Annotated in this window: 108 protein-coding genes, 2 tRNA genes and 2 pseudogenes (2 of these 112 running past the window's edge); 65 read left to right on the forward strand and 47 right to left on the reverse strand. The window is 37.4% G+C overall.

Annotated features, from left to right (window positions below; translation table 11 throughout):
• On the reverse strand, positions 1 to 7 hold the beginning of the coding sequence (locus tag HUV91_RS02400) for a DUF3144 domain-containing protein (protein ID WP_174492408.1). The gene continues 386 nt to the left of window position 1, outside the view; the window shows 7 of its 393 coding nt (coding positions 1–7); the start codon lies at positions 5 to 7; the stop codon falls past the left edge of the window.
• Positions 8 to 62: 55 nt separating this feature from the next.
• Positions 63 to 437, reverse strand: a complete 375-nt coding sequence (locus tag HUV91_RS02405) for a DUF3144 domain-containing protein (RefSeq protein ID WP_130073187.1) — start codon at positions 435 to 437, stop codon at positions 63 to 65.
• Between the two features lie 92 nt (positions 438 to 529).
• Between HUV91_RS02405 and HUV91_RS02410 the strand changes: the two genes are divergently transcribed.
• A complete protein-coding gene (locus HUV91_RS02410) occupies positions 530 to 1,162 on the forward strand; it encodes a hypothetical protein (RefSeq protein WP_130073188.1) in 633 nt (210 codons plus the stop codon).
• Positions 1,163 to 1,176: 14 nt separating this feature from the next.
• Here the strand turns inward: HUV91_RS02410 and HUV91_RS02415 are convergent, their stop codons facing one another.
• On the reverse strand, positions 1,177 to 2,640 hold the full coding sequence (locus HUV91_RS02415; RefSeq protein ID WP_174492409.1) for a CHAD domain-containing protein: 1,464 nt from the start codon (positions 2,638 to 2,640) through the stop codon (positions 1,177 to 1,179).
• A gap of 194 nt (positions 2,641 to 2,834) precedes the next feature.
• On the opposite strand from HUV91_RS02415, the gene HUV91_RS02420 reads away from it, so the two are divergent.
• Positions 2,835 to 4,541: an ATP-binding cassette domain-containing protein gene (locus HUV91_RS02420; RefSeq protein ID WP_174492410.1), complete on the forward strand. Its 1,707-nt coding sequence runs from the start codon at positions 2,835 to 2,837 to the stop codon at positions 4,539 to 4,541.
• 19 nt (positions 4,542 to 4,560) lie between these two features.
• On the opposite strand, the gene HUV91_RS02425 is transcribed toward HUV91_RS02420, so the two are convergent.
• Complete coding sequence (locus HUV91_RS02425) at positions 4,561 to 6,021, reverse strand: CYTH domain-containing protein (protein ID WP_174492411.1); 1,461 nt, start codon at positions 6,019 to 6,021, stop codon at positions 4,561 to 4,563.
• Positions 6,022 to 6,280: 259 nt separating this feature from the next.
• Here HUV91_RS02425 and HUV91_RS02430 point away from each other — a divergent pair, with 259 nt between their 5' ends.
• The gene (locus HUV91_RS02430) at positions 6,281 to 6,664 is read left to right on the forward strand and encodes a DUF962 domain-containing protein (RefSeq protein WP_174492412.1); all 384 of its coding nucleotides are present in this window, start codon (positions 6,281 to 6,283) and stop codon (positions 6,662 to 6,664) included.
• A gap of 233 nt (positions 6,665 to 6,897) precedes the next feature.
• On the opposite strand, the gene HUV91_RS02435 is transcribed toward HUV91_RS02430, so the two are convergent.
• Positions 6,898 to 7,839: an ankyrin repeat domain-containing protein gene (locus tag HUV91_RS02435; RefSeq protein WP_174492413.1), complete on the reverse strand. Its 942-nt coding sequence runs from the start codon at positions 7,837 to 7,839 to the stop codon at positions 6,898 to 6,900.
• Positions 7,840 to 8,249: 410 nt separating this feature from the next.
• Between HUV91_RS02435 and thiE the strand changes: the two genes are divergently transcribed.
• From thiE to dusB, 5 genes are all read left to right on the forward strand, one after another.
• Positions 8,250 to 8,870: a thiamine phosphate synthase gene (thiE, locus tag HUV91_RS02440; RefSeq protein ID WP_130073194.1), complete on the forward strand. Its 621-nt coding sequence runs from the start codon at positions 8,250 to 8,252 to the stop codon at positions 8,868 to 8,870.
• 41 nt (positions 8,871 to 8,911) lie between these two features.
• Complete coding sequence (gene hemL / locus HUV91_RS02445; RefSeq protein ID WP_174492414.1) at positions 8,912 to 10,213, forward strand: glutamate-1-semialdehyde 2,1-aminomutase; 1,302 nt, start codon at positions 8,912 to 8,914, stop codon at positions 10,211 to 10,213.
• A gap of 151 nt (positions 10,214 to 10,364) precedes the next feature.
• Positions 10,365 to 10,784 carry a GlcG/HbpS family heme-binding protein gene (locus tag HUV91_RS02450; RefSeq protein ID WP_130073196.1) on the forward strand — a complete coding sequence of 140 codons (420 nt, stop codon included), beginning with the start codon at positions 10,365 to 10,367 and terminating at the stop codon, positions 10,782 to 10,784.
• 298 nt (positions 10,785 to 11,082) lie between these two features.
• Entirely contained in the window at positions 11,083 to 11,685 is a 603-nt protein-coding gene (locus HUV91_RS02455) for a GGDEF domain-containing protein (protein ID WP_174492415.1), read from the forward strand.
• A gap of 343 nt (positions 11,686 to 12,028) precedes the next feature.
• Positions 12,029 to 13,054, forward strand: a complete 1,026-nt coding sequence (gene dusB, locus HUV91_RS02460) for a tRNA dihydrouridine synthase DusB (RefSeq protein WP_372405163.1) — start codon at positions 12,029 to 12,031, stop codon at positions 13,052 to 13,054.
• Positions 13,055 to 13,139: 85 nt separating this feature from the next.
• Here dusB and HUV91_RS02465 read toward each other — a convergent pair.
• Positions 13,140 to 13,733: pseudogene (locus HUV91_RS02465) on the reverse strand (DUF4291 domain-containing protein).
• A gap of 212 nt (positions 13,734 to 13,945) precedes the next feature.
• On the opposite strand from HUV91_RS02465, the gene HUV91_RS02470 reads away from it, so the two are divergent.
• Positions 13,946 to 14,452: a DinB family protein gene (locus HUV91_RS02470; RefSeq protein ID WP_174492417.1), complete on the forward strand. Its 507-nt coding sequence runs from the start codon at positions 13,946 to 13,948 to the stop codon at positions 14,450 to 14,452.
• Positions 14,453 to 14,492: 40 nt separating this feature from the next.
• On the opposite strand, the gene HUV91_RS02475 is transcribed toward HUV91_RS02470, so the two are convergent.
• Entirely contained in the window at positions 14,493 to 15,536 is a 1,044-nt protein-coding gene (locus tag HUV91_RS02475) for an NAD(P)H-dependent flavin oxidoreductase (RefSeq protein WP_174492418.1), read from the reverse strand.
• 204 nt (positions 15,537 to 15,740) lie between these two features.
• On the opposite strand from HUV91_RS02475, the gene HUV91_RS02480 reads away from it, so the two are divergent.
• Entirely contained in the window at positions 15,741 to 17,000 is a 1,260-nt protein-coding gene (locus tag HUV91_RS02480; RefSeq protein WP_174492419.1) for a putative DNA modification/repair radical SAM protein, read from the forward strand.
• Entirely contained in the window at positions 17,000 to 17,779 is a 780-nt protein-coding gene (locus tag HUV91_RS02485; RefSeq protein WP_130073202.1) for a TIGR03915 family putative DNA repair protein, read from the forward strand. The genes HUV91_RS02480 and HUV91_RS02485 overlap by 1 nt, the downstream gene beginning before the upstream one ends.
• A 64-nt stretch (positions 17,780 to 17,843) precedes the next feature.
• Here the strand turns inward: HUV91_RS02485 and HUV91_RS02490 are convergent, their stop codons facing one another.
• The 4 genes from HUV91_RS02490 to ahpF all read right to left on the reverse strand — a co-directional run bounded on the left by HUV91_RS02490 (position 17,844) and on the right by ahpF (position 22,105).
• Complete coding sequence (locus HUV91_RS02490) at positions 17,844 to 19,055, reverse strand: YeeE/YedE family protein (protein ID WP_174492420.1); 1,212 nt, start codon at positions 19,053 to 19,055, stop codon at positions 17,844 to 17,846.
• A 141-nt stretch (positions 19,056 to 19,196) separates the two neighbouring features.
• Positions 19,197 to 19,898, reverse strand: coding sequence for a VIT1/CCC1 transporter family protein (locus HUV91_RS02495; protein WP_174492421.1), 702 nt, complete (start codon positions 19,896 to 19,898; stop codon positions 19,197 to 19,199).
• A gap of 123 nt (positions 19,899 to 20,021) precedes the next feature.
• Positions 20,022 to 20,366, reverse strand: a complete 345-nt coding sequence (locus HUV91_RS02500; RefSeq protein ID WP_174492422.1) for a hypothetical protein — start codon at positions 20,364 to 20,366, stop codon at positions 20,022 to 20,024.
• 173 nt (positions 20,367 to 20,539) lie between these two features.
• On the reverse strand, positions 20,540 to 22,105 hold the full coding sequence (gene ahpF, locus HUV91_RS02505; protein ID WP_174492423.1) for an alkyl hydroperoxide reductase subunit F: 1,566 nt from the start codon (positions 22,103 to 22,105) through the stop codon (positions 20,540 to 20,542).
• 404 nt (positions 22,106 to 22,509) lie between these two features.
• Here ahpF and HUV91_RS02510 point away from each other — a divergent pair, with 404 nt between their 5' ends.
• The 4 genes from HUV91_RS02510 to HUV91_RS02525 all read left to right on the forward strand — a co-directional run bounded on the left by HUV91_RS02510 (position 22,510) and on the right by HUV91_RS02525 (position 24,578).
• Positions 22,510 to 22,917 (forward strand): roadblock/LC7 domain-containing protein, encoded by a 408-nt coding sequence (locus tag HUV91_RS02510; RefSeq protein WP_130073207.1) that lies wholly within the window; start codon positions 22,510 to 22,512, stop codon positions 22,915 to 22,917.
• Positions 22,918 to 23,181: 264 nt separating this feature from the next.
• Positions 23,182 to 23,538, forward strand: coding sequence for a roadblock/LC7 domain-containing protein (locus HUV91_RS02515; RefSeq protein WP_130073208.1), 357 nt, complete (start codon positions 23,182 to 23,184; stop codon positions 23,536 to 23,538).
• Positions 23,539 to 23,644: 106 nt separating this feature from the next.
• Entirely contained in the window at positions 23,645 to 23,857 is a 213-nt protein-coding gene (locus tag HUV91_RS02520; RefSeq protein ID WP_174492424.1) for a DUF1653 domain-containing protein, read from the forward strand.
• A 127-nt stretch (positions 23,858 to 23,984) separates the two neighbouring features.
• Positions 23,985 to 24,578, forward strand: coding sequence for an O-methyltransferase (locus HUV91_RS02525; RefSeq protein WP_174492425.1), 594 nt, complete (start codon positions 23,985 to 23,987; stop codon positions 24,576 to 24,578).
• Positions 24,579 to 24,691: 113 nt separating this feature from the next.
• Here the strand turns inward: HUV91_RS02525 and HUV91_RS02530 are convergent, their stop codons facing one another.
• The gene (locus tag HUV91_RS02530) at positions 24,692 to 24,898 is read right to left on the reverse strand and encodes a KTSC domain-containing protein (RefSeq protein ID WP_086322726.1); all 207 of its coding nucleotides are present in this window, start codon (positions 24,896 to 24,898) and stop codon (positions 24,692 to 24,694) included.
• Between the two features lie 231 nt (positions 24,899 to 25,129).
• Here HUV91_RS02530 and HUV91_RS02535 point away from each other — a divergent pair, with 231 nt between their 5' ends.
• Positions 25,130 to 25,633, forward strand: a complete 504-nt coding sequence (locus HUV91_RS02535) for an endonuclease V (protein ID WP_228721864.1) — start codon at positions 25,130 to 25,132, stop codon at positions 25,631 to 25,633.
• 270 nt (positions 25,634 to 25,903) lie between these two features.
• Here HUV91_RS02535 and HUV91_RS02540 read toward each other — a convergent pair whose 3' ends face one another.
• From HUV91_RS02540 to HUV91_RS02560, 5 genes are all read right to left on the reverse strand, one after another.
• Positions 25,904 to 27,277 (reverse strand): nucleobase:cation symporter-2 family protein, encoded by a 1,374-nt coding sequence (locus HUV91_RS02540; protein WP_174492426.1) that lies wholly within the window; start codon positions 27,275 to 27,277, stop codon positions 25,904 to 25,906.
• Positions 27,278 to 27,328: 51 nt separating this feature from the next.
• The gene (gene uraH, locus HUV91_RS02545) at positions 27,329 to 27,664 is read right to left on the reverse strand and encodes a hydroxyisourate hydrolase (protein ID WP_174492427.1); all 336 of its coding nucleotides are present in this window, start codon (positions 27,662 to 27,664) and stop codon (positions 27,329 to 27,331) included.
• Positions 27,665 to 28,165: a 2-oxo-4-hydroxy-4-carboxy-5-ureidoimidazoline decarboxylase gene (gene uraD / locus HUV91_RS02550; protein WP_174492428.1), complete on the reverse strand. Its 501-nt coding sequence runs from the start codon at positions 28,163 to 28,165 to the stop codon at positions 27,665 to 27,667. It abuts the gene before it with no gap.
• A gap of 116 nt (positions 28,166 to 28,281) precedes the next feature.
• Positions 28,282 to 29,439 (reverse strand): FAD-dependent urate hydroxylase HpxO, encoded by a 1,158-nt coding sequence (gene hpxO / locus HUV91_RS02555; RefSeq protein ID WP_174492429.1) that lies wholly within the window; start codon positions 29,437 to 29,439, stop codon positions 28,282 to 28,284.
• Between the two features lie 202 nt (positions 29,440 to 29,641).
• The gene (locus HUV91_RS02560) at positions 29,642 to 30,358 is read right to left on the reverse strand and encodes a FadR/GntR family transcriptional regulator (RefSeq protein ID WP_174493575.1); all 717 of its coding nucleotides are present in this window, start codon (positions 30,356 to 30,358) and stop codon (positions 29,642 to 29,644) included.
• Between the two features lie 155 nt (positions 30,359 to 30,513).
• Here HUV91_RS02560 and alc point away from each other — a divergent pair, with 155 nt between their 5' ends.
• A complete protein-coding gene (gene alc, locus HUV91_RS02565) occupies positions 30,514 to 31,518 on the forward strand; it encodes an allantoicase (RefSeq protein WP_174492430.1) in 1,005 nt (334 codons plus the stop codon).
• Between the two features lie 64 nt (positions 31,519 to 31,582).
• A complete protein-coding gene (locus HUV91_RS02570; protein ID WP_174492431.1) occupies positions 31,583 to 32,125 on the forward strand; it encodes an ureidoglycolate lyase in 543 nt (180 codons plus the stop codon).
• A 165-nt stretch (positions 32,126 to 32,290) separates the two neighbouring features.
• Here HUV91_RS02570 and puuE read toward each other — a convergent pair whose 3' ends face one another.
• Complete coding sequence (gene puuE / locus HUV91_RS02575; protein ID WP_174492432.1) at positions 32,291 to 33,256, reverse strand: allantoinase PuuE; 966 nt, start codon at positions 33,254 to 33,256, stop codon at positions 32,291 to 32,293.
• A 135-nt stretch (positions 33,257 to 33,391) separates the two neighbouring features.
• Entirely contained in the window at positions 33,392 to 34,324 is a 933-nt protein-coding gene (locus tag HUV91_RS02580) for a LysR family transcriptional regulator (protein ID WP_174492433.1), read from the reverse strand.
• Positions 34,325 to 34,486: 162 nt separating this feature from the next.
• On the opposite strand from HUV91_RS02580, the gene HUV91_RS02585 reads away from it, so the two are divergent.
• Complete coding sequence (locus tag HUV91_RS02585; protein ID WP_174492434.1) at positions 34,487 to 35,542, forward strand: aromatic ring-hydroxylating oxygenase subunit alpha; 1,056 nt, start codon at positions 34,487 to 34,489, stop codon at positions 35,540 to 35,542.
• Positions 35,543 to 35,661: 119 nt separating this feature from the next.
• Here the strand turns inward: HUV91_RS02585 and ahpC are convergent, their stop codons facing one another.
• Positions 35,662 to 36,225, reverse strand: coding sequence for an alkyl hydroperoxide reductase subunit C (gene ahpC, locus HUV91_RS02590; protein WP_174492435.1), 564 nt, complete (start codon positions 36,223 to 36,225; stop codon positions 35,662 to 35,664).
• 339 nt (positions 36,226 to 36,564) lie between these two features.
• Here ahpC and HUV91_RS02595 point away from each other — a divergent pair, with 339 nt between their 5' ends.
• From HUV91_RS02595 to pstB, 14 genes are all read left to right on the forward strand, one after another.
• Positions 36,565 to 37,008, forward strand: coding sequence for a hypothetical protein (locus HUV91_RS02595; RefSeq protein ID WP_174492436.1), 444 nt, complete (start codon positions 36,565 to 36,567; stop codon positions 37,006 to 37,008).
• Entirely contained in the window at positions 36,998 to 37,453 is a 456-nt protein-coding gene (locus HUV91_RS02600; protein WP_174492437.1) for a hypothetical protein, read from the forward strand. The genes HUV91_RS02595 and HUV91_RS02600 overlap by 11 nt, the downstream gene beginning before the upstream one ends.
• A gap of 4 nt (positions 37,454 to 37,457) precedes the next feature.
• On the forward strand, positions 37,458 to 37,883 hold the full coding sequence (locus HUV91_RS02605; RefSeq protein WP_174492438.1) for a hypothetical protein: 426 nt from the start codon (positions 37,458 to 37,460) through the stop codon (positions 37,881 to 37,883).
• Positions 37,884 to 37,999: 116 nt separating this feature from the next.
• Positions 38,000 to 41,821 (forward strand): ATP-dependent RNA helicase HrpA, encoded by a 3,822-nt coding sequence (gene hrpA, locus HUV91_RS02610; protein WP_416377014.1) that lies wholly within the window; start codon positions 38,000 to 38,002, stop codon positions 41,819 to 41,821.
• 47 nt (positions 41,822 to 41,868) lie between these two features.
• Entirely contained in the window at positions 41,869 to 42,984 is a 1,116-nt protein-coding gene (locus HUV91_RS02615; protein ID WP_174492440.1) for a beta-ketoacyl-ACP synthase III, read from the forward strand.
• A gap of 211 nt (positions 42,985 to 43,195) precedes the next feature.
• Positions 43,196 to 43,969, forward strand: a complete 774-nt coding sequence (locus tag HUV91_RS02620) for a lysophospholipid acyltransferase family protein (protein WP_174492441.1) — start codon at positions 43,196 to 43,198, stop codon at positions 43,967 to 43,969.
• A 91-nt stretch (positions 43,970 to 44,060) separates the two neighbouring features.
• Positions 44,061 to 44,459: a GFA family protein gene (locus HUV91_RS02625; RefSeq protein WP_130073227.1), complete on the forward strand. Its 399-nt coding sequence runs from the start codon at positions 44,061 to 44,063 to the stop codon at positions 44,457 to 44,459.
• Positions 44,460 to 44,649: 190 nt separating this feature from the next.
• Positions 44,650 to 46,128 (forward strand): OmpA family protein, encoded by a 1,479-nt coding sequence (locus tag HUV91_RS02630; protein WP_228721827.1) that lies wholly within the window; start codon positions 44,650 to 44,652, stop codon positions 46,126 to 46,128.
• A gap of 115 nt (positions 46,129 to 46,243) precedes the next feature.
• Positions 46,244 to 47,023 (forward strand): Rossmann-like and DUF2520 domain-containing protein, encoded by a 780-nt coding sequence (locus tag HUV91_RS02635; RefSeq protein WP_174493577.1) that lies wholly within the window; start codon positions 46,244 to 46,246, stop codon positions 47,021 to 47,023.
• A gap of 79 nt (positions 47,024 to 47,102) precedes the next feature.
• Positions 47,103 to 47,891 (forward strand): fatty acid desaturase, encoded by a 789-nt coding sequence (locus HUV91_RS02640; RefSeq protein ID WP_174492442.1) that lies wholly within the window; start codon positions 47,103 to 47,105, stop codon positions 47,889 to 47,891.
• Between the two features lie 567 nt (positions 47,892 to 48,458).
• Positions 48,459 to 49,484 (forward strand): substrate-binding domain-containing protein, encoded by a 1,026-nt coding sequence (locus tag HUV91_RS02645; protein WP_130073229.1) that lies wholly within the window; start codon positions 48,459 to 48,461, stop codon positions 49,482 to 49,484.
• Between the two features lie 100 nt (positions 49,485 to 49,584).
• The gene (gene pstC, locus HUV91_RS02650; protein WP_174492443.1) at positions 49,585 to 50,964 is read left to right on the forward strand and encodes a phosphate ABC transporter permease subunit PstC; all 1,380 of its coding nucleotides are present in this window, start codon (positions 49,585 to 49,587) and stop codon (positions 50,962 to 50,964) included.
• Complete coding sequence (gene pstA, locus HUV91_RS02655; protein ID WP_174492444.1) at positions 50,961 to 52,355, forward strand: phosphate ABC transporter permease PstA; 1,395 nt, start codon at positions 50,961 to 50,963, stop codon at positions 52,353 to 52,355. The genes pstC and pstA overlap by 4 nt, the downstream gene beginning before the upstream one ends.
• 13 nt (positions 52,356 to 52,368) lie before the next feature.
• Positions 52,369 to 53,283: a phosphate ABC transporter ATP-binding protein PstB gene (gene pstB, locus HUV91_RS02660; protein ID WP_130073232.1), complete on the forward strand. Its 915-nt coding sequence runs from the start codon at positions 52,369 to 52,371 to the stop codon at positions 53,281 to 53,283.
• 87 nt (positions 53,284 to 53,370) lie between these two features.
• Here pstB and HUV91_RS02665 read toward each other — a convergent pair whose 3' ends face one another.
• Positions 53,371 to 56,016: a Lon protease family protein gene (locus tag HUV91_RS02665; RefSeq protein ID WP_174492445.1), complete on the reverse strand. Its 2,646-nt coding sequence runs from the start codon at positions 56,014 to 56,016 to the stop codon at positions 53,371 to 53,373.
• Between the two features lie 182 nt (positions 56,017 to 56,198).
• Here HUV91_RS02665 and HUV91_RS02670 point away from each other — a divergent pair, with 182 nt between their 5' ends.
• The 4 genes from HUV91_RS02670 to rpmE all read left to right on the forward strand — a co-directional run bounded on the left by HUV91_RS02670 (position 56,199) and on the right by rpmE (position 60,659).
• A complete protein-coding gene (locus HUV91_RS02670) occupies positions 56,199 to 58,370 on the forward strand; it encodes an AmpG family muropeptide MFS transporter (RefSeq protein ID WP_228721828.1) in 2,172 nt (723 codons plus the stop codon).
• Between the two features lie 232 nt (positions 58,371 to 58,602).
• Positions 58,603 to 59,004: a lactoylglutathione lyase gene (gene gloA / locus HUV91_RS02675; protein WP_130073234.1), complete on the forward strand. Its 402-nt coding sequence runs from the start codon at positions 58,603 to 58,605 to the stop codon at positions 59,002 to 59,004.
• Between the two features lie 207 nt (positions 59,005 to 59,211).
• Positions 59,212 to 60,210: a bile acid:sodium symporter family protein gene (locus HUV91_RS02680; protein ID WP_174492446.1), complete on the forward strand. Its 999-nt coding sequence runs from the start codon at positions 59,212 to 59,214 to the stop codon at positions 60,208 to 60,210.
• Between the two features lie 221 nt (positions 60,211 to 60,431).
• Positions 60,432 to 60,659, forward strand: coding sequence for a 50S ribosomal protein L31 (rpmE, locus tag HUV91_RS02685; protein WP_130073236.1), 228 nt, complete (start codon positions 60,432 to 60,434; stop codon positions 60,657 to 60,659).
• A 98-nt stretch (positions 60,660 to 60,757) separates the two neighbouring features.
• Here rpmE and HUV91_RS02690 read toward each other — a convergent pair whose 3' ends face one another.
• Genes HUV91_RS02690 through epmB form a run of 3 tightly spaced genes read right to left on the reverse strand, consistent with a single transcriptional unit; the run spans position 60,758 to position 65,778 of the window.
• On the reverse strand, positions 60,758 to 62,998 hold the full coding sequence (locus HUV91_RS02690; protein ID WP_174492447.1) for an EAL domain-containing protein: 2,241 nt from the start codon (positions 62,996 to 62,998) through the stop codon (positions 60,758 to 60,760).
• A complete protein-coding gene (locus tag HUV91_RS02695) occupies positions 62,980 to 64,734 on the reverse strand; it encodes a GTPase (protein ID WP_130073238.1) in 1,755 nt (584 codons plus the stop codon). Before HUV91_RS02695 ends, HUV91_RS02690 begins: the two co-directional genes overlap by 19 nt.
• Before the next feature lie 27 nt (positions 64,735 to 64,761).
• Positions 64,762 to 65,778 (reverse strand): EF-P beta-lysylation protein EpmB, encoded by a 1,017-nt coding sequence (gene epmB, locus HUV91_RS02700; protein WP_174492448.1) that lies wholly within the window; start codon positions 65,776 to 65,778, stop codon positions 64,762 to 64,764.
• A gap of 374 nt (positions 65,779 to 66,152) precedes the next feature.
• On the opposite strand from epmB, the gene efp reads away from it, so the two are divergent.
• From efp to HUV91_RS02745, 9 genes and pseudogenes are all read left to right on the forward strand, one after another.
• Complete coding sequence (efp, locus tag HUV91_RS02705; RefSeq protein ID WP_130073240.1) at positions 66,153 to 66,722, forward strand: elongation factor P; 570 nt, start codon at positions 66,153 to 66,155, stop codon at positions 66,720 to 66,722.
• Between the two features lie 327 nt (positions 66,723 to 67,049).
• Positions 67,050 to 69,152: a carbon starvation CstA family protein gene (locus HUV91_RS02710; protein ID WP_174492449.1), complete on the forward strand. Its 2,103-nt coding sequence runs from the start codon at positions 67,050 to 67,052 to the stop codon at positions 69,150 to 69,152.
• Between the two features lie 19 nt (positions 69,153 to 69,171).
• Positions 69,172 to 69,474: a YbdD/YjiX family protein gene (locus HUV91_RS02715; RefSeq protein WP_130073242.1), complete on the forward strand. Its 303-nt coding sequence runs from the start codon at positions 69,172 to 69,174 to the stop codon at positions 69,472 to 69,474.
• A gap of 170 nt (positions 69,475 to 69,644) precedes the next feature.
• A complete protein-coding gene (locus HUV91_RS02720) occupies positions 69,645 to 70,604 on the forward strand; it encodes an AAA family ATPase (protein ID WP_174492450.1) in 960 nt (319 codons plus the stop codon).
• A gap of 11 nt (positions 70,605 to 70,615) precedes the next feature.
• Positions 70,616 to 71,554, forward strand: coding sequence for a DUF58 domain-containing protein (locus tag HUV91_RS02725; protein WP_174492451.1), 939 nt, complete (start codon positions 70,616 to 70,618; stop codon positions 71,552 to 71,554).
• Positions 71,555 to 71,565: 11 nt separating this feature from the next.
• The gene (locus HUV91_RS02730; RefSeq protein WP_174492452.1) at positions 71,566 to 73,560 is read left to right on the forward strand and encodes a transglutaminaseTgpA domain-containing protein; all 1,995 of its coding nucleotides are present in this window, start codon (positions 71,566 to 71,568) and stop codon (positions 73,558 to 73,560) included.
• Between the two features lie 50 nt (positions 73,561 to 73,610).
• Positions 73,611 to 73,687 (forward strand) — tRNA-Val (locus tag HUV91_RS02735).
• A 220-nt stretch (positions 73,688 to 73,907) separates the two neighbouring features.
• Positions 73,908 to 74,828, forward strand: a complete 921-nt coding sequence (locus tag HUV91_RS02740) for a tyrosine-type recombinase/integrase (RefSeq protein ID WP_174492453.1) — start codon at positions 73,908 to 73,910, stop codon at positions 74,826 to 74,828.
• Between the two features lie 22 nt (positions 74,829 to 74,850).
• Positions 74,851 to 76,008, forward strand: a pseudogene (locus HUV91_RS02745) (IS3 family transposase).
• A 162-nt stretch (positions 76,009 to 76,170) separates the two neighbouring features.
• Here HUV91_RS02745 and HUV91_RS02750 read toward each other — a convergent pair.
• Positions 76,171 to 77,289: an acyltransferase family protein gene (locus tag HUV91_RS02750; RefSeq protein WP_174492454.1), complete on the reverse strand. Its 1,119-nt coding sequence runs from the start codon at positions 77,287 to 77,289 to the stop codon at positions 76,171 to 76,173.
• 302 nt (positions 77,290 to 77,591) lie between these two features.
• On the opposite strand from HUV91_RS02750, the gene HUV91_RS02755 reads away from it, so the two are divergent.
• The 3 genes from HUV91_RS02755 to HUV91_RS02765 all read left to right on the forward strand — a co-directional run bounded on the left by HUV91_RS02755 (position 77,592) and on the right by HUV91_RS02765 (position 78,680).
• Entirely contained in the window at positions 77,592 to 77,972 is a 381-nt protein-coding gene (locus HUV91_RS02755) for a hypothetical protein (protein ID WP_111860343.1), read from the forward strand.
• Complete coding sequence (locus HUV91_RS02760; protein WP_174492455.1) at positions 77,972 to 78,556, forward strand: glycoside hydrolase family 19 protein; 585 nt, start codon at positions 77,972 to 77,974, stop codon at positions 78,554 to 78,556. The genes HUV91_RS02755 and HUV91_RS02760 overlap by 1 nt, the downstream gene beginning before the upstream one ends.
• A tRNA-OTHER gene (locus tag HUV91_RS02765) sits at positions 78,549 to 78,680 on the forward strand. Before HUV91_RS02760 ends, HUV91_RS02765 begins: the two co-directional genes overlap by 8 nt.
• A gap of 96 nt (positions 78,681 to 78,776) precedes the next feature.
• Here the strand turns inward: HUV91_RS02765 and HUV91_RS02770 are convergent.
• Complete coding sequence (locus tag HUV91_RS02770) at positions 78,777 to 79,124, reverse strand: hypothetical protein (protein WP_130073259.1); 348 nt, start codon at positions 79,122 to 79,124, stop codon at positions 78,777 to 78,779.
• A gap of 139 nt (positions 79,125 to 79,263) precedes the next feature.
• Entirely contained in the window at positions 79,264 to 80,289 is a 1,026-nt protein-coding gene (locus HUV91_RS02775; RefSeq protein ID WP_130073260.1) for an AraC family transcriptional regulator, read from the reverse strand.
• Between the two features lie 145 nt (positions 80,290 to 80,434).
• Here HUV91_RS02775 and HUV91_RS02780 point away from each other — a divergent pair, with 145 nt between their 5' ends.
• Together HUV91_RS02780 and HUV91_RS02785 are read left to right on the forward strand one after the other, a co-directional pair.
• Positions 80,435 to 81,205: an SDR family NAD(P)-dependent oxidoreductase gene (locus HUV91_RS02780; RefSeq protein ID WP_130073261.1), complete on the forward strand. Its 771-nt coding sequence runs from the start codon at positions 80,435 to 80,437 to the stop codon at positions 81,203 to 81,205.
• 181 nt (positions 81,206 to 81,386) lie between these two features.
• Positions 81,387 to 82,523 carry an acyl-CoA dehydrogenase family protein gene (locus HUV91_RS02785; RefSeq protein ID WP_174492456.1) on the forward strand — a complete coding sequence of 379 codons (1,137 nt, stop codon included), beginning with the start codon at positions 81,387 to 81,389 and terminating at the stop codon, positions 82,521 to 82,523.
• Positions 82,524 to 82,663: 140 nt separating this feature from the next.
• Here the strand turns inward: HUV91_RS02785 and HUV91_RS02790 are convergent, their stop codons facing one another.
• On the reverse strand, positions 82,664 to 83,182 hold the full coding sequence (locus tag HUV91_RS02790; protein ID WP_130073263.1) for a DJ-1/PfpI/YhbO family deglycase/protease: 519 nt from the start codon (positions 83,180 to 83,182) through the stop codon (positions 82,664 to 82,666).
• 250 nt (positions 83,183 to 83,432) lie between these two features.
• Here HUV91_RS02790 and pheA point away from each other — a divergent pair, with 250 nt between their 5' ends.
• The 3 genes from pheA to HUV91_RS02805 all read left to right on the forward strand — a co-directional run bounded on the left by pheA (position 83,433) and on the right by HUV91_RS02805 (position 87,330).
• Positions 83,433 to 84,539 (forward strand): prephenate dehydratase, encoded by a 1,107-nt coding sequence (gene pheA / locus HUV91_RS02795; protein ID WP_130073264.1) that lies wholly within the window; start codon positions 83,433 to 83,435, stop codon positions 84,537 to 84,539.
• 24 nt (positions 84,540 to 84,563) lie between these two features.
• Positions 84,564 to 86,810: a bifunctional prephenate dehydrogenase/3-phosphoshikimate 1-carboxyvinyltransferase gene (locus HUV91_RS02800; protein ID WP_174492457.1), complete on the forward strand. Its 2,247-nt coding sequence runs from the start codon at positions 84,564 to 84,566 to the stop codon at positions 86,808 to 86,810.
• A 139-nt stretch (positions 86,811 to 86,949) separates the two neighbouring features.
• A complete protein-coding gene (locus tag HUV91_RS02805; protein WP_130073266.1) occupies positions 86,950 to 87,330 on the forward strand; it encodes a hypothetical protein in 381 nt (126 codons plus the stop codon).
• Positions 87,331 to 87,610: 280 nt separating this feature from the next.
• On the opposite strand, the gene rpsT is transcribed toward HUV91_RS02805, so the two are convergent.
• Positions 87,611 to 87,877 carry a 30S ribosomal protein S20 gene (rpsT, locus tag HUV91_RS02810; protein WP_111857950.1) on the reverse strand — a complete coding sequence of 89 codons (267 nt, stop codon included), beginning with the start codon at positions 87,875 to 87,877 and terminating at the stop codon, positions 87,611 to 87,613.
• Between the two features lie 212 nt (positions 87,878 to 88,089).
• Between rpsT and HUV91_RS02815 the strand changes: the two genes are divergently transcribed.
• From HUV91_RS02815 to HUV91_RS02830, 4 genes are all read left to right on the forward strand, one after another.
• On the forward strand, positions 88,090 to 88,755 hold the full coding sequence (locus HUV91_RS02815; RefSeq protein ID WP_130073267.1) for an NAD(P)H-binding protein: 666 nt from the start codon (positions 88,090 to 88,092) through the stop codon (positions 88,753 to 88,755).
• 12 nt (positions 88,756 to 88,767) lie between these two features.
• Positions 88,768 to 89,280 (forward strand): ribonuclease E activity regulator RraA, encoded by a 513-nt coding sequence (rraA, locus tag HUV91_RS02820; RefSeq protein WP_174492458.1) that lies wholly within the window; start codon positions 88,768 to 88,770, stop codon positions 89,278 to 89,280.
• 34 nt (positions 89,281 to 89,314) lie between these two features.
• Positions 89,315 to 90,100, forward strand: coding sequence for a glutathione S-transferase N-terminal domain-containing protein (locus HUV91_RS02825; RefSeq protein ID WP_174492459.1), 786 nt, complete (start codon positions 89,315 to 89,317; stop codon positions 90,098 to 90,100).
• A gap of 133 nt (positions 90,101 to 90,233) precedes the next feature.
• Positions 90,234 to 90,590, forward strand: coding sequence for a hypothetical protein (locus HUV91_RS02830; protein ID WP_174492460.1), 357 nt, complete (start codon positions 90,234 to 90,236; stop codon positions 90,588 to 90,590).
• Between the two features lie 93 nt (positions 90,591 to 90,683).
• On the opposite strand, the gene HUV91_RS02835 is transcribed toward HUV91_RS02830, so the two are convergent.
• On the reverse strand, positions 90,684 to 91,277 hold the full coding sequence (locus HUV91_RS02835; RefSeq protein WP_130073271.1) for a DUF1269 domain-containing protein: 594 nt from the start codon (positions 91,275 to 91,277) through the stop codon (positions 90,684 to 90,686).
• Positions 91,278 to 91,510: 233 nt separating this feature from the next.
• Here HUV91_RS02835 and mfd point away from each other — a divergent pair, with 233 nt between their 5' ends.
• From mfd to HUV91_RS02850, 3 genes are all read left to right on the forward strand, one after another.
• The gene (mfd, locus tag HUV91_RS02840) at positions 91,511 to 94,972 is read left to right on the forward strand and encodes a transcription-repair coupling factor (protein WP_174492461.1); all 3,462 of its coding nucleotides are present in this window, start codon (positions 91,511 to 91,513) and stop codon (positions 94,970 to 94,972) included.
• Between the two features lie 226 nt (positions 94,973 to 95,198).
• Entirely contained in the window at positions 95,199 to 95,633 is a 435-nt protein-coding gene (locus HUV91_RS02845) for an HIT domain-containing protein (RefSeq protein ID WP_130073273.1), read from the forward strand.
• A 49-nt stretch (positions 95,634 to 95,682) separates the two neighbouring features.
• The gene (locus HUV91_RS02850; protein WP_174492462.1) at positions 95,683 to 97,131 is read left to right on the forward strand and encodes an adenylate/guanylate cyclase domain-containing protein; all 1,449 of its coding nucleotides are present in this window, start codon (positions 95,683 to 95,685) and stop codon (positions 97,129 to 97,131) included.
• 118 nt (positions 97,132 to 97,249) lie between these two features.
• On the opposite strand, the gene fdx is transcribed toward HUV91_RS02850, so the two are convergent.
• The 8 genes from fdx to HUV91_RS02890 all read right to left on the reverse strand — a co-directional run bounded on the left by fdx (position 97,250) and on the right by HUV91_RS02890 (position 103,465).
• Positions 97,250 to 97,588 (reverse strand): ISC system 2Fe-2S type ferredoxin, encoded by a 339-nt coding sequence (fdx, locus tag HUV91_RS02855; RefSeq protein ID WP_130073275.1) that lies wholly within the window; start codon positions 97,586 to 97,588, stop codon positions 97,250 to 97,252.
• A gap of 16 nt (positions 97,589 to 97,604) precedes the next feature.
• Positions 97,605 to 99,464, reverse strand: a complete 1,860-nt coding sequence (gene hscA / locus HUV91_RS02860) for a Fe-S protein assembly chaperone HscA (protein ID WP_130073276.1) — start codon at positions 99,462 to 99,464, stop codon at positions 97,605 to 97,607.
• A 32-nt stretch (positions 99,465 to 99,496) separates the two neighbouring features.
• Positions 99,497 to 100,012, reverse strand: coding sequence for a Fe-S protein assembly co-chaperone HscB (gene hscB / locus HUV91_RS02865; protein ID WP_130073277.1), 516 nt, complete (start codon positions 100,010 to 100,012; stop codon positions 99,497 to 99,499).
• Between the two features lie 104 nt (positions 100,013 to 100,116).
• Complete coding sequence (gene iscA / locus HUV91_RS02870; protein WP_174492463.1) at positions 100,117 to 100,437, reverse strand: iron-sulfur cluster assembly protein IscA; 321 nt, start codon at positions 100,435 to 100,437, stop codon at positions 100,117 to 100,119.
• A gap of 44 nt (positions 100,438 to 100,481) precedes the next feature.
• Positions 100,482 to 100,868, reverse strand: a complete 387-nt coding sequence (gene iscU / locus HUV91_RS02875) for a Fe-S cluster assembly scaffold IscU (RefSeq protein ID WP_086209207.1) — start codon at positions 100,866 to 100,868, stop codon at positions 100,482 to 100,484.
• Between the two features lie 108 nt (positions 100,869 to 100,976).
• Positions 100,977 to 102,194 carry an IscS subfamily cysteine desulfurase gene (locus HUV91_RS02880; RefSeq protein WP_130073278.1) on the reverse strand — a complete coding sequence of 406 codons (1,218 nt, stop codon included), beginning with the start codon at positions 102,192 to 102,194 and terminating at the stop codon, positions 100,977 to 100,979.
• A gap of 1 nt (position 102,195) precedes the next feature.
• A complete protein-coding gene (locus HUV91_RS02885; protein WP_130073279.1) occupies positions 102,196 to 102,669 on the reverse strand; it encodes an Rrf2 family transcriptional regulator in 474 nt (157 codons plus the stop codon).
• Between the two features lie 142 nt (positions 102,670 to 102,811).
• Positions 102,812 to 103,465 (reverse strand): hypothetical protein, encoded by a 654-nt coding sequence (locus tag HUV91_RS02890; RefSeq protein WP_130073280.1) that lies wholly within the window; start codon positions 103,463 to 103,465, stop codon positions 102,812 to 102,814.
• Positions 103,466 to 103,723: 258 nt separating this feature from the next.
• Here HUV91_RS02890 and HUV91_RS02895 point away from each other — a divergent pair, with 258 nt between their 5' ends.
• The 3 genes from HUV91_RS02895 to HUV91_RS02905 all read left to right on the forward strand — a co-directional run bounded on the left by HUV91_RS02895 (position 103,724) and on the right by HUV91_RS02905 (position 106,571).
• Entirely contained in the window at positions 103,724 to 104,155 is a 432-nt protein-coding gene (locus tag HUV91_RS02895; RefSeq protein WP_227554810.1) for a phasin family protein, read from the forward strand.
• 148 nt (positions 104,156 to 104,303) lie between these two features.
• Complete coding sequence (locus HUV91_RS02900) at positions 104,304 to 104,576, forward strand: HU family DNA-binding protein (protein ID WP_065993948.1); 273 nt, start codon at positions 104,304 to 104,306, stop codon at positions 104,574 to 104,576.
• Between the two features lie 129 nt (positions 104,577 to 104,705).
• Positions 104,706 to 106,571: a SurA N-terminal domain-containing protein gene (locus HUV91_RS02905; RefSeq protein WP_174492464.1), complete on the forward strand. Its 1,866-nt coding sequence runs from the start codon at positions 104,706 to 104,708 to the stop codon at positions 106,569 to 106,571.
• A 151-nt stretch (positions 106,572 to 106,722) separates the two neighbouring features.
• Here HUV91_RS02905 and HUV91_RS16725 read toward each other — a convergent pair whose 3' ends face one another.
• A complete protein-coding gene (locus HUV91_RS16725) occupies positions 106,723 to 106,935 on the reverse strand; it encodes a hypothetical protein (RefSeq protein WP_130073283.1) in 213 nt (70 codons plus the stop codon).
• A gap of 196 nt (positions 106,936 to 107,131) precedes the next feature.
• Positions 107,132 to 108,223, reverse strand: coding sequence for a redox-regulated ATPase YchF (gene ychF / locus HUV91_RS02915; RefSeq protein ID WP_130073284.1), 1,092 nt, complete (start codon positions 108,221 to 108,223; stop codon positions 107,132 to 107,134).
• Positions 108,224 to 108,347: 124 nt separating this feature from the next.
• Here ychF and HUV91_RS02920 point away from each other — a divergent pair, with 124 nt between their 5' ends.
• On the forward strand, positions 108,348 to 108,722 hold the full coding sequence (locus HUV91_RS02920) for a hypothetical protein (protein WP_130073285.1): 375 nt from the start codon (positions 108,348 to 108,350) through the stop codon (positions 108,720 to 108,722).
• Between the two features lie 193 nt (positions 108,723 to 108,915).
• Here the strand turns inward: HUV91_RS02920 and HUV91_RS02925 are convergent, their stop codons facing one another.
• The 7 genes in view from HUV91_RS02925 to HUV91_RS02955 are tightly spaced (at most 56 nt apart) and all read right to left on the reverse strand, a layout consistent with a single transcriptional unit that may run on beyond the window.
• Positions 108,916 to 109,575, reverse strand: a complete 660-nt coding sequence (locus HUV91_RS02925) for a methionine ABC transporter permease (protein WP_130073286.1) — start codon at positions 109,573 to 109,575, stop codon at positions 108,916 to 108,918.
• Positions 109,556 to 110,626 carry a methionine ABC transporter ATP-binding protein gene (locus HUV91_RS02930; protein WP_174492465.1) on the reverse strand — a complete coding sequence of 357 codons (1,071 nt, stop codon included), beginning with the start codon at positions 110,624 to 110,626 and terminating at the stop codon, positions 109,556 to 109,558. Before HUV91_RS02930 ends, HUV91_RS02925 begins: the two co-directional genes overlap by 20 nt.
• 11 nt (positions 110,627 to 110,637) lie before the next feature.
• Entirely contained in the window at positions 110,638 to 111,474 is an 837-nt protein-coding gene (locus HUV91_RS02935; RefSeq protein ID WP_174492466.1) for a MetQ/NlpA family ABC transporter substrate-binding protein, read from the reverse strand.
• 4 nt (positions 111,475 to 111,478) lie between these two features.
• Positions 111,479 to 112,345: a MetQ/NlpA family ABC transporter substrate-binding protein gene (locus tag HUV91_RS02940; protein ID WP_174492467.1), complete on the reverse strand. Its 867-nt coding sequence runs from the start codon at positions 112,343 to 112,345 to the stop codon at positions 111,479 to 111,481.
• Between the two features lie 56 nt (positions 112,346 to 112,401).
• Positions 112,402 to 113,850 (reverse strand): LLM class flavin-dependent oxidoreductase, encoded by a 1,449-nt coding sequence (locus tag HUV91_RS02945; RefSeq protein ID WP_174492468.1) that lies wholly within the window; start codon positions 113,848 to 113,850, stop codon positions 112,402 to 112,404.
• Positions 113,850 to 115,094, reverse strand: a complete 1,245-nt coding sequence (locus HUV91_RS02950; protein ID WP_174492469.1) for an SfnB family sulfur acquisition oxidoreductase — start codon at positions 115,092 to 115,094, stop codon at positions 113,850 to 113,852. Before HUV91_RS02950 ends, HUV91_RS02945 begins: the two co-directional genes overlap by 1 nt.
• Before the next feature lie 25 nt (positions 115,095 to 115,119).
• Positions 115,120 to 115,343: the 3' portion of an SfnB family sulfur acquisition oxidoreductase gene (locus HUV91_RS02955; protein WP_174492470.1), read on the reverse strand. It continues 997 nt past the right edge of the window; the window shows 224 of its 1,221 coding nt (coding positions 998–1,221); its start codon lies beyond the right edge, outside the window; its stop codon occupies positions 115,120 to 115,122.

A 115,343-nucleotide genomic window follows, 5' to 3' on the forward strand; every position in this document is an offset into this window, starting at 1 on the left:
GAGACATGAAAATTTCCACAACAATGATTTAAATATGACAGCATTATAGGATAATCTTACGATTAAACGAAATGTTTCACTTCATCCTCTGGTGGATTCATATATTCATCAAAATTGTTGGCATATTCATCAAAATTATCTTCAAGCATCAGTTGATATTGTGCTAAAAAATAACTCAAAACTTGTTCTTTATTGGCTTTTAAATCTTCAGCTTTACTATAACCACATGCAGTTAGCCAAATATTAAAGCGAGCATTGGCATACATCAATGAAGCACTGACTTTAGAGGCTGATGTTGCAAATTCTTCATTATCTGTATTGTCTGAAAGTTCATTGGCAAGGGCAATAAATGCATCTGCACGTTCATAAAACTGTTCATCGGCAACGCTTTCAACAGGTTCTAATAAACCATCAAAATCATTTGAATTTTCAGCCATTTTAAAATTTCTCAATTACTTGTATGTATAAGCGAACTATAGCATACTTAAAATAGCCTAAGTAATTAAATCAAGCTTTTTAAGGATTTCTCATGCAAGATGCAATCGCAGTACAAAGTTTAAAAAGTGACATTGCTTTATTACGTCAAAATATTTGGCCACCTGTGGATTTGGCAAATGTTGAAGGTTTACCGATTTATTATGGTTCTAAACAACAAGTTGCAGATTATTATCAACAATGGACAGGTTTGATTGAACGTGCACAGGATTTGTTTCAACCCTTTATGGAAGATGAAGTCCTAGATGCCATTCATCTGCCCAGTCATTTAAATTTACCCTTATTTTTCTTTCATGTAGACCGTATACGCATCAATAAAACACGTGCTAAAGAGTCAAAAACCTTTCGTGGTCTTGCCAGTTTAATGGAAAAATGCGGGCAGTTTGAGCCTGAACAAGTACTTGCGATGAAGCAATGGTTAGAAAGTGATGACACGGCTGCATTGGTTGCACATCGTGAATTTATTGATTTACGTACTTATATTTTCCAACATGGACAAACAGAATATACACGCACGCGTTTTTATGTGAATGGTTTAGTGCTCAGCACAGAGCAGCATTTTGAATTGGTCGACGCACGTGATAAACCAAGAAAACAGCGTAATGATAGCTATAGTGACCCTTTAGCAGACAACAATACTTGGAAGGTTTTTGGGAAATATCGCTAGGTATATTGTCCCAATCATGACCAAAAAGGCTGTGTCGCTGAAAAATGCGATAAATCTTGTGCAGTTTGTTCTAATAAACGTTGTTCACGTGCAGCAAGCCAACCGATCGTAAACCATGCTTTAGGCTCTTGTTGCACAATGTTTTTAAAGACATTTTCAGCAACGATTACATCATTATATTGACCTAAACTTTCCTGTACAGGTTTAAGCGCTTTAAGATATTGATTCACTTTTTTAGGCGGATAAATTGATGCCATAAACTCAATACTATAACGCAGACGTTTTAAACGTTTACGGGTACGATGACGCTCATCAATACTTAAATCTAAATAATGTTGTGCATCCTGCATAATTTGTTGATGCAGTTTATTGATCTCTTTTCTAAATTTTTTCTTTAAATTTGCTTTATCTGCTTGATGTGTATCTTCATTGACAAATTGAATGAGAGATAAAATCAACAGATTAAACGGTGTAGACTGAAATACCATCTCTAAGTGAGCGCTATTTTCATTTATATCTTGTGGTCGTTCAATATCAGGAGCACCTGCTGCTTTGAGTTGCGGGCATAATTCTTCTTCAATCATATCAAGATCACGACGTGTACTGAGTTGTCTAAACAATTGTGCAAGTTGTGCTGTCCAAGTAGGATCAATATGATTCGACCATGTCGAAAACGTTTTGAAGGCACTACGCAAACGTCGAATCGCAACACGTGCTTGGTGCACATGTTTACTGTGAAAATTTCCTGAAGCGATTGCGCTACTATTGGGTAATAAATGCTGTAAGGTATTGTTAACTATATCTTTTAAGGCTTGTTCAGGTGGGTCGTCAGCATGCAAGATAAGCGGTGATTGAAATTCGATAGGAGAATCAGCATGATTTTGTGCCAATAAAAAACCACGTTGCGCTTTACTACGTACATCTATCCAGAGCCCATAACGTTTTACCCGTGGTAGAACAAAGGAAATTAAATCTTCAATAGAGCCTTGCTTTAACTCAAATTCAATTTCACATACTTCAATTATTTGCTCTTGGTGTTGGATGTTTCCAACATCGATACTGACTTCTATTTGGCTGTTTTGAAAATTAAATAATGTGTTGGATCGCTTGATTCGAGTTTCAAACTGCACATGTAAATCAGCATGCATACTGTTTAAAAGTTTCAGGTTTTTTTTACCGATGTGCTTTTGTGTTTGATAAAAAGCCAAATTTAAAGCCGTAGGTTCTACCTCACTGAGCTTATTTTCAAACTCTGCGCGTTGTAACTGCTGTGCTGTGGGTAGTTTAAGGGTTTGAATCCATATTGTATTTTCTAAACGTTGGCGTAGCGAAATGTGTTTGCGTGAAAGGGTAAATGTATTGGTATCAAAATATTTTGCGTTCAAATTTAAGATCTTTGGATTTTTTCTTTGTAGTGTTTTAAGTAATACATTCTGTTGATCTTTGGCAATTTGAAATTTTAATTCAACTTCAAACATCGTAATCCATCCTTTTTTGAGAACAATGGCTTAACTTAACAATACCTCACTGCTCGCTATAGGTGACTAAAATATTGTATGTAAACATGTCGATCTGCTTTTGTTTTGATTGGTTATTTAAAGCGTATTTTGCTGTGCTTTTATACAATTTGGTGGTGAAATAAAAGTAAACCATGATAAAAATTAGGTTAAATATGGATTTGAAAGTATTTAAAATTTACCGTTTAGTTTGGAATGTGGTCAAAATTCAATATCAGCATCCGATCAAAGACATGCTGATTCTTGGCATTATTTTACTCATTCATACCTTATTGTCAGTTGCAGTGCCTTATATTTTAAAAGAAATTGTGGATCAATCGAAATCAGGCTCAACACAACTTGAAATCGGACAACTTTTTTCATGGATGAATTTATACATCTTGGCAACCGCATACGCATTGGGCTGGTTGTTGATGAATATTTTAAATCATGTACAAAATTTTTTGAGTGCAAATTTACAAACGAAATTTAAAATTGCATTACTACATGGTGGTGTACAACAATATTTTAAGACGACTCTTGCAGAACAGAAGAAAATTGAGCTAGGTGTCTATCAAACCGATATTTTGCGTGGGGCGGCCTCATTTGGCACAATTACCTATGTCATCCTTTTTGTATTAATTCCCATTATTTTTCAAATACTCAGTATGGTGTGGGTGTTAGCACAGTCTATTGCTTTAAATTATGCGATTTATTTTATGTTATTTGCCTTTGTTACATTTGCATTGAATATTTATTTTACAGCCAAAGGCAATGATATTTTTACTGCGATGTACAATGCACAAAATCAAGTTGGGCAGTTCTTTGTAGAAAAAATTCAAGCTAATTATGATATTAAGGTCAATGGTGCACAGCAATATGAAATGAATTTATATGAGAAGCGGTTGAGCAGCTATAAAAATGAAATGGTCAAAAGTTATAGACGATTAGCTGTGATCATGATGATACAGGTCTTCTTTGTGGGCACATTCCTGTTGACATTCATGCTTTTTACGGTCTATTTATTTAAACATCAAAGTGTTACTTCGGGTGATTTTGTACTGATCAGTACTTATATTATTGCTCTGACCATGCCTTTACTCATGGTGTCACAAAGTATTATCCACTTAAAAGGTGACTTTATTGCCATTGAAAAATTTTACCAATATTTTGACTTGGACACCGATCAATTTAGCTGTGAAACGATTATTGATTTGCCAATTTTATATCACTTTGAAAATGCAAAATTTTATTTAGGTAAAAACCTCATTGAAAACTTTAATTTAGACATTGAACAAAATAAAACCTATGTCGCAATAGGACAAACAGGCATAGGAAAAACCAGTTTTATCAACTATTTAATTGGCTTAGAACGTATTCAAGCAGGGCAATTGTTCTATAAAAATATCGAGATTAGCCAGCAATTTTCGAAAAATATTTTTCAAGAAATTGCTGTTGTGAGTCAAACACCGGTGGTGTATTCGGGGACATTACGAGAAAATTTAATTCATAATAGTCAGTATTGTTATCGTGATCATGAATTAATCATGTATTTATCAAGATTTAATTTATTGAATCTGCTAGAGAAAAATAATTTAACTTTGGATGATGATTTAAAACATATTTATAAAAGTTTTTCAGGTGGTGAAAAACAAAGAATTAGCATTATTCGGGCGCTATTAAAAAAACCAAAATTAATCATTATGGATGAGCCGACAGCAGCTTTAGACGAGCAGACCAGTGTGGAGGTGATGCAATTTATACGTACCGAAGTGCCGTCAATTTTTATGATTTCTCATGCAAATTTTGCCATGCAGTATGCAGACGAAGTCATTAATTTTGATGAATGGGTAGCAAAAAATCAATGCAGCGTAGATCCGTAGATGACGCTGCAAAATAGATTTATTTTAAGAATTTACGGCTCACTAAAAATTGCTCAGTCGCTTCAAGTAACTTTTCTGCATAGACTTCTTGTTTCGCGGTGAGCCAACCTAAGGCAAACCAATCACTCGCTTCTAAATCGGTTTGTTGTAAATACGATGAAGATGATGCAAGTACCTGATATTGCTCAGAAGCATGTTGTGCATCATTGAGTGCTTTGCCATATTTCTGTAGATTTTTGACATCATAAATAGCAGTTAAAATTGGGAAGCTAAATTTTAACTCACTGAGTCTTAATGCCAGTTCTTCTAAGGTTTCGAGGTCAGTAAGATCGGCATGATTTAAGCTGTCTTGCAGTTGTTTATATTGATTTTGCAAAGTATTTTGTGCAAACCATTTTAAATCGTGGCTTTGAGTTTTCTTTTCATCATTTAAACTAAACATTAAAAGTTCTAAATAATGTTGAACGTTCAGTGTAGATTTCACTAAATTATTCAATTTTTCTTTGGCATATAAAATGTCTTTGTCCAAACTCTCTGCTGTTTTCGGATTTTGTAGTAATGCACCTAGGGTATTTTGCATATGTTCAAAATGCGCAAGATTTTGGAAATGGCTTTTAAATGCTGCCAATTGATATGCCCACTTATCCGAAATATCAGCACTCCATTCTTTGAATAATGAAATGCTTAAATGTAAATGATTTAAGGCGATTTGTGCTTGTTGTAAGTGTTCAGGTTCAGCAACATGCGCTGAAATTGCGGCAATATTGGGCAGTAAATGCTGTAATTGATTGGCAATCAATAGTCGTAAATTAAAATCAGCAGATTCTTTTTTATTTAACATGAGCTCTTTGGCAAATTTAGCTGGGCTGACCGATTTATTTTCAACCAATAAATGACCAAATTCAGCTTTGCTACGTACATCGAGCCATAGTTGATATTTTTTTACCCATTCAAAACTAAACGCGAGTAAAGACTGGATTGAACCACTTTTGAGTTCAAATTCAACTTCATAAATCTCTTGTTTGGCAGTTTCTGTGCGAATTTCACCGACATCGATACTGATTTCGATTTTGGCATCTTGATATTGCATCACACGAAAGGTACGTTGAATGTCAGTTTCAAACTGTAGTTTGAGTTGCTCTGTGTGTTCGCCGAGGGTATTTTTTAAAATCTCTAATGCTTCGGGATATTCTTGATAAATGTCTAAATTTAACTCAGGGGCTGTTTCTAGCTCACCAAGATCATGATTATGTTCAAAACGGTGCAGCTGAGTTTTACCCATGGCTTTGAGCGTTTGAATCCAACGTGCGCCTTCGAGGCGTTGACGTAGTGCAGCCGAATGTTGTGACAATAATTGGTTTTCAGTATCGTAATATTTGGCTTGTAGGTGAACGGTTTCAGATTTTTTGGGGTCTAATGCTTTGAGTAATGCATGGCGGCGAGCTTCTGGAATCTGAAATTTTAACTCAACTTCAAGCATGAAATTTTCCTAAACAACAAATAATGAAAACAATAAAAATATAAATTTGAGCAAATTTTTCAATAACAACGTTGAAAAATGACTGCGCAACATTTTACGACTGATCTTGTTAAATTGTAACGGATATTCACACAATAAAGCAGTTCAATCCTGTGCCGATTTTGCTGCTATGGATGATATTGTGCCGAAAAAGGACATTGCCTTTTTTTAATGCAAACTATACAGTGAAAGGCATAAAAAATATTCAAAAGGATCTACGATGAATAGCCAGATTGAGCCAAAACGGGATGTATCTGTTCAGCCACAATTTCAACTTCCAATTAAAAACTATGCTGAATTTTACCGTTTTTATTTAACAGAGCATCGTAATATCACGAGTCGCCGTCTACATGCGGTAGGGAGTAGTGTCGGGATTTATTTTTTTAGTAAAGCAATTCGTCAACGCAAAGCGAAATATTTTGTGTATGGATTAGTGTCTGGCTATGCCTGTGCATGGGTGGGGCATTTTATGTTTGAAAAAAACAAACCCGCAAGTTTTAAACAACCATTATATAGCTTTATTTCAGATTGGCGCATGTTATCGGATATTGTTCGAGGTAACTTAAGTCTGAAAGATCGTCAGTTGGATAAGATCGAGAGTTAGATTTTATTTTTAATAAAGGCTTAGTATGTTTTAGCATTTTAAATGTCATCCGATAATTAAATTAGGCTAAACAAAAATGTGGAATAATCCATAAGAAGTAAGCGTGGAACGTGATCAACCATATAAAAAGTCTGATTTGCACAAGTCAGACTTTCATGGACTTCAACTTATTGAAATAATTAAATTAATATAGATGCTTTCGCATGAGGTGTATTATGTTAATTTTAGAAAACCTAATTAAACGCTTCTAGGTAGTTCATTAATTCAGTTTTTCCTTGCTTCTGTGCTCTTTCAAATGCTGTTTCCTTGTATTTATTTTTGTGTTTCATATCTATTCCATATTCAGCTAAGAACTGTAATCCGTATAAATTATTATAATCTACGAAAACATGTGGCATTTGGAAAACTGGATCTTTACCGAGTGGATTACAACCTAAATCTATTAATAATTTATAAATTTCAGTATTTTTATTGAGCCCAGCAATAGCTAAGCCCTTTTGTGTTATCGTTTTAATAAAATATTCTTTAAAATGCTCAAAAAAATAGAATACCATTTCATCTGAATATCTAAAGGCCAATTCAAGTGGCGTATATACAAATGATTTTTTCTTTGGGTCTGCACCAAGTTCTAATAATTTCTTAGCTAAATCAGTATTATTTTCCTGAATGCTCAATCCTAAAGGAGTTCCTACACCTTTAAGCTCTCTATTTAACTCACCTTTACTTATTTTTTTTGATAATAAAAAATCTATCTGATCTACTAAATTAAGATAGCAAGCATATACTAGGGTCTGCTTTATTTTTTCTTCTTGAAGGCTTGTTTGTAATTGAATTTTTCTTTCTTCATCAGATGGCGTTACCCCATAAGTTTGATATAAGATCAATTCCATTGCATCATCCCAAAATAATTCAGGATTGTAATCAGTATGATGTATTACTTTTTTATCAATAGAATAATAGCTATAAATTCCATTATCTAATTCTGAACTATCCATAAGGTCATATATTTCTTGAAATATATCTTCAGTATTCCCTAGATTTCTGAATCCTATTTCATCTGTTTCATAAATAGTTGCATACCTTAAGTGAATGGTTTTATTCATCACAAAGAAGAAATCTTGAGTAAGCTTTAATCCATCTACTTTTCTTAAAATTGTATCTATTGTTGGATTCATAAGTTGAATTAAATATCATAAATTTTGTTTTAGTATAAAAGAAAATTACTCGAATATTGATTTCATTTAACATAATGAGGGGAGGTTGTGCGAAATTATTCATTAAAATTATTATATTTCAATGATTTATATTTTTTTAAAACCGCTACACATCCGCAAAAAAAGCCGATCCAGTTACATTTCAGCCCTTTTTTAACAGTTTTGGTAGCTTTTTTTTATAAAATTGATCATATAGTCGTCTTTTTGCCTAATTTACTATGAGTCAAATTACTGAAATTATTTGCAGTCAGTTTTATCAATAAGTTCAGTGAATGATTAAGTTTTTTAATTTCTACATTTAATCAATGTGTTCTCATAACGCTTTGTCTTATAATAATCAAAGTTTTGTATTTGTTTTGAGTTTTTGACTTATGCGCGGTTTATATTTAATCACCAATGATGATCCAATTGAACTTTTATTGGCAAAGCTTGAAGGTGCAATGTCAACTTATGAAGTGGCAGTATTGCAATATCGCCGTAAAAAAGTGGCAAAACAAGATCAGGACTATGAAATCGAATATATGAAGTCGATGTGTGCGCAATATAAAGTCCCTTTTGTCATTAATGATGACTTAGATGCCGCGGTAAAATATGGTGTGGGTGTACATTTAGGGCAAGATGATGGTTCTATCGTAGAAGCAGTTACTCGTCTGCCGAAAAATGTTTTGATCGGACGTAGTTGTAATAATTCGATTGAACTTGCGGAACAAGCCATTGCTGATGGTGCAAACTATGTAGCTTTTGGTGCAATTTATGCCACTGAAACAAAGCCTGAGGCGGGTAATATTGGTTTAGAGACTTTAAAACAAGCCAAAGCAAAATTTAATGTGCCAATTTGTGCGATTGGTGGTTTAACTGTTGAAAATTCAAGTGAAGTGATTGATGCTGGTGCCGACCTTTGTGCCGTGATTAGTGATATATTGGGACAGTCATTATCAGGCGTTACTGTGCGTACCCACGAATGGGCTGATTTATTTGCATCAAAAGCATAAGCTTTTTTGAATGCCATTGTATTTTTAAGTTGAGCATTTCCATGACTTTATCTGCCAAGCAAGAACAATTGTTTAAACAAGCAAGCAAACACATTCCAGGTGGAGTGAATTCTCCTGTACGTGCGTTTAATGGTGTCGGTGGTACGCCAGTTTTTATTGAAAAAGCCAAGGGTGCTTATTTATACGATGTCGATGGCAAGCGTTATGTCGACTATGTGGGTTCATGGGGGCCGATGATTTTAGGGCATGCGCATCCTGACATTATCAAAGCAGTGCAAGATGCTGCTGTTGATGGTTTAAGTTTCGGTGCACCGACTGTGCATGAAACAACACTTGCAGATATTATCTGTGAAATTATGCCTTCAATTGAATTGGTTCGTATGACCAACTCAGGGACTGAGGCGACCATGACGGCGATTCGTTTAGCGCGTGGTTATACAGGGCGTGACAAAATTGTCAAATTTGAAGGTTGTTATCACGGTCACTCAGATTCATTGCTTGTAAAAGCAGGATCAGGTTTATTAACCAAAGGTGAAGGGGAGGCAACTTCTGCGGGCGTTCCTGCTGATTTTGCTAAACACACTTTAACATTGCCATACAATGATATTGCCACTTTAAAAGAATGCTTTGCCAAGTTTGGTGCTGAAATTGCAGGGGTGATTGTTGAACCTGTCGCAGGCAATATGAATCTGGTTAAACCGATTGATGGTTTCTTGCAAGCCATTCGTGATGTGTGTGACGAGCATGGTTCAGTTTTCATCATTGATGAAGTGATGACAGGTTTCCGTGTGGGCCTGGGCGGTGCGCAAGCACATTATGGTGTAACCCCTGACTTAACCACTCTGGGTAAAATCATTGGTGCAGGTCTGCCTGTAGGTGCCTTTGGTGGTAAACGTGAAGTGATGGAATGCATTGCGCCACTTGGTAAAGTGTATCAAGCAGGGACATTGTCAGGCAATCCATTGGCGATGCGTGCAGGAATTGAAATGTTTAAGCATTTACGCCAAGACGGCTTTTATGAAAATATTACTGCACAACTCGAAAAATTACTTATAGGTTTACAAGCTGCTGCGAATGAAGCAGGCATTGCCTTTAAAACTCAGCAAGTGGGTGCAATGTTTGGCTTGTACTTTACAGATCAAGAAGATATCACAAGCTTTGACTCGATGTTGAAATGTGATGTCGACGCTTTCCGTAAGTTCTTCCACGGTATGTTAAAACGTGGTGTCAATCTTGCGCCATCGGCTTTTGAAGCGGGCTTTATTTCAGCTGCACATAGTGATGAAGATATTCAATTTACCATTGATATGGCAAAAGAAGTTTTTGCAGAAATGAAAGGTTAATGACTCACTTATATTGCATTTAAGGCATTGCTTTAAATGCAATTGAGTATTTTACCTTTGGCTAACCCTCACTTTGGCATCATTTTTAAAGTAGTGCTTAAAAATTCGCTCAGGAGAGGGAACTCCTTTAAATTTTAACAGGAATGAATGGATGCAAACCAAACATTATTTGACCTTGGCTGATGCCGAGTTTTTATTGGATCAGGCATATCAATATGCAGTTCAAAAACAATTTAATGTCAGCATTGCAATTGTCGATGAAACAGGCAATTTACTTGCTATGAAGCGTATGGATGGTGCTTCACCAATGACTGCAAATTTATGTTTAGAAAAAGCCAAATGCTCTGCGATTAGCCGTCGTCCTTCGGGCTTATTTGAAAATTTAATTAAAAATGGTCAGATGGGTTTTCTCACTATGGATACTTTTTCGGGCATGTTAGAAGGTGGTGAGCCGATTTTATACCAAGGACAGTTGGTCGGTGCTGTGGGGGTTTCAGGTGTTAAATCATTTGAAGATGCAGAAATTGCACAACATGCTATTGAATTATTTTTAGCACAATGTGGCGCTTAGCAGTATTTGGGTTATTGGCTGTAAGATTTTGATCATCATTTTGTTTCGATTATATGAAATTGTCTGCTTTGAGTTGATGACTGATAAAAGTCAGAGAACAATGATGATGAGAAAATGAAAAACATATATCCATAATATTTTTATTAAATTTTTAAACTTTATGTGATATGTTTCGCTTAAATTTTTTTTACTATTATGTGTGTCAGTAATTTGTAGGAAAATAAGTTTGGAAATTTTTGAATAAATTGCTACATTTATGCGATGAAAACAAAAAAAATGTCACCGCTAGGGGATTGTTATGAGAAATAAAATCTATTCAGAAAAGCGCCGTAAACTGTATAGATTTGTGAATCAGGTTTTGAAAAATTCATTTATTACGAAACTGATTCATAAAGATACAAAAGATCAAAGTATAGAAATTGACGCTTTGACTGGGGTTTACAATCAGTTTGGAATTAATCAATTTGTCAAAGAATTGCACCCACAAGAAACAACGCATTATGGCATTCTATTGATTAATATTGATAATTTAGATGAAATTCGTACGCAATACAATCAAAAATCTGGTGATAAAGTAATCTACGAAGTTGCTCAAAAACTTGCTCATAATATTCGTGAAACTGATTTGATTGGGCGTTTGAGTGATTCAGAATTTATTTTGATTTTAAATGATATTAACCAAGCCCAAATGGCGCAAATTGCAGGACGTTTATTGAATGCAATTCAGGCACATCCTATAAAGCTCAAAAATAAAGAAATTTTACCAATGTTGAGTTACGGTATTTCTGTTTCAGATCATCAGTCTAAGAGTCAGGATGTATTACAACAAGCGGATCACAATCGCTTTATGATGAAAGATCAATCAAATCCATTCTATGCAGAGTCACAAACTTTGTCTTAAATGAATGCGCTTAAAAACTTTAGGTTTCGGTGACAACTCAACAATCCTAAACTATCTGTCAGATGACTTATATTTTAAAAAACTATAAGTCATGCTTTTGCTCGATTAATTATTCCAAAGTTTTTTACACAAATATAACGTCAAGATTTACAATAGCCTAATAAATGATTAGCGCCAATGTTGATTGGGATGCTAAGCCCTTTTTTGTGCTGTGTAAATAACGATTTAACCACTTTTGGCAGGGTATTCTATCTATGCAAATTGCATTTTAAATAGAATATGAAGAGGGTGTAGTGGATTTAAAACGTTAAATGAGGTTATACAATTGAGTCAATATCAGGTCATTCAAGACTTATTTGATAGATCAAAGCATTCTCCTGTTTTTGTTGCCCCGATGGCAGGTGTCACTGATCGGCCATTTCGCACATTGTGCAAATACTTTGGTGCAGGACATGCGGTCAGTGAAATGATGACCTCTGATCAAACTTTACGTATGACCAAAAAAAGTTTATATCGTGCCAATTTTGACGGTGAACTTGCGCCTATTTCAGCGCAAATTGCAGGTTCAGAGCCTGAGCAGTTGGCTGAAGCGGCACGTTATCAAGTCTCGAATGGCGCTCAAATTGTCGACATTAATATGGGGTGTCCTGCTAAAAAGGTTTGTAATAAATTGGCAGGTTCGGCATTACTCAAAGATGAAGACTTAGTGGCTCGAATTTTGGATGCAGTTGTCGCTGCGGTCGATGTCCCCGTGACCTTAAAGACCCGTTTAGGTTTTTTAAATGGGCATGAAAATATTATGCGTGTGGCAAAACGTGCAGAAGAAGCAGGGATTGCAGCACTTGCTTTACATGGGCGTACTCGTGAGGATATGTATTTAAATACAGCACGTTATAGCTTGATTAAAGATGTAAAAAGCATGCTGTCGATTCCTGTGATTGCCAATGGTGACATTGATAGTCCTGAAAAAGCCAAATATGTTTTGGATTATACAGGGGCTGATGCCGTGATGATTGGACGTGCTGCCCAAGGTCGCCCGTGGATTTTCCGTGAAATTGCACATTATCTCGAAACAGGTGAACATTTAGTCGCACCTGATATTCAGGAAGTGAAAGATGTGTTGCTGGGGCATTTGTCTGAGTTATATGGATTTTATGGTGAGTATTCAGGCTGCCGTATTGCACGAAAACATATTGCTTGGTATACCAAAGGTTTACGTTCAAGTAATGAATTCCGTCAAAATATGTATAAAGTGGAAAGTACAGCAGATCAAGCAAAAGTTGTTGAGGCCTATTTCAATCATTTATTAGAACAAGGAAATATCATGAGTGATGTGCAAGTTGAGAAAGTGAATTTACTTGATGTCTAACTGGTGTTCTCTCTTAGCGGATTCTATGGAAGATAGAATGGGAGCATGTTCTCATTCTATAAATGCTCATCTCAGCGAGACAGATTTAATCAATCCCTAAATGCCTTTTCAGTGCAGTGCTTAAAGGATAGATACGTTCTTTGGGCAGCAGTTTTTCTGCATGTTTATATTGTCCATCTTTACGAAACTGCGCCATTTTTCGAACCAAAGGCGTGATGTCATCGATGGCGAGAATTGCCTCATCGTTAAACCTTTGAATCAGAAAACGACTGATGCCGATCTGAATACTACGATGTTCCAGTTTGGCACTTTTCAGATTACGTTCAGGATCCCATTGAACATGAACCTGTGCCTGCTCAAAAAGATCAATCCATTGTTGACCTTTGTGTGTTTGGAATAAGCTCGGATCAGTATGTACGCTTTGAGCAAGTAGACGTTCTCAAAAAATACGTTTGATGCGTATGGCAAGAATGTGTTCTTGCCCTGATTGACGTGCCCAATGACTGCGTCCCATTAACCATAGAAATGAGGGTTTAATCCATGTCATTCTGTGAAAGGAAAATGGCGCAACAAATTTCTGATGTTGCACTGCGAGTTGAGCGATCTGTTGATTATAGGCTTGATAGACCGCGATGCTGTCACGATCATATACTGCACGAATTTCATGATATGCAGGCATGATAAATCTCACTTAAACATTGAACCAAGTTTTTGAAAAATAAAAACCGAGTTAAATAAGTGGGAAATGATTTACCGCAAGGCAAAAAATTGGATTTATCATGAGAGAAATATGGTAATAATAAAAATATGGTAATAATAAAAATATGTTGTTATTTTAATCAAAATTGTGTTTGTATCAAGATAAATTACAAGTATTGATGACGTGAAAAAATGAATAAAGAGACATTTCAACTTTTTGCCGAATACAATGTATGGGCAACTCAGCGTTTGGATAAGCACTTGGCTGAAATGTCAGATATAGATTTTAATCAAAATGTTGGATTATATTTTAAGAGTATTGCAGGAACTTTAAATCATTTATTATTGGGCGAACATAGCTTATGGTACGCACGTTTTAAACATGGTATTTCACCCATTGTGTCTTTAGACACCATTTTACATACGGAAAAACAGCGATTATTGAATGAGTTGGTACAAAAAGCTCAGCATTGGGTTGAATTTGTCGATGGTTTAGATGACACAAAACTCAAAGGAAATTTAACTTATCAGCGAGCCTCAGGTACACCAATGAGTTTACCTTATGCAGCAACATTATTGCATGTATTTAATCATGGCACGCATCATCGGGGACAGGTCACGGCTGCCATGACAGCTTTGGAATATCAATGTCCTGAGTTAGATTTAGTGTATATGCTGGCGGAACGATATCAGGTCTAAATCCAATTAAGACTTAGACCTGATTGTTGCAATCATCAATTTAAGCTTGATTCATTTCCAAGACCAATTGATTGATTAAATCTTGTGCTTCTAATGGGCGGATTTGAGCAACATTTGAACCTGCCCAAAAAGCTCCATAACCAACCTCACCATTTTGCACAGCTAAAGCATTCAATTGTTTTGCTAAATCATAAGCATAAGGATATGGTGCAACAGGTGGACGATCAGGTAGATCAATAAAGGAAGCCCATTGATTAATTAGACCACGTGCAGGACGTCCTGAAATACTTGCTGTGATTTGGGTAATTGGGTGGTCAAATAATGCTTTGCGATAGGCTGTATTGGCATTAGAGCTTTTACATTGAACGAAAGCGGTGCCGAGTTGTACAGCTTCCGCACCCAAGTTCAGTGCTTGTTTGGCTTGTTGACCGTTCATAATACCGCCCGCAGCGACGACAGGTGTCTGACAGTATTTTTTAATCAGTTGAATGAGATCAAAAGTTTTAATTGCACCATCCAAATCAGGATTAAAAATACCACGATGCCCACCTGCTTCTACACCTTGTGCAATGATGATATCAATACCTGCTGCTTCGATGGCTTTGGCTTCTGCAAGATTGGTGGCAGACACCATGGTAATAATATTTGCATCTTTTAATTGTTGAATTTGATAAGCATGTGGAATGCCAAAATGAAAACTCACGGCTTTGGGTTGTGTCTGCAAAACTAAATTTAAAAAATCGTCATTGTCCAGAAAACTAGGGTAAATGCATTTCAAATCTTGTGGCGTTTCTGCATTAAACTTTGCAAATTCAGGTTTTAAATGTTCAATCCATCTTTGATTTGCTGTTTCATTCAATGCTTCAGGCTGATGGCAAAAAAAGTTCACTTGAAAGGGCAAACTTGTCAACTCTTGGGTTTTTAAGATTTGCTCACGAGCAGCACTGACTGAATTTGCCCCTAAACCCAGTGAGCCAAGACCTCCTTGATTTGCCACTTCGGCTGCCAATTCAGGTGTGGAAACACCTGCCATTGGGGCTAAAAAAATAGGGTGTCGGATTCCTAAGCGTTCTAATATATTCATCACTGTGCTCCTTCAAGATATTCCTAAATTAGCTGAACTAGGTGAAGGATGGCAAATAATAATCGTTATTTAATCATGAAATGTTTATCCACTCATACTTAAAATTTAAAACGACACAATACGACGTTCAAAAGATAAGAGAACACATGATCTTGCCTATGAATTTTATAATACATTACCCTTAAGCAAAACAGGTGACAATGTATGTCTGATCGTATCAGTGAAAAATTACAGATTTTAGCTGATGCTGCCAAATATGATGTGTCATGTTCGTCGAGTGGCAGCAATCGCAAAAATAAAGAAAAAGGTTTAGGGAACACAGGCTCAGGTATATGTCATAGTTATACCGAAGATGGTCGTTGTGTTTCTCTACTCAAAATTTTGTTTTCAAATGTCTGTATTTATGACTGTTCTTATTGTGTGTCTAGGCGTTCTAATGATGTGAAACGAGCTTCTTTTACTGTACAAGAGGTGGTGGACCTCACCATTAATTTTTATCGTCGTAATTATATTGAAGGATTATTTCTGAGTTCAGGGATCTTTAAGTCGGCGGATTTTACGATGGAACGTATGCTACAAGTGGTTAAAAAACTCAGACTTGAAGAAAATTTTAACGGCTATATTCATCTCAAAACCATTCCAGGTGCCTCGTCTGAGATTATTCATGAAGCGGGTTTATATGTAGACCGTATGAGTATTAACTTGGAAATGCCGACAGAAGCAGGACTGAAGAAATTTGCACCTGAAAAAACCCATCAAGAAGTTCAAAAAGATTTAGGAATTGTGCGTGATCGTCTCATTCAATTGAAAGATGAGCGAAAAATGATTAAATCTGTACCTAAATTTGTGCCAGCGGGTCAGACCACGCAAATGGTGATTGGTGCACATCACGAAACAGATCAAGATATTATTTTAATGGCAGATCATCATTACAAAGCATTTAACTTAAAACGCGTATATTTTTCAGGTTATATTCCTATTAATGATGATGAAAAAATGTTACCTGCCATTGGCTCAGCGCCCCCATTACTACGTGAAAATCGCTTGTATCAATCTGATTGGTTAATGCGTTTTTATGGTTTTGATGCCACTGAAATTGTCGATGATCAGCATCCTTATTTGGATTTGGATGTTGATCCTAAGCTAGGTTGGGCGTTAAGGCATCCGGAACAATTTCCTGTGGATATTAATACTGCCGATTATCGAATGATTTTACGTGTACCTGGTATTGGTGTACGTTCCGCAAAAAAAATTGTGCAGGCACGGCGGTTTGGTAAAATTCATATTGATCAATTGAAACGTTTAGGTGTGGCTTATAATCGCGCACAACATTTTATTTACTGTGTAGATACGCCGAAATTTTTAAAGCAGCAGTTACCAAGCCAAATTCGTCAACAGATTTTGCAGTCAGGTCACTCGAAATACCAGAAACAACTTTCGCCACAGTTAGGTTTTGGTTTTTAATGACAATTTATATTTTTGATGGAACACTCACGGGACTATTGTGCTGTGTATTTCGAGCATTTCAATTTAAAGAATTTGAGATTGAAATTTGTCATCAAGCTCAATCACAAAATAGCTTATTGGGTGATACCATTGTTGTACCTTCAGATGATGTGCAAGCGCAGCGGGTGTGGCAAGGTTTAAAGCAAAAAATTTCCATAAGTGCATTAAGAAACTTTTATTACACTTTTTTATCTGAAAATGCAGAAGCTTTTCAGCATTTATTCAATTTTAGTGTCTATGTATTTTCATCACAAAAAAATATTGATCAAAATTATGGGCATCCTTCAGTTTTAGCCTTATCAAAATGGGCAAAACAAGTTGGACGTGAAAAGCACCGCATGGAAGCTTTTGTAAGATTTAAAAAGTGTAAAGATGCTTTATTTTTAAGTTTGATTAAACCCGATTTTAATGTGCTACCTTTAATCGAGCGACATTTTAAAGCCCGTTATCAAGATCAAAAATGGTTGATTTATGATGAGCAGCGTAAATATGGGATTTACTATGATTTAAATGAAATCCATCAAATCCAGATGAATGCGTGTGAAATTGACTCAAATAATATGATTGGATCAAGTCAGAATTTTACGATTGAATTGGACGATGAAGAAGTTTTATATGACAAACTTTGGAAAGATTATTTTAATAGTGTCAATATTCAAGCACGACAAAACATGAAGTTGCATATTCAATATGTGCCAAAACGTTATTGGCGCTATTTAAATGAAAAAATACTATAAATCATAATTTTAATCTGTTAAAAAATGCCCACTCTGATGGGCATTTTTTAATGGCACTGAGTAGCTAACATCCGCTGAGTTTGGTTGGCAGGGGTTTTTCATTTGGAAAGAACGTCGGGCGCAGTTTTACCCCGACACTATTGCCTATAAATGCAAAAACGAGCCATAGCCAACCATGTAAACTACCTGATGCAATACCACTAAAATATGCACCAATATTACAACCATATGCCAAACGTGCGCCGTAACCCAACATTAAACCGCCGAGTACAGCAGCAAGTAATGAACGTTTTGGAATATTTAAATTTGGTGCAAATTTTCCAGCCAAACTTGCTGCAAGTAATGCACCAAGCATGATGCCAAAATTCATCATTGAGGTGACATCGAACCACAGGGATTGTGTTAAAGCTTTAGCATTTGAAGCTTGTTGCCAATATGCCCAAGATGCGACATCAACACCTACAAAACTTGCAGTTTTTGCAGCCCAAACAGCAAGTGCAGAGGTGACACCCCATGGACGACCCGCCAATGCTAAGGTAGCAAAGTTAAGTAAAGTGAGAATAATACCACCCCACACCAAAGGCCAAGGTCCACGTAAAAAACGACGAAAGCCGCGTTGCTTGGTTTCAGGTTCTGATTCCAATTGACCATGACGTTTTTTCTCAACATAAATTGTAATTGCAGCAATGATAGAAAAAATGACAAGATTCAGTACAAGCGCAGGTATCACTCCCAAACTATGTACCAATGAAATAGGTGCAAGATGAGGTAGATTAAACCACCAATCCAAATGCGATGTTGCGATCAAAGAACCTAAACAAAAGAAGATGAGTGTGACCACCATACGTGCGCTACCACCTCCTATCGTATAGAGTGTACCAGAAGCACAGCCACCGCCGAGTTGCATGCCGATCCCAAAAATAAAAGCACCGATCATGACGGAGATAGAAACAGGATTGACATTGCCTTTGACAGGATTGCCAAATAATTCTCCTGCACCAAGTGCAGGGAAAAATAATAATACCGCTACAGCAAGCATGATCATTTGTGCACGTAAACCACGTCCACGGCGTTCGTTTAAAAAGACACGCCAACTGGAGGTAAAACCAAAAGAAGCATGATATAAGGTCATACCTAAAGCACCGCCAATTAAAAATAACAGTGCTTGTGTGGTACCAACAACATGATAAGCACCTAAGGTGCCTAAAATGATAAGAATAAATGCGACCCAAACCGAAGAATTTGATCGATCGGATTTCGCTGCAACAATAGACATGGGAGTAGTAAATATAACGAATTGAGTGAGCGTATTTTAAGTGATAATTATGTGATTAATATATTGAATAATCACATATTATGAAGTATTTAATTGAGAATATCTGATGGTATAAATAAGATATTCTGATAATAAAATGTTTTACAGTGGAGTGACATCAAATAAAGAACCGATCCACATGGCAAAGAGCATAGCAATTAATCCCCAAACCGTAACACGGGCACTACCACGGAACATCGAAGTACCTGCAAAATAGCTAGATAACGCACCTAAAATTGCTAAAGAAAGAATGCCCACAACCATTACAATTTGTGCCATCCACTGTTCAGGACTGAGGAGTATTGCTAACATTGGACATAGCGCACCTAATGAAAATGAAAGTGCAGACGAGCCTGCGGCTTGCAATGGTTTGGCTGTCATCATTTCATTGATACCAATTTCATCCCGAGCATGGGCTTCGAGAGCATCTTTTTCACTCAGTTGTACTGCAACTTCATGTGCAAGTTCAGGCGTTAAGCCTCGTTGGATATAAATTTGAGTCAGTTCCTTAAGTTCATGATGAGGATTTCTGGCTAACTCTCTTGCTTCAACTGCTAAATCTGCTTCTTCAATATCCACTTGAGACTTAACTGAAATATATTCACCTGCTGCCATTGAGCTTGCACCAGAAATTAGACCTGCTACACAAGTAATAAATAGTGTCTGTGCAGATGCACCGCTTGCTGCCATTCCAACAACTAAACTTGTGACGGAAATGATGCCATCATTTGCCCCTAAAACTGCGGCACGAAGCCAACCTGCGCGTTGGATTAAATGATGCTCATGATGGGGGAGATGTGACATAGTATATATTCAAATGAGAAATATTCTTATCAATATAGTAGAACACACATAAAAATCAAATACTTTATTCGATTTTGATCATAAAAAAACTCCCGCAGGAGTTTTTTTATTGTTGGAATGATTTTAGTTTTTAGCAGCTTCTTTTACATTTGCAGCACCTTGCTCAACTGCACCAGCAGTTGCAGCAGTTGCATCTTTTGCAGCATCTACAGTAGCATCAGCAGCATGAGCGGTCGCCGTTGCAGCATGATTTGCAGCATCAACAGTTGCGCTTGCAGCATTGTCTACAGCAGTTGCAGTTGCGTTAGCAGCATTCTCAGTTGCATTTGCAACATCGTGACCTGCTTGTTGGGCAGCATTTTCTAAATGTTCACCAGTTGATGCACCTGTTTCAGGTGCTTTGTCTTTATTACAACCCACAAGTGCAACGGTAGCAGCAAGACCTAGAGCAACAAGTAATTTATTCATTTGTTTTACCTTCTTAACCTATTATTTTTCATCCAAACATATGGATATTTTCAATATAAACAAAATAATGAGAAATGAATATTAAAAATTGTTAATGTCGCAAAAATATAAAAGCTCTTCATTTCTAAAAATAAAGAGCTGATTGATTGGATTATGCTGTAACTTTGAAAATATTATTGTCCTGAACGAATCATATAATCAAATGCAGACAATGCTGCTTTCGCACCTTCACCTGAGGCAATAATGATTTGTTTATAAGGAACAGTCGTACAGTCGCCTGCAGCAAATACACCTTTGACATTGGTTTCGTTACGATCATTGACGACAATTTCATTGCGGTTTGAAAGTTCAACTGCTGTGTCTTTCAAGAAGTCAGTATTTGGTAATAAACCGATTTGTACAAAGATTCCAGCCAATTCAATCGTTTTGATCTCATCCGTTGCACGATCTTTGTATTTCAATGCAGTCACTTGTGAACCATCACCAACCACTTCAGTTGAAAGCGCATTCATAATCACAGTGGTATTTGGTAAGCTGTTCAATTTGTCTTGAAGCACTTGGTCTGCACGTAATTTAGTATCAAACTCCACTAACGTGACATGTTCAACAATACCAGCAAGGTCGATTGCTGCTTCAACACCTGAGTTACCACCACCGATGACCGCAACACGTTTACCTTTGAAGAGTGGACCGTCACAGTGAGGGCAGTAGGCAACACCACGTGTTTTATACTCTTTCTCACCAGGAACATTCATTTCTCTCCAACGTGCACCTGTAGATAGGATCACAGTTTTCGATTCAAGTTTAGCACCATTTTCAAGTTCAATTTCGACTAAACCATTGGCAGTTTGGTCTGCACCAACAATATGTTTTACTTTCTGTAAGTTCATGATGTCCACACCGTATTCACGGACATGGGCTTCCATATCAGCTGCAAATTTAGGACCTTGTGTTTTTTGCACTGAAATAAAGTTTTCAATGTCCATAGTGTCCATCACCTGACCACCAAAGCGTTCAGATACAACACCTGTACGGATCCCTTTACGCGCAGCATATACAGCGGAAGTCGCACCTGCAGGTCCACCACCAATCACGAGTACATCAAATGCATCTTTGGCATTTAATTTTTCTGCATCTTTTGCCGCCGCACCTGTATCCAATTTAGCAACAATCTCTTCCAAGGTCATACGACCTTGGCCAATGTGTTCACCATTTTGGAAGACCATTGGTACAGCCATGATTTTGCGTTCTTCAACTTCATCTTGGAAGAAAGCACCATCAATCATAGTCGCGGTTGTACCTGGGTTATTGATCGCAATCAAGTTCAATGCTTGAACAACATCTGGACAGTTATGGCAACTTAAAGATACAAATACATCAAAGTTTGCTGTTAAGTTTAAACCTTTCACTTGAGCCAAAATTTCATCTGAAACTTTAGGTGCATAACCAGAGACTTGTAATAAGGCAAGAATTAAAGATGTGAACTCATGCCCCATTGGTAAGCCAGCAAAATATACACGTGGTTGCTCACCAACTTTCGCGATACCAAAACTTGGTTTACGATCATTTTGACCATCAAAACGTGCAGTCACTTGATCAGATAGTGCAGCAATTTCTGTCACCAATTCTTTAATCTTGTCTGATTTATCAGAACCATTTAAAGAAGCAACAATTTCGATTGGACTTTCAAGACGCTCTAACAACGTTTTTAATTGAGCAGAAGTATTTGTATCTAACATGCTAACAATCTCCAAGGGAGTAAATTTATTCATTGAGCTTATAGTAAGCTAAAATCATTAACAGGTAAAACAGTTTGTTTTTATTTTAATAATCTGTTTTTTCGATTTTATTTTAATTGTATTTTAATTTTATATAAGTGAAGTAATGATAAGGTACTTATGTTTATTTCTTCTACATAATTGTGTTAGAAAAGTAGAAAAATAAATTAATTTATTTTAATGTGCTCATAAAGAGCAGAAAAAAATAACTGAAATTTACTAAAATATATGTGATAAATATATTTTAAATTACAAAATATGTGATATATTTTGCATTAATTGGGGCGAATAATAAATTAACAACTTAATCATGGAAAAAAAATCTATGAAAAGTGTATTAATTTAAATAAATTTATAGGTGGATTATGTTAGATGTAAATCTATCAAGAAAAATTCCAGAAGACTTTGCAAAATATGGGGAACAAAAAATCCGAGAACTGCTGAACAGCGTTTCTGGTGTGGATTTTGTGATGCTGTGTTCTTCAGATGGATTTGAGATAGCCTTGGCAAATAAAAAAAATGTGGCTAACTCAAGTAAAATTGCGGCAGTTAGTAGTTCTATTTTAGCGATGGTCACCGCATTTATTTCTGAAATTAATCTTGTAGGTTGTCAAACGATTACGTTGGATGCTGATAATGGTAAAGCACTCTTAACGGCAGTACCTCATGCGCAATATCCAATGGTTTTAGTATCTTTAACATCGAAAGATATTTTAATTGGACAGATGTTGTATGAAACCAAAGAAACTGTTGAAAGTTTGGTGAAATATTAAATTTTATTCAATGTTTGTATGAATGAATGTGTGGACTAAAAAATTTCAAAATAAACTATATACAGACAGTTATATATTGATATAGTAGTTAAAAATTAAGTAGAGATAAAAATTTAATATTGATGTGGATAACATTAAAGAAACTCAATATTAGTTTTTAAGAAAGAGCTCGATTAACGATCGAGTGTGGATCGCTGTAGTGATATTGTAAGAATATCACTATAGCAAAATAACATGTTAAACAAGAAAACAATGGGGAATCCTATGGCTCGTATTACTTTAGAACCTTTATCAGATATTGATGGTTTTGTTTGTGCTGCACTCGTTGACAGTGAAAGCGGTTTATCACTTGCAACAGCAGGTGCAGGAATTGATTTAGAACTAGCTGCTGCTGGTAATACAGAAGTTGTTCGTGCTAAACGTAAAGTTGCAAAAGCATTAAAATTAGATGACCAAATTGAAGATATTTTGATTACTTTAGGTAAACAATATCATTTAATCCGTCCTTTAGAAACAAATGAAAATCTATTCCTTTATTTGGTATTAGATCGTTCTAAATCAAACTTAGCAATGGCTCGTCACGAGTTAAAAGGTTTTGAAAAAGAATTAGATTTCTCTTGAGTTAGAGTTTCAAAAAATCCGCTCTCGTAGCGGATTTTTTGTGATTAAAATTTGTATAGCGTAATGCTTAACTTTATACTGACCTTTTATTAAGTAGTGAAGGCACATGGAACAGGGTATTTATCGTCATTATAAGGGCAATCTATATCAAGTATTGCATGTTGCACAGCATAGTGAAACACAAGAAAAATTGGTCGTTTATCAGTGTTTATATGACGATTATTCGATTTGGGTGAGACCGCTTGATATGTTTAAAGAAACTGTCGAATTGGAAAATGGTCAAATCGTCTCTCGTTTTGAATTCTTACATAAAGTCTAAGCATTGCTACAAATTATTTGCATAGAAAATACTTGAATAACAGGAATTAAATATAAGGTATAGTTGTCATTGGAATGACGTAAATAATTGAAATAATACGAATAGAAAAGATGAGGATGATCTGAATATGAGTTTAAGTAGCCCATTTTTACAACGATTAAATGAGTTATACCAATCCTTTATCAAATTTGATGCTACGCAATGTGAGCGTATCAAGCGTTATCGAAATATAGAGCCAGAGTCGGCATTATTTCTCGCCATGCAGATTCGAATTCAGCAGTCTAAACGTATTTTAGAAATCGGCACGTCGACAGGTTATTCAACTTTATGGTTAGCAGATGCAGCACAAGTTACAGGGGGAAAAATAACAACGCTTGAAATTGAAGAATGCCGTACTGAACAAGCCAAGAGTTACGCAAAAGAATTACAGGTCGATGATGTTATTGATTTTTGGGTAGGAGATGCAGAACAGTTTCTAGCCAATGCAGCAGAAAAATATGATTTTATTTTATTAGATGCGGAGCGTGAGGCATATCTAAATTATTGGGTATATTTGCAAAAAATGATTTCAGAACAAGGTGGCGTGTTGATCGTAGACAATGTGATTTCACATGCTGCTGAAGTAAAGAGTTTTATCGCTGAAGTCAAAAAAGATGAACGTTTTATGACTACGACTTTGCCAATTGGTGCAGGTTTATTTGTGGTGACATTTAAAAAGTAAAAGTTTGAACTTATAACATTGCCAACTTTAATTTTATTCGGTTGGCATCATCAAGATCAGGGAAGGAAGTTCCCTGATCTATTAAAAAATAATGGTTTGAATAAATGTATAAATTATAAAATCGAAAGCCTTTTAAAATGTAAGTCATATTCTAAATATTTATGTACAAAGGCTGTTTTATCACTACATCGAAGTAAATTATCATAAATAAATTCTGGTACAGGATGGTAAAGTTCACCAGAACCATTGTTATAAAAAATTTTCAAATACCGCGAAGAAGCATTGTACTTCCAAGAAGTCACGGTAATCATTGATCCCATAAGCAACCCCTTCATTTCTGATTGTTTTTACAGAAAAATATTTTCTGTATACGTTGAAAGTAGTTGATTCAAATCAAGAACTGTATAGTGGTTTTGTAAATAAATTCACTATTTTTTTAATATAGGTAGATGGATTTGATCATTAGAAATTTTGAAGAAGATTTTTATGCTGTATGGGTGATCGTATTTTAAAATTTTTTCTAAATATAAGGGGATTACATAATTTTAGCGATAGATGTCGCCTACACGGAAACGAGTGCCCAGATTGCTGGTATTGTATTTGAGCATTGGAATAGTCAGGTGTTTACAACACAATATGTGATTCAAATTGATGAAATTGCAGATTATGAATCAGGACAATTTTATAAGCGTGAACTGCCATGTATATTCGCATTATTCAATCAAGTAAAAGAACAAATTAGTACGATTGTTGTAGATGGGTTCGTTTATTTGGGCGAAGAACAAAAAGCGGGATTAGGTAAGCATTTATACGATGCTTTGACGCATAAAATTCCAGTGATTGGTGTTGCAAAAAATCCATTTAAGGGGACACCGAAAGCGAATGAATTGTTAAGAGGAGAAAGTACAAAACCCTTATATGTAACAGCCATAGATATTGATCTAGATCAAGCGAAATTAGCGATTTCCGAAATGCATGGAAAACATCGAATTCCAACTTTATTGAAATTAGTAGATCAGCTGAGTCGTGTAAAATCTTTGAATAATGGAGCTTGAAGCGTAGGTCTAATACTAAGCGAATAGCGAGATCGTGATGCTTCAACAAATAAAATAAAACCCCGCTAAAAGCGTGGTTTTGATGAGCTCATCCTAGATCAACTTTATATGTTCAGTCAATTGAAGGAACAAGTATACTTCGCCGTTTTTATTTAACTGAACATATGTACATACTGAGCTGCTTTAACTTTACCAAGACGTTCAGATAAACATTAAGATTGATACTATCTGTAAGATTTTCATCGTTAGTATTGATATTGGCGATATAAATTAATGACTTGAATTTACCGTTAAAGTAGTCACATTGGGTGTTTTTTTGGTAAAGGGTAAATGGTTAAAAATAATATTCAGTAAGATAGCACTAAGACAAGCTGAACTGATGCCAGAATGCAGTAAGGTTTTGACCCAAGTTGGAAATTGTGCGTAGAATTCATGATTTATAATCGGAATCATGCCAATTGCAAGTGAAGTTGCCACAATAATGAGGTTTTTATGATTGTCATAGTCGACTTTTGCAAGCGTGCGGATTCCACTTGCAGCAACAGTACCAAATAACACAATGCCTGCACCACCTAAAACAGGTAGTGGAATGGCTGCGACTAAACGTCCAACGATGGGTAATAAACCTAAAACAATTAAAATACAGCCTGCTGTCGCCACAACAAAGCGGCTTTTAATGCCTGTAATTGCAACTAAACCTACATTTTGTGCAAAAGCTGTTTGCATAAATGAACCGAAAATAGGGGAAATAGCACTAGATAACATATCAGCACGTAAGCCATCACCGATGCGTTTCGCATCTATTGGAGTGTCTACAATTTCTCCAATGGCAATAATATCTGCTGTGGTTTCAGTCATAATCACTAAGGTGACGATCACCATGGCTAAAATGGCAGAAAACTCAAACGCAGGTGCACCAAAATGAAAAAAACTGGGTAAGGCAAATACTGCCCCAGTGGTGACATGTGAAAAATCAGCAAAACCTGTCATATAGGCAAACAGTGTACCCAGTACAATGGCAATAAGGATCGCAAGGCGGCGTAGAATTTGGTGTTGAAGCATACTAAAAATGATGACAATGGCTAAAGTAAGTACCGCTAAGCCGACATTGGTCGGATCACCCCAATTCGCAGCTTGAGGATTTCCCCCCATAATCCAGCGAATGGCAACAGGGATCAGTGAAATACCAATCATGGTAATCACACATCCAGTCACAACAGGAGGGAAAAACCGAATAATTTTTGCGAAAAAAGGCGTGAGTAATAAGCCAATGACCGATGCGATCATCACGGCACCAAAGGCAGATGCAAGTCCACTACCTGTGCTGACAATGGCTAAAATTGTGGCAACCCCTGCGAAAGAAACCCCTTGAACAATTGGAAGTTTTGCACCAAAGTGTTTAAAACCAATGGTTTGTAGAATTGTTGCAAGACCACCTACAAAAAGTGCAGCAGCAACCAATAATCCAATTTCTGTTGCATCTAAACCAGCAGCCGAACCAATGATTAAAGGTGGAGCAATAATACCGCCATACATGGTTAATACATGCTGCAAACCATACATGATATTTTTGTGCATGCCTAAATTTTCATGTTCAGCACTGAGGCTATTCTCATCGTGAGTTTGTGTTTTATCGTGATGCATGGGGGAGTTCCTTAAATTTAAATCATAATTTTTCCGCTGAGTTAAAAGAAATTAGCTACCACGGTAAGTGGAGTAAGAGAATGGGCTGATTAATAACGGGACATGATAATGTTGCTCAATGTCTTTCACGTAAAAATCGATACAGACTTTCGGGTAAAAACTGTCCACATTTAAAGCTTGGAAATATGCTGCAACTTCAAAGCATAATTGGTAACTGCCACATGGTGATTGACCGATTTGAAATGTCTGAATCCGACCATCAGTATTGGTAAATTGTTGATCAACTAAAGTACTTTGATCGGCTTGAATGTAAAATAATTTCACTAAAACTTGCGGCGCAGGCTGACCCAGAGAAGCATTTAAAATATGTGTACTGATGGTGAACATTTATTGAATCTCCTGTTTTAAGCGCAACATTGCGATTTCAGTCAATTGTTTTTTGACTTCAACTTGTTCTTTTTCAAACGTATTTTTTAACCTGTGTTGTAGTGCTGATAATATTTCCTGTCCAGTACGACCAGCAGCTCGTATTAAAAAAATATGTCCAAATTTATGCTCATACGCTAAGTTACCTTGATAAAGTGCTTGTTGTAATTCTTCATCTGTGCTGACCTGAGCTTGCTCATGTTGAGAAAATTGTTGTTCTTTTTCAGATAGCTGTACTGCTGCTTTTTTTTCGCCAATGCGGGGATGTAGTGCCAAAGCTGCCGCAATTTCCGACCATTGCCAAGTTAGGGCATGTTGGTCAGCAGTTTGATATAACTGTTCTAAAGCCGCATAAGGTCGCTGATCGCTAAGATCTGATATCCAACGCGGAATATGTACGCAAGCTTTTAAAACAATGTGAGCTTCATGGGCTTCGAGTTGATTAAATGTTTCTAAATGCATATTTGTTCCACTTCGACTTATTTTAATGTCTGACAGGTCAGACCAGATATTTTAAATATGCAATGACTATGCCATTTTGAGTGATCATTGATTTTTAAGATCGGTAGAATGATGAATCAATCGAGTGGATTACCCACAATATTGCTGATAATACCCTGCATAATATGATTGCCTTGTTCTTGATATAAAGATTGATACCATTCTTGGGTTATTGCTGGGTCTTTCATGTGGGTAACATCACAGCGTTTACGTGCTCTTAAAACCATTTCTTTTGTACGATCATTACGTTTATTCTGATAACGAGCCAAAGTATCTTCCAGTCCAAAGGTATTGATTTGTAGGGCACGTGCGAGATAAATCGCATCTTCCATCGCTTGGCAACCTCCTTGACCAATATCAGGTGTTGTGCTGTGAGCTGCATCACCGAGGAGTACGACACGATCTTTATAGAAATTCATAAAAGGTTCGATATCATGGATTTCGACACGATTGGTTTTTTGTTCATCTAAATGATCAATCAATGTTTGTACAGGTTCACACCATTCAGAAAAATATTTTTTTAAATCTTGTTTGTATGCTTCACGCTGATTGGGTTGTCCAAGTTCAAGAGGAACATCAAAGAAGAAATAAAAACGATTTTGTGCTACAGGCATGAGAGAGACACGCTTTCCTTCGCCAATAAATGTCGTCCATTGTGTGGCAGGGGCAATATTTTCATTAATCTCAACTAGTCCATTCCAATTGACATATCCTGCGTAGCGACGCTCAACTTGGTGGCCTAGGACAAATTGACGTGTGAGTGAATGTGTACCATCTGCACCAATGAGTAAGTCGGCTGTGATCTCTGTACCATCTTGAAAATGAATATTGACATGGTCGGGATGGGAGGAAATATCTGTCATTTTCATTCCAAGCTGAATGTCAGCAAGCCCAAAATGTTGCATCAGTAAATGTTGTAAATCGGCTCTAGCCACAGGATAGGCACGTTGTCCAACTTCTTGATATAGCGGTGTTAAACTAAATTGAGTCATGGTTTTTTGACTCAGTCCATCCACATAGGCAAGTGTATCCATTTGCCCACCTAAGGCCTGAATTTGATCGGTTAAACCCAAATAATTGAGGCATTTCACCCCATTAGACCAAAGTGAAATCGCAGCACCAACAGGTAAAATTTCTGCGGCTTGTTCATAAATAGTGACTTGATGCCCAAATTTTTTTAAGGCAATACCTGCGGTTAAACCGCCCATTCCTGCACCAATAATCGCAATTTCCATTATTTAGACCTTCAATCATTATCAAAATTTCTAAACAGTATTAAGCGAGAAGCGTGCCAATTTTTAATCACTGGTTTTACTGGTCTTACCAGTAAAATTGCCTTATGACGAAGCAGAAAATTTGAAATATGGACTTATTGCTCAAATTTTGAAGCAAAAAAGTGCATGTTTTAGGGAATGAGGTGAATTGAGTAATTGCGGATTATATTGTGTTGTCGTAGCGTGAAAAATATACACCTGCTCTTTGAGCTGCACCAATAATATGTGCTCGCATGGCTTTTTCAGCAGCTAAACCATCTTGTTGACATAAGGCTTGTAAAATCAACTTATGTTCTTGAATGGTTTTAAAAGCTAAATTGGCTTGAGTAAACGGTAAAATTTGACTTTTTTTAATGTGATCGATGTGTAATTTAAGGGTTTGAATAATGGTCTGGTTATGACTTAACTCAATAATATATTGATGAAAAGCATAGTCATATTCAGATGCTGCGTGCCAATTTTTCTCATGAATAGACGCTTCAAGTCGTTGCTCATATTGCTGAAGTGTCGCTTTGTCTTGCTCAGTTAAATATTCACAAGCAAGTAACGCACAAAAACTTTCGAGAATATAGCGTAATTGATAAAAATCTTTGAGTGAAACAGGATATTCAAGATCCCATTGTTCAGCCACTTGACTATGCTGAGCAATCACATAGACCCCTTTACCTGCTTTGATTTCTAATAAACCTAAAGCGGCTAAACGCGTTAAAGCTTCTCGTAATGAGGCACGACTGATGCCAAACTGAGTTGCAAGTTCACGTTGAGCAGGCAGTGCAGCGCCTATAGGGTAAATCCCTTGTTGTATACGTTGGTGAATAAGCTCCACAGCTTGCTCAGTGACCTGAGATGTTTTTCCATTGAGCATGGCGTGTGGATTTATCATACATTTAGCCTAAAATTTAAAAAGCATGATTATTCTACACAAAATTTAAATCAGTATTGATGGGCACGATAAAAAATACATTTTTATAACAGGTCAGACCAGTTGGACTAGATTTTGCATAACAGAATAAAAATAACGTTTAGGACTGACCTATGACTGTGCATATTGCAAAAGCGATTACTTTACCTACGCATTTACAAACGCTCACTAATCTTGCCGATGAGCGTATTGGTGCAACCATTGTCAGTTGTTCTGATGAGTTTTTTGCGCAAGCAGAAAGAATGTTACACAGTGCATTGCCGCAATTTATTGAGGGGAAATACGATGCGCATGGTAAATGGATGGATGGTTGGGAAACACGACGCAAACGAGAAGCAGGTTATGACTGGTGTATCGTCCGTTTAGGTGTGTCGGGGATGGTGTCAGGTTTTGATATCGATACTTCATTTTTTACAGGCAACTATCCAGCTTCGGCATCAATTGAAGGCTGTTATGCACCTGATGGTGAGCTCGAAGGTGCAAAATGGATTGTCTTATTAGAAAACTCAAATTTATCGCCTGATCAGCATCATTTTTTTGATTGTGTGCCACATAAAATCACTCATATTCGGCTCAATATTTTTCCTGATGGGGGAATTGCACGTTTAAAAGTGTACGGCAGCGTGGTGATGGAGCATGTAGATGTGACACAACAAATTGATTTGATCGGGCTGAAAAATGGAGGACGAATCGTGGCCTTTAGTGATGCGCATTTTGGGCATCCGAATAATTTACTCAGCCCTGAAGCTGGATTAAATATGGGAGATGGTTGGGAAACCAAACGACGTAGAGCTCCTGGATTTGATTGGTGCATTATTGCTTTGGGGCAAGCAGGACAAGTTGAAAAAATTGATATTGATACCGCACATTTTAAAGGCAATTTCCCCGCATTTTGTTCGATTCAAGCCGCTTATGTCGAAGATGCAACGGATGCGCAATTGGTCCCACAAAGTATGTTTTGGTCATTTTTACTTGAACAACAACCGTTAAGTATGGATTGTGTGGCGGAGTTTAGTACCGAAATTTTACAGCAGGAAAAAGTAAATTATATTCGGGTCAATATGATTCCTGATGGTGGAATTAGTCGTATTCGTTTATGGGGAAGGGTTCAGTCCTGATTTTTTGTGCATGGATCACCTTATTTCTAAAGTGATTGAAAATAAAATGAAAGAGCAAAGGCAGATGATTGAAAAGCAAATCATAATACAGCGCTTAACTCAAGAAAAATTTGCGCAATTTGGTGATGTGATTGAGATCCAAGGAAATGATTTTTTTCCAATCAATCAAGGTTTAACCGAGCGCTATCATGCTTTGGCATTGGCAAAAATAGTTGGAGAAAATGCTGAGGTTGGCATGAGTATTTTCCGCAATTTACACGTCACCCAGCTTCCTTTTCAAGTTAAAATGTTGGAAAGGCATCCTTTAGGTTCACAGGCATTTATTCCTTTGCATCAACAGCCATTTATTTTGGTTGTTGCCCCCTGTTTAAATGATAATCAACCTAATGAACAACAGATTCAGGCATTTATCAGTAATGGGCAGCAAGGTGTGAATTATCATGTCGGTGTTTGGCATCATCCTTTGATGACGTTGGAGTGCCCAAGTGATTTTTTGGTCGTTGATCGAATTGGGACAGGACAAAATTGTGATATTCATTCATTATCACAACCGTATTGGGCAGTAGATGTAGTAGATATTGAGGCATTACAAATATTGAACAAGTAGGTTCTTAAATCATCCCCCGTTTATCTGTACTCGCTCATCATTTTTGAACACGGTTTAATACATGTTATAAAGTTGTATATCGGCATGTTTCAAATGATTTATTGCAAAAAAATACCGATTTCAAGCACACGTCTTGAAGTCGGTATTTTTATTTCGAGCCTAAGTTCATTCATCTGTAGCATCGGCTGAATATGGATGATATTGATACCAATGTTCTGCAATCTCTTGCCGAGTACAAATCCAGACATGTTCATGACTTTGGATATAGTCTAAAAACTTTTGTAAGGCTTTAAAACGGGCAGGGCGACCTAAAATCCGACAATGCATTCCGATCGATAGCATTTTCGGATGCGTTGCACCTTCTGCATATAAAACATCAAAAGCATCTTTTAAATATTCAAAAAAATCTTCACTGCGATTAAAACCTGTCGGTGAAGCAAATTTCATGTCATTGCTATCTAAAGTATAGGGAATAATCAGGTGTGGACGAGTGCGCCCTTGTTGATCACAGAGTGTTGTCCAAAAAGGCAAGTCATCACCATAATAATCACTATCATATTGAATATGATGATATTCAGCCAATAATTGACGTGTATTGGGACTGTCACGACCTGTATACCAACCTGTGGGCATTTCGCCAAATAGTTCCGTTAAAATTTGCATCGCTTCAGCCATATGGGCTTGTTCAGTTTGGATATCAATATTTTGATAATGTAGCCAACGTAGTCCATGTGAAACAACATCATATTGGTGCTGTTTAATGGTTTCGACCACACGAGGGTTACGTTGTAAAGCCATAGCAACAGCAAAAATTGTTAATGGCAGATTGCGTTTGGCAAATTCTTGCTGAATACGCCAAAAACCAACACGTGAACCATATTCATAAATCGAATCCATTGACAGATGGCGAGTAGGGTAGCTTTCTACACCACTCATTTCAGATAAAAATTGTTCTGAACCTTCATCACCATGCAAAATATGTTTTTCCCCACCTTCTTCATAGTTGAGAACAAATTGGACCGCAATTTTAGCTTGGTTGGGCCATTGTGCGTGTGGAGGATGGTCTGCATAACCGATCATATCTCGTGGATATTTTGCGGATTGATGAACAGTGTTTGGAGCGTCTTTCATAGCAATGCCTTAAATTATGCTGTATTCACGTCAGAAAAGGATCATCTGAAATGAGGTTATTGAATGTTTTGATTTCATGCATAAAGACCTAAAGTTAAATATTTATGCGCTTGGGTTGAGTCAGGAAAGCTGGGTTTATTGTTGAAAATACTGCTGCATGTGCGATTTCAGTACTTCCATGTGTTCAATGCTTTGATTCATCATGATCTGAGAAATTTTGGAAAGTTGCCGTTTTGGTGCAACGCATAATGCAACCGTGATCAGGCGTAGACCATTTTCAGAGATGGGACGAAATATAAATTCACCTTGTTCAATATAAGGATCAGCATCGAGATAACTCATCATGCCGATGCCTAAATTTTGTTTGAGTAAAGAAATCATCATACGAATATCGTTACATTGGATTTTATGGGGCGGATTAAAATCGTGCTTTTTATATAACGAAACCACTAAGTCATGAATAATCAAGGGAGCAGCAGGTAAAATATGTGTGCATTCCAAGGTATCTGAAAAATAGATTTTGGCTTTGTTGGCTAAAGGGTGCGATTTGGGAATGAGAAATCCCAAGGGTAATTCGATAAAACTATTGATTTGTAATTGATGTTGCTGTTTAGGATTAAGAATGATGCCAAAATCCAGCTCAGCATTCATGACAGCATGCGCAACTTGGTCACTTTCCATGACATGAATATTGAAATTAATCCACGGATATTGTTGATGCATGGAATGGATGACAGTACTGATAAAGCTGTCACTCAGTGCTGAAATGATGCCAAAATCAATTGCACCGCGTTGTAAGCCTTGTATTTCATTTAAACGTTTTTGGGTGATTTTAAAATCTTTTTGCCAATTTAAAACATCCGCAAATAAAAGCTCTCCGGCCAAAGTCAGTTTAAGCCCATTCGGCAAGCGTTCAAACAATGCAATGCCTAACTCTTCTTCAGCTAATACGATTTGTCGATGTACCGCGGAAACAGAAATATAAAGTTGATCGGCTGCTTTACGTAAGCTCCCTGTTTGCGCAACCACCATAAAATATTCAGTAAAGCGGGAAAAAGGCAGTACCATCATTTTTCCTTAAAATAAATCTTTCTCATCAAGTACTAAGCAATTTTAATGCCTGAGTGTTCTGATTTTTAGAATGAATCATATAAATCATTCTAATAGACGAAAATAAGGATGTATTCCACACTGCTCAATAGAACCAGTACATTTTAAAAGAGCCAATTTATGAATGCCATTCCGATGATTCAACTTCCGAACAAACCTTGTCATAGCCAGTTTAATGATCAAGATTGGTCAATATTGGCGCAACATTGGTATCCTGTGGCTCGCGTGGAAGATGTCAGTCAGCAACCGCAGCAAGTGACATTATTGGATCTGAATTTGGCGCTATATCAAACTGAAAATGGTCAGATTCATTTGATTCGTGATATTTGTCCTCATCGTGGCGTACCTTTGAGTAAAGGCTGGGTCGAAGGCGAGACGATTATTTGTCCTTATCATGGTTTACATTTTGATGAAGCTGGAAAATGCATCAAAATTCCAGCTCAACCTGAACTCACCAAGATTTCTGAACGTTTTTCACTGAGTAAATTTCCAGTTGTGATCAAATATGGTTTGGTTTGGACCAGTATTTTAGGGCGTGATGAAAGTTTGGCAAATTTCCCCGTGCTAGATACGTGGGAAGCAGAAGGACATCAAGCGATTTTACCGCCATATGTTGATATTGCAGGTTCGAGTGGACGCCAGTTGGAAGGTTTTATTGATGTTGCGCATTTTGCTTGGGTACATCATCAAGCTTTTGCTGATCGGGAAAATCAAGTTGTCCCTAAATATTCAACCGAAAGGACGGACTATGGTTTGCATACGAACTATTTGAGTAATGTGAGTAATTATCCGCATGGCATGCAACATTTAGCACCTGAGGGTTTTTTATGGGAACGCATTTTTGATGTTTATCCCCCATTTTCGGCAGTATTAACAGTACATTTTCCTCATCACGGTATTTTAAAAATTTTAAATGCGTGTTGTCCTGTATCGCATAATAAGACACGTTTATTTGTACCTTTAACCCGTAATTTTGATACAACAGGTGATTTACAGGCAGTTTATGACTTTAATGCGCAGGTTTTTGCTGAAGATCAAGAGATGGTTGAAGCTCAAAAGCCTGAAGAGTTACCTTTAGACATCAGTATGGAGGCGCATTTTGAGGCAGATCGTTCTTCTACCATGTACCGCCGTATTTTGGCTGAATGGGGTTTGAGTAAAAATTATACAGTTTAAAGCTGATTGGATAGAATAAATTTTGGTGATTGTCTTTTAATATATGGTGCAAAATAGATTGAGTTCAATAAAAAACCACGCTAAAAGCGTGGTTTTTTGAATCGGTATGATCTAATAAATTAGATTTTACCTACTAAGTCGATTGAAGGAGCAAGAGTTGCTTCGCCTTCTTTCCATTTAGCAGGACATACTTCACCTGGGTGAGTATGTACATACTGAGCAGCTTTAACTTTACGAAGAAGTTCAGAAGCATCACGACCAATACCACCAGCATTGATTTCGATGATTTGGATTTTTCCTTCTGGATCGATAACGAAAGTACCACGATCAGCAAGACCATCAGCTTCGATTAATACTTCGAAGTTTTTAGCAAGTGTCCAAGTAGGATCGCCAACCATTACGTATTGAATTTTTTTGATTTCTTCAGAAGAATCATGCCAAGCTTTATGCGTGAAGTGAGTGTCAGTAGAAACTGAGTAGATTTCAACACCTAATTTTTGGAATTCAGCATAGTTGTCAGCAAGGTCGCCAAGTTCAGTTGGGCAAACGAAAGTGAAGTCTGCTGGATAGAAGAAAACTACAGACCATTTACCTTTAAGATCAGCTTCTGTAACTTCGATGAATTGACCGTTTTGGAACGCTTGTGCTTTAAATGGTTTAACTTCAGTATTAATTAAGCTCATCATTATCTCCATGATTGAAGTGAGTATCTAATTTATGGAATTAGCATAAAGTATATTTCTTTATTGGGGAAATAGTATTTTTTTATGGTTAATATCGGAAAAAACGAATTAACCAAGCACTAGAACTATTTCTTCAAAAGATCATTTTGTTCATACAAAACTATTTTCAATACTGATTAATATATTAAAAATATGTTAATTGAATGACAAAACAATCGAATTAAATATCTCAATAACATGCAGCCAGTGACAGCACTTTTCAAGGGGATGGTTGCAAAAAAGAAATAAAAAATATTTTAGTGTATATATTTTATTCAGATAAGATGCTCATGGTTTGGCATGAAATTGTATAAAATGATCATTGATCAAAGTATTCGCATTGTTGCTGTATTGGCTTTGCTGATCGCAGCATTATGTATGTTGGGAGGAAACAGTACATTCTGTCTGTATGAATATATGGGGCAGAATACCGTTTGGTCATTGGACGAATTGAATGGGGGCATCAGCAAAGATCCGAATATATTTGATATGAGCGCCATGACGGCATTGATTTTCTTGATCCCCTTACTGTGGTCTTATCATCGGGGATGGTATCTGTTGTTTTTTGTCACACTGATTCTTCTGCAAACGATTTTCCTGAGTAGTATGATCGATTCACCTTCAGTCTTTGGCTTGGTCTATGACAGTATTGTGTATTGTCAAAATTATTGGCTGTTGGCGTGGGTGATTGGAGAATTACTCTTTTTTATTTTAAGTTTAGTGTTTGTTTTTCATGAATTTTAAAAATACAAAGATATTTGAAATTAATACCTATAAAATCATCATTTTAGTTTTCTTATATTTGGCTAGTTATTGTGCTTTGCAAGTTGAAGATGCTGGTCTGTGTGTCATGAGCTTTTATGAAGAAGGTGTTTTGACCCACTTTCATGAAATTCAAGGTTCTGAAATTGATGATGGTGCAGTTTTTGGTGCTGCGGGACTGTTGGGTTTGATCTTTTCTCCTTTATATTTTTTCAGACTTTCTCGTCCGTGGTTCATTAGATTATTGACTACATTGTGCCTGTTGCAATTCTTTTGTTTAAGTATGGTGGTGATTCCACTCAATCTCATTATTCATGACAGTATAAAATATTGTGACAATGTTTGGTTGCTTGAATGTCTAATTTGTCAATTGATTTTTATGATTTTAAATTTGATATATATCAATATTTCAGCGTATTGGGAATAGAGCAATGACTGCGAAAAAATATCATTTTCTTGCTATTTCTATATTGATGATTGCTTCACTGAGTACCTTTGTCGCATTTGTTTATGATAACGCTTTTTGTGTAACAGGTTATGGTGTTGAAGGCGTAACCTATTTTAGTCAACTGAATGGCTTTACATCAGATGAGCCTTTACTTTTTGTTTTTGCAGGAATCATCGGACTATTTTTTGCTATTTTTCTCGGTTTTACTCAAACTAAAATTTGGTTTTTGGTCATCAATGTGTTCTTACTCGTGTGCCTTGCAATGCCAATGAATATGTTTTTTACAGCACCTTTTTATCAAGTGATGTATGACAGTATTTTTCTTTGCGGTCATTTTATTTTAGCTGTGACTACTGTGCTTTTTTATCTGTATTGGCTTTTTGTAGCTCTCTATTTATTTAAAATCTGAAAGCAAATTCAATTGATCTTTTATTCAAAACGCTTACAGCGTAAAATGTTTCGTTCAAAATTTATCTTTAGGAAAATCTATCTGTGCCAAATCAGTTTAATGTCGATCAATTGGTCATGGTTCGGGATCGTCATCGTTTAAGTCGGCTGAAAAAAGGCAAAGAGGCGAATCCTGAAAAATTTCAAGAATTATTTGAAAAATCTAATCAGCAAGTCAAAAAACGACTGGCGAGTTTACCGACGATTAAACTGAATCAAGATTTGCCTGTTACACAATATGCAGACAAATTGATCGAGGCGATTCAAAATAATCAAATCATCATTGTGGCAGGGGAAACAGGTTCAGGGAAAACCACTCAGCTCCCTCAGATTGCGATGCTCGCCGGGCGTGGCCTGACAGGTATGATTGGTCATACTCAACCGCGTCGACTCGCTGCACGAAGTGTGTCACAACGTATTGCAGAAGAAGTCGGGCAAAAGCTTGGTGAATCGATCTCTTTTAAAGTCCGTTTTAATGAACAAGGCTCGAATGATTCAATCGTTCGTTTGATGACGGATGGGATTTTGTTGGCTGAACTGTCCAATGACCGTTATTTAAATAAATATGACACCATTATTATTGATGAAGCACATGAGCGTTCGCTCAATATTGACTTCATCATGGGCTATTTAAAAACCATTGTAAAAAAACGCCCTGATCTAAAAATTATCATTACCTCTGCAACTTTGGACGTCAATCGTTTTAGTCAGTATTTTAATGATGCACCGATTTTTGAAGTTGAAGGGCGTAGTTTTCCTGTAGAAGTCCGTTATCGTCCAATTTCAGAAATGACAATCGGCGGTAGTGATGATGATGATTTTGATGATTTTGAGGAAAATTTACCTCGCGCGGTCGTTGCAGCGGTAGAAGAGTGCTTTCATGATGCGGAAAGTAAAGGGCATCCTGAACATGCCGATATTCTGATTTTTGCCAGTACCGAACAAGAAATTCGGGAATTACAGGAAACGTTGCATAAGTTTGGTCCTAAACATACCCAAATTTTGCCGTTATATGCACGATTGGCTTTGGCAGAACAACAAAAAATCTTTAATCCATCAGGTGGTGGACGACGCATTATTATCGCCACCAACGTTGCAGAAACGGCTTTAACTGTTCCCAATATTCGCTATGTGATTGATAGCGGTTTTGCACGTATTTCACGTTATAACTATCGTTCTCGAGTGCAACGCTTGCCGATTGAAGCAATTTCTCAAGCTGCTGCCAATCAACGTAAAGGGCGTTGTGGTCGTATTGCACCGGGCGTGTGTATTCGTTTATATAGCGAGGAAGACTTCCAAAGTCGTCCTGAATTTACTGAGCCTGAAATTAAACGAACCAATTTGGCATCGGTGATTTTACAGATGCAAAGTTTAGGGCTTGGTTCAGTTGAATCTTTTGATTTTATTGAGCCGCCTGACCATCGTTTAGTGAATGATGGTCGTAAGCTTTTGATTGAGTTGGGGGCTTATAACGAACAAAAAGATGATTTGACCAAAATTGGTTTGCAAATGGCAAAAATGCCAATTGACCCACGTCTTGCTCGGATGATTTTAGGTGGTGCACATTTTGGGGTATTGAATGAAGTCCTCATTATCGTTGCCGCCCTTGCTGTACAAGATCCAAGAGAACGTCCTGCTGATAAGCAAATGCAAGCGGATCAAAAGCATGCCTTATTTAAAGAAGCGGATTCAGACTTTTTATTCTATATCAAATTATGGAATACATTGGCTGAGAACCGTGAAAATTTAAGTGAAAATAAGCGTCGTAATTTTGCAAAACAGCATTTTTTAAGTTGGTTGCGTCTGCGTGAATGGAAGAAAACCCATGAGCAATTATTAGATTTAGCACAAGGGTTAAAATTGTCTTTCAATGAAAAGAAAGCCAGTTATGAGAATTTGCATCGTGCGTTGCTGACCGGGTTATTGTCTTTTATTGCCAATAAAACGGATGAACGTAATACATTTATGGCAGTACGTCAGCAAAAAGCACGTATTTTCCCTGCATCAACTTTACATAAGACCAATACCCCATGGGTGATGGCATTTGAAATGGTTGAAACCTCACAAGTTTATCTGCGAACTTTGGCAAAAATTGAGCCAGAATGGATCTTGCTGGCTGCACCGAATTTGCTAAAACATCATTACTTTGAACCACATTGGGCAAAAAAACCGGGTGTGGTGAATGCTTATGATCAAATTTCACTGTTTGGTTTAATCATTGAACCAAAACGTGCCACCAACTATGAAAAGGTGGATCAGCCTGCGGCACATGAAATTTTCTTACGTGATGCTTTGACCACAGGAAATTTGGGTACGACACCGCCATTCTTAAAACACAATTTACTGAAACTTGAAGAAGTTGAACGCGTTGAAGACAAATTGCGTCGCCGTGATTTGGTGGTGGATGAAGAGACCATTTATCAATTTTATGCTTCTAAAGTACCTGCTGAAATTGCCAGTCGACGTAGTTTTGAAGATTGGCGTGCAACAGTAGAGCCAAAAAATCCACGTTATTTGTTTGTCGATGATGATGATTTATGGATGAATGATCGTCCAACGACGCAACAGTTTCCTGACTACTTGCATAATGGTCAGTTACGTTTAGCAGCCAGTTACCGTTTTGATCCAAGTCATGATGAAGATGGGGCGACAGTCAAAATTCCTGTACAAGCCTTGCCACAAGTCGATGAAAATATTTGGTCGTGGGGAATTCCGGGATGGCGTCAGGATTTAATCGAAGCCTTATTAAAAGCTTTGCCTAAAGATAAACGCCGTAACTTGGTGCCGATCCCTGATACAGCAAAAAAATTGATGCAAGCGGTAGATGCACAGCATTTACGTGAGCATATTTTCGACTTTTTAGCATTTCAACTGCGTGGCGAGCAAATTATTGCCAAAGATTTTTCGTTTGAACGTATTGATCAATACCTGATTCCTTTGATTAAAGTGATTGATGAAAAAGGCAAATTGATTGAAAAAGGACGTGATCTTGACGAGTTGAAAGCACGTTGTCGCACTGAAACCCATAGTCCTGTCAAACAGTTGAAAGGTGAGTTTAAAACGTTTCCTGAGCAGTTTGTGTTTGAAGCCTCGCAAAAAGTCACAGGTGTGGTGGTGAAGCAATATCAGGCGCTTGTGGCAACCAAAGTATTTGCCCAACTTGATTCTAAAGATGAGTCGGGTGTGGTGATTCAAACCTTTAATGATCAGGATGAAGCGATTAAACAACATCGTGAGGGTGTAATTCGCCTGATTCATATGCAATTGGGTGATTTGATTCGTCAGTTGAAAAAGCAAATTTCCAAACCTTTAGCGCTTGCCTATTCCCCACTGGGTGATCGCGCTCAGCTTGAGCAAATGTTGGTCTATGCAACCTTACAAATGAGTATTGAAAAGTTACCCATTAATGCAGAAGAATTTACGACATTAACAGCAGATGTGAAAAAGTCATTTTTAAGTCATGGTCAGGAAGCATTGAAACTGATCAGTGACATTTATATTCAGTGGCAACAGATTCGTCAGCAGTTGCTGATGCTGGATCAGGATGTATTTGGCAAAAATATGGATGATATTGAAGATCAACTCGATTTGATGAGTTTGGCGAATTTTGTCTATACAAAATCAGCTGACATTTGGCAAGAATATCCACGTTATTTAAAAGCATTGTTATTGCGTTTGGATCGTTTGCCGAATAATCTTAGTCGAGATGATGCTGCAATCAAAGAAGTTGATCCGTGGATGGATAAATTGTTTAAGTTTAAACAGGATCCACGTGTTAAAGATGTGTATTTTATGGTGGAAGAGTTACGGATTTCTTTATTCTCTCAACCGATGAAAACCAAGATGCCAATTTCAGCAACTCGTATACAAAAAGTATGGGAAAAGCTTGGAATCAGTTAGAATAGAAATAATTTGAAATATTTGTGAATTTAGAAAAGGAGTTTTCCATGGGCATCCGTATTACAGGAACAGGCTTGTATCATCCCGAGGAAATCATTACCAATGAAGAATTGGTTGAAAGCTTAAATGCTTATGTAGAACAATTTAACAGTGAAAATGCTGAAAAAATTGAAGCAGGCGAAGTCGTTGCACGTCGTGGTTCGAGTGCAGAATTTATTGAAAAAGCATCAGGTGTCAAACGCCGTTATGTGATTGAAAAATCAGGTGTGTTGGATATTAATCGTTTACGTCCACGTTTGGAAGAACGTTCAGAAGATGAGCTTTCTATTCAGGCTGAGTGGGGCGTAATGGCTGCGAAGCAAGCAATGGAAAATGCAGGTGTAACTGCTGAAGATATTGATGTGGTGATTTTGGCATGTTCAAATTTACAACGTGCTTATCCTGCGGTTGCAATTGAAATCCAAACTGCGCTTGGCATTCAAGGCTATGCTTATGATATGAATGTGGCATGTTCTGCGGCGACTTTCGGCTTGAAACAAGCCTATGATGCGGTCAAATCGGGTGCACGCCGTGTGTTATTGGTCAATGTTGAAATTACATCGGGCCACACAGATTATCGCTCACGTGATTGCCATTTCATTTTTGGTGATGTTGCAACTGCTTCAATCATCGAAGAAACGGACAGTAAAACGGGTTTTGAAATTGTGGATACCCATTTATTTACACAATTTTCAAACAACATCCGCAATAACTTTGGCTTCTTGAACGGTTCTGAATTGACTTCTCGTGATGATAAGCAATTCCGTCAGGATGGTCGTAAAGTATTTAAAGAAGTTTGTCCATTGGTTGCCAAAATCATCACGACTCAGCTTGAAAAGAACAGCATTCAGCCTGAAAATGTGAAGCGTTTCTGGTTGCATCAAGCCAATGCCAATATGAATGAATTGATTTTAAAACTGATTGTGGGTAAACAAGTGGCGGAAGCTGATCCTGATTTAGTGCCAATTATTTTGGATGAATTTGCCAATACATCTTCTGCAGGTGTGATCATTGCGTTGCATCGTACTGCGGATCAGGTCAACGATGGTGAATATGGTGTACTTTGTTCATTTGGTGCAGGGTATTCTGTAGGTTCGATTCTTGTGCAAAAGCATGTGGTTTGATTTATTCATAACAGATCTTGTGTAAATACTCAGTATACGTCATTGTTATAAAATATAGATTGAAAGTCTCTACTTCTTGAGGAGGAGGACTGAAAGTCAGCAAGAGGATGGGGAGCTTGACTTAATTAAAACCTCTCCCTAACCCTCTCCTAAAAGGAGAGGGGACTTCTAGTATAAATATGGACTTATTGAGGTTTTGTAGAGATACAACATGACCCTAAAAAAATTAGAAATTCAACATAACTCTAAATTATTACGTGTAATTAGTGCATTGCAACGTTATTACTTTCGTCCGACTTTTTTAGGCGCAGAAAATCTCAATCCTCAAAAACCTGCCATGTATGTGGGAAACCATACCATTTATGGCGTGCTGGATTCTCCGATTCTCATCGACTATTTATATAATGAACATAAAATTGCCATTGTCAGTTTGGCAGATCATATGCATTTTCATATTCCAATTTGGAAAGGAATGGTTAAGCGAGTCGGAGGGATAGACGGAACTCGAGAATTTGCTAGACAGGCGATGCAACAAGGCTATTCTATTTTGGTTTTTCCTGGTGGTGGTCGTGAAGTCATTAAACGAAAAGGCGAAGCTTATCAACTCATTTGGAAACAACGCTATGGCTTTTTAAAACTGGCGCAGGAATTTGGCTATGACATTGCGCCATTTGTGGCTTTGGGTGGGGATGAAGTTTTTGAGCTGGGTTTTGATGTCAATATGCTGTTAAAGCAAAAATGGTTTAATAAAATTTTATCCAATCCGAAAATCGGTTCATTTTTGAGAAATGGCGAGGTGATTCCTTCGATTCCAAAGCATATTATCCCCAAAAGAATTCCGTTTTATTTCAAGTTTATGCCACGTTTAAGTATTGATCAGATTGAAACGATGGAGGATATGATTCAGTTTCGTGATGATTTACAGCAACTGATTTATGCTGAAATTGCAGCTTTAAAAGTGTATCGAGAAAGTGATTGTAAATAAATAATTAAAATTTTCTCTATGGATCATACTTTCATTTACATCAATGTGAGCTAATCTCGTTTGAATCCAAATAAATTAAAATGATGAAATTATGTATACAGCTTCATGTCTCTGTGGCGGAATTCAACTTAAAATTAATACAGAAATTCCTCAAGTGTTCGTTTGTCATTGCGGGCAATGTCAAAAAGCACAAGGTTCAGCTTTTGTTGCCATTGCACCCATTGAAACTAAATACTTAGAAATTTTACAGGGGCAAGCATTATTTTCAGAATACTTTGCAACTGAAAATAAAAAGCGCGTGTTTTGTAAAGCATGTGGTTCCCCTTTATTTAGTGCGCGTTTAGATTTACCAGAAGTGATTCGTTTAAGAGTCGGAATCATCAATGAGCCATTGAGTGCACATATTGCATCACATGCTTTTATCGACTATAAGGCGGCATGGTTTGAGATTTTAGATGAGGCTAAAAAATTCCACGAAGGGCTCAATTGAAAATGAAAATAAGAAGACGTTGTTAGGGGGAATTTGTTTTGTTTCTAGTGAGGGAATACGCCATTCGATATTTATATAAGTTTAAGGAAAATAACAAAACTTAAAGAAAATGATGGTTTTTTAAGCGCATACTCATGTAAGTTATAAAAAATTTACATAACAAATAAAATCTCATGTGAGGAGTATAGAAATGGATCTGATTTCATTATTGAAAGAAAGAGTGACCCCGATCGTATTAAAAGGTGAATCGACGTATTTAACAGAAAAAAGTACAGCATTGGCTGAGTTTTTTCCTTTTTTGTTAGCGATTTTAAAAGCAAATCCTAATTTAATTTCTGCACTTCAAAATAATTTAAATCCGAGATTAGCTGATTTATTTCATACACAAAGTACGTTGAAGGAGCAGTATGTAGAGAGCGTGGGTCAACACGTCCCTCATCATGACATTGAAAATGTTTTAAATCGGTCAATTCCAGCAACATTAAATGTATTAGAAGATGAAGCAGGCTCTCATGACCCTGTAGTGATACAGCATTTTTTAGAACAAAATTATGATGCAATTTCTACTGGTTTAGCCCCTTGGGCGCGAGGGATTTTAGCCGCTTTAGGGCTAGGTACTTTAGCTGCAACAGCAAATACCACATCACAGGCTGTTCCTCCAGTTACACCAACACCTGTTGTGGAGGAAAAGAAAAAATCAAGCTTCTGGCCAGCATTAATTGCTTTATTGATTCTATTGTTTTTGGCTTTTTGGTTATTACGCAGTTGTAAGACAGAAGAGCCAACACCCGTCACCAATAGCACAATGACAAGTTCTAGTCAGCAACCTGCATATTTCCAAATCTCAACAGACCAAGCAGGTGCATTAGTCACATGTCAGGCAAAAATCGGTGATGCAAAGTATATTGATATTTTACAAAAAGAAGTCAAACAAATTTTTAGCCATCAAAATGGTTGTGGCGTAGATTCAAGTAATAATTTTAATGCAGCTTTAGTGGATCAGAATGCTTTAGTGAGTGTATTAAAGTTGTTGAAAGGTGTACCAAATGTCAATTTGGTGTGGACAGGAAATCAAATCAGTTTACAAGGTGCAGATACTGCGAGTTTAAAAGCGTTAGCAGATAAAATCACACCGTTGGTTAAAGATGTGCAAGTCGTTGTGGGTGAAGCAGCAAGTTTAGATGAGGGTGCGGCGGTGACAAGCAGCATTGACAAAGCGAAAGCGGCTTTGAGCAATATTGACCCAAATCAAGTTCGTCCCTTAGATATTGCGACTGCATTAAACTTACAGATTATTAACTTTGCGACAGCATCTGCTGAGATTCCTGATGTGAATAAGTCGGTATTAGACCAAGCCGCAGCATTAATGAATAAAGTACCGAAGGTACAATTGGTTGTAAAAGGCTATACCGATTCGACAGGAAATGCCGAAGCCAATAAAGCATTATCACAAAAACGAGCAAAATCGGTTGTAGATTATTTGGTTGCAAAAGGTGTAGACCCAAGTAAATTGCAAGCACAAGGTTTTGGTCAAGACCAACCTGTCGCAGATAATGCAACCAAAGAAGGGCAATTTAAAAATCGCCGCATTGAGTTTGAAGTGATTAATACTGAAACAGGTACAGTGCGTGAAGTAGATAACAACGGGGTTGAAGAAAAAACGCAATAATCGCCAATAGCATTAAAACGGGCGATTTAGGTCGCTCGTTTTTATTTGCTTTCATTTTAGATTATCTTGAAAATATGCAGCTAGAAATAAAGTCTAAAATTGAGAAATTGACATGATGCGTATAAGTTTTATTGGTTCGGGGCGAGTTGCAACCCATTTGGCACAGGCTTTTGCTCGTCAGTATCAAATTGTACAAATTTTTAGTACTCATTTTGAAAATGCACAAAAACTTGCCAGTCTTGTGCAGGCGGAAGCAATCCATCATCTTCAAGATTTTCAAGATAATATAGACTTATGTGTCATTGCTGTAAGTGATCAAGCCATTGCAAAGGTGATACAGCAGCTCAAACCCTATTTAAAAAATACACTAGTTGTGCATAGTTCTGGAAGTACACATTTAAAAGTATTGGCAGACCATTATGAGAATGTAGGCGTATTTTATCCTTTACAGACCTTTAGTATTGAACGTGAAATTGACTGGGAAAATACCCCTTTATTTATTGAAGCACAGTCTGCAGCGAGTCAAAAAAAACTAGAAAAACTCGCAAATAGCCTGAGTAATAAGGTTTATCTGTATTCTTCAGAGCAGCGTTTGAGTTTACATTTAGCTGCTGTATTTGCTTGTAATTTTAGCAATGCATGTTATGACATGGCAAAACAAGTTCTTGATGCTCAACAGGTAGATTTTAGTTTATTGTCTCCTTTGATTTTAGAAACCGCTCAAAAAGCTGTTCAAAATGAACCCAGATTGATGCAAACAGGTCCTGCCATGCGTGGAGACCATGTGATTTTGAATATGCATGAAGCAATGTTAGCTGCTTCACAACAACCTCATTTGACTCATATTTACCGTATGTTAAGTGAGCAAATTATGAGTCGACAAAAAATAGAATAGTCTTAAGGAATATTTGAGCTTGCAATGAAGATTTGTTCATTTTATAGTCATTTAATTCTCTTTATAAAAATTTATAAAAATGAATGATCAGCAATATTTATTAAAAGTCGTGCAATGGAAAGATTTAGTACATTTACGAACAAGAGATGTTATTTCCGAATTATTGATTTCAATACCTTGGTTGTGTGCATCTTTGGCTTTTGCGTATTTGGCTTGGTATCTATTAGCATTATTGTGTTCGTTTATGTTTTTTTTAACAGGCTTACGTCAAGTGCATAATGCTTTTCATTTTGCACTTGGAATAAGCCGAGAAAAAACACATTGGGTGATGTGGATATTAAGTATTGTCATGTTAGGTTCAATGCATGCTGTGCAAATTAATCATTTACGTCATCACCAATTTTGCATGCAAGATGAAGATGTTGAAGCCAAAAGTGCACGTATGAAATGGTGGCAAGCATTTTTATTTGGGCCATTTTTTCCAATTATGTTACATAAAAAGGCATTTGCTGTTGGGACAAAAACACAAAGAAAATGGATGAGTGCTGAACTTTTAGCAAATATTATTTTAGTGATTGCAGTGTTTTTTATTTTAGATGTCACCATTTTGAAATATCACGTTGTTGCAATGTTGATCGGGCAATGTATGACAGCATTTTTTGCAGTGTGGACGGTGCATCATGATACTGAAGATCATATTTATATGGCTCGTACTGTGAGAAATGAATTTAAGCGAGTTGTGACGTACAACATGTTTTATCATGTTGAGCATCATTTATTTCCTGCTGTACCCACTCGGCATTTACATGTTTTGGCAAAGCGTTTAGATGCTTATGATCCCAATGTGGAAATTAGAGAAGTTTTTTAGTGATCACACTAGAATAAATCTTAAAAGCACAGGGCTTGAAAATGAAAATATAGGAACAGGTTTTAAGTCATGCTGCTGAATTTATATCATTTTTTGATAAAGGCGATTGCTTTAAATTCCTTTTTCTTCTAGATGCAAAGGAAAATCTAAAAGGGCATTGAGTCGTTTTTTCAAATTAATAGGAGCTCTTTTAATATCATTGCCTATGTTTCATATTAGATTTTAAGATTTTGATGTAATTGATCCCATAATCATCTAAAAGTGCTAAAAGATATGTTGTATTGCATCCTATTTACTAGTACTTTGACTGAGATCATCATGACGCTTTCATGAATGGTTACAATTCAAATCAAAAAATATGAGAAAAATAAATATTGAGTAAAATGTCTTTACACATTGAATTTTAAAGAATTTTAATTAAATCAAAAACAAGTCATTAATTATCATAAAAGCGTCATAAAGCTGTAACTTATTTGTCATATTTTAAAATCAAAATGCAGTTATCCAAAAAGTACGCCATTGTGGAATTTAAGTACTTATAATTGCAATTAAGAAAGAGAGAAAAGAATGCGCTTAAATCATATCGCAATTGCTTTAGCAGTTTCAGGGGCAGCAGTAGCATCTACAACACACGCAGCTCGTGATACGATTCAAATTGCTGGTTCTTCAACAGTACTTCCATATGCAAGTATTGTTGCTGAAGAATTTGGTAATACATTCCCACAGTTTAAAGCACCTGTTGTTGGTTCTGGTGGTTCATCTGCTGGTTTAAAACAATTCTGTTCGGGTGTGGGCGACAATACGATTGATATCGCAAACGCTTCTCGTAAAATTAAAGACACTGAAATTGCTGCATGTAAGAAAGCAGGCGTAAATCAAATTTTAGAAATCAAAATTGGTTATGATGGTATCGTATTTGCTTCAAATTCACATAAAGCAGCTTACAAATTACGTCCACAACATGTATTTGCAGCTTTAGCAGCTGAATTACCTTCAAATGGTAAAATGGTACCAAACCCATATACACGTTGGAATCAAATTGACAAAGCGCTGCCAAATGAGCCAATTACTTTAGTCATCCCTGCATCAAATCACGGTACACGTGAAGTATTCCAAGAAAAAATGGTGGATGCTGGTTGTGAAACTTATCAGGCGTTCAAAAACTTAGATAAAGATGCATTAAAGAAAACATGTTCTAATTTCCGTAAAGATGGAAAAGTGATTGAAATTTCTGGTGATTACACTGAAACATTAGCACGTTTAAAAACATCTCCAAGTGCTGTGGGTGTATTTGGTTTAGGTTTCTATGATCAAAACCGTGACAAATTACGTGTTGCAACAGTAAATAATGTTTCTCCATCTGAGCAAACAATTCTTAATGGTTCATATCCAGTATCTCGCCCATTATTCTTCTATGTGAAGGGTGAACACTTGAAATCAATCAAAGGCTTACCACAGTTTGCTGAGTTCTTCTTAAGCAAGAAAGTATCAGGTAAAGGGTCTAAGTTAGAAAGAGCAGGTCTAATTTCTATGTCTGATGCTGAGCGTGCAAAAGTGCTTGCAGCATTTAAAGCAGGTAAGGGCGTTAAGTAATTTTTAAAGATGAAAAGGCTAATGGTGGGAAACTGCCATTGGCATTTTTTGCTAAGCAGTGTTTTTTCAAGTATGACATTGAGAAAACGGTGGAGAATGCATGAATCTGCTACTTATTGGCGTGTTATTGGCTCTCGTAGCAATCGCGTATCAAATTGGTTTAAGTAAAAGTCGAAACATCGCGGGTAAGGGGAAAAATTCAGCTACCTTACACTCACGTCCAGGCTACTATGGTGCATTGGTTGCATTATGGTGTGGTATCCCTGCATTTTTGATTTTAGTGGTATGGAATCTGGTTGAACCGAATCTATTAAAACAAATTATTTTAAATCATATTCCTGCATCAATTGTTGCATCTTCAGATCATGCCAGTATTCAGGTTCTCGTTGAGCGTGTCAAAGCCATTGCTTCTGGTTTCGGGGTGAGTGATACACCAGCTGCATACGAAGTTGCGGCAGCTGCAGAATTAAAGAAAGTTCAAACGATTGGCGCGTTTGCCAAGTTTGCAGTGGTGATCTGTGCAGCATTGCTTGGTTTAGTTTGGGCAAAAAAACGTGTCGAAAAACAATACAGAGCACGTAACCAAGTTGAAAAAACGATTAATGTTGCATTAGCACTCTGTTCAGGTGTTGCGATTTTAACAACCGTTGGCATCGTGATGTCAATGTTTAGTGAAGCGATGCGTTTCTTCCAATTTGTGAGTCCTTTAGACTTTTTCTTAGGTACAGAGTGGAATCCTGGTTTTAGTACCTCAGGAAGTGCAGAAGGAAGTTATGGGCTATTACCACTGCTGTGGGGCACACTCATGGTTAGTATCGTGGCACTTCTTGTTGCTGTACCTGTGGGTTTAATGATTGCAATTTATTTAGCCGAATATGCCTCACCGCGCTTACGTGCGTGGGCAAAACCTGCAATTGAGATTTTGGCGGGTATTCCAACCATCGTATATGGCGTTTTTGCCTTAATGATCATTGGACCATTTTTTAAAATGGCAGGTGATCTGGTTGGACTGAATATTAATGCAACGAGTGCATTAACTGCAGGTTTTGTCATGGGCATCATGATTATTCCATTTGTTTCTTCATTGTCGGATGACATTATTACCCAAGTGCCAAGTGCTTTACGTGATGGTTCTTTGGGACTTGGTGCAACCAAATCTGAAACCATTCGCCGTGTGGTGATGCCTGCTGCATTGCCGGGTATCATTGGCGCATTCTTGTTGGCTGCATCACGTGCAATTGGTGAAACTATGATCGTGGTACTTGCCGCAGGGAATAGTCCTTTATTGCATGTCAATCCGCTTGAAGCGGTTTCAACTGTGACGGTCACCATTGTTAATCAATTAACAGGGGATACAGACTTCGCAAGTCCGCAAGCATTGGTGGCATTTGCTTTAGGTTTGACCCTATTTGTCATTACCTTAGGGTTAAATATTGTTGCACTTTATATTGTGCGTAAATACCGTGAGCAATACGAATGAGTACATCAAATACATCTCCAGTGGATCAAAATGTATTTGATCCTCGTGTGGCAGAAGAATTACGTCAAAAACGTAAAGCAAAAATTGAAAAATCGTTGGCATCACGTCATCGTACTGAAAAATCATTTCGATTTTTTGGTTTAGCGTCAGTGGTCATTGGTCTCGCATTTGTTGCATTACTCTTTGGCAGTATTTTAGCCAAAGGTCTGCCTGCATTTTGGCAAGCAAGTATAAATGTTCCTGTTTATTTTGATCCAAAAGTCATCGATGTAGGACCACAGCCGACCCAATCTCAAAATGAATCACCTGCACAATTTCAAGAACGTTTTGTTGATTGGCAAACCAAAATGGGCATGGTGGATTGGGATGCATTACTTGTAAATGGCATGATTGCAAAAGATCCAAAGCTGGCAGCACATCGTGATGAGTTGGGCAGTATTTACACCAGTTCTGAAGCTTATCGTTTACGTGATATGGTGATGCAAGATCCTGCATTGATTGGTCAAAAGAAAGATGTCAAAGTCTTGGCTGATGCCAATGTAGATGTATGGCTTGCAGGCAATATTGATCGTAATTTACCAGATGATCAGCAACAATTAAGCCCTGAAGTACGTAAGTTAGCCGATTCGATGAGTGCATCGGGTGATATAGATCGTACCTTTAATATGCAGTTATTCACCAACCCAGATTCACGTAGTTCACCTGCAACAGCAGGTTTAGCGGGCGCATTCATGGGCTCATTGTTCATGATGTTGATTGTGATTTTTATCTCAATACCTATTGGGGTAGCATCTGCGATTTACCTTGAAGAATTTGCTAAACAAAACTGGTTAACCGATGTTATTGAAGTGAATATCAATAACTTGGCTGCTGTTCCTTCGATTGTCTTCGGTTTACTCGGCGCATCGATCTTTGTTAGTTGGATGCACATGCCAATTTCTGCACCATTGGTTGGTGGTTTGGTGTTAAGTTTAATGACTTTACCAACCGTTATTATTACCACACGTGCATCATTAAAAGCAGTTCCACCTTCGATTCGTCAGGCAGCTTTAGGTTTGGGTGCATCACGTGTACAAACTATTTTCCATCATGTTTTACCCTTGGCTTTACCAGGTATTTTAACGGGTGCGATTATTGGTGTGGCACAAGCACTCGGTGAAACTGCACCATTATTGTTGATTGGCATGAGCGCATTCGTTGCCAATATTCCTGCAACACCTTTAGATCAATCAACAGCTTTACCTGTACAAATCTTTTTATGGCAAGGCAATGAACTGCGTAACTTCTTTGAAGGGCGTACAGCGGCTGCCATTATTGTTTTACTTGCCTTAATGATTTTACTGAATAGTCTTGCAATTTGGTTGCGTAAGAAGTTTGAAGTACGCTGGTAATTGAGAACAAACTATGAGTATTCTAGATATTAAAAATTCCTTAGAAAAGGATCCGTCAGTGAATCAAGATCACACACAATATACGTCTCAACAAACTGAGCAAAAACGTCCAACGACTTCGTTCGTTTCACAATTTGACTCAAATAGCAGCTCTAAAAAAGAACCAGCGACAACTGTAAAAATCAGTGCTGAAGATACCCATGTTTATTATGGTGATTTTGAAGCAATTAAAGGAATTGACTTAAAAATCTATGAGAATGAAGTCATTGCATTTATTGGACCATCAGGTTGTGGTAAATCAACATTCTTACGTACACTTAATCGTATGAATGACACCATTGATGGTTGCCGTGTTACGGGTAAAGTGACCTTAGATAATCAAGATATCTATGATCCAAACCTTGATGTGGTGCTACTTCGTGCACAAGTTGGGATGGTTTTCCAAAAACCAAACCCATTCCCAAAATCAATTTTTGACAATGTCGCGTATGGTCCAAAACTACATGGTTTGGCACGTGATAAATACGATATGGAAGAAATTGTTGAAAATAGTTTGCGTAAAGCAGGTCTATGGGATGAAGTAAAAGATCGTTTAAACCAACCAGGTACAGGTTTATCAGGTGGTCAGCAACAACGTTTGTGTATTGCACGTACCATTGCGGTGAGTCCTGAAGTGATTTTGATGGATGAACCATGTTCTGCACTAGATCCAATTGCAACGGCAAAAGTCGAAGAACTTATTTCTGAATTGTCTAATCAATATACCATTGCAATCGTGACTCACTCGATGCAACAAGCTGCACGTGTATCTGACCGTACAGCATATTTCCATTTGGGTGATTTGATTGAAGTCAACTCAACTGAAAAAGTATTTACGCAACCGGATCATCAATTAACAGAAGCTTATATTACAGGTCGTTTTGGTTAATTATGTCATTTTAGAATTGACCAAAGCAATAAAAAAGCCCCTGCATTGATCAGGGGCTTTATTTATGGACTTAAATTTATGATTTTATTAGTCAACTTCTGCTTGCGTCATAGTACTTGCTTCAGCCGTCACTTCATCCTTACTTTCGACAGGTGATTCAACGGCTTTTTTCTTGGCAGATTTTTCTTTATTTTTCTTCTTTTTTTTGTTCTTTTTCTTTGGCTCTTCCTCGATTTCGACACCATCTTCAAGTGCTTGCCAATATTCAAGTTGAGCCATTACTGCTGCATAAATCGAGCCTTTGCTATAACGACCTTTTTTATCGAGTGTGCCGACAGGGCGTGCCATTAAAATTTCTAAGGCTTGGTCAATGGTATCAATCGCATGAATGTGAAATTGTCCTTGTGTCACGGCATCAATCACATCTTGTCTAAGCATTAAATGCTGCATGTTTTGACGAGGAATAATCACGCCTTGTTTGCCTGTGAAACCTTGTAATTTACAAGCATCAAAGAAGCCTTCGATTTTGGCATTCACACCGCCAATTGGTTGTACTTGACCGAGTTGGTTCATTGAACCCGTAATCGCCCAAGATTGGTCAATCGGCAGTTGGCTGATCGCAGAAATGAGTGCAGATAATTCGGCAACCGTTGCACTATCACCATCCACTTGACCATAGCTTTGTTCAAAGGCAAGTGCAGCAGAGAAATGTAAAATTTGTTCACGACCAAAATGTGCTTTAAGGAAACTCGACATGAGTAACACACCTTTGGCATGGAGTGAACCACCGAGTTCTACACTGCGTTCGATGTCTAAAATATCTCCGCCGCCTTGATAGACTGAGGCAGTTAGGCGTGAAGGTAAGCCAAATTCAACATCGGCATATTGAATCACTGAAAGTGCATTGATTTGTCCTAAACGGTGACCTTTGGTTTCAATCAGTTGTGTCCCACGTGATAGATCTTGCCAATATAATTCTCTTAAATAGCCTAAGCGATATTGACGATGTTTTAATGCGGTATTGATATGCTGCGCTGTCACCATTTTTTCTTGTTGCTGTACAGCATGGTGATGTGATTCACGAATCAAATCACCTAAAGTCGAAGCATGTAGCGATAAGGAGCTTTGGTCTTCTGCTTGGCGGCTCGAATCTGTCAGTAGTGCAGATAAGGCAGAGCGGTCAAAAGGCAATAATTTATCTTGCTGAACATAATCAGCAATCAATTGCATATAGGCTTGTTCATTTTCATCATTGCGTTGCAACGTGTCTGTGAAATCAGCACGAATTTTAAATACACTGCCTAATTCGGGTTCTACTTCTAAAATCTCATAATAAATTTCAGGTTCAGCCATTAAAATAACTTTGAGATTCAGAGGAATAGATGCAGGCTCAATGGAAATACTGCCGGTTAACGTCAGCATATGCTCAAGCGATGAAAGTTTGAGTTGTCCAGATTTTAAAGCACGTTTTAAACCTTGCCATGCATAGGGTTGTTCAAGCAGCTGTTCTGCTTCAAGCATCAAAAAACCGCCATTGGCTTGGTGTAAAGTGCCAGGGCGAATCAAGGTGAAATCTGTGGTAATGGTGCCATTTTGCGTGAGTTGTTCTACATGACCCAACAAATTGTAATGGGTTGGGAAATCTTCAAAGATGACGGGTGCACCTGAATTGGCTTTATTACTAATCACTACATTGGCTTGATAGCGGGCAGGCACACGATTAAATAAAGAAGGAGAAAACTCAACACCTTCTTGGTCAATCACCGTTTCAACATTGTCGATGATATCTTGTGCGTACAGTTTTAAGTATTGTTCTAAACCTTGCACAGCCTCAAATTTATTTAAAATTTGTTCCATACGTGGAATGATGACTTGTTTAGCAATATCACGGTTGAGCTCGGACACTTGGTCGCGAGCATCATCTTCAAGGTCGCCAAGTTGTAAGCCTAGACGTTCCAGTTTTTTATCCATATAGCGAATATTGGCATTGATTTCTGAACGTTCTTTATTGCTGAGTGCATTCATGTCTTCTTGTGACATTTCTTGAATTTTGTCATCCACATAATGCACAGGTACAAACATATGCTCATCATGGCGATTGATGAGTTTTAAATCTAAAACTTCACCTTCTTTGGTGAGTTCAACCAAAGCTTGTTGTTGTTCATTGCCTGTAATTTGACGAATTTGTTCAATGCGATTGTGATAGGTTTCAGCACTAAAACGACGTTCAAGTTGTTTTAAAATGGTTTGCCAAGCTTGATGCAGTAACGTTTGGAATTTAATGCCTTGTCCTGCGGGAAAACAGAGAGCCAAAGGCTGACGTGCATTTTTAAAATTATTGACATAAACCCAGTCATCAGGGGTTGGCATGGTTTTGGCGTGTTGTTGAAGTAAACGCTTAATCATGGTGCGTTTACCTAAACCTGCCGTACCCACTGCAAAAATATTGTAGCCTGAATAAGGTAGGGCAATACCTGCTTCAACCGAAGCACGAGCGCGATCTTGACCTAAGAAATTATTCAGCGGTTTAATACGTTTGGTAGAAAATGGAATATTGGAACTGTTGGGAATATGCGTCAGTTGTTCAGGTTTTAAGGCTGTTTTCGTCAAGGTATTTTGAATTTCCGTCTGGTCAAAGACTGAAGTTAAAGTGGATTCGATTTGTTTTGAATGATTTGTTGTGGTTACAGTTGAAACAGTGGTTGAACTTAATTGGTCGTGTCTTTGGGTCACAGGTGAAATCCAAAACTAAATAGAAGTTGAAAGCTTTAAGGTATACAGGTTTACCCTAAAAGATCAAGCATTGATGTTGTAAATAACAACAAATTTGCAGCTTGGTTTCATAAAAGTGATTGAAACCATTTGCATTAAGCGGTTGAATAGCATTATTTCATTTTGCAGAAAATAACAACCGAATGTCTACGCAAAACTCAGCTCAATTGCCTGAGCAAAAAACAGGCTGGAAATCTGCTTTCCAAGCATTTTTAGATCGCCGTGCTTTGATCATGTTGTTCCTTGGTTTTTCAGCAGGGATACCGATTCTACTGATCTTTTCAAGTTTGTCTTTGTGGTTAGGTGAAGCAGGCATTGATAAAAGTGCGGTGACTTTTTTTAGTTGGGCTGCTCTCGGCTATTCATTTAAATTTGTGTGGGCACCCTTAATTGATGAGATTCCACTGCCTATACTGACCAAAAAATTAGGACGTAGACGTGCTTGGTTGTTAATGGCACAAATCCTGATTATTTGTGCGATTTGTATTATGGCGTTTTCTGACCCTGCGCTTGGACAGAGTTATTTATATCAGATGGCTGCAGGTGCAGTTTTACTCGGTTTCTCTGCTGCAACACAAGATATTGTGATTGATGCCTATCGTATTGAGCTCGCTGAAACAGAAATGCAAACAGTTTTGGCATCTACTTATAATGCAGGTTATCGCATCGGGATGATTATTGCTGGTGCGGGCGCATTATTTTTGGCAGCTAAACTGGGCACAGCCAAAGGTAATTATATTTATGAGGCGTGGAAATATACCTATTTAGCCATGGCTGCGGTGATGTGTGTAGGGATTGTGACCACATTAAGCATACGCGAGCCGCAGGTAAATCGTGTACATAAGGATTATCAACGCACAGACTATTTCCGTTTGGTTGCTGTTTTTTTTGTGGCGGTTAGTAGTTTTGTTGCAAGTTATATTTTTTCAGGATTATTCACTGCAGCATTGATCGAAAAATTCAGTATTCAAGACAGTTTCTTATTATTTGCGGTAGAAGCAATCCGTTTCATTGGTTCAGGTGCAGCAGCTGTTTTTGCCGCTTATCTATTGATTCAGTTGGGCGCTGTGAACAAGCAAATGGCACATGAAACATGGGTGAATCCAATTGCAGACTTCTTTCAGCGTTATGGAGTCAAACTTGCACTAGTTTTATTGTTATTGATTGGTTTTTATCGTATTTCAGACATCATTGCAGGGGTTATTTCGAATGTGTATTACCAAGATTTAAACTTTACCAAAGAACAAATTGCTGAAGCAGTTAAAATTTATGGCGTGATCTTTAGTTTGGTGGGTGGCTTTCTCGGTGGTTTGCTTGCTCAACGTATGAATATCATGAAATTGATGTTTGTCGGCGCCGTACTTGCGAGCTCAACCAATTTGATTTTTATTGGTTTAGTCAAATCAGGCAAACCGATGGATCAAGTGACTGTGCAAGTGGGGCAACAACAATTTCAAGCCACACCTGATGAAGTGGGGTACTGGAAAGTTCAAGTACCAAGTCAAGCTTTAGCTGCGGCATCTGAGTTAAAAATTAGTTCACATTATCAAGACCAATCAGAACGTGTTCATGTGACGATGCCCTATTTACAGGATAATGGCACAGCACAAATTCAACTATTGCCGATCAGCAGCGATAACACGCTCTCGCAGGTTGAGTTAAAGCAAAATATTGTCGTTAAAGGACAATTACTTGGTGTAGATGCGGCAGGTTTAGTGGATGAACAACCCATTACTTTAAAACTGGATACGCAAGAATTCCCTGCAAAATTAGACAAAGATGGGGTCTTTACAGGTTCAATTGACGCGCAAACTTTGCAAAACTCTCCGACTAAAACCATTACAGCTTCAGTGAATTTTAAACAGGCAAGTGAACCGCTTAGTACACAAACAGGTTATAAAATTGCTGAGACACAAGGTACTTTAGCGATAGATGTCAATCCTATTCAAGCAGTCAAAGTAAATGGTGATGATAGCGTTGAAATTAAAGGGAAGCTGATTGAACCGTATAGCTCAGGTTGGTTATATTTTGCAATTATTGTGGATAATATGGCATCAGGTTTGGCAGGTGCAGCATTTATCGCTTTCCTTTCTAGTTTGACCAGTGTTTCATTTACAGCAGTGCAATATGCGATTTTTAGCTCGTTAATGACTTTAACACCGAAAATTTTAGGCGGGTATTCAGGGACGATCGTGAGTAATATTGGTTATCCAAAATTTTTCTTGATGACCACATTTATTGGTATTCCGATCTTAATTTTGGTGGTTTGGGTGGCGAAGCTGTTAAAAGAGCATCAACAGTCACATCATTCCTAACATATGCATTTTAGTCACTAAGTTATTTTTTATTTTAATGATGAGCTCATTTTATCCGATGATGAAATGAGCTTTTTTATGTGCAGATGATGAGGATAGGGTAACTCACTTTTTCATGCTTAATAAATAGCAAATAGGTGTGTATTCTCATCGTACTCTAAGGCTATAAATTGAAATTTTAGTCAGTTTTGCCTATATTGATCTTAATGATTTCACCAACGGGAATACAATGATGCGCATGCTACATACCATGTTACGTGTAGGCAATTTAGAACAATCGTTAAAGTTCTATACTGAAGTACTTGGAATGACATTGCTTCGTAAACGTGACTATGAGGAAGGTCGTTTTACTTTAGCTTTTGTGGGTTATGGTGATGAAGAAAATCATACCGTACTTGAGTTAACTCATAATTGGGATACGACAAGTTATGAATTAGGCAATGCCTATGGTCATATTGCGATTGCTGTCGATGATGCTTATCAAGCATGTGAAGCAATCAAAGCTCGTGGGGGCAATGTGGTACGTGAAGCTGGTCCAATGAAAGGCGGCGTGACTGTAATTGCCTTTGTAGAAGATCCAGATGGTTATAAAATTGAGTTAATTCAACAAGATGCTAATGCACGTAATAATTAAGTTATCACGACTTTTATATGTGGTTCATGACGAGATTTAAAACACTTTCATTAATACTTAAGTGTCAGAATTAAATAGTGAACATTTAGTGTAAAAAGTAGTTTAATTTGCTGAGCTCAGTAGGATTGAAGTTTACCTTTAGGTAAATTCATCTTGCTGAGCTTTTTTAATGCCGATCCAATTCATAGATAAGACAGGATGTTCACAATGAATATGTTAAAAATACTAGCCTTAGATCGCTTCACCATTCTTTTAATTGTGATGGTAGTTTTAGCGACTTTTTTGCCTGTTCATGGGCAAGTTGCAGATATTTTTGGTAAAATTACCACGATTGCGATTGCCATTTTATTCTTTTTGCATGGTGCTAAGCTCTCTAGAGAAGCCATTATAGAAGGCGTCTTGCATTGGAGATTACATGCAGTGGTTTTTGCATTTACCTTTGCTGTCTTTCCAATTTTAGGTTTATTGGCTAAACCAATTTTATTGCCACTACTTGGACAAGCGTTATATTGGGGCTTCCTGTTTATGTGTTTTTTACCCTCTACAGTACAGTCATCGATTGCTTTTACCTCTGTTGCCAAAGGAAATGTAGCAGCAGCAGTTTGTAGTGCATCCTTTTCTAATTTAATTGGTATGTTTATTACCCCAATTTTAGTGAGTTTTTTTATTTTTGGTCAGTCTAAACATGACTATGATCCAACCTCATCGATTATTGAAATTACTTTGCTATTACTTGTGCCTTTTATTGCTGGACAGTTACTACGACCTTATGTATTTCCATATATGCAAAAAGCACCAAGTATCGTACGTACTTTTGACCAAGGAACCATTTTAATGGTGGTCTATGGTGCATTCAGTGGTGCAGTGGTGGCAGGATTGTGGCATCAAGTGAGCTGGACGACGTTGTTTTATTTAACATTAGTATGTTCAGTTTTTTTGACCATCATTATGCTTTTGGCATTTTATATTCCAAAATGGTTGGGCTTTAACAAACAAGATCAGATCGCAATTTTCTTCTGCAGTTCGAAGAAAACGCTGGCTAGTGGTGTGCCGATGGCGCAAATTTTATTTATTGGACAGCCGCTTGGGATGATTGTATTGCCCATTATGATTTTTCATCAGATTCAGTTAATGGTTTGTGGTGTGATTGCAAACTATTGGTCTAAGCGTAACAGTACTGCTAAAGAACAAGAATCGGGATGGTAATTTAATTATTCGCATATTTATAAAAATTGCCGTATAATACTGCCCACTTGTTGTGCTTAGCTCTGACACTTATAGTCTCGGTGGGCTCAAAAGAAATGGTCTGTTATGGTGTTAGCCTGTTGAATTAATTTTTTAATTTATTCAACCTTGCCTCAGCATTTAAACTGAGAGTGGTTAATTGCGATGACAGCAAAACCTTTCTTAACTTAGGAGAATCGACCATGCGCGCCGATATTCACCCAAAATACGAAAAATTAGTTGCTACTTGTTCATGCGGTAACGTCATTGAAACTCGTTCTGCTTTAGGTAAAGAAACAATTTACCTAGACGTATGTTCTGCTTGTCACCCATTCTATACTGGTAAACAGAAGAATGTTGACACTGGCGGTCGTATCGACAAATTCAAACAACGTTTTGCAGGTATGTCACGTTCTATCAAACGTGGTTAATACAGCAAAACCAAAAAAACGGGCATTTGCCCGTTTTTTTATGACTCTATATTGAGTTTAAAATCGGGTTTATCGTAATATCCCCGATTTTTGAATAGTTATTGATCTTGTACGTCTGTCAATTGATCCAATTTCTTTTGGAAGTATTCACCCTGTAAGAAACGTACATCTACATTCCATGCATTTGCAAAAGAGTTCATATCATCTAAATGAGTCAATAAAAACTCTACAGGTCTGATTTCTATATATTTATGAATCATTTCTTGCAATGATTGCGTTGTGGTCTCTTTGTCTAGCATATGTGTATATTTTTCATCTAGGGTGAAATGGGTAATATCACTTTGCTTTAAGATCGCTTCGCTTGAAATCGTAGAGCCAAAACGACGAATGGCAATATCAGCGCCATATTCACGTAGTATCGAAATATTTTTTTGTGCTTCAATGATGTTTTTAGCAATATCCTCTTCATCAAACTGTAAAATAATAGGATGCGCTGTTCGACTTCCAACAATGGTAATGAGCTTAGAAATAAGTTCAGGGAATTGTTTGTCATGGAATAAAACATGGCGGTTTAAATTAACAATGATTTTTGCCGTCGGGCATTGATGGATAAAGTTATGTAGTTGCTTACAGGCTTCAACCAAAATCCAACGGTCTAATTTAATGGATAATTCAACGTCATCATCGAGTTCAACCAAATTGCTGATTTTTTTCCAGTGATTCTCATAAATAAAACCACTTGTGACTTCATAAGTATACAGATTGGTATCTTGTTTATCATAAAGTTGTTGGTATTTAATACGAATTTCACCTTGTTCTAATTTTTCCGCAATTTGGCGTAGAATAGGTGAATCTGTGAGTTGTACTGTGGTCGGTACAATTTTTTCTTCAGCGATGCTTGGCGTTTCTAGACTGATATTTGCTGTTGGTATTATTTGAATATCTTGTGCCAGTGTTATGCTTTCTAATGCGGGGATATTGTATGGTGCGGTTTCTTCAAGACGAATTTCTTCATGCAGCAATGGGGGCAGTTCAATTTGTGTAGTGTGTAGAGACGCACTCATTTGTAAATCTGATTCAGATGGTTGAGTTGACAATCGTGAATTATACGCTTGAATCAATAATGCGGAAAAATGCGCTTCATTAAACTGATCTGTGTCAATCACAGCACAACCAATTTTTAGATAAAATTGATAAGTTTTTTGATCAATTTCAAGTAACTGGGGTTTTTGCAAAACGTTTAAGTTAGAGATGCGTGATTCTAATAATGTATCCGAACCTGCTTGTAATAGAATACCATAGACACCAACATCAATTTGAAGCACAGTTTGATTGGTTTGTTCTTTGATAAATTTTTGAATTCCTTCAAAGTAACGTGAAATATTTTGCCAAGTTAAATTGAGAACTTCATTTGGGCATTGTGCCAAACTAAACACAATCAGCGCATTTACTTTAGCAGGTTGGTCAATCATCGCACGTTGAAGCTGTGAAAAAGTTTGAGCCCTTGTAGAGGCATGTCCTGCCACTTGATCGTTTTGAGAAGACATTTCAATCGTGAGATGTAAGACATCTTCTTCTGAACCTGGTAAAAACTCAATTTTTAAAGGATTTTGTGTTTTTGCATTTTGGTTGAGAGTTTGAATATCAAAACGTGCGTAATCGAACTGTCCTTGGGTAATTTTCTTAAAACGATTTTTAAAATCGTTCAAATCTTCAGGTTTTAAAATATCTAAAACAGGCAAACCAATAATATCATCTTCACGTTTTAAACCGAAAAGTTGTAAATATTCAGGGTTTGCTTGCGTATGTATACCTTCCTCAAGTACAGCACAGGCTTTATGTTGTTCTTCAACTAAGCTTTGTGCTTGGGTCTTAGCACTTTCTAAGTCTTTGAGTAAATGTTGTTTAGACTGAAGCGCACGACTATAAGATAATGCACGGACTAAGCTGATATAACAATGCTCAGGTGCTGTTAAATCGATAATGTCATAGATCCCTTTATGAATAAAATATTCATATTGTTCAGGTTGATACTCTGTTGGGCGTAATAAAATGACAGGAATATTGATTTGTTCAGAGTTTTGAATCAAGGTGATGACTTGTTCCATTTTTAAATCATAAGCACGACCAAAAATGATTAAATCCCAAGACGTATTGAGTTGTTTTTCAAAACTTTTTAAGTCATCTAATAGCAGACCTTGTGCTAAATGTTCTTTACTTGCAAAAAGTTCCATTAATGAATTATATCGAATTTGATTATCATCAATAATCAGTACTCGTGTTTCAGAGAGTTTTAACTTTTTAGATAATAATAAATTTCTCACTTCAAACTGTCCCATAAGTCATGATGATTTGAATCATATAATTGTTGTTGGATAAACTGGTCAATCAAGAGCTGCTCTTCATCATTGAGCAATTCAAAATCAAACTGCACAAAACTCTGTGAAATAAATAAGGACTTCAATAAATACACTTTAATTTCTTGATGATTAAAACGTAAGTGCAACGCTTGTTGTTCTTTAAAATTCGGTAAATTCGGTAAAACTAAAGATAATTTTGTCAGTTCATCTTGATCTGTTTGTACCAATAAACAAGGTTGATAAATATAACTATTAATCTCAGAAGGTACTTTAATAGCACAAGGATAGATATCCTGTGACAAAATTTCCACGCCGACCTCATAGCTTTTGCGCTCGGCTTGTTTAATCCAACGAATGACTGCACATTTCCATTTATTTTGTTGTGTTTCACTGACTAAAATCAGTTCACCTGTACGTAAATTTTTCGGTACTTCACCTGACCAAGCAATACGATAACCATTAATACTGATATCTAAGACTTCGGCTTGATAAATTTGTTTAACTTCACGGTCAAGCTGCTTAATTTTTTGCGTTTGCGAGGTATCATGCGCGTTATTTGAAATATTGCCTTGTAAATTGGTTTCGGATCTAAAACTGAAATTTTGTTTGAGTTGTAAGGTTTCATCAAAATTCTTAGCATGAGACAAATAAAAATGTGCAGTTTGTAAGGTAAAGCAAATTTCTAACTGTGCAGAATATTCATAACGTTCATGTTGACGTTCAGAGTGAGTCCCTAACACATTGAGAACATGAAACTTTAAAGCTGAGGATAAATGATCTTTTTCATTTGCAGACAAATATGCAGATTCATTTTGAATCGTGTCATTAATATGTTCAAGTAATTGTTGCGTTGAAATAAAAACATTGGGCTTAAAATCTTCATGATGCTTACGATTGTAAATCGGAGAGTGGTCTTTGCTCGTATCTACAATATAGCGAGAAAGTGAACTTTCACGGGGTAAAATTTGTGCTAATTTCGCCCAATCTAGACTGCATTCATAAAGTGCCTGAATCTCATTTGGACGAATCTGATGCGTATTAAATACATCTAATAACAAAACTTGTGCATAAGCTTGTTGGATGTTTTGCACAGAAAAATGTGTACCCTGTAAATGATTGACATTAATGAGCAGCTCATTATTTTTCAATGCCAATTCATATAGTTGATGAATGGTTTGCCACTGATGAGAAAGTGCAGGGCTATATAACATTTGCTGTTGGGTTAATAACAATCCCAGTTGTTGTAAAGCATAATAATTTGCTAAAATACGTGCCGTTTTAAAACTACGATTTTGAGCAAATTTCAAAATCGAATATTTTTGCTGTGTAAGTTGTTGTGAACTACGGTGTGCAATATTGACATAAATTTTCACAAAAAAAGCGCGCATCAAAGTGGTGAGCTCAATAATGTGCTCATTGCGATCAGAATGTGATAAGCCTTGATCTAGAAAGTATTTTTCTAAACCAATGAGCACATTTTCGATGCTCGGATGCAATACTTGCAATAAATCAAAACGTAAAGTTTCTGAGCAATTTAATTCTGCAATTTCATACATCGCATTTAACAAAGCTTCAGACGTATCTCCTAACTTCATGATGGATAAGCCTGACACCCATTGGTGCAGTGCTTCTACTGAAGCCGAGGAGAAGCTTAACTGTTCACGATTTAAAACCGTTGAAGAGTGGAAAATATTGGAAATTTCCTTATTTATCATATTTATATTAAACTCATTTAAAGAAATCTAAAAAGTTATAGCCCCAAACAGCGGTGTTTTATTTTTCTCTCCCGCAATCTCTCGAACCAACTTTGGAACTAAATATCCAGGGAGGTTGGCCAGAAGATCTGTATAAATCTGATCAATGGTATCTGCTTGTAGATCAAAGTGATGTGCACCTTTAACTTTGTCTAATACATGTAAATAATACGGTAATACACCTGCCTCAAACAAGCGTTGACTGAGTTCAACCAACACTTCTGTGGAATCATTCACACCTTTAAGCAACACAGATTGGTTTAAAACCAAAACTTGCTGTTGAACCAAACTTGAAAGTTTACTACAAGTCGTTGAATCAAGTTCCGCAGCATGATTAGCATGCACCACTAGGATGACACGTAGCCGACTGTTTTTCAATAAGTAAGTTAATTCCTCATCGATTCTTTCAGGAATAACAATCGGGACACGTGAGTGAATTCTTAAAATCTTAATTTGTTGCAAAGATTCAAGACGTTCTAACCATAGCGCTAATTTACGATTGGATAAAGTCAGCGGATCTCCACCACTTAAAATCACTTCATTAATGTCAGGATGATTGAGTAAGTAATTTTTGATATGTTGCCAATCCTCATTTTTAGGCAAATTCTCTTGATAGGGAAAATGACGGCGGAAGCAATAACGACAATGTATTGCACATGCGCCTGTCAGGGTCAATAAAAAACGAGATTTGTATTTATGTAATACCCCAGCCAATTGATTGGCAGCTTCTTCCCCCAAAGGATCTGTAACAAAGCCCGCATGTTCTTCAAGTTCTAAATGATGTGGCAAAACTTGCAATAGGAGTGGGTCGAATGGATTCGACTTTTGCATTTTTGCAACAAAAGCACGTGGCACACGTAATTTAAACTGTTGACTCGCTAAAATTGCGCCTGATAACAATTGTTCAGGTGAAAGTTGTAAAATATCGAGCAGCTCATGAGGATCAGTAATTAACTGATTCATTTGAGATTGCCAGTTTTGCTCTTGGTATAAATAGTTTATCATGCCACATACTAGTTGAAAAAGTTGAGGGTCAAACACGGTTTCACATCGTGATGCTGTATAAAACCTTGAAAATTGATATAAATGTGTAACGAATTAATGTATCGTTCCTAGTTTTACATCCCAGCAAGAGTTGATTTTAACGTGAACAAGATCAAGGATAAATAGTGTTTATTTGTGTCTGTATGCATGATGATCAGCCAGTTTTACAGTGTAACAGAAGAATTTAACATTGCTTCATGACTACTTGCTCATTTACAATATTCTAAAATGACAATTTTAGCTTTTGCTAAGCACTTTTTTTTGTTGTTGTACGTTCTCTAACACGGTTTGGACTGTGTTAATAGATTAAGATTAAAGTTTGGAGTGAGCCTTTCATGGCCTATTATTCTACAAATGATTTCAAGTCAGGCCTTAAGGTCATGCTTGACGGTAACCCATGCGCAATCATGGAAAATGAATACGTTAAACCTGGTAAAGGTCAAGCGTTTAACCGTGTAAAATTACGTAACTTACGTTCTGGTAAAGTTTTAGAAAAAACTTTTAAATCAGGCGACTCATTAGAAGCTGCAGACATCGTAGAAGTTGAAATGGACTATCTATATAACGATGGTGAAATGTGGAACTTCATGGATCCTGTAACATTTGAACAGATCGCTGCAGATAAAACTGCAATGGGTGATGCTGCAAAATGGTTAAAAGATGATTCAAATGAAAAATGTACGATCATGTTGTTCAATGGCGTACCTTTAACAGTGAATGCACCAAACTTCGTGGTGTTAAAAATTGTTGAAACTGATCCAGGTGTTCGTGGTGATACATCTGGCGGTGGCGGTAAACCTGCGAAACTTGAAACAGGTGCTGTGGTACGTGTTCCATTATTCGTACAGCAAGAAGAAAGCGTTCGTGTAGATACCCGTACAGGTGATTATTTAGAACGTGCATAATCGTTGAAAAATAGATTATGATCGAAGGGATGATGAAAATCATCCCTTTTTTATTGGGATATTTTCAGAATGCAAATGATTTTGAATCAACTTGTGTATGGAAAGGTATAAGGATTTTACTAAAAGGCATAAATTGTTCGGTACACTCAAAGTCAACGTCATCATCTAGTCATGCTAAATGGGCATATTAGAGCCAATTTGTATGCCAAAGTCGTAGATGAAAATAAAAAATCAAGGAGTAAAGTCATCAGGGAAATGGATCACATAAACTGTATTACGTACATAAAAACAAAGGAATTGCTTTTGTAATCAAGATGTGAGGTATGAATGGAAAATATTCAAAAAAAATCAGGACCATTATCAAAACTGATATGGGTTATCGTTGCGATCGTAGGCGCAATCTCATTTGGAATTTTAGCTGTAAGTCGAGGTGAACATGTCAGTGCTGTATGGTTAGTTTTAGCTGCCATTTGTGTGTATAGCATTGCTTATCGTTTTTATAGTTTATTTATTGCAAATAAAGTCTTTGAACTTAATCCCAGACGTCTCACACCTGCACACCGTTTGGCAGATGGCTTGGATTATGTTCCTACCAATAAATATGTGTTATTCGGACACCATTTTGCAGCGATTGCAGGTGCAGGACCTTTAGTCGGTCCAATTCTTGCTGCACAAATGGGTTATTTACCTGGTACAATCTGGCTTCTCGTCGGCGTTGTGCTTGCAGGGGCAGTACAAGATTTCTTAGTTTTGTTCATTTCGACACGCCGTGATGGTCGTTCACTCGGTGAAATGGCAAAACAGGAACTCGGTTCATTTGCTGGTGTCATCGTTATGCTTGGTGCTTTAGGGGTAATGATCATTATCCTTGCAGTTTTGGCATTGGTGGTCGTGAAGGCATTAACCAATAGTCCATGGGGTGTTTTCAGTATTGCTGCAACCATTCCTATTGCCATTTTTATGGGCATTTATATGCGTTATCTGCGTCCGGGAAAAATCGCAGAAGTGTCGATTATTGGTTTTGTGTTAATGATGGCAGCCATTATTTATGGTGGTGATGTCGCGGCACACCCATATTGGGGGCCATTGTTTACTTTGACTGGTACGCAGTTAACATGGGCATTGATCATTTATGGTTTTATTGCATCGGTTCTACCAGTTTGGTTGTTGTTAGCACCACGTGATTATTTATCCACCTTCTTAAAGATCGGTGTGATTGCAGGTTTAGCAATTGGTATCATGGTGGCGATGCCAATGCTAAAAATGCCATCTACAACGCATTTTGTTGATGGTACAGGCCCTGTCTTTGCAGGTTCAATGTTCCCATTCTTATTCATCACCATTGCCTGTGGTGCGATTTCAGGTTTCCATGCTCTAGTTTCTTCAGGTACAACCCCGAAATTGGTCGACAATGAAGTGAATATTCGTGTCATCGGTTATGGTGGTATGTTGATGGAATCATTTGTCGCAGTCATGGCGATGATCTGTGCAACGGTACTTGAGCCAGGCGTATATTTTGCAATTAATGCACCTGCTGCCGTACTGGGTACAACGGTTGAGTCTGCGGCAGAAGCTGTGCGTAACTTAGGTTTTGTGGTGACACCAGAAACTTTAACGCTTTTAGCTAAAGAGGTTGGTGAAACAACGATTCTTTCTCGTACAGGGGGGGCACCTACTTTTGCGATTGGGATGGCACATATTATTACGGATATTTTTAATAACCGTTCAATGATGGCATTTTGGTATCACTTTGCAATTTTATTCGAAGCATTGTTTATTTTAACTGCTGTAGATGCTGGTACTCGAGCTTGTCGTTTTATGGTGCAAGATACAGTCGGTATCGTGGTTCCTGCACTTAAAAATTCACACAACTTTGTTGGGAATATGCTAGGAACTGCCGTTGCAGTAGCAGGTTGGGGGTTCTTCGTTTACCAAGGTGTGGTCGATCCACTCGGTGGTATTAACAGCTTATGGCCACTATTTGGTATTGGTAACCAAATGCTTGCGGCGATGGCATTGACTCTAGGTACGGTCATCTTGTTTAAAATGAAGAAAGAAAAATATGTGTGGGTGACGATTCTCCCAACTATTTTCTTAATCATTACTTGTATGACTGCAGGTTGGCAAAAAATCTTTCATGAAAATCCGAAAATCGGTTTCTTGGCACAAGCCAATAAATTCTCTGATGCAATTGCCAAAGGTGAGATTTTAAAACCTGCTAAAACACTGGAAGAAATGCAAACCATTGTATTTTCAAATCAAATTAATGCAGCTTTATGTGCATTCTTTATGATTGTGGCGATTATTATGATTTTTGCTGCGATTGGTGTGATTCGTCGTGCCTTAGCGAGTCCAACACCAACTGTAAATGAAGCGCCTGCGGTTTATGCAGACCCTGAAGATACGGTTGTAACTTCAGCGAAACATTAATGTTTGAGAGGTAAGTCAGATGAATCTTAAATTTGCCAAAAGTGGTAAAACGGTGATTTATAAAATCATCAAAATGACCATCATGTCGCAAAAAGACCTGATTTTTAATCCCAAAAACTGGTCGAGAATCGCAACTTTGTGGACACGTTTGCAGCAGAGTTTTCGGTTAATGGTGGGCGTGCCTGATTATCAAAATTATCTGGAGCATATGAAAAAGCACCATCCTGATATGGATGCGATGGATGAAAAAACCTTTCATCGTTATTGTGTCGATGCACGCTATCCATCGGCAAAAGGTGGTTTGAAGAAGTGTCCTTGTTAATCATTTATGATTAGTTCGCATGAAATGAATGGCATCGTAAGATGCCGTTTTAATTAGAGTTCTATACAAACACTATGTAAAGTTGGAGTCATTATTGTATTCGCTTTGAGTATTCCTTAAAACCGTGTATGTTAATCAAATTGCTTAAAATTTTTATTGGGGAATAAAAAGTGATTTGGGGAAAAACTACACCAAAAGTTATAGAACAAAATAAGACAAATGAACATTTAGATTTAGGTGCATACTACCCAAAAATTGATCAATTCTTAACAAAAATCAATCGTATTATTTTAGATAAGCCTCAACAAACAAAACTTGCTTTGTGCAGCCTACTCGCAGGTGGGCATTTATTATTTGAAGACTTGCCAGGGTTGGGGAAGACGACACTCGCGAGTAGTTTGTCACGCCTTGCTGGCTTAGATTTTCAACGCATTCAATTTACCAATGATATGCTGGCAAGTGATGTGATAGGGATTAATATGTTTAACCAAAAAGAACATCAATTTGAGTTTAAATATGGTCCTATTTTCACGCAAATATTATTAGCAGATGAAATTAACCGTTGTAGTCCTAAAACTCAAAGTGCACTGTTAGAGGCAATGGAAGAGGGTAATGTTACGGTCGATGGAACACGTTATGAATTACCCAAACCATTTTGGGTCATTGCCACACAAAACCCATTATTCCAGAGTGGAACCTACAGCCTACCTGAATCTCAACTCGATCGATTTCTCATGCGACTATCCTTGGGCTATCCATCACGTGATGCGGAAAAGAGCTTATTACAGCAGGATTCACGACAGAATTTGATTAGCCAATTGCAATCTATTTTTGAACAGCAGGAAATTTTGCAATTACAAAGTCATGCCAATAAAATTACAATAAATGATTTGGTTTTTGATTATATACTTGATTTGGCAGAAGAAACTCGTAAAGGTCGTCATGGCTTATCTACACGTGGACTTTTGGCATTAAAGAAAGCAGCTCAAGCATATGCACTGATTGAAAAACGTCGGTTTGTCATTACGGATGATGTGCAAGCGGTATTTGTGGCTGTGGTTTCGCATCGAATTGGATTGGGTGACGCAGAAACACAGGCATTGATGCAAAAAGTTGCAGTAAAAGGTTGACAGGACTGACCATGTTAAAAGAAAGGTTTGTCCGCTGGCTACATTTGCGTTTTCGCTATACAGGCATCCGTACATTAAAACAAAATGAAGTCCTAGTTTTTATCTACCAACAAGGCTTTTTATATTTGGTCTTAATATTCATCACTTTTATAGCGGGAATCAACTATGCCAATAACCTGATTTTAGCTTTCTGTTTTTTAATCAGTGCGATTTTGTGTATCAGTTTTTATTTGAGTTTTAAGCAGTTGCATGGTGTTACTTTGCAAGTTGTGGTCGATGAAGTTGGCAAAGTTAATGAAGTTTTTAAGGTTAAAATTATTTTGCAACAAGCACAGGCAAGCGCAAAGTATTTAAATTTTAAAATCAGTGATCCTGAGTACAAAGCATCAAATAAGGATGCTCAAATTCATAGTTTTTTATTTCAAGACAAACAACAAAGCTTTGAAATCCATTTGATCCCAGATCAGCGTGGTCAATTAAAAATCCCACCGATTCAAATTTATTCTACGTATCCGCTCGGTTTGGTGCGTGCGTGGACCTATATTTATTTAACTGAAAACTATTGGGTCGCACCTGAAGCTCAAGCTTTTTCACAGAATTTGCAGCACTTTTCACATACAGGTGACCCTGATTTAGATGAGTTTAAGGAACTGCGTAACTTTAAGTTGGGAGATTCTTTACAAAGCGTTTCGTGGAAACAAGCAGCTCGTGGGCAGGGACTATTTGTTAAACAATTTGAAGATTTGGTGGATCAGCATGTGATGCAGATCGAATATCATCAAATGCCGAGTGCAGACCATGAAAAAAAACTGAGTTTTATGATGGAGTTGGTAGATCAATGTGAGCATTCCCAAACGCCGTATTGCGTGATTTTACCGCATGCACAGATTGAGCAAGGTGTTGGTGAGCGACATTATATTCAAGTCAAAACTTTGTTGGCACAGGCTTAGGGGTGTTGAACATGAATAAATCCATTCAAATTTCCATTCTGTGTGCATTGGGTTTAATTTGGTTAGCACAAGTGGCATTTATGCCGATCGCATTGTCAATTTTATTTTTGCTGAATATTATGGGTTTAGCAGCGTATTATCATAAGAAAAATCAGCATGAAATTTTTGATTTCCCCAAATATCCCAAAATTATTTTTGCTGTTTTAGCTTTAGTGATTATCTATTTAGATGCTGGAACATTTTTGGGTGTGGAGGCAGGCACTGCTGTTTTATCGACTTTTTTATTTGCTAAAGCTTTAGAAACTAAAAGTAAACGAGATTTTATTATTCTGTTTAATTTTGCATTATTTGTGAGTGCAAGTTTATTTTTACACAGTCAAGCCTTTTGGATGGCGTTATTGGTTTTATGTTGTTTAATCAGTTGTTTGGTTGGGCTTTATCGAGTGCAAACGGTAAATTTTGAAACTTCACAGCCTGTATTAAAATCGCTTAAAACAGATGCTTTACATATTTTAAAATTTATTGGTTTAGCATTACCATTTTTTATTCTACTGTTCTTATTTTTCCCACGATTACCGCCACTTTGGCAGATTCCTATTCCGCAAAATAAAGCAGTAACAGGACTCAGTGATAGCATGTCACCTGGTGATCTCGCGGAGTTATCGCAGTCAAGTGCTTTGGCTTTTCGTATTATTGCTAATATGCAAGCATTACCAGCACGCTCTGAATTGTATTGGCGGGCAATGGTGTTAGATCATTATGATGGTACACGTTGGACCAGTAGTTTTGTGAATCAACAAGTAAAATCGACGCCATCTCTTGTGGCAAATATAGGATTCTATTATCAATATTTGCCTAGTGATCCGAGTCAACCGTGGATTACTGCTTTAGAAAAATCAGTGCCAACGGAAAATAAATATATTTTGCGTGAAGATTGGTCAATTATTCCACGGCGTATGGTGCAGCGAACGCAACCCATTCAGTTGCAATGGATTGGGAATGATGGGTTTGATGGAGAAAATGGCGTAACAAGCCAACATATGCTAAAGAACAGTTTGAATTATCCTTTAAATCGCGATGTGCAAGCACAGAAATTAGCACAAAAATTATATCAACAAAGCCAACACAACCCTGAACGATATATTCATAATGTATTGAATTGGTACAAAAAAGAAAAATTTGTTTATACCCTTGCACCAGGAAAGTTAGCGAATAATCGTATGGATGAGTTTTTATTTCAATCCAAACAAGGTTTTTGTGAACATTATGCTGCAAGCTTTACATTGCTCATGCGTTATGTTGGCATTCCTGCCCGTGTGGTGACAGGTTATCAAGGTGGAGAACTTGCCCCCGATGGGCAAAGTTGGGAGGTTCGTCAACTCGACGCACATGCATGGACGGAAGTTTATGTACAAGGGAAGTGGCACCGTATTGACCCTACAGCAATCATTGCACCAATGCGGGTGGATAATGGCATGCAAAATATGATGAAGGATGATCAGGTGATTTTTGGGGATACGCATTATTCGAGTTTAAAATTACAACATTCTTCGATTTTGCGTAGTTTCAGAGTGTGGAGTGATTACGCAAGCTTTCAGTGGCAAAGTAAAGTCGTGGGTTATGATGCCGAGAAGCAAAATAGTTGGATGAAAAAACTAGGTTTAACATCAAGCTACAGTTTTGGCTTGGTTTTAATTTTGGGAATGATGGGACTGTTGTTGCTCTATTGGGGAGTGAACAAAGTTTTAAATATTCAGAAAATGTCGACTGTGGAAAGACTCATTTTGAACTTTAACCGCCAATTAGATGTGCACCATCAAAAAGCGATCTCTGAAACTTTTCAACAGTGGATGAGTCGTTTGTCTCAGCAGTCACAGCGAGCAGAACTGTTTATGCAGACCAATGAGATGTTTCAAAAAATTGTGTATTTAGCTGATAAAAATCAAAATGATATTCAGAAATTTAAATTTTTGCTTAAAGAGTGTGCGAATGATTTAAAGAGATGAAATTAATGCTTGTCAGATGATAGAAAAATGAATAGTATTCTCAGCACCTCAGGTTTATAGCTCAGTTGGTTAGAGCGCTACGTTGACATCGTAGAGGTCACCAGTTCGAATCTGGTTAAACCTACCAAGATCTTTATTGATATATATCAATAATATAAGGGCAAAATTGTAGTGATTTTGCCCTGTTTTTTATGTCAAATAGGTCAGCTTTGAGTAATCAAAATACTCAAAATTTGCATTAAAAACTGCTTTATATTTCGCTTTTGGGCGCCAAATTTTAAGAACGTATGTGTCTTTAAAGATTTTGGTGCCCAAATTACGGCCCCAAATATTTAGAGTTAGTAATTATGCAAAAACCTGTCAAACGTGGCAATGCCTGGCGCATCCAAGTCAAATACAAACATCTCCGTGATGCAGCTACTCGTGATACACCTGAAGAATGCACTCAATGGGCATACAAACGCCTAATTGAATTGCAACTTGAGTATGAAAAAGAACTAGAAAATTTAAATAAACCTAAATGCACCTTACGTGAGCTTTTCCACCTCTACTATGAAAAGTGTGGCCAGTTCAAAAAAAGCAAAGAATATACACGTAATCATCTAAAGTGGCTTGATCGTTACTATGGCGATCTAGTTGATAAATCTATTCACGAAATCACACCAAAACTTATTACAGAAAATCGTGATAGACGTTTGAAGATGGTACAACCTGCAACTGTACATAGAGAAATGAGTTTAGGGTCCGTGGTATTTACCTTTGCTGTGCGTGAAGCATTTCTAATTCCATCAAATCCATTTAACTTAGTTAAAAAGCCTATTAAACCGCAATCACGGCAAAACCGTATTAGCCAAACACAGATTGAGCAGATCCTAAAAGGTTTGGATAATTATCATGAAAATATGGTACCCAATACACCAGGACATTTTGTTGCTTGGTGTTTCTTGTTTGCGCTTGAAACAGCAATGCGCAAAGGTGAAATTCTAGGTATTCATAAAGAACATGATCATGGTGATTATGTACATTTGCCTGATACCAAGAATGGTACTTCACGTGATGTACCACTTTCACATAAGGCTAGAAAGCTTTTAGATTTATTACCTGATCGTAAAGGTGGTTTAATTCCTCACAGTTCTAATTCATTTAGACTTTTATGGCAGCGAAATTTAAAACGTACTGGCTTAGATGGTGAGTTGACGTTCCACGATACAAGGCATGAAGCGATGATGTGTGCTGATAAAAACGGAGACTTTAACTTGGTAAACTAAACTTACTCAACAGGAGTTTACCATGAGTAAAAAGCAAAAAATTTATACAACAGAATTTAAAGCTGAAGCAATAAAAGCCATTGAAGAAAACAAAGGTAATGTTTCCGAAACAGCACGACAACTCGGTATTTCCATGCAAACGCTATCGAATTGGCATAAAAAAGCAAAGGCAGGAACATTAGCTGGCACACAACAATATTCGCCTGATCTCGTTGCTCTACTCGAAGAAAATAAGAAGCTGAAACAACAACTTAAAACTTCCGAAATGGAAAGAGAATTTCTAAAAAAAGCAGCGGCGTACTTTGCCAAGGAAAATCAGTGAAGTACGCTTATATGAAAGAGCATAAAAACACATATCCAACAATAATGATGGCTAGGTTGCTAAAAATTTCAATATCAAGGTTTTATGATTGGTTAAAGCGGGGCTTAAGTAAACGAGTTATTCAAAGAAACCAACAGACCATCTTGGTCAAAATTGCCCATCAAGAAACTAAAGAAAGTTATGGACATATTCGCTTAACAAGGTATTTACAGTCACAAGGCATTCAAATTAGCGAGTATGCAGTACGTTGCATTAAACAGCAGAATCATCTGTATTGTAAGCGTTTCAAAAGGACAACAAATAGCGATCACAATCGTTATGTTTACAATAATTTGTTAGAGCAAAACTTTATAGAGACTACCCCAAACATTGCGTGGGTAAGTGACATTACATATATATGGACAGCTGAAGGCTGGCTGTATTTAGCTGCGTTAAAAGACCTTTGCACTAAACAAGTAGTTGGGTATAGCTTGAGTGCAAGGATGACAACACAACTTGTTTGTAATGCACTGAGTATGGCTATTCGCAATCATAAACCACCTCGAAACTTAATTATTCATTCGGACAGAGGCAGTCAATATTGTAGTCATGAATATCGGAATATGCTTGAAAAATATAGTTTTCAAGGTTCGATGAGTAAAAAAGGGTGACTGTTTTGATAATGCACCAATTGAAAGTTTCTGGGGAATATTAAAGAACGAACTTGTACATCATCGGAACTATAAAACGAGGGAAGAAGCTAAGGCAGATATTACAAAATACATAGAGCTCTTCTATAATCAGCAGAGAATTCAGAAAGGACTGAATTTTAAGACACCAAATCAAATGGCAGAGGACTTTTACAAGTTAGTTGCCTAGAATCTCCCAAGTGGAAGTGTCCTGTTATTTCAGCACACATCAGAGAGCGCAATGTTTGTCTGCGGGAACCGTAAGAGTAAGATTAACGAACACGACTAATGCTCCTATTGATTTACCTAATGGGACAATACGCTTAAGAATCGTATAATAGAAAGACACCAATTAAGGTGTCTTTCTCATAATCTTACTTTCTATCCATTTTCCAACTTTTATAGATAAATCATCAATATAATTGCTATATGGAATTGATAAAATAATTGTAACGATTATTACTATTATTGATGCAATGATAGAACTAATTAAATAGCCATAGCTTAATAAATAGTTAAATACAGGAATACCAACAACATAGATAATTAACATATGTAATAAATACATTGAAAATGAAAGTCTTCCAAGATATACAAAAAACTTATTATCTAATAGTGATGAAAGTTTATCATTCATTAATATGCTATAAACTATTAATGGTGCACATAGTACATTTAATAAGGTTGCTGTTTTAGTATTTAATATTGATGTTATCAATTGATAAGAAAAACTATTATTATGAGCACCAGCAAAATATAAGCCTAAAATAAGCATTGGGAGAGCAATGTAGATGTTTATTTTTTTACCATATAGATAAAATAACATTCCTAGAACAAAACTAAAAAAACCAAAACCCATTTTTAAAGATACTAAAAACCCTAGTATCGTAAATATTAAAGCTATGGCTAGTAAAAGTATTTTTGATTTTTGAGTTAGATAGCAAAGTAAAAAAATCAAGAATGAACCAAATAGCTCAATTTGCATTGTCCACAATACCCAGTTGTACTGGGATTTCCCGAAGATAAAAGCACTGATCGCGCCATCATATAATGCATATAAGATTGAGCTATCATACGAGCCTATATTTGCAGCCCAATTTGATACATGAGATGAATCAACATTAATGAGAAAAACAGTATAACAAATTAAAACAGAAATTACCGCTGGTATTGCTAAGCGCGGATATCGCTTGACGCTCATTGATATTATTTTTTTATTAATATTTTCCTTTTTATTTAAAATTGCATAACTTAGCACATATCCACTAAGAACAAAAAAAACAAAAACAGCGGCATTTCCAGAATATATGAAACCAAAAGGTGAGTCATAAAGCCCTAAAAAAGCTTTAAATTTAGGAACACTAGAAGCATATTCATGGGCGTAAGGGTAAAATGTAAATACTAAATGAGATAGAACGACTGCTAAACATGCTAAGCCTCTTATGCTTTCTGCTGAATTTATTTTAGACATACTATAAATATTAAAGAAATTTTCATGATTATAAATATTTTTAAAATTAATGCATTATTTAGTTAACCTGAATTTGAGGGAGTAATGATACGAATGCTCAATATTATCTAAATTTATTCGATGATATGATCCATAGAAAAGAATTTTTTAGTATTTTATATTAATAAACAATATGTTATGTTTTGGTAATTTTTTTACTGTTTTTTACATCTAACTAAGGTTATTAATACACAAACAACCACACCTTACCCTGATCTTTAATACGAAGATCGGGGTTTTTATTATTTAAAGTTGAGGTGGGTATGCAGGAAAATACGATTCCGTGGATCATTAAAGTTGTTCCAGCAGTTGTAGGGGCGTTATTAGCGTTAGTGTTGAGTGGCGATATTGATAAAGAGGGGAAAATTAAAGTTTCATTTGCAGTGATTGGTAAGTTTGTTGCAAGTGTGACGGTGAGCTTGTACGGTGGCTCTGCATTCATTGAGCATTTTGGCTTGCTTGAAAAGTCAACGATGTATCAAGGTTTTGTGATGTTGATCTTTGCTGTCTTTGGTTTGCTTGCGATCGGCATCGTGTACCAATCAATTGCTTTATTGAAAGGCAAGCCATTATCTGAGGTTATTTCCGAAATTAAAGCAGCTTTTATTTCAATCATCGGGAATGGCAAAGGAGGGCAAAGCTAATGAATAAAGATCAAATTAAAAAGCTGCAAAAGAATGTAGGTGTGAATGCTGATGGTTTTATTGGTCGCGACACATTTACAGCATTATTTAAAAAACTAGGTGCATCAGATGTACGTGCTAATGAATTAGCACTTGCGGCAAATGTACACATGCGTACTTTTAAAATTTTAGATAGTGCAAATCGTTTTGTAAATTTCATTGCTCAACTTGCACATGAATCTGGCAACTTTCGATACATGGAAGAAATTGCATCTGGTGCAGCGTATGAAGGTCGAAAAGATTTAGGTAATGTGATTGCAGGTGATGGAAAGCGTTATAAAGGACGTGGACCAATCCAGTTAACTGGACGTGCAAATTATCATAAGTATGGTCAAGCATTGGGTTTTGATTTTGAAAATCATCCTGAGATTGTGGCTTATCCAAGCGTTGGTATGTTAGTGGCCTGTAAATATTGGTCTGATAATGGACTTAATGAATTGGCAGATCAGGACGATGTGTTAGCAATCACCAAGCGTATCAATGGTGGTACTAATGGTTTGGCAGATCGTAAAGCACATTTGGCAAAATTGAAGTCATGGGTTTGATTTTATTGTAACAAAATAAAGGGCGCAACTTGGGCGCCAATAAGGATTAAGTATCTGATTTTTAAAGTTGTACCGTTCTTTGACATCGTAGAGGTCACCAGTTCGAATCTGGTTAAACCTACCAAGATTTTTATTGATATTTGATCAATATTAAAAAAGGGAAAATCATCAAGATTTTCCCTTTTTTATTGTTTAACTTTATAAAATAATTTTTCAATCTTTACATGGGAAAGTCATTCAAAGATTCAGCGATATTCAGTTTTTTCAGAGAATTGGTTTCTAATGCTAAACATAATGCGACAATCTTTGCAGCGTCGGCTAAATGTTCTTTTTGCAATGCAAGACCATTTTGAATTGCATTTAAATTTTCTTTTTGAATATCTAAAGCACGTGCGAAATCATGATTTTCTTGGCTTGCAATAAACTGCACAATCGCTTGATTTAAATCATGTTGTGGTGCATTTAACATGGCATCAATAATTTCATCGAGTTGTTCAGTTTGAGCAGATAAAGAAACAACAAAATTTTGCACAAGTGAGCGTTCAAGCACGTCAGAAATTTTATTCATGGAAGAACCTGTAAAAACAGTAAGACTAAAGAGGGAGAGATAACTAGCCATAAAGAAGCTAGAAATTGAATGAAAAATAACCTATTTTAATGATTGAATCAACTTGATTCGGACGAATGAACAGTCTCTTTAAAATATTTCAAAATATCAGGGATGAGTCTCGATAAGAGCCGGGATTTACACCAGTCCATTTTTTAAATGCACGATGAAATGCACTCGGGTCTTGGAAATATAATTCACTACTGATTTCTTGTAGTGTTTTTTGTGTGGTTGTTAAAAGTTCAATCGCAGTATCACGGCGTATTTCATTTTTGAGTTGCTGATAACTTGTGCCTTCGTTTTTTAAGCGGCGTTGTATCGTCGCTTCCGACATATTGAGTTGTTTTGCCAAAACATTCAGCTCAAGCCACTGCTCAGGTGACTGTTGCATGAGGGATTTACGGATGATTGAGCTCAGAGCATGTGGATTTTTAAAACGAACCAATAAGTTTTCAGGGGTATTTTTTATAAATTCATACCAAGACTTTTGGTCTTGTTTGATGGCGATTTTTAAATAATTAGCATCAAATTGGATGTAATTTTCATCTGAATGATAATGAATGTTTTCACAAAACCGTACTTTATAATCATGATCATCTTGTGGAGCGGCACATCGCAGTTGAATTTTGTTAATGATTAAACGTTGTCCACTGAGCCAACAAATTAAACCATGAATTAGCATGAGATAGGTGGCATATGCAAACATATTTTTAGGTGCTTGCCGATCATAAATGACAATATAAGCATAATTTTCTTCAACAAATAGCGTGCTCGAAAAGTCATCTAAAATTGCATTTAAAAACTGTAAAATTTGTGTCAGTGCAATTTTGACATTTTCAGCTTGCATCAGCATTTTTGACAAGAGTTGAAAACTGCCTCTACGCATCGCATGGCTGTCCATACCAAAAAACTCATCATTCATTTGATTTGCGATTTCTGTCCAAAGTAGGGCAAATGTATGAACGGAAACTCTACTTTTATCTGATTGCATTAATTCTGGAGAAATGCCCATTTTTTGGATTAATTGTGCTAAGTCTAAATTTTTATTTTGTGCAGTGGCTAGGGCTTCTTGTACCAATGTAATAGAAATCGTTCCCTTACTGTACTTGGGTAGTTGATTATCCATAGGTTATTCCATTATTTTGTAGCACGACGTCATTGTCCAAATGCATCATTTAAAATGCAACTTTTGGGAATTGTACTGAAGTATTTCTATGTTTACTCTGCTGCTTAAGTCGAGTGCTCATTCAAAAAATGAATAGGAAAATAATATGAAAATTGCAGGAAAAGTTTTTGTTGTCACAGGTGGTGCATCGGGTTTGGGTGCAGCGACCGCAGCTTTTTTAGTTGAGCGTGATGCTAAAGTTATCATTGTCGATATGAATAATGAATTGGGGCAGCAAACACAGCAACAACTGGGTGAAAAGGCCAAGTTTGTGCAACTTGATGTGACAGATGAGACTACCGTTGAACAATTTTTTAATGATGTAGAACAAGAATATGGACAGTTGAATGGTTTAGTGAACTGTGCAGGCATTGGTCCATCTGCCAAAGTTCTGGGTAAAAAAGGCATTCATGCATTAACAGATTTTCAACGTGTATTAAATATCAATGTGTCAGGCACATTTAATATGCTGCGTTTTGCTGCCAATTTGATTGCAAAATATGAGTTACAAGCAGGTGAGGAAGACCGTGGTGTAATTATCAATACGGCTTCAGTTGCGGCATTTGATGGACAAATTGGACAAACTGCTTATTCAGCATCAAAAGGTGCAGTTGTGGCAATGACTTTACCTTTAGCACGTGAGCTTGCACAACATGCTATTCGAGTGATGACTATTGCACCAGGGATCATGGAAACGCCTATGCTTAAAGCATTGCCACAAAATGTCCAAGATGCATTGGGGCAAATGGTGCCATTCCCACCACGTTTGGCAAAACCTGAAGAATTTGCATCATTGGTTGGGCAAATTTGTGAGAATAGTTACTTGAATGGTGAAACGATTCGTCTAGATGGTGCAATTCGTATGCAACCTAAATAATGCATTAAAATAAGATTTTTCTAAATTTAATCATCTATTTTTATTTATATACTTCTTTGTATTTAATGAAGAAGTATATGAATTTCTCGTCAAAATTTTAATTTATCTTTGATTCTCTTGGTTATTTTATGGACCAAGTTAGTCAGTTTTTGCCTAAAAAATGTATAGACAGGATGCTGCCATGATTTTAAATGAAGAACAGAAAATGATTCAGGAGATGATGCGTGATTATTCACAAAATAAGCTTAAACCGAGCGCATCAGAACGTGATCAAACATCGCATTTCCCTGCACAAGAGCTCAAAGAACTAGGTGAATTGGGGGCGTTGGGGATGACGGTGTCGGAACAATATGGCGGTGCAGGTTTAGATTATATTTCTTTGGTACTGGCTTTGGAGGAAATTGCCGCAGGGGATGGTGCAATTTCTACCATTGTGAGTGTGCAAAACTCTTTACCCTGTGGTATTACTCAGCGTTATGGTACAGAACAACAAAAGCAAAAGTATTTAACCAAACTCGCAACAGGGGAATGGCTGGGTTGTTTTTGTTTGACCGAGCCACAAGCAGGTTCTGATGCAGGTGCATTGCAATGTAAAGCAGTGCGTGAGGGAGATGAATGGGTACTTAATGGTACAAAACAGTTCATTACAACAGGAAAAAATGCGCAGATTGCTATTGTTTTTGCGGTAACTGATCAAGCCGCAGGCAAGCGAGGGATTTCTTGCTTTTTGGTTCCTACGAATACTCAAGGTTATATTGTTTCACGTATTGAAGATAAAATGGGGCAGCATTGTTCCGATACCGCGACCATTATTTTTGAAAACTGTCGAATTCCTGCTGAAAATTTATTGGGGCAGGCAGGGGAAGGTTATAAAATTGCCTTGTCAAATCTAGAATCAGGTCGCATTGGGATTGCATCACAATGTGTGGGTATGGCGCGTGCAGCATTAGATGCAGCGGTAGAATATGCCAATCAGCGTAAAACCTTTGGTGTCGAGTTGGTGCAGCACCAAGCTGTCGCTTTTCGTTTAGCCGATATGGCAACGCAAATTGAAGCAGCTAGACAGTTGGTTTTACATGCGGCAAGTTTAAAAGATGCAGGATTACCTTGTTTAAAAGAAGCATCTATGGCAAAACTTTTTGCTTCAGAAATTGCTGAGAAAGTGTGTTCAGATGCGATTCAAATCCATGGCGGCTATGGTTATGTTTCTGATTTCCCTGTAGAACGAATTTATCGAGATGTACGTGTGAGCCAAATTTATGAAGGGGCTTCTGATATTCAACGTCTTGTGATTGCTCGTGAAGTCATTCAAGCATAAAAATAATATGCTGTAGGTTGAGGTGACATGTGGGTCATGTTGCCTCAAGGAATAGCTGATGATTTTGCTTGATTTTAACAATGCGTAAAATGCACTTCATTTAAATAAAGTCATTTAGCGTTGAACATATAGCAAAATAATCAAACACTTAAAACATTGAGACATTCACGAATAAATCTAGGTAATTCTTGGGTGGAGCGAGAAGAAATATATAAATTATTGTCATTCACTACGTCATCATCAAAAACTACAGCACCTGCATTTTTTAAGTCGTGAATGATAGTTTGGATAGACGTTAGCCTGCGTCCAATTGCAATTTGTGCATCAATAAGTAAATGTGGACTATAACAAGATAAAAAAATGGGTTTTTGTGCGTTGGCAAAATTACGTAGATACTCAATAAAACGCATATCTTGTTTGAGTAAGTAAGTTGAATTTCCGCCCGGAATCATTAAAGCATCGAAGTCCTGAACTGAAATTTCATCAATTCCATAATCAATGCTGACGGCAGATTTGCGTTGTTGACTATAGACGATATTTCCTGCTGTTTTTTCGATATTGCGTACCGAATGGCTTGCCGCTCTAAATGCTTCAACAGGATCGTGATATTCCACATCTTCAAAATCATGGGTGATCAAAACAGCGATTCTCTTATTCATCTTTTTAGTGCTCGAGTTGCGCTTAACTTATTTATCATAAATGCTGTGGCTTAAACTTCTATAGAGGCTTTGTAAAGTTGAAGGTCTTTGTTGCTTCACTTTGTAGGAAGGAATGAATGTCAGGAAAGGGATTTAAAACGTACATAAAAGCAGTATTGTGCAACAAATTCGCATGAACTATTGTTATACTGTGAGTGGTTTAAAATTTAAACCATCTGTAATTCTAGACTTTTAAAAGGGCGATATAACAATGATCAACGATGATCAAAACACGACTTCTCTCGATCTTGCTCAAATCCGTGATGATATTGATTCAGTAGATCAACAAATCCAGCAACTGATTAATCGCCGCGCAAAGTTGGCAGAAGCAGTGGCTAAAGCAAAATTTGCTGCAGAAGAGAATCCGTTGTTTTATCGTCCTGAACGTGAAGCACAGGTGTTGCGTAATGTGATGGAGCGTAATGAAGGTCCATTGTCAGATACAACGATGGCTCGTTTGTTCCGTGAAATTATGTCCGCTTGTTTAGCACTAGAAGCACCACAAAGTATTGCATTCTTAGGACCTGTCGGTACTTATACGCATTCCGCAGTGTTGAAGCATTTTGGTCAAGATGCAGTGGTTCGACCCCTTCCAACCATTGACGAAGTGTTCCGTGAAGTTGAGGCAGGTAGTGCTCACTATGGCTTAGTGCCTGTAGAGAACTCATCTGAAGGTGTGGTGAACCATACTTTAGACTGTTTTAAAGCATCGCATTTAAATGTGATTGGTGAAGTTGAATTGCGTATTCATCACCAGTTCTTGATTTCTGCAAATACCCGCAAAGACAGCATTAAACAAATTTATGCACACCAACAAACACTTGCACAATGTCGTAGTTGGTTAGATGCACATTATCCAGGTGTAGAACGCGTTGCGTTAAGTTCAAACGCTGAAGCGGCACGCCGTATTCGTAATGAATGGCACTCTGCTGCAATTGCATCGGACGTTGCTGCAAGCATTTATGATTTAGAAATTTTACATAGCAATATTGAAGATAATCCTGAAAATACCACACGTTTCCTTGTTATTGGTCGTGAAAAAGTGCCGCAATCAGGTAATGACAAAACTTCATTATTGGTTTCAGCACATGACCGTGCAGGGGCGTTATTGGAAATTCTTGCACCATTTGCGAAACATAATATTAGCTTAACCAGTATTGAAACGCGTCCTGCATTGCCTGAGAAATGGGCGTATGTGTTCTTCATTGACTTAGAAGGTCATGTTGAGCAAGACAATGTTAAAGCGGCGATTGAAGAAATTCGTCCATTGGTGAAAGAAGTGCGTGTATTGGGTTCATACCCGATTGCAGTACTTTAAAACTGAAGGTCTGAAAACAAAGTCATGACACAAGCTTTATTTAAAAAAGTTGCTTTTATCGGACTTGGGCTGATTGGTTCAAGTTTGGCTCGCGTGATTATTGCAGAGCAACTTGCAGAAAAAATTGTCGCGTCAACACGATCTAAACGAACTTTGGACGATGCAAAAGCACTTGGCATTATTTCAGAAGGGTTTAGTGATCCTGTTGAAGCGGTAAAGGATGCAGATCTAATTGTATTGGCTTTACCTGTACGTGCAACACAAAAAATTCTTGAAACCATCAAACCTTATGTTTTGGAAAATGCCATCATCACTGATGTTGGCAGTACCAAAGGCAATGTGGTTGCTGCTGCCAAAGCGGTTTATGGTGAAAATTTACCAGTGGGTTTTGTTCCAGGGCATCCGATTGCAGGGGCAGAGCATACAGGTGTGCATGCAGGCAAAGTAGATCTTTTTGCCAACCACAAAGTGATTTTGACGCCATTACCAAGCAGTGCGGATTGGGCGGTGGAAAAACTGATCATACTTTGGCAGGCAGCCAAAGCTGAAGTCATTTGTATGGATGTCGATAAGCACGATGAAGTACTTGCACATACCAGTCATTTACCACATTTAATGGCATTTAACTTGGTTGAGCAACTGGCAAATCGTGAAGATAATCTCGATATTTTCCGGTATGCCGCAGGTGGATTTCGTGACTTTTCACGGATTGCGGCAAGCGATCCGCAAATGTGGCACGATATCTTTTTTGCCAATAAAACCGCCATACTCAAAGCAGTTGATGGTTTTGAAACACAACTCAAAACTTTACGTCAATTGATTGAAAATGAAAATTCACAAGCATTGATGGGTTTGCTCGGTCATGCACAAGCAGCACGACAGCATTTTAATCATATGCTCGCTAAAAAACCTTTGATGGAGAAAAATAAGGTGACACAACAATTTACCATTTTGCCAGGTGAGAAGACATTTAAGGGTAAATTTACCGTGCCGGGTGACAAATCAGTGTCACATCGCTCTATCATGTTTGGTGCGATTGCTGAAGGAACAACACATGTGACAGGTTTTCTTGAGGGTGAAGATGCTTTGGCAACACTTCAAGCTTTCCGTGATATGGGTGTGAGCATTGAAGGTCCTAAGAATGGTGAAGTGACCATTCACGGTGTTGGTATGAATGGTCTAAAAGCACCAAAAACAGCGTTGTACATGGGCAACTCAGGGACATCAATGCGTTTGCTTTCAGGTATGTTATCTGCGCAGGCTTTTGATTCTGTGATGACAGGTGATGCGTCATTGTCAAAACGCCCGATGGAACGCATTGCAAAGCCTTTGCGTGAAATGGGGGCGCAAATTCAGTCTACAGGTGAACGTGGTACGCCACCGATTTCGATCACGGGCGGACAAAAACTTAAAGGTATTCACTACGATTTACCAATGGCATCTGCGCAAGTAAAATCAGGGATTTTATTGGCAGGTTTATGGGCAGAGGGTGAGACATCTGTGACTGAGCCTGAACCGACGCGTGATCATTCTGAGCGTATGTTACGTGCTTTTGGTTATGACGTGAAAACGGAAGGCAATCGCATTTCACTACAAGGTGGTGGAAAACTCGTTGGAACAGATATTCAAGTGCCTTCTGATATTTCTTCAGCTGCATTCTTTATGGTCGGTGCTGCGATTACTGAAGGTTCAGATGTGACCCTTGAAGCAGTAGGCATTAACCCAACCCGTACAGGTGTGATTGAAATTTTAAAACAAATGGGTGCTGATCTCACTGTTGAAAATGAACGTATTGCAGGTGGTGAACCAATTGCAGACATTCGTATTCGTGGTACACGTACGCTTAAAGGTATTCACATGCCTGAAGATCAAGTGCCATTGGCAATTGATGAATTCCCATCATTGTTTATTGCTGCAGCTTGTGCTGAAGGGCAAACGATTTTGACGGGTGCGGCTGAGTTACGTGTGAAAGAATCTGACCGTATTCAAGTCATGGCGGATGGTTTAAAAACCATGGGCATCGACTGTACACCGACTGATGATGGCATCATCATTGAAGGTAAAGGCAAATCTGGCGAATGGGGTGCAATTTTCACTGGTGGTGAAATTGAATCACATCACGACCATCGTATTGCCATGAGTTTCTCGATGGCAGGTTTGCGTACTTCAGGTGAAATTAAGATCATGGGTACTGAAACGGTTGCAACAAGTTTCCCGACATTTACTCAATTGACAAATCAAGCAGGTTTGCACATTCAAGTCGATGAATAATCTATGATCAAATACGGATGACTGAGTAATTGGTCTAATATTTGTATATTTATTCAACAACAGCCAAGCAAATGCTTGGCTGTTTTGTTTATATTGCTTATTCTAAACCCATACAACTATAAAGCCTTTGGATGAAGCAATGAGAACATTACAATTTACAGCAAACTGTGAGAAGCATAGCCCAACGAATGCAAAGGGTGAAAATGCCTGTCTTGTCACTCAAGCCTATGTGACGGATTTATTATCTAAACAGCTTACAGAATATGGTTTTAAAGCTGAGTTGACCCATTCAGAAGAACGTTTAGCGGTCAGTGTGGGAAATCATCCAATTGGTTTGGGCGTGCATTGTCATTTAAATGATGAGGGTTTACTGACATGTCAGATTTCAGCCCATGCCAATGAACAACAAGCATGGTTTAAAAAAATAGAAACGCAAAGCATGGTTAAACAGCTTGCAAATGCTGTGGAAAATACCTTGAAAAAAGATGCTTTATTTAGCCAATTTCAATGGAAAGCATAAATATAGAATAGGATTTTAAAACATGCTGCTTTAAAAAATGTTTTGAAGTGGCTGAGGGCTTTTGAGGTCGAACAAAAAACTTTTTTCTCGGTGTGTGGGTTAAGCCAAAATAAATACTGCTTTGCGCCGTAAGTTAGGATAGCTGCGAGACAAATTTATTTAAATTTCTGAAAAGAGAAGTCTATTTATTCAAGACTGGGTTGGATTGTTTTAAATGAAACAGGATAAATATATTTTTAGGCATAAAAAAAGCCCCAAGGGGCTCTTTTCATGCAACAAATTAGTTAGCTAAAGCTTTAACTTGTGCATTTAAACGGCTCTTATGACGAGCAGCTTTGTTTTTATGGATGATGCCTTTATCAGCCATACGGTCGATTACTGGTACAGCTGTTTTATAAGCTTCAGTAGCTGCAGCATAATCACCAGCAGCGATAGCCGCTACTGTACGTTTAAGATAAGTACGAACCATAGAACGTAAGCTTGCGTTGTGTTTACGTGCTTTAACGTTTTGTTTAGCACGTTTTTTAGCTTGAGCAGAGTTTGCCACTCGTGCACTCCTTGAAATAGATTGGTCTGGGCGGGCTGAAATTACATCTGAAAACCCACATCAGAGAATTTTCACCAGCCCGTAAACAAGTGCCATATTTTGATTAAAGCGCTTAGTAAAGTCAAGTCTTGACATGCTTTGACACCAAATAGATGCAGAAAAAAAGAAAAGAAAGCGGTAGATTATTTCTAAAAGTAGGAGATTGTTTAAAAATGACACAAACGATTAAAAATGCGATCGTTATTGGGGCAACAGGTTTGGTCGGTAAAATATTGGTCAAAAAGCTGAGCCAGTTAGCGCAATGTGAAAAAATTACCGCGATTGTGCGACAAGAAGATATGGAACTTAAACAATTGCCAAAAGTTGAACAATTGGTCTTAGATGATTTTTTATTATTAAATGATCAAGATGTAAATGGTTTTAGTCATGCATTTAGTTGTTTGGGGTCTACTCAGAAAAAAGCAGGTTCTAAAGAAAAATTTTATGCTATTGATTATGAAATTAATGCACATTTTGCAGATCTTTTTGAAAATACCGATACACAATTGATTTTGGTCAGTGCGATGGGGGCAAACGCTAGCTCTAAAATATTTTATAACCGTGTCAAAGGCGAACTAGAAAATTATTTACAAAGTTTAGATTTATTACGTATTTCAATCATTCGTCCCTCTTTACTGATCGGTGAGCGGGACGAGCAACGTGTTTTGGAAGATGTAGGACAAAAAATCTTTCAGAAATTCTCGCATTTCATTCCAAATACATTTAAATATAAGCCAGTGACAGCTGAACAAGTGGCTCATACTATGGTCGAGGTTGCACAAACTCAAACCGATAAATTTGAAATTTATGATAATTTATACATACAAAATGCTAAATAATGGAGAATTAAATTGAGTTCACCCGCTTTTGTAACTTGTGATTTATTGGATGATCATCCTGATAAAGAGATTCAAACTTTAATTCCATCTTTGGATGGTCGCTTCTTTCAAAGTTATGGCGCACGTAAAAGTTTTGGTGGTCAAATCGTCACAGTGAAATGTTTTGAAGACAATTCACGTGTCAAAGAATTGTTAGCAACAGATGGTACAGGGAAAGTCCTTGTTGTAGATGGTGGGGCATCAATGCGCTGTGCCTTGATGGGGGATATGATTGCTGAATCGGCAGTTAAAAATCATTGGAATGGTGTGGTGATTTACGGTTGTGTGCGTGATGTAGATGCTCTCGTTGAGCTTGATTTAGGTATACATGCATTGGCTGCAATTCCACAAAAAAGTAACCGTAAGGGCATAGGCGAAGTGGATCTACCCTTGTATTTTGGTAGCGTAACTTTCAATGCTGGTGATTTTATTTATGCGGACAATAACGGCATTGTAGTTGCAAAAGAAAAATTAGTAGATCTTTAAAATTTAGGGTTAGTCAAACCCCAAGGATAACAAAATGGTGCATCATCAGATTAAAGTTGCTCAAGCATTGGTTTCAGCAATTACCGAGGGTGGACGTGGCGCAAATGGTACGCCATTTCCCAATCAGCCTGAAAAAGCGTTAAAGCTGTACGAGTTTGAAGGTTCACCATTTTGTCGCCGTGTTCGTGAGGTGATGACTTTATTGAACTTGGATTATGAGGTATATCCTTGTCCAAAAGGGGGAACTAAATACCGTAAAATTGTCAAAGAACAAGGTGGAAAAGCACAATTTCCATTTTTAGTCGATGAAAATACAGGCGAAAAGTTGTATGAATCGCAAGATATTGTGCATTATCTTTTTAAAAATTATGGCAAAAATGGTCAAATACCCAAGAAATATGCACATTATCCAAAATTACCGCTTGTAGCATTTGCGGGTACATTGATTAATGGTGCACGCGGTGTGTGGATCAATAAAAAAATTATTCATCGTGCAGCACCTGAGCAACTTTTAGAGTTGTGGGGCTTTGAGGCAAGTCCATATACCCGTGTGGTACGTGGGGTGTTAACTGAACTAGAAATTCCTTTTATTTTTCATAATGTGGCAAAAGAGCGTTGGCAAGATCAAGGGCCATCAGTATTGCGTTTAAAGCCTGGTAAATATGTGCCTTTGGCGGGCGGTAAGCGTGAAAAAGTTGTTCCTGTGATGGGGCGGGTCAAAAAGGATATTCAAGTCCCTTATTTAGTTGATCCAAATACAGGTGCTCAACTATTTGAATCTGAATCAATCGTAAATTATCTACAAAAGCAATATGGTTGAAATAGTACAAAATGAAGCATCCGAAAGGATGCTTTTTTATCATAGAATTTAAAATAGCCTAAGATCTTTGATACTTTAATCTTGGTCTAAATCTGACTAAACTACATGGATTGTTAAAACGTTGGAATACATTATGTTTGCCAAAATTGCTGATTTATTTAAAGGTAAAGAGGCGAAAGCTGAATCTGAATTTTTAGAAAAACATAATATTCAAATTGATCCTGAGCAGGGTTTTATTGTTGATGGCATCGTTTTAAATACTGAATTGAAAGAACGCCTTGAGTATTTTTCTAATCGTAAGCTTAAAAATTTTGATGATTTAAAAGAGTTGTTTTATAAAGCTATTTTGATTAATGAAAAAATTGATTTGGAAATTGCATCGGGTCGCTATGTCGCGAGATTGGGGAATACTGAAGAAAATTTGAAACAGTTTAAGCACATTATTCAGAAGTTGAGTGATTACTATAAAAATTTTCAACGGGATAAGTAAAAAATATCTGATTGATGAGGTCAGGAATGCTTTATTCATATGTGAAGGTGTCGAATATAGCATTCCCTTAATGAAACTGATTTTTAAATCAGTTTAATGCGTTTGAAATTTAGCTTTAAAGTCAGCCCATTTCTGTTGACGTTTGGCTTTATTTTCAGCTTTTTTCTGTTCATGAAGTGTATGGTTAGCAATACGTTGTGCTTCCTCCCATGCAGCTACAGAGGCTTCGACTTCGCTGACGACAACATCATAATCCCAACGTAAAAGCGACGCATCTGATGGGAATAGAGCATCTATGAGGCTTTCATCTTGTTCTTCAAGGTCAATAAATAAACCTGTGGAGCCAACAGGTAAGGATTGACTAATTTTACTTAATACAGCTTGATTTGCGTCAATATTATCAGCATCCAACAAAGAGCCGATTAAAGCACCCGTGCTGAAGCCCAATAAAACACCGAGAGGACCACCTAAAATACCAAGCAATGAACCAAAAAAACCACCACCTAAGGTGTTGGTATTATCTTGATTATTGAGTTGATCTTGAATTTTAAAGCGACCATCTTCTTGACGTTCAATAATAATTGCACTGTTAATGTCATGGGAAAAAGTGGTGTTTTTTAATTTTGTGAAACTTTCAAAGGCTTTTGCTGAATCAGCCCATGTTGCGAGTAATAGATGATGAGACATTCTTTATTGTTCCTTTTCTGTTTTAAATATAATCTAGAGTGAATATTCATAACATAATCTTTATTTTATTATGGTGATGTACTTCAATAAATTTGTATCATTATGTGATGATTGTTTGGATATTGGTGTGCACGATACTGTATGGGGAGTCGTGTGAAATCAAATAACAAGATGTCCATCTACAAAATCCTCATGTTAAACTATCGTCCATGTCTTTTTGACCTGATGCGATTATGTTTAAACAAGAAATCTCAGACCTTAATTTAAAACAACTGAAAGCGGGTGAAAAACGTTGGATTGGTTCAATGTTGGGTTCATCAGCAGCACTATTATTCAAAGAGATTTCAGAGCAATCTGAGCAATTGTATGTTTTAGTTGCTCGAAACAATCAGCATTTAAACCAACTTGAAAGCGAATTAGAGTTTTATGGCATAAAACCAACCGTATTTCCAGACTGGGAAATTTTGCCATACGATCGATTATCACCACATCAAGATATTGTATCTGAACGACTTTCAATTTTATCTAATATGCCAAGCAAAGGTATTTTACTTGTTTCCGCAACGACTTTGGCACAACGGGTCGCACCAACGTCATGGGTGCTTGGTGAACACTTTGATATCAAAGTCGGGCAGAAATTTGACTTAGAACAACAAAAAATGCGTTTGATTCAAGCGGGTTATCATTTGGTTGATACCGTTTATGATCATGGCGAGTTTGCGGTACGAGGCAGCATCATGGATATTTATGCCTCAGGGCAAAATGCGCCGATTCGTATCGATCTATTTGATGATGAAATTGACAGCTTAAAATTTTTCGATCCTGAAACACAAAGAACAACAACAAAGTTGGATCATTTTACGGTTTTGCCTGCTAAAGAGTTTCCACTTAAAGAAGCACGCTCTACATTTCGTGACCGTTATGCTGAAAGTTTTCCCACAGCAAATCCAAAGAAAAATCCAATTTATACCGATGTTTTAGATGGTATTGCCTCAGCAGGTTTGGATTTCTATTTTCCATTATTTTTTAGTAAAGAGGCGATGCAGTCGCAAAGTAGCCTTACAGCGTACTTACCAAAGCATTGCATTGTCATTACAGATGAGCATCTCGATGATGGATTAACCCAATTTTGGAAAGATGTGACGCGTCGTTATGAAGACCGTCGTCACAATGTTGATCAGCCTTTATTAGCACCTGAAGAATTGTTTATTCAACCGAATCAGGTTTTTGAATATCTTAATAAATTTCCGAGAATTATTGCTTCTGTTGCATCTGTAGATGCTTTGAAGTCAGGTGCAATCAATTTAGCGACAGAACAACCTGCTCAACTTCCTGTTGATCCTAAACAGGAACAACCTTTTAAAGCTGTTAAACAGTATATTGATCATGCGAATCATCCTGTGTTGTTGGTTGCAGAAAGTGCAGGTCGTCGTGAAACCTTAAAAGATGCGTTACGTCCGAGTTTGGGCGAAATTCCTGTGGTTGAAAGCTTTTCGGCATTTCAACGATCTCATTTTTCAGTTGCAATTACCCATGCACCTTTGGATCGTGGTTTGCTGATCACTGATCATTTGTCAGTCATTTCAGAAAATCAGTTGTATGAGCATCGTGTTGTACAACGCCGTAAAAAACGTCAACAAGAGGTTTCAGAAGAATTTTTAATTAAAAGTCTTACTGAATTAAATATCGGTGCACCTGTGGTACATATTGATCATGGTGTGGGGCGCTATGCTGGTTTGGTGACGCTGAATATCGATGAGCAAGATTATGAATTTTTACAGCTCAATTATGCCGATGAAGCCAAAGTGTATGTGCCTGTGACACATTTACACCTGATTAGCCGTTTTAGTGGTGGTGATCCTGATCTGGCACCTTTGCATAAATTGGGGACAGATGCATGGAGTAAAGCCAAACGTAAAGCACTTGAGCAAATTCACGATGTTGCAGCAGAATTACTGCATATTCAGGCACGCCGTCAGTCTAAGCCTGGCATCAGTTTTGAGCTTGAGCAAAGCAGTTATATGCAATTTTCAAGTGGTTTTGCTTATGAAGAAACGCTTGATCAGGCCAATGCCATTGAGGCGACTTTACACGATATGCAACAAGCCAAACCGATGGATCGCTTGGTCTGTGGTGATGTGGGCTTTGGTAAAACAGAGGTGGCGATGCGTGCTGCTTTTGTTGCAGTGCAAAATAATAAGCAGGTCGCGGTTTTAGTGCCAACGACTTTGCTCGCACAGCAACATTATGAATCGTTCAAAGACCGTTTTGCAGATTGGCCAATTCGAATTGAAGTGTTATCCCGTTTTGGTACAAGTAAAACCCATACTAAAACTATTGAAGATTTAGCCGACGGTAAAGTTGATATTGTCATTGGTACACATAAAATTCTTCAACAAAATGTCCAATTTAAGAATTTGGGTTTAATGATTGTCGATGAAGAACATCGTTTTGGTGTGCGTGACAAAGAGCGTATTAAAGCAATGCGAGCTGATGTCGATATGTTAACACTGACCGCAACCCCGATTCCACGCACTTTGAATATGGCATTTTCTGGAATGCGTGATCTTTCGATTATTGCGACACCCCCTGCACGCCGTTTGGCAGTCAAAACATTTGTCAATGAACAGACCGATGAAACGATGAAAGAGGCGATTCTACGTGAATTGTTGCGTGGTGGTCAGGTCTATATTTTACATAATGAAGTCGATAGCATTGAGCGTGCTGCTGAAAATATTCGTCATTTAGTTCCTGAAGCACGTGTGGCAGTTGCGCATGGGCAAATGCGTGAACGTGAACTTGAGCAAGTCATGCAACAGTTTTATCACAAAGAATATAACGTCTTGGTGTGTTCAACGATTATTGAAACAGGTATTGACGTACCAAATGCCAATACGATTATCATCGAACGTGCGGATAAGCTTGGTTTGGCGCAGTTACATCAATTACGTGGTCGTGTCGGTCGATCACATCACCAAGCATATGCTTACCTCATGGTACCTTCAATCAAGGGCTTAAAAGGTGATGCTGAAAAACGTCTGGATGCGATTTCACGTGCCTCAACTTTGGGTGCAGGCTTTATGTTAGCAACCGAAGATTTGGAAATTCGTGGTGCAGGTGAGCTACTTGGCGAACAGCAAAGTGGTTCAATGAATGCAATAGGTTATAGCCTATATATGGAAATGCTGGAAAAAGCGACCAAAGCTATTCAACAAGGTAAAACGCCAAATTTTGATGCACCATTGTCGCTAACCTCTGAAATTAGCTTACATATGCCTGCATTAATTCCTGATGAGTATTTAGGTGATGTGCATCAACGTTTGATGTTCTATAAACGTATTAGTAATACGGATACCCAGGACAAACTTGATAATATTCGTATGGAGTTAATAGACCGTTTTGGCGTGCCACCACTTGCCGTCAAACAATTGTTCAGTGTGCATCAAATTCGCATTCAAGCTGAACAGTTGGGTATTACTAAAATTGATATTGGGGCGAATGGTGGTGCGATTGAATTTTCACCTGACACACCTGTACAAGCCATTACCATGATTCAATTGATGCAGAAACATCCGACTTGGTTCCGTATGGAAGGTGGACAACGTCTTAAAGTTATGGTGATGTTAGAAGAAAATCAAAAAAGGATTCAGTTTATTTTAGACCTACTTAGTACGCTTTTAGGTGATTTAAAATAAGCTTAGATTTCTCGTTGTTACATTTTTGAAAAGTGTAATAACGAGAAGGTGAAATAGGCAAAATGGATCAAGAAAATTTTTTATAACTTTTCCTGTCATAAATTTGTGATTGTGTTCAAAACAAACTGTATTTATTTGTACCAAAACACAAGTCTAACAATATTCACGTTAAAACTGATGTGTTAGTATTAGGCATCCTTTTTAATTTTATGTCATTTATAAAGATATGTTTAGTCTGCATCCTCAACTTGCTCAAGATACTTTTTTTGTCGGCGATTTTCCGCTGTCTACATGTCGTTTAATGAATGATATGCAATTTCCTTGGTTAATCCTGATTCCACGTGTACCGGGCATTACAGAGCTATATGAGCTGAGTCAAGCTGACCAAGAGCAATTTTTACGTGAATCAAGCTGGTTGTCGAGCCAACTTTCTCGTGTATTCCGTGCAGATAAAATGAATGTCGCGGCGCTTGGCAATATGGTTCCACAATTGCATTTTCATCATGTTGTACGTTATCAAAATGATGTGGCATGGCCAAAACCAGTCTTTGGTTTACCTGCGGTGCCATATTCAAACGAAGTTTTAGCACACATGCGCCAAACCTTGATGTTGGCATTGCGTGGTCAAGGAGATATGCCTTTTGATTGGCGTATGGACTAAGCACTATTGCGTATAAATATAAATAATCAATAACGTTCGAGGTTCTCTTTTGCCATTAGATCGTATGTTGGATAAACAACCTAAGCAATTTGAAATATTCCAACGGCTGATGGGGTATAGCATACTTGCAATGTTGTTGGTTATTTATAGTTTTACTACACCGAATGCATATAATCAGCTTTATGTGCCTATTTTTATTTTCTTTATTTTATTAATTAGTCCAAGGTTATCGCGCTGGTTGGAATATCAATATGGTGCATTAGTACGCCGCAATGTTTATTTTTTAATTGATATTATTGTGATTTCAACAGTTTTGGCGGCTGTATATTTAAGTTTAGTCATTACCTTTATCTTGTTGTTTGTCATTATTTATATTGCTGTTAATTATAAAATTTCAATGATGATTAGTTCATTGGCGATTCTAATCAGTATTATTGTTTTCTATTTAAATATTATTTTTATTTTTGGTTTTGATGATTATTTTCAACAGACTTCAATTGAATTAACAATTTTTAGTTTTATTGGGCTGATTATTTTTATCAATATTGCTAATTATTATCAAAATAGAAGAATAAAGCGTATAAATACACAGCGTCAAAATTATTTTAATGAAATGAATCGTTATATTCAGTTATCTAATCAGTTGAGTCGTTATGCACCTCTGCAACTTTGGCAGTCCATCATGCGAGGTGAAACTGAGGCGAAGCTTGAGTATAAACGTAAAAAAATTACAGTTTTTTTCTCTGATATTCAAGGATTTACTGAATTATCTGAAACATTGATTCCTGATGATCTCGCCTTCGTATTGAATGATTATTTAAGTCACATGACAGAAATCGCTAAGCAATATGGTGCAACGATTGATAAGTTCATGGGTGATGCAATTTTAATTTTCTTTGGTGATCCTGATTCGCAAGGTGTGGAGCAGGATGCGAAAAATTGTCTAGATATGGCACTTGCTATGCGTCAACAGATGAAGTTTTTGCGTGCACGTTGGGAAAAAATGGGGTATGCACCCTTACATATTCGTATGGGAATCAGTACAGGATATTGTCACGTTGGGAATTATGGGGCAATGCATCGCATGGCATATACTATTGTTGGGCGTGATGCAAATTTAGCTGCGCGTTTACAGAGTGCTGCAGAAATAGATGAAATTTTAATTTCAGATGAAACTTATAAGTTGGTCAAAAGTAGTTATTTATGTGCACCTAAAGAGCCAATGGAACTGAAAGGCATTCAAGATGCTGTTAAAACTTGGCAAGTGATGGAAAAATATAGCAATATTCATAATGAAAATGAACAATGGTTTGATTATGAATATAAAGGTTTTCATTTGGTTTTAAATATGCAGGAAGTGCAGAATTTTGAATATACAGAATTGGTCAGTGTTTTAGAAAAAATGATCGAACGTATTCAGTTACAACAACAATTAACGAATTCTATGGGTGTTGCACAATTAAATAGCGAAGATGAAATTATTGCTCCGCCTCATTAATTTATTTGTTGTTTGTATTATTTGATTGATTTAGTGCTAAGTTAATTACAAACTCAGAATTAAGTGGAATAAAAAATAAGCTACTTTAAAGGGTAGCTTATTTTTTTATCTTGGAAAATCAGTGATTTTCAGAAGCATGGTTGAGTGTATATTTTGGAATTTCGATTTCCATATCTTCATCAGTAATTTTTACTTGGCATGACAGACGTGAGTCGGGTTCTAACCCCCAAGCACGGTCAAGTAAATCAGCTTCAATATCATCCATTTCTTCAAGATTGTCAAAGCCTTGACGTACGACAACATGACAGGTTGTACACGCTTTTGACATATCACAAGCATGTTCAATTTTGATTCCATTGTCCAACAAGCTCTGACAAAGATTGCTATTTGCTTCAGCTTCAAACTCAGCACCATTTGGGCAAATTGTTGCATGAGGTAGTACTTTAATACGTGGCATAGTCTTTACCTATAAATTAGTTTGAGTTTGACCAGTCATCAAGTTTTGTGCCTTTGAGTGCATGATCAATATGTTGATTCATACGTTCAGCAGCAAAAGCATCACTATGAATTTTGAGTTTTTCCACAGCATCTTCGATGGCTTGAATATCATCTGTTGCAAGTTGAACAATTAAATGAGCTTGAGCTTGTGTGAGCGCATTTAATTGTTCCTTACTCAACAATTGTGCATCCGCTTTTAGTGCTTGTGTTAATGCTTCGACTTCACGTTGTGCTTCTACTTTGGTTTCATGTAAGTGACGTAAATGTTTGTCTTCTTCGGCAAACTTATAGCCATCTAACAATAAACGCTCAGTATCTGTCTCTGACAAACCATAAGATGGTTTGATGTCAATTTCAGCATGTACACCTGACGTTGTTTCTTTGGCAGACACAGTGAGTAGACCATCTGCATCGACTTGGAAAGTGACTTCAATACGCGCTTGACCCGCAGTCATTGGTGGAATGCCACGTAGTACAAAACGTCCTAGGCTACGACAATGTTCCACCAAATCACGTTCACCTTGTACAACATGGATGAGCATTGCTGTTTGACCATCTTGATATGTAGTGAATTCTTGACGGCGTGCAACAGGGATTGCAGTATTACGTGAAATTAAACGCTCTACCAGGCCGCCCATGGTCTCTAAACCAAGAGAAAGAGGTGTGACATCTAACAGTAATGATCCATCTTGACTATTGCCAATCAATTGATTTGCTGTAATTGCTGCACCAATGGCAACTACTTCATCAGGATTAATCGTACACAATGGTTCTTGGTTAAATACTTCTGCAACAGCTTTTTGTACTGCGTATGAACGGGTAGAGCCACCCACTAAAACGACATTTTGAATATCATCAAGTTCAAGTTTGGCATCACGCAATACACGCTTGCATACGCTAATCGTCTTATCTAAAGCAACTTTAATGATCTGTTCAAAATTTTCACGGTCAAGTGTGAGAACTTGATCTAAAAGTTTAAGTTCAACAGTGGTATTGTCAGACAGTGCTTCTTTGGCTTTACGTGCGGCAACAACAAAATGTGCGTATTCTGTATCATCAAGTTTTTCAATGTTGAGTTGTTTTTTTGCCCACTTGACAATTAAGCGGTCTAAATCATCACCACCCAATGCTGTATGACCACCTGTAGCTAAAACTTCAAACACACCTTGTGCAAAACGTAAAATGGAAACGTCAAAAGTACCACCGCCTAAGTCATAAATGACATAATTACGATTGGTTGCAAGGTTAGTCTCTTGATCTAAGCCATAAGCAACCGCAGCAGCAGTAGGTTCATTCAATAAACGTAAAACATTTAAACCTGCAAGCTGTGCTGCATCACGTGTTGCTTGGCGCTGGGCTTCATCGAAATATGCAGGAACTGTAATGACGGCACCATTTACAGGATTTTTTAAACTAGATTCAGCACGCTCTTTAAGTTGTTGTAAAATTTCAGCAGAAATTTCGACAGGTGTTTTACGACCTTGTGCTGTTTCAAATGCAGGCATTTGATTGTCTTCACCAACAAGGGTGTACGGGTGCTGAAACTTAATATCTGCTTTTGAGCGACCCATAAAACGTTTCACTGAAACAATGGTGTTTTTTGGGTCGGTGGTGATGGATGGTTTGGCTGCATCACCATATTCTGTTGAATTTTTTGAATAATGAACGATAGAAGGAAGTAACACGCGACCCTGTTCATCATTGAGAACTTTAGCTTTGCCTGAAAGCACCGTTGCAACTAAAGAATGTGTGGTTCCTAAGTCGATGCCAATGGCAATACGGTGTTCATGTGGCGCACTTGATTGTCCCGGTTCTGCAATTTGCAAGAGTGCCATTGTGTTACATCCTTAATAAAAAAATAAATAAATTAAAAATCATCATCTAAGTCAAAATCTTCATCATCTAAAAGCCGATCCTCAGCTTTATCAATGTCATTCATGACTTTTTGGAAAAAGCGCAATTTGCGTACAGTATCACGAGCATCTGCCCAGTCTTCATCGGCATAATCAATTTTGAACTCACGCACTAAACCATCAATCCATTGCTGAACTTCATTTTTGAGTGAATGTAATTGTTCAATATCGTGAGACTCATCCAATTGTTCACGAATTTCTAAAGCTGATTGTAGAAATTCAAAATCATTAATAGATTGATCTAAATGGTGATCTTGCTTTTTCAAAGAGAGGAGGTAAGCAGCTCGACTGTCAACATTGGATAAGACTTTATAAGCTTGGTTAATCTCACTCGATTTAATCAAGGCTTGGTCTTTATCTTCGGCTTTATCAGGATGATATTGTTGCTGCAATTTTAAAAAATTTGATTTTAATGTTGCTAAATCAATATCGAGTGCTTCTGGGAGATCGAACAGCTCAAAATGACTCATGGGAAATATTCATCCACGATTGGGTTTGCATAAAATAGCAGAATTAAATGTGATTAAAACAGTGTAGGACACTGTTTTAATGCGAAACAAAGCTGAAAATGCTTTTAAACGGTAAAAGATTCACCGCAACCACATTCACCTTTTTTGTTTGGATTGTTAAATTCGAAGCCTTCATTGAGACCATTTTTTACATAGTCCATTTCCATGCCATCCAAATACACCAAACTTTTCGGGTCTACAAAAACTTTTACACCAAACTGCTCGAACATTTGATCATGTGTGTCTGCATTATCTACAAACTCAAGTACATAAGCCAAACCAGAACAGCCTGAAGTCTTCACGCCCAGACGAATACCTTCACCCTTACCGCGATTTTTTAAATAATTGCTGATATGAGTTGCAGCATTTTCAGTTAAATGGATCATGAAAACTCCGTTAATTCATTTTCTGTAAATGGTCAAAAGCAAAGTTAAGCTTTAGATTTTTTGCTGCGATAGTCTTCAACAGCGGCTTTAATCGCATCTTCTGCAAGTACAGAGCAGTGGACTTTGACTGGTGGTAATGCAAGTTCAGTTGCGATGTCAATATTTTTGATCGCTTGTGCTTCGTCTAAAGTTTTACCTTTAAGCCATTCAGTCACTAAAGAACTCGATGCAATTGCAGAGCCGCAACCATAGGTTTTAAAACGTGCTTCTTCAATAACACCATTGTCATCTACTTGAATTTGTAGACGCATAACGTCACCACAAGCTGGTGCACCGACCATACCTGTACCTACGTTTTCAGCATTTTTATCTAATACACCAACATTACGAGGGTTTTCGTAATGATCAATTACTTTTTCACTATAAGCCATGATGCTTCTCCAAACCTCGGGGTCAGCGTTGATAATAAATAATATTGGGGCATCTTTTTGATTTTCAATCAGAACAGCTCAAAAAGATGCGATCAATAATATCTGGAATTAATGTTCAGCCCATTCAACTGAATTTAGGTCAATACCTTCTTTATACATGTCCCAAAGTGGTGAAAGGGCACGTAATTTTTCAACTGCAGCTTTGGTAATTTCAATGACATGGTCAATATCTTCTTCAGTGGTATAGTGACCGAAACTGAAACGAATTGAGCTATGTGCAAGTTCGTCTGAAAGACCTAAAGCACGAAGAACATAAGAAGGTTCTAAAGTTGCAGATGTACATGCTGAACCACTTGACACAGCAACATCTTTCAGTGCCATCATTAATGATTCACCTTCAACAAAGTTGAAGCTTACATTTAAATAGTTAGCAACATTAAATTCTGGGTGACCATTTAAGAATACTTGCTCTAAGTCTTGTAAACCATTCCAAAGTTTGTCACGCAGTACACGTAAACGTGCTTGTTCAGCGTGTAATGATTTACCTGCAAGTTCAAAAGCTTCGCCCATTCCCACGATTTGGTGAGTAGCTAATGTGCCTGAACGCATGCCACGTTCATGACCACCACCATGCATTTGTGCTTTGATACGAACACGTGGTTGGCGACGAACATAAAGTGCACCAATGCCTTTAGGGCCATATACTTTATGACCAGAGAAACTCATCAAATCAACTTTCATGGTTGAAAGGTCGATTTCAACTTTACCCGCAGCTTGTGCAGCATCGACGTGGAAATATGTTTTATTTGCACGAGTCAATTCGCCGATTGCAGCAACGTCAGTAACAGTACCAATTTCGTTGTTGACCATCATCAGTGAAACAAGAATCGTGTCAGGACGTAAAGCGGCTTGTACCATTTCAGGTGTGATTAAACCTGTACGTTCTTCAGGCTCTAGATAAGTAATCTCAAAGCCTTCTTCTTCAAGCTCACGACAAGTATCTAAAATCGCTTTATGCTCAATTTTAGAAGTAATGATGTGTTTGCCTTTCGATGCATAGAACTGCGCAATACCTTTAAGTGCAAGGTTGTCTGACTCAGTTGCACCTGATGTCCACACGATTTCACGTGGGTCAGCTTTGATCAAGTTTGCGACTTGTTCACGTGCATATTCAACTTTTTCTTCTGCTTGCCATCCATAAGCATGTGAACGAGATGCTGCATTACCAAAGATACCATCAAAGGTTAAGCATTCCATCATACGCTCAGCAACTTGAGGGTCGACAGGAGTAGTTGCTGCATAGTCAAGATAAATAGGACGTTTCATGTCAAATACCTGTAGCCGATAAAAGGGCTGAATCTAAACTTGGAGTGTTTTGGCGTAGAGCAACAGTTTGTACGTTGTCTCGTGAAACGAGATCGGCAAGTGTAATATTCGCTAAATAATCGGCGATATGATGGGAGAGTTCTTGCCATAAATCGTGTGTTAAACACATTGCACCATTTTGGCAGTTGCCTTTGTGGTCACAACGCGTCGCGTCAACGGTTTCATTTACGGCTTCAATGATTTCTAATACTGTAATTTCTTCAGCATTGCGCGCAAGAAGATAACCACCGTTGGCACCACGAACACTAGAAACTAAACCATGGCGTTTTAGTTTGGCAAATAATTGCTCAAGATAAGCGACAGAGATAGTTTGGCGAGCTGCAATTTCAGCAAGCGTGATCGTTTTTTCAGTTGGCTGCAAAGCTAGATCAAGTAGAGCAGTCACTGCGTAGCGACCGCGAGTAGTAAGGCGCATGATTCGATACACATGTTATTAGACTAGATGTACCGATTTTATGAATCCTGACTAAAATAGTCAAGTATTTTTAAGTTTAATTCAGACTAATTTGGTAAGGTATTTTTACACGAACTTATAATTTATTGTTTCAATAGACTTATTAGGAAAATATCTGCCATAAATTATACACAATTAACGTAATAAAAAGAACCGAAATTACAGATAACAATATATTTACTGTTTTTTGTTTTTGTTCCATGCGGCGAATACGATTTTGATACTGCTTAACTTCAACCTGTAGTGTATTGATTTTAGAGCGTTGTTGATCAATTTTTTCTAAAAGTGGGGCAATACGTTTTCTAGAACCAACACCTGTTTCGTCATGCTTTGGATTTGTAAGCCATTGTTTCCAGTCAGCCAATAATTTAGGAATTGTAAAAGGCAGAATTAAATCACGAAATTGGTCTTTGAGTAGCTCATTGCCTTCAATGCGTAATTTTTTCATACTGCGGCGGTTGGCAAATACAAAAATTTGAATGAGGTCTAAGACGGTACTGCTTACAGTTAAATCTACAGGTTTTTCAGGTTCTTTTAGGTCAAATAAAATACCTTTGTCGGTAAATTGAATATAAAAGTCTATGTATGGGATGTAGCTATTTATTTTAATGGTGATTTGTTGTGCTACAAAATGTTTAGCATGCAAGCGAACCACGCGGTCGTGTTTTAATACAAATGAATAGAATGTTTCTAAAATAATCATCAATGTATTAAGCAACAAACGACTTTGGCCTTGATTTTGTTGCGATTCGCTCATAAAGAAATCCTATAATTGATACAGACAATCCGATCTCGTGTTATATCTATGGAGAACTGGTTCACATTTAAATTAAATAAATTACTTTGCTTTGTAGAACAGTTTTGCAAAAGGTTCAAGTAATTTATTTGTTATTATAACGATATTTCACATTTTAATGATGATATTGTATATCAAAGTATACAGGAGAAAAATAGAATGGATTTGGAGCAGCAGAGATCGAAAGGCGATCTAAATACATTGGTTGCAAAAGAAAAAATGTCGATAAAAGAAAAATCTTTACGTAAATCTCCACTTGATTTTAGAAAATATACTAAACAAATTTGGCTTGCAGGTTTAGGCGCTTTTTCACGTGCTGAAGAAGAAGGAAATAAACTCTTTGACTCCCTCGTCAAGGTGGGTGAGGAATTAGAATCAAAAAGTGTTGAAGATCAAGATTCTGATCAATCTAGCAAAAATGTGGTTGAAAAAACCAAAGAAACAGTGACTGAAACCAAAGAAAAAGTTGAAAAAACTTTAGATCAGCACTTAAATCATTCATTAAATCGTATTGGTCTAGTGACTGTTAAAGATATGCAGCATTTAGAGACTTTGATCTTACAATTGCATAAGAAGGTCGATAGTTTGGTGGAAGAAAACCAAAAATTGTCAGATCAGATACAAAAAATGGTCAGTCAGAGAGTTGAATAAATTAATTTTGCATTTTTTGCAGATTATTTTGATGAAAAGCGTTGTTGTAGTCTTGCGTTTTCCCCCAAAGCATTGCTATAAAGTCTGCATGGCCTTTGAAACCACAACCTTAGATCTTAAACGAACGATATAAGAGGACTTAATCTTCATGAATAAATCAGAATTAATTGACGCGATTGCAGAAAAAGGGGGATTGTCTAAGACTGATGCTGGTAAAGCATTGGATGCGACTATTGCTTCAATTGGTGAAGCGTTAAAAGGCGGTGATACTGTAACTCTAGTTGGCTTTGGAACGTTCAGTGTAAAAGAGCGCGCAGCGCGTACTGGTCGTAACCCGAAAACTGGTGAAGAGCTTCAAATTAAAGCAAGTAAAGTACCAAGCTTCAAAGCTGGTAAAGGGCTTAAAGATTCAGTTGCTTAATCTTTGATGCTCCAAAACGCGCCGTAGGGCGCGTTTTTTTATGGAATAAACCAATTAATTGGGCTGAGTACATTCATTCAGATCTGAATATCAGTTAAACTCCCTAGCAAATAAAATATTGGAAGATTTATGGAATCGTTTCGTAAAGTCATAAGAGGTTGGCTCGGAAAAGTCCTACTCGTTTTATTTTTAACTCCATTAGCATTAGTTGGTATCGAAGGTTATTTTAGTGGGGGAAATAAAGCAGATGTGGCGAAGACTGTAAATGGTCAAGAAATATCTAAAAAAGATTTAGAAGCACAGACCAAAGGTTTAAAAGACCAATATTTGACAATGGTCAATGGGGATGAGTCTTTATTAAATAATTCTTTCATTCAAAATACAGCTTTAGATAGTTTAATTGCACGTACTTTGTTGGTTCAGCAAGCTGAAAAATTGGGCATCTCGTTAAGTGATGCGCAAATTGAACAGATGTTGGCACAACAACCGAGTTTTCAAGAAAATGGTCAATTTTCTAAAGCTTTGTATGAAAACTATCTACGTTCTGTAGGCACAACAAGTGCAGGCTTGATTGCAAATCTTCGTCAAGATCATGCATTAAGAATGTTGATGAGTACATTTACAGACAATGCCTTAGTCAGTAAATTAGACTTAGCACAAATTGCCAATTTACAGACTGAGCAACGCAACCTTTATTTGGCAAGCGTAAATCTTGATGAATATAAGCAAAATGTAAAAGTCTCAAATCAAGAAATTGCAGATTACTACAATAAACATCAAAATAAATTTAAACAGGTGGCATCTGTTGATGTGGATTATGTACTTTTAACGCCTGCAATGTTGCCACAAGCGAGCACAGAGGTTTCTGCAGTTGAGTTAGATAAAGCATATGCAGCATTTGTCGAGCAGCAAAAGAAAAATGCAAAACGTGATGTGAAGCATATTTTAATTACCACAGATAATCGTGATGCACAGCAAGCTGAAAAATTAGCCAATGATGTGTATGCAAAAATTAAAGGTGGAATGACATTTGCGCAAGCTGCTGCTCAATATTCTGAAGATCCTTCATCTAAAACCAATGGTGGTACATTAGATTATATCGAAGGTGCTTTTGGCAGTAGCTTTGATAATGCGGTGAAATCTGCAAAAAATGCTGAAATTACGCGTCCTGTAAAAACGCAATATGGTTATCATCTGATTGAAGTACATTCTACTGTGGGCGAAATTCCATCGTTCGAAGCGAAAAAAGCGGACTTAACAGCAGAAGTATTAAAGTCTAAATCTGCGAATTTATTTGCAGATACAGTGAATAGTCTAAATGAGCAAGTGGTGAGTAATGATGCTTTAGACATTATTCCAAGCGAAGTGAAAGCTGCAAAAATAGAATCTGCAAAAGCAGTGACGATTGCAACCACCAATGCGGTATTGGCTGATCCAAGTGTCAAAGCAAAAATATTTAGCGATGATGTGAAAAATGGTGATAAAAACGTATCAAGCAGTATTCAATTGAAAGATGGTAATACGGTTTGGGTGAAAGTACGTGAGTATCATGCAGCAGGTGTACAGCCTTTAGCACAAGCAACAGCACGTGTAAAAGCGAAATTGATCCAAGAGAAAGCGGCACAAGCTGCAAAAGCGAAAATTGCAGCAATGCTTGAGGATTTCAAAAAATTACCTGCACAGCAAGTTTTAGCAAAATATCCATTTCATTTTGAATCTGCGGGAACATTTACTCGTTCTCAGGGTTTAAAACGTGAAATTGAGCGTGCTGCCTTTAGTGTACCTGCACCGAAAGCAGGTATGTGGTCTGTAACGACGACATCATTGTCTAATGAAATGGTGGTGGTTGCAGTGGCTGAAGTGAAAAAAGCATCTATAGATAGTTTAGATCCTACAGAAGCGAAAGAGTTAACACAGCTTTATCAAAGAATGCGTGGTCAGCAATTATTGGATGACTATACGCAATATTTAAAATCGAAAGCAAAAATTAAGTAATTTTATACTTTAATTTAAACAAAAAAACCTCAGTTTCAACTGGGGTTTTTTATTTGATTTATGATAATAAGTCATGCTTTTCAGCAATGAAACATAGCTTAGGTATTAAGTTGGTGTATGTGTATTTTTTGTTTGCGGATGTAGCGTATTTTCATACTTTATGAACAGGCGGTTGTGCTGTTGTTTTATGAGTGATTTGTTGTTTGGTTGAATGCTGATTATTTTGAATGAGAACGCATTTTCCTCCTTTATGTTTAGGTCCTGTGCCACCTGAGAGTGTTGTTCCTTTGGGGCAGGCAAATGCGGTAGCACTTAATAAAGTAGCAAGAATGCCGACTGAACAAAGTTGTGTGAGTTTTTTCATTATTAGACCTGCATGAAATAAGGTGAAAGTACCTTAAAGCAAATATAAGATAAATGAATGTAGGGTGTTAGCTATATATTGTTGTTTAATTATATTAAAAATTTTATATATTACAGTTGCTTAAGTTTGTTTTAAGGATTTAAAAATTAAAGCATCCATGAAGGATGCTTTAAAGACAAAATGAGCGCTTGGGAAATTAAACGTTGAAGCGGAAGTGTAATACATCACCGTCTTGAACGATATATGTTTTACCTTCTAAACGCCATTTACCTGCTTCTTTCGCGCCGTTTTCGCCGTTGAATTGAACGAAGTCATCATAAGCGACACATTCAGCACGGATGAAGCCTTTTTCAAAGTCAGTGTGAATCACACCAGCAGCTTGAGGGGCAGTTGCACCAATTTTCACTGTCCAAGCACGGACTTCTTGTACACCTGCTGTGAAATAGGTTTGTAAGCCAAGAAGACCATAACCTGCACGAATCACGACATTTAATCCAGGCTCTTCCATACCTAAAGCTTCAAGGAACTCAGCACGATCTTCATCTTCAAGAAGTGAAATTTCAGCTTCGATTTGGTTACAAAGTGGAACCACAATTGCATTTTCTTCAGCTGCTAATTTTTTAACAGCGTCTAAATGTGGATTATTTTCAAAACCATCTTCTGCAACGTTGGCAATGTACATCGTCGGTTTTAAAGTCATTAAACCAAAACCACGCACAAGTTTACGCTCATCGTCATCTAAGTCAGCTGCACGCGCAGGTTTACCTTCTTCTAGTAAAGGCAAGATTTTGTCTAAAACAGCTTTAGTCGCGATTGCTTCTTTATCGCCACCTTTTGCAGATTTTGCTAAACGTGTGATTGCTTTGGTAATGGTGTCTAAGTCAGCAAGTGCAAGCTCTGTGTTAATGGTTGCAATATCATCCAAAGGATCAATTTTACCATTTACGTGAATCACATTTTCGTCTTCAAAACAACGAACGACGTGTGCAATAGCATCTGTTTCACGGATGTTGGCAAGGAATTGGTTACCTAAGCCTTCACCTTTAGATGCGCCTGCAACTAAACCTGCAATATCAACGAATTCCATTGTTGTAGGAATGACACGTTGTGGTTTTACAATCGCTGTTAATTTGTCTAAACGTGGATCTGGTACAGGTACGATGCCTGTGTTCGGTTCAATGGTACAGAATGGGAAGTTTTCCGCAGCAATAGCAGCTTTAGTCAATGCATTGAAAAGTGTAGATTTACCAACGTTCGGCAAGCCGACAATACCGCAATTAAAACCCATGAAATGACTCACAAAGTGTTATCTAAAAATTGTGGATGATTTTACATGAAAGCCATGACAAAGTCAGGTCTAAGACTTAAGATTTAAAGCATTCAAAAAATGACACAGGGCTGCGTATATAAAAATGGCGACTTTCAATTTGCAGGAATACATCGAACAAATAAAATTGGAGTTTCGCAAAGTAGAGCGTTCTTCACGTTTGCAGTGGCTTTTTGAGCATTACCCAATCAGTGCCAAAGATTATTATATTGCCTATTTTTTAATTGCTAGTGATACATGGAAGAAATTCGAACGTAAGGCGATTTTGGAATATTATTTACAAACACTTCCGCATGCATCTGATCAATATTATTTGAAGCTTTTAAAAGTGATTCCGTTGGCTGAATTTATTGAGGTTGTTGATCAAATCAAAACACATTTAGATGATTCGAAATTGGATTTGCTGAACTATTATTTAGAGCCGATCATCAAAAACTCAACGGGAAATATTGATGAATGATCACGTTTATCTTTTATGTTAACTGACAAACTCGATCTAATAAATCCGTTGCATATAAATCATTGTCTGTATAAGGAGGAGAAACCTATTTGAATAGGGTAATCGTCATTTATATTCAAAGATTGCGTTATTTTTTAATCAAAATAGTTGCTCATCTAATGTATCTTTAAACAAATAGATGAGCAATCTAAAATCAAACCTTCCTTTTATCCAACTGACCCGCCAAATGATCTCCAAACGCTTGAACCAACATGACCAGTGCCACCAAAACAACTATCACTGCAACCATGATTTGCATATCAAAGCGCTGGTAGCCATAACGATAGGCAATATCACCTAAACCGCCAGCACCAATTGCACCTGCAATCGCTGAGGAGTTAATCATGGTGACGATGGTTACGGTAAAACCTGCCACAATGCCCGGTAAGGCTTCAGGAAGGAGCACATGCCAAATGATTTGTTTGCGGTTACATCCCATGGCTTGAGCTGCTTCAATCAAACCCTGATCAACTTCACGCAAACTCACTTCTGCAATACGCGCAAAGAAAGGTGTTGCTGCTAAAGTCAGTGGAACAACCGCCGCCCAAACCCCATAACTTGTACCGACAATCCAACGGGTCAAAGGGATTAAAGCCACCATTAAGATTAAGAATGGCACTGAACGAGTAATATTAATCACAGTTCCTAAAGCATGATTAATTTTTTTTGATGGATAAATGCCTTGTTCAGAGGTATTGACCAAAATCACAGCCAAAGGCAAGCCGATTAAAAAGGCAACCAATGCAGAAACACCGACCATAATTAAAGTATCAATCGTACCTGTGAGTAATAAATCAATGAGTTGGTCGTGCATAGCCTAGTCCCTCTATTTGTGCGATGTCATGTTTTAATTTTTCTTGTAAAAATTCAAGATCGAGATCGGTTTGAGCAATACCTACGATGAGCGTGCCAATCAAATGTCCTTGTATGCTGTCAATATGGCTTTGATACAAATGTACTGAACTTTCAAAAACTTGAAACAATTTGGTTAAATCGGGTGAATGCTTTGGATCGGTTTCATAACGTAGTTTTAAAATGCGATGTGTTGAATCCTCTTGTAAGTCACGACTCACTTGGAAGGGTAAATCCAATTGTTCAAGATTGAGCAGTTCTTGTGTGATTTTTTGCTGTGGTTTTGAAAATACTGACCAGACCTGACCAGATTCCACAATTTCACCATGTTCAATCACCACAACTTGGTCACAGATTTCACGAATCACCTGCATTTCATGGGTAATTAAAACGATGGTAATACCGAGTTCACGATTGATTTTTTTCAATAAAGCTAAAACCACCGAAGTACTTTCAGGATCAAGTGCGGAGGTGGCTTCATCACAAAGTAAAATTTCAGGGTGATGTACCAGTGCCCGTGCAATACCAACACGTTGCTTTTGACCACCAGATAATTGAGCAGGGTAGTTATGTGCCTTATTTTCCAAGCCAACCAGTTTTAAAACTTCATTGACACGTGTTTCGATTTCAACTTTATTTACACCTGAAATTTTCAAAGGCAGTGCAACATTTTCCCACACTGTTTTAGCTGACATGAGATTGAAATGCTGGAAAATCATGCCAATTTTTTGTCGCGTTTGAATGAGTTCAGCATGACTCAGCTCAGATAAACTCTGTTGATGAATATGAATACTGCCTTCAGAAATACGTTCTAAACCATTTAAAGTGCGAATGAGTGAGGATTTTCCTGCACCACTTTTACCGATAATGCCGAAAATTTTTCCTTGGGGAATATCGAGATTAATATTTTTTAGCGCATGGATCTGTTGATCTTGTCCGTCATAATATTTATTTAAGTTACGGATTTTAATATGTGGAACTGAAAAATCCACCTTTGAACCGAAACTCACCATTTTAATTCTCCTTATTTCCAGCCTGCAAACCACATATCTTTTCCGAAATCTTTATCTAAGATTTCACGGACTTTTTGTGAGTTTTGGAAAGCATGAATAAATTTTTCTAACTTTTGATTTTGGTCTTGATAATCGGTACGCGTTACAAAAAGAATGGCGTATTTTTTATCAATAGGGTCTAAAAATAATGCGCTATGTGGATCAGCTTTTTTTGCCATATTTAAATAGTGAGGAAAGCCGAAAATTAAATCTGCATCGTCATAAGCCAAAGCGGTTTGAGGACCTTCAACTTCTAAAAATTTCAATTGTTTAGGATTGGATACAATATCTTGTAGGGTTGAAAGTTCGTTATTTACATCTTTGATTTTTATAAGTCCAGCTCGATCTAGCAAAATCAGTGCTCGTGCAGAATTTACAGGGTCACTTGGAATCACCACACGTGCATTTTGTGGCAATGCATCTAAAGATTTATATTGTTTTGAATATAAACCGACATGACTACCACTTCCGACCCCAAAAGCGTGCAAGTCATAATTGGTCTGTTTTATGGCATTTTTTAAAAATACACTTTGTTGGAAAAAATTAGCATCAATATCACGATTTTGAACTGCAACATTGGGGGCTTGCCAATCTGAAAATTCGACCAATTTGACATGAATACCATCTTTTTCAACTTCATTAGCAACGGTTTGTAAAAGCTCTGCATAAGGCGGGCTAATACCAATGGTAAGTACGTTATCTTGCTGCGTCTTTTGGGTATAGCGACAGGCAGCTAAACCCAATATAACAACTATGACAGCAACGCCAATCAGGATTTTCTTTAAATTTGCTTTAGATGTTTGCGACATGATCTTATTTCCAACCTGCAAACCAAAGTTTTTCACCAACATCATCATTCAAAGCTTGTTTAACTTTGTCTGAAGTTTGGTAAATCTTGATAAATTCTTTGAGCTGTTCAGCTTTTTCAGGATGGGTTTGTTCATAATCATCTTTTACGACAAACAAGATGGCATAACGGGTATTGGTATTGTCATCTAAAAGGAGAGCTTTATTGGGGTCGATGGTTTTTGCAAGACGTAAGTAAAGTGGGTAGCTAAATACTAAATCAGCATCATCTACAGCACGTGCAGTTTGTGGCCCTTCAACTTCTATAAAATTGAACTTCTTAGGATTCGCTGTAATATCTTGTAGATTTGATAAATGATTTTCAGGATCTTTGAGTATAATCAGCTTTGCTTGTTGTAAAAGTAACAATGCTCGACCTTGGTTCACTGGGTCATTTGGAATAACCACACGTGCATTCTCAGGTACAGCGTCTAAAGAATTGTACTTTTTAGAATATAAACCGACATGGGTTGCAACACCTGTCGCAATCGGTTTGAGTTTAAAGCCTGTTTCTTTCAGTGCATTACTTAGAAATGGTTGGTGTTGGAAATAATTGGCATCAATATCGCCATGATTCAGCGTAATATTGGGTGTATTCCAATCTGAAAATTCAACCAGTTTGACATTAATCCCTTTTTGTTTTGCTTCATCTACAGCAACTTGTAAAGGCACAGCAAAAGGCGGGCTAATACCAATAGTGATTTCTTCAGAGCCTGCTTTTTTATGATGCTTCCAATAGAAAAGCCCTGCAATCACTGCGATGATGATAATGCCGAGAATAATAAATTTATTCTTGGATGCATTATTGTGTATAGAAGAATTTGTTTGAGTCATAAAGTTCCCCGAAATCTGTTAAATCTATAAATTAAAAATCGAATGAAAAAAATAAATTAAGCACTTTGCTTATGCACATTTACCGAATTTGGCTCGGTGTTTTGTTTATCGGTTGAGCTTTGACATCGAAAGTGTGAGGCAGGGTGTTGTGCTGTTAAATGATCGCCGTGATTGAAAATTTTGCTTCTTAATGTTCCGCTGGCGTATTCAGTTTTAAATCTGCCACGTTGTTGAAGTTCAGGAATCACCAATCGAATAAAATCATGGTGAGATTCAGGTGCGACAGTTCGTGTTAGGTTAAAGCCATCAATCCCAGTTTCATCAATCAGTTGGATTAGGCGTTTTGCTACAGTTTCACCACTGCCAACGATCAAAGGATAACGACCACCAAGTTTATGCTGTGCTTTTAGATCATTGGGCGTGATCTTATTTTCCTTAAACTTGTTATTTACTGACGCAATGCTATTGGTTTGTTGGTAGGGAATGGCTTCATCATCTGCATATTTGGAAAGATCAATACCCACAGAACTTGAAAAATGAGCCAAACCTGCTTCAGGACTTGCATAGCTTGCATATTCTGCTAATTTTTCTTGCGCCAATTGATCAGTTTCTGCCGTAACCACGGTGATGCCAACAAAGATTTTAATATCTTCAGGATTTCGCCCTTGTTGTATTGCTAATTCACGAATTTTATCGACTTGCTGTTTAATTTTTTCAGGTTGATCACCACCGATAAATACACATTCTGCATGACGGGTTGAAAATGCCAAGCCACGTGGTGAAGCACCTGCTTGGAATAAAACAGGCGTACGTTGTGGAGATGGTGAAACTTGGAATACGCCTTCACTTTGGTAAAACTTGCCATGATGTTGAATTTTATGGACTTTATTAGGGTCAGTGAAAATACGATTGGTTTTATCCTTTAAGACAGCATCATTTTCCCAAGAACCTTCCCAAAACTTATAGCAAAGCTCTAAAAATTCCTCAGCCTGTTCATAACGTAGATCATGGTCTTTTAAACCTTTTTGACCAATTAATCGTTCGGCGCTGTCTAAATAACCTGTGACAATGTTCCAACCAATACGACCTTGTGTAAGATGATCTAAGCTCGCAAAGCGCCGTGCAAATTGATAAGGCGATTCATAACTTAAATTCACCGTAACACCAAAACCAAGATTTTGAGTGATGCTTGCCATTGCTGAAACAAGAGTAGAAGGGTCGTGGCTGGGTAACTGAATGGATTCTTTTAAAGTCAGATTAATTCCATGCTGATAAACATCGTAAACCCCAGTGATATCGGCAATAAACAAGCCATCAAATAAACCATCTTCTAAAGTTTTAGCAAGATCAGTCCAATAACTCAGTTCATTAAAACGATGTGATTCATCTCGTGGGTGTGTCCATAGTCCATGATTGATATGACCAACACAGTTCATATCAAATGCATTGAGTAGGATCTGTTTTTTCGAGTTATGATTTTCGGGAGTTTGATTTAATTGCGTCATTACAATGTCCCTCTACGTGGTGGAAGGATATTGTTCAAAGCATAGTTCCCAATAAAATAATATTTCCAACGTGATGCATCATGTAGGGTATGCACACGGGCATTGCGCCAATGACGATCTAAACCATCGGTACGTTGGCTACCGCGGCTACCTGCAAGTTCAATCAATTTTGACGATGCTTTGAGCGCTGTTTCAGTGCTGTGTGCACGTACTTTTGCAACATCAATTGAGGCTTTTGCGATGTTTTCATCTGATGGATGGGGCTTGGCTGCATCTATGGACTGAGCCGCTTGTTTTAAAAGAACTTCACTGGCACGAACATCCGCAGCCACACGACCAATTTCATAAATGGTGAGTGGGTCTTGGTCTGCACGTTCAACATTGGAATCGATCCAAGCGCGCGCTTTTTTTACACGTTCAATGGTTTCTTCAAATGCAGCTCGTGCAATCCCTGTTTCAATGGCGGCATGCATAATTTGTGCAAATGGACCGACTAGGGTTGGAGTCGTAAAGGCAGTATCAAATCGAACCACATGTTCAGCTTCGACAAAGACTTGGTTGAATTTAACCGTGCCACTACCTGTGGTTTTTTGCCCGAAACCTGTCCAGTCATTGATGCGTTGTACGCCTTGAGCATCCGCTGAGATAAAGGCTAAAAACTCACGCTCTTGATCATCACGCACCAATGTCGGGATACGATGAGCAAATAAGCTCCCTGTGCAATAAAATTTTTCACCATTTACCACGTATCCGTGCTGATTTTTATTTTGGCTTTGCGTAATATGGCTATGCTTTTGGGCAGCCGTTTTGGTTTTAAATTCTGCTAAAGCATTGCCATAACGTGCACCTGCAAGAACCTCTGCATAAAATTTCTGCTTTTGTTGTTCTGTACCATTATTGCGCAATACTTCTAAAGCATAAAAATGGTTTTGCGGAATTTGCCCGATCGAACCATCAACACCGCTGAACAATGCAATGACTTTTGCAACCGTAAGACTTGAGACCTCAGCACCGCCGTATTGTTTGGGTACAGTAATCGCCCATAAACCAGACTGGCTAAAGGCTTCAATTTCATCAAAAGGTAAAATACGATTAGCATCACGGAGTACCGCATTTTGTTTAAATTGCTGGCTTAAGTTTTGCGCAATTTCCAACGCTTCTGCATCCGTTTTGATGATGTGTGCTTTGCCAAAAGGTTGGTTTTGAGTTTCTAAAGTTTTGTTAATATTTTGAAATGTGGTCATTTGATTCTCCCTGATTCTTTAACCGTTAAATCCATGCATGACGTTGGTTTTGGATGCCATTTAAGTAGTAGTTACCAATTGCATAAAATTTCCAACGCACAGGGTCATGTAAGGTATGAACACGGGCATTACGCCAATGTTGATCGAGATTATGTGTTTCTAAACTTGAGCGACTGCCACCGAGTTCGATCAATTTTTCTGAAATGATCAGTGCCGCATCATTGGCATAGACTTTAGCTTCTGCCACGA

The organism is Acinetobacter sp. Marseille-Q1623 (genome assembly GCF_902809895.1).
Lineage (GTDB): Bacteria > Pseudomonadota > Gammaproteobacteria > Pseudomonadales > Moraxellaceae > Acinetobacter > Acinetobacter piscicola_A.

What these genes read in the sequence shown, in the direction of transcription:
- HUV91_RS02405 (WP_130073187.1), bottom strand. Translation starts at nt 437, where the DNA reads ATGGCTGAAAATTCAAATGATTTTGATGGTTTATTAGAACCTGTTGAA.
- HUV91_RS02410 (WP_130073188.1), top strand. Translation starts at nt 530, where the DNA reads ATGCAAGATGCAATCGCAGTACAAAGTTTAAAAAGTGACATTGCTTTA.
- HUV91_RS02415 (WP_174492409.1), bottom strand. Translation starts at nt 2,640, where the DNA reads ATGTTTGAAGTTGAATTAAAATTTCAAATTGCCAAAGATCAACAGAAT.
- HUV91_RS02420 (WP_174492410.1), top strand. Translation starts at nt 2,835, where the DNA reads ATGGATTTGAAAGTATTTAAAATTTACCGTTTAGTTTGGAATGTGGTC.
- HUV91_RS02425 (WP_174492411.1), bottom strand. Translation starts at nt 6,021, where the DNA reads ATGCTTGAAGTTGAGTTAAAATTTCAGATTCCAGAAGCTCGCCGCCAT.
- HUV91_RS02430 (WP_174492412.1), top strand. Translation starts at nt 6,281, where the DNA reads ATGAATAGCCAGATTGAGCCAAAACGGGATGTATCTGTTCAGCCACAA.
- HUV91_RS02435 (WP_174492413.1), bottom strand. Translation starts at nt 7,839, where the DNA reads ATGAATCCAACAATAGATACAATTTTAAGAAAAGTAGATGGATTAAAG.
- thiE (WP_130073194.1), top strand. Translation starts at nt 8,250, where the DNA reads ATGCGCGGTTTATATTTAATCACCAATGATGATCCAATTGAACTTTTA.
- hemL (WP_174492414.1), top strand. Translation starts at nt 8,912, where the DNA reads ATGACTTTATCTGCCAAGCAAGAACAATTGTTTAAACAAGCAAGCAAA.
- HUV91_RS02450 (WP_130073196.1), top strand. Translation starts at nt 10,365, where the DNA reads ATGCAAACCAAACATTATTTGACCTTGGCTGATGCCGAGTTTTTATTG.
- HUV91_RS02455 (WP_174492415.1), top strand. Translation starts at nt 11,083, where the DNA reads ATGAGAAATAAAATCTATTCAGAAAAGCGCCGTAAACTGTATAGATTT.
- HUV91_RS02470 (WP_174492417.1), top strand. Translation starts at nt 13,946, where the DNA reads ATGAATAAAGAGACATTTCAACTTTTTGCCGAATACAATGTATGGGCA.
- HUV91_RS02475 (WP_174492418.1), bottom strand. Translation starts at nt 15,536, where the DNA reads ATGAATATATTAGAACGCTTAGGAATCCGACACCCTATTTTTTTAGCC.
- HUV91_RS02480 (WP_174492419.1), top strand. Translation starts at nt 15,741, where the DNA reads ATGTCTGATCGTATCAGTGAAAAATTACAGATTTTAGCTGATGCTGCC.
- HUV91_RS02485 (WP_130073202.1), top strand. Translation starts at nt 17,000, where the DNA reads ATGACAATTTATATTTTTGATGGAACACTCACGGGACTATTGTGCTGT.
- HUV91_RS02490 (WP_174492420.1), bottom strand. Translation starts at nt 19,055, where the DNA reads ATGTCTATTGTTGCAGCGAAATCCGATCGATCAAATTCTTCGGTTTGG.
- HUV91_RS02495 (WP_174492421.1), bottom strand. Translation starts at nt 19,898, where the DNA reads ATGTCACATCTCCCCCATCATGAGCATCATTTAATCCAACGCGCAGGT.
- HUV91_RS02500 (WP_174492422.1), bottom strand. Translation starts at nt 20,366, where the DNA reads ATGAATAAATTACTTGTTGCTCTAGGTCTTGCTGCTACCGTTGCACTT.
- ahpF (WP_174492423.1), bottom strand. Translation starts at nt 22,105, where the DNA reads ATGTTAGATACAAATACTTCTGCTCAATTAAAAACGTTGTTAGAGCGT.
- HUV91_RS02510 (WP_130073207.1), top strand. Translation starts at nt 22,510, where the DNA reads ATGTTAGATGTAAATCTATCAAGAAAAATTCCAGAAGACTTTGCAAAA.
- HUV91_RS02515 (WP_130073208.1), top strand. Translation starts at nt 23,182, where the DNA reads ATGGCTCGTATTACTTTAGAACCTTTATCAGATATTGATGGTTTTGTT.
- HUV91_RS02520 (WP_174492424.1), top strand. Translation starts at nt 23,645, where the DNA reads ATGGAACAGGGTATTTATCGTCATTATAAGGGCAATCTATATCAAGTA.
- HUV91_RS02525 (WP_174492425.1), top strand. Translation starts at nt 23,985, where the DNA reads ATGAGTTTAAGTAGCCCATTTTTACAACGATTAAATGAGTTATACCAA.
- HUV91_RS02530 (WP_086322726.1), bottom strand. Translation starts at nt 24,898, where the DNA reads ATGGGATCAATGATTACCGTGACTTCTTGGAAGTACAATGCTTCTTCG.
- HUV91_RS02540 (WP_174492426.1), bottom strand. Translation starts at nt 27,277, where the DNA reads ATGCATCACGATAAAACACAAACTCACGATGAGAATAGCCTCAGTGCT.
- uraH (WP_174492427.1), bottom strand. Translation starts at nt 27,664, where the DNA reads ATGTTCACCATCAGTACACATATTTTAAATGCTTCTCTGGGTCAGCCT.
- uraD (WP_174492428.1), bottom strand. Translation starts at nt 28,165, where the DNA reads ATGCATTTAGAAACATTTAATCAACTCGAAGCCCATGAAGCTCACATT.
- hpxO (WP_174492429.1), bottom strand. Translation starts at nt 29,439, where the DNA reads ATGGAAATTGCGATTATTGGTGCAGGAATGGGCGGTTTAACCGCAGGT.
- alc (WP_174492430.1), top strand. Translation starts at nt 30,514, where the DNA reads ATGACTGTGCATATTGCAAAAGCGATTACTTTACCTACGCATTTACAA.
- HUV91_RS02570 (WP_174492431.1), top strand. Translation starts at nt 31,583, where the DNA reads ATGATTGAAAAGCAAATCATAATACAGCGCTTAACTCAAGAAAAATTT.
- puuE (WP_174492432.1), bottom strand. Translation starts at nt 33,256, where the DNA reads ATGAAAGACGCTCCAAACACTGTTCATCAATCCGCAAAATATCCACGA.
- HUV91_RS02580 (WP_174492433.1), bottom strand. Translation starts at nt 34,324, where the DNA reads ATGGTACTGCCTTTTTCCCGCTTTACTGAATATTTTATGGTGGTTGCG.
- HUV91_RS02585 (WP_174492434.1), top strand. Translation starts at nt 34,487, where the DNA reads ATGAATGCCATTCCGATGATTCAACTTCCGAACAAACCTTGTCATAGC.
- ahpC (WP_174492435.1), bottom strand. Translation starts at nt 36,225, where the DNA reads ATGAGCTTAATTAATACTGAAGTTAAACCATTTAAAGCACAAGCGTTC.
- HUV91_RS02595 (WP_174492436.1), top strand. Translation starts at nt 36,565, where the DNA reads ATGAAATTGTATAAAATGATCATTGATCAAAGTATTCGCATTGTTGCT.
- HUV91_RS02600 (WP_174492437.1), top strand. Translation starts at nt 36,998, where the DNA reads ATGAATTTTAAAAATACAAAGATATTTGAAATTAATACCTATAAAATC.
- HUV91_RS02605 (WP_174492438.1), top strand. Translation starts at nt 37,458, where the DNA reads ATGACTGCGAAAAAATATCATTTTCTTGCTATTTCTATATTGATGATT.
- hrpA (WP_416377014.1), top strand. Translation starts at nt 38,000, where the DNA reads ATGGTTCGGGATCGTCATCGTTTAAGTCGGCTGAAAAAAGGCAAAGAG.
- HUV91_RS02615 (WP_174492440.1), top strand. Translation starts at nt 41,869, where the DNA reads ATGGGCATCCGTATTACAGGAACAGGCTTGTATCATCCCGAGGAAATC.
- HUV91_RS02620 (WP_174492441.1), top strand. Translation starts at nt 43,196, where the DNA reads ATGACCCTAAAAAAATTAGAAATTCAACATAACTCTAAATTATTACGT.
- HUV91_RS02625 (WP_130073227.1), top strand. Translation starts at nt 44,061, where the DNA reads ATGTATACAGCTTCATGTCTCTGTGGCGGAATTCAACTTAAAATTAAT.
- HUV91_RS02630 (WP_228721827.1), top strand. Translation starts at nt 44,650, where the DNA reads ATGGATCTGATTTCATTATTGAAAGAAAGAGTGACCCCGATCGTATTA.
- HUV91_RS02635 (WP_174493577.1), top strand. Translation starts at nt 46,244, where the DNA reads ATGCGTATAAGTTTTATTGGTTCGGGGCGAGTTGCAACCCATTTGGCA.
- HUV91_RS02640 (WP_174492442.1), top strand. Translation starts at nt 47,103, where the DNA reads ATGAATGATCAGCAATATTTATTAAAAGTCGTGCAATGGAAAGATTTA.
- HUV91_RS02645 (WP_130073229.1), top strand. Translation starts at nt 48,459, where the DNA reads ATGCGCTTAAATCATATCGCAATTGCTTTAGCAGTTTCAGGGGCAGCA.
- pstC (WP_174492443.1), top strand. Translation starts at nt 49,585, where the DNA reads ATGAATCTGCTACTTATTGGCGTGTTATTGGCTCTCGTAGCAATCGCG.
- pstA (WP_174492444.1), top strand. Translation starts at nt 50,961, where the DNA reads ATGAGTACATCAAATACATCTCCAGTGGATCAAAATGTATTTGATCCT.
- pstB (WP_130073232.1), top strand. Translation starts at nt 52,369, where the DNA reads ATGAGTATTCTAGATATTAAAAATTCCTTAGAAAAGGATCCGTCAGTG.
- HUV91_RS02670 (WP_228721828.1), top strand. Translation starts at nt 56,199, where the DNA reads ATGTCTACGCAAAACTCAGCTCAATTGCCTGAGCAAAAAACAGGCTGG.
- gloA (WP_130073234.1), top strand. Translation starts at nt 58,603, where the DNA reads ATGCGCATGCTACATACCATGTTACGTGTAGGCAATTTAGAACAATCG.
- HUV91_RS02680 (WP_174492446.1), top strand. Translation starts at nt 59,212, where the DNA reads ATGAATATGTTAAAAATACTAGCCTTAGATCGCTTCACCATTCTTTTA.
- rpmE (WP_130073236.1), top strand. Translation starts at nt 60,432, where the DNA reads ATGCGCGCCGATATTCACCCAAAATACGAAAAATTAGTTGCTACTTGT.
- HUV91_RS02690 (WP_174492447.1), bottom strand. Translation starts at nt 62,998, where the DNA reads ATGGGACAGTTTGAAGTGAGAAATTTATTATTATCTAAAAAGTTAAAA.
- HUV91_RS02695 (WP_130073238.1), bottom strand. Translation starts at nt 64,734, where the DNA reads ATGATAAATAAGGAAATTTCCAATATTTTCCACTCTTCAACGGTTTTA.
- epmB (WP_174492448.1), bottom strand. Translation starts at nt 65,778, where the DNA reads ATGATAAACTATTTATACCAAGAGCAAAACTGGCAATCTCAAATGAAT.
- efp (WP_130073240.1), top strand. Translation starts at nt 66,153, where the DNA reads ATGGCCTATTATTCTACAAATGATTTCAAGTCAGGCCTTAAGGTCATG.
- HUV91_RS02710 (WP_174492449.1), top strand. Translation starts at nt 67,050, where the DNA reads ATGGAAAATATTCAAAAAAAATCAGGACCATTATCAAAACTGATATGG.
- HUV91_RS02715 (WP_130073242.1), top strand. Translation starts at nt 69,172, where the DNA reads ATGAATCTTAAATTTGCCAAAAGTGGTAAAACGGTGATTTATAAAATC.
- HUV91_RS02725 (WP_174492451.1), top strand. Translation starts at nt 70,616, where the DNA reads ATGTTAAAAGAAAGGTTTGTCCGCTGGCTACATTTGCGTTTTCGCTAT.
- HUV91_RS02730 (WP_174492452.1), top strand. Translation starts at nt 71,566, where the DNA reads ATGAATAAATCCATTCAAATTTCCATTCTGTGTGCATTGGGTTTAATT.
- HUV91_RS02740 (WP_174492453.1), top strand. Translation starts at nt 73,908, where the DNA reads ATGCAAAAACCTGTCAAACGTGGCAATGCCTGGCGCATCCAAGTCAAA.
- HUV91_RS02750 (WP_174492454.1), bottom strand. Translation starts at nt 77,289, where the DNA reads ATGTCTAAAATAAATTCAGCAGAAAGCATAAGAGGCTTAGCATGTTTA.
- HUV91_RS02755 (WP_111860343.1), top strand. Translation starts at nt 77,592, where the DNA reads ATGCAGGAAAATACGATTCCGTGGATCATTAAAGTTGTTCCAGCAGTT.
- HUV91_RS02760 (WP_174492455.1), top strand. Translation starts at nt 77,972, where the DNA reads ATGAATAAAGATCAAATTAAAAAGCTGCAAAAGAATGTAGGTGTGAAT.
- HUV91_RS02770 (WP_130073259.1), bottom strand. Translation starts at nt 79,124, where the DNA reads ATGAATAAAATTTCTGACGTGCTTGAACGCTCACTTGTGCAAAATTTT.
- HUV91_RS02775 (WP_130073260.1), bottom strand. Translation starts at nt 80,289, where the DNA reads ATGGATAATCAACTACCCAAGTACAGTAAGGGAACGATTTCTATTACA.
- HUV91_RS02780 (WP_130073261.1), top strand. Translation starts at nt 80,435, where the DNA reads ATGAAAATTGCAGGAAAAGTTTTTGTTGTCACAGGTGGTGCATCGGGT.
- HUV91_RS02785 (WP_174492456.1), top strand. Translation starts at nt 81,387, where the DNA reads ATGATTTTAAATGAAGAACAGAAAATGATTCAGGAGATGATGCGTGAT.
- HUV91_RS02790 (WP_130073263.1), bottom strand. Translation starts at nt 83,182, where the DNA reads ATGAATAAGAGAATCGCTGTTTTGATCACCCATGATTTTGAAGATGTG.
- pheA (WP_130073264.1), top strand. Translation starts at nt 83,433, where the DNA reads ATGATCAACGATGATCAAAACACGACTTCTCTCGATCTTGCTCAAATC.
- HUV91_RS02800 (WP_174492457.1), top strand. Translation starts at nt 84,564, where the DNA reads ATGACACAAGCTTTATTTAAAAAAGTTGCTTTTATCGGACTTGGGCTG.
- HUV91_RS02805 (WP_130073266.1), top strand. Translation starts at nt 86,950, where the DNA reads ATGAGAACATTACAATTTACAGCAAACTGTGAGAAGCATAGCCCAACG.
- HUV91_RS02815 (WP_130073267.1), top strand. Translation starts at nt 88,090, where the DNA reads ATGACACAAACGATTAAAAATGCGATCGTTATTGGGGCAACAGGTTTG.
- HUV91_RS02825 (WP_174492459.1), top strand. Translation starts at nt 89,315, where the DNA reads ATGGTGCATCATCAGATTAAAGTTGCTCAAGCATTGGTTTCAGCAATT.
- HUV91_RS02830 (WP_174492460.1), top strand. Translation starts at nt 90,234, where the DNA reads ATGTTTGCCAAAATTGCTGATTTATTTAAAGGTAAAGAGGCGAAAGCT.
- HUV91_RS02835 (WP_130073271.1), bottom strand. Translation starts at nt 91,277, where the DNA reads ATGTCTCATCATCTATTACTCGCAACATGGGCTGATTCAGCAAAAGCC.
- mfd (WP_174492461.1), top strand. Translation starts at nt 91,511, where the DNA reads ATGTTTAAACAAGAAATCTCAGACCTTAATTTAAAACAACTGAAAGCG.
- HUV91_RS02845 (WP_130073273.1), top strand. Translation starts at nt 95,199, where the DNA reads ATGTTTAGTCTGCATCCTCAACTTGCTCAAGATACTTTTTTTGTCGGC.
- fdx (WP_130073275.1), bottom strand. Translation starts at nt 97,588, where the DNA reads ATGCCACGTATTAAAGTACTACCTCATGCAACAATTTGCCCAAATGGT.
- hscA (WP_130073276.1), bottom strand. Translation starts at nt 99,464, where the DNA reads ATGGCACTCTTGCAAATTGCAGAACCGGGACAATCAAGTGCGCCACAT.
- hscB (WP_130073277.1), bottom strand. Translation starts at nt 100,012, where the DNA reads ATGAGTCATTTTGAGCTGTTCGATCTCCCAGAAGCACTCGATATTGAT.
- iscA (WP_174492463.1), bottom strand. Translation starts at nt 100,437, where the DNA reads ATGATCCATTTAACTGAAAATGCTGCAACTCATATCAGCAATTATTTA.
- iscU (WP_086209207.1), bottom strand. Translation starts at nt 100,868, where the DNA reads ATGGCTTATAGTGAAAAAGTAATTGATCATTACGAAAACCCTCGTAAT.
- HUV91_RS02880 (WP_130073278.1), bottom strand. Translation starts at nt 102,194, where the DNA reads ATGAAACGTCCTATTTATCTTGACTATGCAGCAACTACTCCTGTCGAC.
- HUV91_RS02885 (WP_130073279.1), bottom strand. Translation starts at nt 102,669, where the DNA reads ATGCGCCTTACTACTCGCGGTCGCTACGCAGTGACTGCTCTACTTGAT.
- HUV91_RS02890 (WP_130073280.1), bottom strand. Translation starts at nt 103,465, where the DNA reads ATGAGCGAATCGCAACAAAATCAAGGCCAAAGTCGTTTGTTGCTTAAT.
- HUV91_RS02895 (WP_227554810.1), top strand. Translation starts at nt 103,724, where the DNA reads ATGTCGATAAAAGAAAAATCTTTACGTAAATCTCCACTTGATTTTAGA.
- HUV91_RS02900 (WP_065993948.1), top strand. Translation starts at nt 104,304, where the DNA reads ATGAATAAATCAGAATTAATTGACGCGATTGCAGAAAAAGGGGGATTG.
- HUV91_RS02905 (WP_174492464.1), top strand. Translation starts at nt 104,706, where the DNA reads ATGGAATCGTTTCGTAAAGTCATAAGAGGTTGGCTCGGAAAAGTCCTA.
- HUV91_RS16725 (WP_130073283.1), bottom strand. Translation starts at nt 106,935, where the DNA reads ATGAAAAAACTCACACAACTTTGTTCAGTCGGCATTCTTGCTACTTTA.
- ychF (WP_130073284.1), bottom strand. Translation starts at nt 108,223, where the DNA reads ATGGGTTTTAATTGCGGTATTGTCGGCTTGCCGAACGTTGGTAAATCT.
- HUV91_RS02920 (WP_130073285.1), top strand. Translation starts at nt 108,348, where the DNA reads ATGGCGACTTTCAATTTGCAGGAATACATCGAACAAATAAAATTGGAG.
- HUV91_RS02925 (WP_130073286.1), bottom strand. Translation starts at nt 109,575, where the DNA reads ATGCACGACCAACTCATTGATTTATTACTCACAGGTACGATTGATACT.
- HUV91_RS02930 (WP_174492465.1), bottom strand. Translation starts at nt 110,626, where the DNA reads ATGGTGAGTTTCGGTTCAAAGGTGGATTTTTCAGTTCCACATATTAAA.
- HUV91_RS02935 (WP_174492466.1), bottom strand. Translation starts at nt 111,474, where the DNA reads ATGTCGCAAACATCTAAAGCAAATTTAAAGAAAATCCTGATTGGCGTT.
- HUV91_RS02940 (WP_174492467.1), bottom strand. Translation starts at nt 112,345, where the DNA reads ATGACTCAAACAAATTCTTCTATACACAATAATGCATCCAAGAATAAA.
- HUV91_RS02945 (WP_174492468.1), bottom strand. Translation starts at nt 113,850, where the DNA reads ATGACGCAATTAAATCAAACTCCCGAAAATCATAACTCGAAAAAACAG.
- HUV91_RS02950 (WP_174492469.1), bottom strand. Translation starts at nt 115,094, where the DNA reads ATGACCACATTTCAAAATATTAACAAAACTTTAGAAACTCAAAACCAA.